General features: G+C 46.1%; 110 protein-coding genes, 1 pseudogene and 1 riboswitch (2 of these 112 only partly in view). Of the genes and pseudogenes, 23 read left to right on the top strand and 88 right to left on the bottom strand.

Going from position 1 to position 115,343, the window contains the following annotated elements; translation table 11 throughout:
- The 13 genes from O3621_RS07685 to O3621_RS07625 all read right to left on the bottom strand — a co-directional run.
- Window positions 1–1,243, bottom strand: the 5' portion of a protein-coding gene (locus O3621_RS07685) for an ethanolamine ammonia-lyase subunit EutB (protein WP_002903902.1). 128 nt of this gene lie to the left of the window's left edge; only the first 1,243 of its 1,371 coding nucleotides appear in the window; the start codon lies at window positions 1,241–1,243; its stop codon lies off the left edge, out of view.
- Window positions 1,244–1,274: 31 nt separating this feature from the next.
- On the bottom strand, window positions 1,275–2,708 hold the full coding sequence (gene eutA, locus O3621_RS07680; protein WP_049544267.1) for an ethanolamine ammonia-lyase reactivating factor EutA: 1,434 nt from the start codon (window positions 2,706–2,708) through the stop codon (window positions 1,275–1,277).
- A 113-nt stretch (window positions 2,709–2,821) separates the two neighbouring features.
- Window positions 2,822–4,258, bottom strand: coding sequence for a sensor histidine kinase (locus tag O3621_RS07675; protein ID WP_371514032.1), 1,437 nt, complete (start codon window positions 4,256–4,258; stop codon window positions 2,822–2,824).
- Window positions 4,258–4,833 carry an ANTAR domain-containing response regulator gene (locus O3621_RS07670; protein WP_002902510.1) on the bottom strand — a complete coding sequence of 192 codons (576 nt, stop codon included), beginning with the start codon at window positions 4,831–4,833 and terminating at the stop codon, window positions 4,258–4,260. The genes O3621_RS07675 and O3621_RS07670 overlap by 1 nt, the downstream gene beginning before the upstream one ends.
- A gap of 24 nt (window positions 4,834–4,857) precedes the next feature.
- Window positions 4,858–5,202 carry a BMC domain-containing protein gene (locus tag O3621_RS07665; RefSeq protein WP_002898216.1) on the bottom strand — a complete coding sequence of 115 codons (345 nt, stop codon included), beginning with the start codon at window positions 5,200–5,202 and terminating at the stop codon, window positions 4,858–4,860.
- A 96-nt stretch (window positions 5,203–5,298) separates the two neighbouring features.
- Window positions 5,299–6,441, bottom strand: coding sequence for a 1-propanol dehydrogenase PduQ (locus O3621_RS07660; protein WP_371514031.1), 1,143 nt, complete (start codon window positions 6,439–6,441; stop codon window positions 5,299–5,301).
- A gap of 310 nt (window positions 6,442–6,751) precedes the next feature.
- Window positions 6,752–6,900: riboswitch (adenosylcobalamin (AdoCbl) riboswitch) on the top strand.
- 260 nt (window positions 6,901–7,160) lie between these two features.
- Window positions 7,161–7,760: a cob(I)yrinic acid a,c-diamide adenosyltransferase gene (locus O3621_RS07655; protein ID WP_002919548.1), complete on the bottom strand. Its 600-nt coding sequence runs from the start codon at window positions 7,758–7,760 to the stop codon at window positions 7,161–7,163.
- Window positions 7,761–7,772: 12 nt separating this feature from the next.
- On the bottom strand, window positions 7,773–8,840 hold the full coding sequence (cobT, locus tag O3621_RS07650) for a nicotinate-nucleotide--dimethylbenzimidazole phosphoribosyltransferase (RefSeq protein ID WP_371514030.1): 1,068 nt from the start codon (window positions 8,838–8,840) through the stop codon (window positions 7,773–7,775).
- Window position 8,841: 1 nt separating this feature from the next.
- A complete protein-coding gene (locus O3621_RS07645; protein ID WP_125331213.1) occupies window positions 8,842–9,708 on the bottom strand; it encodes a kinase in 867 nt (288 codons plus the stop codon).
- A complete protein-coding gene (gene cobD / locus O3621_RS07640) occupies window positions 9,701–10,795 on the bottom strand; it encodes a threonine-phosphate decarboxylase CobD (RefSeq protein ID WP_125331214.1) in 1,095 nt (364 codons plus the stop codon). The genes O3621_RS07645 and cobD overlap by 8 nt, the downstream gene beginning before the upstream one ends.
- A 63-nt stretch (window positions 10,796–10,858) precedes the next feature.
- Window positions 10,859–11,293 (bottom strand): EutP/PduV family microcompartment system protein, encoded by a 435-nt coding sequence (locus tag O3621_RS07635; protein ID WP_125331261.1) that lies wholly within the window; start codon window positions 11,291–11,293, stop codon window positions 10,859–10,861.
- A 39-nt stretch (window positions 11,294–11,332) separates the two neighbouring features.
- Window positions 11,333–12,649, bottom strand: a complete 1,317-nt coding sequence (locus O3621_RS07630; protein ID WP_125331215.1) for a haloacid dehalogenase-like hydrolase — start codon at window positions 12,647–12,649, stop codon at window positions 11,333–11,335.
- A gap of 308 nt (window positions 12,650–12,957) precedes the next feature.
- A complete protein-coding gene (locus O3621_RS07625) occupies window positions 12,958–13,599 on the bottom strand; it encodes a lantibiotic ABC transporter permease (RefSeq protein WP_125331216.1) in 642 nt (213 codons plus the stop codon).
- 186 nt (window positions 13,600–13,785) lie between these two features.
- Here O3621_RS07625 and queG point away from each other — a divergent pair, with 186 nt between their 5' ends.
- Window positions 13,786–14,928: a tRNA epoxyqueuosine(34) reductase QueG gene (queG, locus tag O3621_RS07620; RefSeq protein WP_371514029.1), complete on the top strand. Its 1,143-nt coding sequence runs from the start codon at window positions 13,786–13,788 to the stop codon at window positions 14,926–14,928.
- 32 nt (window positions 14,929–14,960) lie between these two features.
- Here the strand turns inward: queG and O3621_RS07615 are convergent, their stop codons facing one another.
- The 49 genes from O3621_RS07615 to O3621_RS07375 all read right to left on the bottom strand — a co-directional run bounded on the left by O3621_RS07615 (window position 14,961) and on the right by O3621_RS07375 (window position 60,699).
- Window positions 14,961–15,536, bottom strand: a complete 576-nt coding sequence (locus tag O3621_RS07615) for a flavin reductase family protein (RefSeq protein WP_002901082.1) — start codon at window positions 15,534–15,536, stop codon at window positions 14,961–14,963.
- A gap of 51 nt (window positions 15,537–15,587) precedes the next feature.
- The gene (locus O3621_RS07610; RefSeq protein ID WP_371514028.1) at window positions 15,588–16,298 is read right to left on the bottom strand and encodes an ABC transporter ATP-binding protein; all 711 of its coding nucleotides are present in this window, start codon (window positions 16,296–16,298) and stop codon (window positions 15,588–15,590) included.
- On the bottom strand, window positions 16,285–17,076 hold the full coding sequence (locus O3621_RS07605) for an ABC transporter ATP-binding protein (RefSeq protein ID WP_126435869.1): 792 nt from the start codon (window positions 17,074–17,076) through the stop codon (window positions 16,285–16,287). The genes O3621_RS07610 and O3621_RS07605 overlap by 14 nt, the downstream gene beginning before the upstream one ends.
- On the bottom strand, window positions 17,064–17,870 hold the full coding sequence (locus tag O3621_RS07600) for an ABC transporter permease (RefSeq protein ID WP_371514027.1): 807 nt from the start codon (window positions 17,868–17,870) through the stop codon (window positions 17,064–17,066). The genes O3621_RS07605 and O3621_RS07600 overlap by 13 nt, the downstream gene beginning before the upstream one ends.
- Complete coding sequence (locus O3621_RS07595) at window positions 17,863–18,804, bottom strand: ABC transporter permease (protein ID WP_223323143.1); 942 nt, start codon at window positions 18,802–18,804, stop codon at window positions 17,863–17,865. Before O3621_RS07595 ends, O3621_RS07600 begins: the two co-directional genes overlap by 8 nt.
- 90 nt (window positions 18,805–18,894) lie before the next feature.
- Entirely contained in the window at window positions 18,895–20,502 is a 1,608-nt protein-coding gene (gene nikA, locus O3621_RS07590) for a nickel ABC transporter substrate-binding protein (protein ID WP_268699214.1), read from the bottom strand.
- Window positions 20,503–20,596: 94 nt separating this feature from the next.
- Window positions 20,597–21,406, bottom strand: a complete 810-nt coding sequence (locus O3621_RS07585) for an ABC transporter permease (protein WP_371514026.1) — start codon at window positions 21,404–21,406, stop codon at window positions 20,597–20,599.
- Window positions 21,399–22,394 carry an ABC transporter permease gene (locus O3621_RS07580; RefSeq protein ID WP_371514025.1) on the bottom strand — a complete coding sequence of 332 codons (996 nt, stop codon included), beginning with the start codon at window positions 22,392–22,394 and terminating at the stop codon, window positions 21,399–21,401. Before O3621_RS07580 ends, O3621_RS07585 begins: the two co-directional genes overlap by 8 nt.
- Entirely contained in the window at window positions 22,387–23,370 is a 984-nt protein-coding gene (locus tag O3621_RS07575) for a M14 family metallopeptidase (protein WP_371514024.1), read from the bottom strand. Before O3621_RS07575 ends, O3621_RS07580 begins: the two co-directional genes overlap by 8 nt.
- A complete protein-coding gene (locus O3621_RS07570; RefSeq protein WP_223323135.1) occupies window positions 23,360–24,130 on the bottom strand; it encodes an ABC transporter ATP-binding protein in 771 nt (256 codons plus the stop codon). Before O3621_RS07570 ends, O3621_RS07575 begins: the two co-directional genes overlap by 11 nt.
- Entirely contained in the window at window positions 24,127–24,909 is a 783-nt protein-coding gene (locus tag O3621_RS07565; protein WP_371514023.1) for an ATP-binding cassette domain-containing protein, read from the bottom strand. Before O3621_RS07565 ends, O3621_RS07570 begins: the two co-directional genes overlap by 4 nt.
- 3 nt (window positions 24,910–24,912) lie before the next feature.
- Entirely contained in the window at window positions 24,913–26,508 is a 1,596-nt protein-coding gene (locus O3621_RS07560) for an ABC transporter substrate-binding protein (protein WP_314448271.1), read from the bottom strand.
- A gap of 116 nt (window positions 26,509–26,624) precedes the next feature.
- Window positions 26,625–27,728, bottom strand: a complete 1,104-nt coding sequence (locus tag O3621_RS07555; protein WP_314448273.1) for an NADH-dependent flavin oxidoreductase — start codon at window positions 27,726–27,728, stop codon at window positions 26,625–26,627.
- A 54-nt stretch (window positions 27,729–27,782) separates the two neighbouring features.
- Entirely contained in the window at window positions 27,783–28,355 is a 573-nt protein-coding gene (locus tag O3621_RS07550) for a histidine phosphatase family protein (RefSeq protein ID WP_314448275.1), read from the bottom strand.
- Window positions 28,352–29,080 (bottom strand): adenosylcobinamide-GDP ribazoletransferase, encoded by a 729-nt coding sequence (cobS, locus tag O3621_RS07545; protein WP_011836544.1) that lies wholly within the window; start codon window positions 29,078–29,080, stop codon window positions 28,352–28,354. Before cobS ends, O3621_RS07550 begins: the two co-directional genes overlap by 4 nt.
- The gene (gene cobU, locus O3621_RS07540; protein WP_011836543.1) at window positions 29,077–29,661 is read right to left on the bottom strand and encodes a bifunctional adenosylcobinamide kinase/adenosylcobinamide-phosphate guanylyltransferase; all 585 of its coding nucleotides are present in this window, start codon (window positions 29,659–29,661) and stop codon (window positions 29,077–29,079) included. Before cobU ends, cobS begins: the two co-directional genes overlap by 4 nt.
- Window positions 29,654–30,952, bottom strand: a complete 1,299-nt coding sequence (gene hemL, locus O3621_RS07535; RefSeq protein ID WP_371514022.1) for a glutamate-1-semialdehyde 2,1-aminomutase — start codon at window positions 30,950–30,952, stop codon at window positions 29,654–29,656. The genes cobU and hemL overlap by 8 nt, the downstream gene beginning before the upstream one ends.
- 43 nt (window positions 30,953–30,995) lie before the next feature.
- A complete protein-coding gene (gene hemB, locus O3621_RS07530) occupies window positions 30,996–31,967 on the bottom strand; it encodes a porphobilinogen synthase (RefSeq protein ID WP_371514021.1) in 972 nt (323 codons plus the stop codon).
- Complete coding sequence (locus O3621_RS07525; protein ID WP_125433977.1) at window positions 31,954–32,679, bottom strand: uroporphyrinogen-III synthase; 726 nt, start codon at window positions 32,677–32,679, stop codon at window positions 31,954–31,956. The genes hemB and O3621_RS07525 overlap by 14 nt, the downstream gene beginning before the upstream one ends.
- The gene (gene hemC / locus O3621_RS07520) at window positions 32,664–33,584 is read right to left on the bottom strand and encodes a hydroxymethylbilane synthase (protein WP_125433976.1); all 921 of its coding nucleotides are present in this window, start codon (window positions 33,582–33,584) and stop codon (window positions 32,664–32,666) included. Before hemC ends, O3621_RS07525 begins: the two co-directional genes overlap by 16 nt.
- A complete protein-coding gene (hemA, locus tag O3621_RS07515; RefSeq protein ID WP_371514020.1) occupies window positions 33,571–34,824 on the bottom strand; it encodes a glutamyl-tRNA reductase in 1,254 nt (417 codons plus the stop codon). The genes hemC and hemA overlap by 14 nt, the downstream gene beginning before the upstream one ends.
- A 15-nt stretch (window positions 34,825–34,839) precedes the next feature.
- Complete coding sequence (locus tag O3621_RS07510; protein WP_002896443.1) at window positions 34,840–35,271, bottom strand: bifunctional precorrin-2 dehydrogenase/sirohydrochlorin ferrochelatase; 432 nt, start codon at window positions 35,269–35,271, stop codon at window positions 34,840–34,842.
- An 11-nt stretch (window positions 35,272–35,282) separates the two neighbouring features.
- Entirely contained in the window at window positions 35,283–35,858 is a 576-nt protein-coding gene (locus tag O3621_RS07505) for a cob(I)yrinic acid a,c-diamide adenosyltransferase (protein ID WP_002896444.1), read from the bottom strand.
- Window positions 35,855–37,354: a cobyric acid synthase gene (locus tag O3621_RS07500; protein WP_371514019.1), complete on the bottom strand. Its 1,500-nt coding sequence runs from the start codon at window positions 37,352–37,354 to the stop codon at window positions 35,855–35,857. The genes O3621_RS07505 and O3621_RS07500 overlap by 4 nt, the downstream gene beginning before the upstream one ends.
- Window positions 37,339–38,154 (bottom strand): ATP-binding cassette domain-containing protein, encoded by an 816-nt coding sequence (locus O3621_RS07495; protein WP_314448295.1) that lies wholly within the window; start codon window positions 38,152–38,154, stop codon window positions 37,339–37,341. Before O3621_RS07495 ends, O3621_RS07500 begins: the two co-directional genes overlap by 16 nt.
- A gap of 62 nt (window positions 38,155–38,216) precedes the next feature.
- Window positions 38,217–38,891 (bottom strand): CbiQ family ECF transporter T component, encoded by a 675-nt coding sequence (locus O3621_RS07490; protein WP_042762980.1) that lies wholly within the window; start codon window positions 38,889–38,891, stop codon window positions 38,217–38,219.
- Window positions 38,892–39,007: 116 nt separating this feature from the next.
- Window positions 39,008–39,313: an energy-coupling factor ABC transporter substrate-binding protein gene (locus O3621_RS07485; protein ID WP_002929345.1), complete on the bottom strand. Its 306-nt coding sequence runs from the start codon at window positions 39,311–39,313 to the stop codon at window positions 39,008–39,010.
- Window positions 39,310–40,044, bottom strand: a complete 735-nt coding sequence (locus tag O3621_RS07480; protein ID WP_002929343.1) for an energy-coupling factor ABC transporter permease — start codon at window positions 40,042–40,044, stop codon at window positions 39,310–39,312. The genes O3621_RS07485 and O3621_RS07480 overlap by 4 nt, the downstream gene beginning before the upstream one ends.
- Window positions 40,045–40,113: 69 nt before the next feature.
- Window positions 40,114–40,815, bottom strand: coding sequence for a cobalt-factor II C(20)-methyltransferase (locus O3621_RS07475; RefSeq protein ID WP_002929341.1), 702 nt, complete (start codon window positions 40,813–40,815; stop codon window positions 40,114–40,116).
- A 9-nt stretch (window positions 40,816–40,824) separates the two neighbouring features.
- Window positions 40,825–41,592: a sirohydrochlorin cobaltochelatase gene (locus tag O3621_RS07470; RefSeq protein ID WP_371514018.1), complete on the bottom strand. Its 768-nt coding sequence runs from the start codon at window positions 41,590–41,592 to the stop codon at window positions 40,825–40,827.
- A 13-nt stretch (window positions 41,593–41,605) separates the two neighbouring features.
- Window positions 41,606–43,045: a uroporphyrinogen-III C-methyltransferase gene (cobA, locus tag O3621_RS07465; RefSeq protein WP_371514017.1), complete on the bottom strand. Its 1,440-nt coding sequence runs from the start codon at window positions 43,043–43,045 to the stop codon at window positions 41,606–41,608.
- Between the two features lie 18 nt (window positions 43,046–43,063).
- A complete protein-coding gene (gene cobK / locus O3621_RS07460; protein WP_002932231.1) occupies window positions 43,064–43,813 on the bottom strand; it encodes a precorrin-6A reductase in 750 nt (249 codons plus the stop codon).
- A complete protein-coding gene (gene cobJ / locus O3621_RS07455) occupies window positions 43,810–44,535 on the bottom strand; it encodes a precorrin-3B C(17)-methyltransferase (protein ID WP_002896461.1) in 726 nt (241 codons plus the stop codon). The genes cobK and cobJ overlap by 4 nt, the downstream gene beginning before the upstream one ends.
- 77 nt (window positions 44,536–44,612) lie before the next feature.
- Window positions 44,613–45,674, bottom strand: coding sequence for a cobalt-precorrin 5A hydrolase (cbiG, locus tag O3621_RS07450; protein ID WP_371514016.1), 1,062 nt, complete (start codon window positions 45,672–45,674; stop codon window positions 44,613–44,615).
- Window positions 45,664–46,437 carry a cobalt-precorrin-4 methyltransferase gene (locus tag O3621_RS07445; protein ID WP_002919595.1) on the bottom strand — a complete coding sequence of 258 codons (774 nt, stop codon included), beginning with the start codon at window positions 46,435–46,437 and terminating at the stop codon, window positions 45,664–45,666. The genes cbiG and O3621_RS07445 overlap by 11 nt, the downstream gene beginning before the upstream one ends.
- The gene (locus tag O3621_RS07440) at window positions 46,437–47,006 is read right to left on the bottom strand and encodes a decarboxylating cobalt-precorrin-6B (C(15))-methyltransferase (protein WP_371514015.1); all 570 of its coding nucleotides are present in this window, start codon (window positions 47,004–47,006) and stop codon (window positions 46,437–46,439) included. The genes O3621_RS07445 and O3621_RS07440 overlap by 1 nt, the downstream gene beginning before the upstream one ends.
- Window positions 46,978–47,610, bottom strand: coding sequence for a cobalt-precorrin-7 (C(5))-methyltransferase (locus O3621_RS07435; protein ID WP_002929324.1), 633 nt, complete (start codon window positions 47,608–47,610; stop codon window positions 46,978–46,980). The genes O3621_RS07440 and O3621_RS07435 overlap by 29 nt, the downstream gene beginning before the upstream one ends.
- Window positions 47,601–48,728: a cobalt-precorrin-5B (C(1))-methyltransferase CbiD gene (gene cbiD, locus O3621_RS07430; RefSeq protein WP_371514014.1), complete on the bottom strand. Its 1,128-nt coding sequence runs from the start codon at window positions 48,726–48,728 to the stop codon at window positions 47,601–47,603. Before cbiD ends, O3621_RS07435 begins: the two co-directional genes overlap by 10 nt.
- Window positions 48,728–49,432: a cobalt-precorrin-8 methylmutase gene (locus tag O3621_RS07425; protein ID WP_371514013.1), complete on the bottom strand. Its 705-nt coding sequence runs from the start codon at window positions 49,430–49,432 to the stop codon at window positions 48,728–48,730. Before O3621_RS07425 ends, cbiD begins: the two co-directional genes overlap by 1 nt.
- A complete protein-coding gene (locus O3621_RS07420; RefSeq protein WP_002898267.1) occupies window positions 49,433–50,131 on the bottom strand; it encodes a cobalt-precorrin-8 methylmutase in 699 nt (232 codons plus the stop codon). It lies immediately after the preceding gene.
- 9 nt (window positions 50,132–50,140) lie between these two features.
- Window positions 50,141–51,091 (bottom strand): adenosylcobinamide-phosphate synthase CbiB, encoded by a 951-nt coding sequence (gene cbiB, locus O3621_RS07415; protein WP_371514012.1) that lies wholly within the window; start codon window positions 51,089–51,091, stop codon window positions 50,141–50,143.
- Window position 51,092: 1 nt separating this feature from the next.
- Window positions 51,093–52,451 (bottom strand): cobyrinate a,c-diamide synthase, encoded by a 1,359-nt coding sequence (locus O3621_RS07410; protein ID WP_371514011.1) that lies wholly within the window; start codon window positions 52,449–52,451, stop codon window positions 51,093–51,095.
- 292 nt (window positions 52,452–52,743) lie between these two features.
- On the bottom strand, window positions 52,744–54,501 hold the full coding sequence (locus tag O3621_RS07405; protein ID WP_371514010.1) for an ABC transporter ATP-binding protein: 1,758 nt from the start codon (window positions 54,499–54,501) through the stop codon (window positions 52,744–52,746).
- Complete coding sequence (locus O3621_RS07400; protein ID WP_371514009.1) at window positions 54,491–56,257, bottom strand: ABC transporter ATP-binding protein; 1,767 nt, start codon at window positions 56,255–56,257, stop codon at window positions 54,491–54,493. The genes O3621_RS07405 and O3621_RS07400 overlap by 11 nt, the downstream gene beginning before the upstream one ends.
- Entirely contained in the window at window positions 56,250–56,708 is a 459-nt protein-coding gene (locus tag O3621_RS07395; protein ID WP_371514008.1) for a MarR family winged helix-turn-helix transcriptional regulator, read from the bottom strand. The genes O3621_RS07400 and O3621_RS07395 overlap by 8 nt, the downstream gene beginning before the upstream one ends.
- 174 nt (window positions 56,709–56,882) lie before the next feature.
- Window positions 56,883–57,218, bottom strand: coding sequence for a hypothetical protein (locus O3621_RS07390; RefSeq protein WP_002903845.1), 336 nt, complete (start codon window positions 57,216–57,218; stop codon window positions 56,883–56,885).
- 78 nt (window positions 57,219–57,296) lie between these two features.
- Window positions 57,297–57,707, bottom strand: coding sequence for a peptide deformylase (locus tag O3621_RS07385; RefSeq protein ID WP_371514007.1), 411 nt, complete (start codon window positions 57,705–57,707; stop codon window positions 57,297–57,299).
- 46 nt (window positions 57,708–57,753) lie between these two features.
- The gene (gene scrK, locus O3621_RS07380; RefSeq protein WP_371514006.1) at window positions 57,754–58,653 is read right to left on the bottom strand and encodes a fructokinase ScrK; all 900 of its coding nucleotides are present in this window, start codon (window positions 58,651–58,653) and stop codon (window positions 57,754–57,756) included.
- Window positions 58,654–58,812: 159 nt separating this feature from the next.
- Window positions 58,813–60,699, bottom strand: coding sequence for a sucrose-specific PTS transporter subunit IIBC (locus O3621_RS07375; RefSeq protein WP_371514005.1), 1,887 nt, complete (start codon window positions 60,697–60,699; stop codon window positions 58,813–58,815).
- Window positions 60,700–60,895: 196 nt separating this feature from the next.
- Here O3621_RS07375 and O3621_RS07370 point away from each other — a divergent pair, with 196 nt between their 5' ends.
- Both O3621_RS07370 and O3621_RS07365 read left to right on the top strand, forming a co-directional pair.
- Window positions 60,896–62,350: a sucrose-6-phosphate hydrolase gene (locus O3621_RS07370; RefSeq protein ID WP_371514004.1), complete on the top strand. Its 1,455-nt coding sequence runs from the start codon at window positions 60,896–60,898 to the stop codon at window positions 62,348–62,350.
- Window positions 62,331–63,296, top strand: coding sequence for a LacI family DNA-binding transcriptional regulator (locus O3621_RS07365; protein ID WP_371514003.1), 966 nt, complete (start codon window positions 62,331–62,333; stop codon window positions 63,294–63,296). Before O3621_RS07370 ends, O3621_RS07365 begins: the two co-directional genes overlap by 20 nt.
- Window positions 63,297–63,389: 93 nt before the next feature.
- Here the strand turns inward: O3621_RS07365 and O3621_RS07360 are convergent, their stop codons facing one another.
- The 6 genes from O3621_RS07360 to uvrA all read right to left on the bottom strand — a co-directional run bounded on the left by O3621_RS07360 (window position 63,390) and on the right by uvrA (window position 72,812).
- On the bottom strand, window positions 63,390–67,088 hold the full coding sequence (locus tag O3621_RS07360; RefSeq protein ID WP_371514002.1) for a pullulanase: 3,699 nt from the start codon (window positions 67,086–67,088) through the stop codon (window positions 63,390–63,392).
- Between the two features lie 222 nt (window positions 67,089–67,310).
- The gene (gene nusB, locus O3621_RS07355; RefSeq protein WP_371514001.1) at window positions 67,311–67,742 is read right to left on the bottom strand and encodes a transcription antitermination factor NusB; all 432 of its coding nucleotides are present in this window, start codon (window positions 67,740–67,742) and stop codon (window positions 67,311–67,313) included.
- On the bottom strand, window positions 67,735–68,124 hold the full coding sequence (locus tag O3621_RS07350; protein WP_002896484.1) for an Asp23/Gls24 family envelope stress response protein: 390 nt from the start codon (window positions 68,122–68,124) through the stop codon (window positions 67,735–67,737). The genes nusB and O3621_RS07350 overlap by 8 nt, the downstream gene beginning before the upstream one ends.
- A 19-nt stretch (window positions 68,125–68,143) precedes the next feature.
- Window positions 68,144–68,704 carry an elongation factor P gene (efp, locus tag O3621_RS07345; protein ID WP_002896485.1) on the bottom strand — a complete coding sequence of 187 codons (561 nt, stop codon included), beginning with the start codon at window positions 68,702–68,704 and terminating at the stop codon, window positions 68,144–68,146.
- A 61-nt stretch (window positions 68,705–68,765) separates the two neighbouring features.
- The gene (locus O3621_RS07340; protein WP_371514000.1) at window positions 68,766–69,827 is read right to left on the bottom strand and encodes a M24 family metallopeptidase; all 1,062 of its coding nucleotides are present in this window, start codon (window positions 69,825–69,827) and stop codon (window positions 68,766–68,768) included.
- Window positions 69,828–69,980: 153 nt separating this feature from the next.
- Complete coding sequence (gene uvrA, locus O3621_RS07335; RefSeq protein WP_371513999.1) at window positions 69,981–72,812, bottom strand: excinuclease ABC subunit UvrA; 2,832 nt, start codon at window positions 72,810–72,812, stop codon at window positions 69,981–69,983.
- Between the two features lie 129 nt (window positions 72,813–72,941).
- Here uvrA and O3621_RS07330 point away from each other — a divergent pair, with 129 nt between their 5' ends.
- Together O3621_RS07330 and O3621_RS07325 are read left to right on the top strand one after the other, a co-directional pair.
- On the top strand, window positions 72,942–73,886 hold the full coding sequence (locus O3621_RS07330; protein ID WP_032912532.1) for a magnesium transporter CorA family protein: 945 nt from the start codon (window positions 72,942–72,944) through the stop codon (window positions 73,884–73,886).
- A gap of 18 nt (window positions 73,887–73,904) precedes the next feature.
- A complete protein-coding gene (locus O3621_RS07325; protein WP_125331258.1) occupies window positions 73,905–74,576 on the top strand; it encodes a DUF1129 domain-containing protein in 672 nt (223 codons plus the stop codon).
- Between the two features lie 33 nt (window positions 74,577–74,609).
- Here the strand turns inward: O3621_RS07325 and O3621_RS07320 are convergent, their stop codons facing one another.
- From O3621_RS07320 to O3621_RS07295, 6 genes are read right to left on the bottom strand one after another with little or no spacing between them, the layout of a single operon-like run.
- Window positions 74,610–76,226 (bottom strand): ABC transporter ATP-binding protein, encoded by a 1,617-nt coding sequence (locus O3621_RS07320; RefSeq protein ID WP_126435898.1) that lies wholly within the window; start codon window positions 76,224–76,226, stop codon window positions 74,610–74,612.
- Between the two features lie 2 nt (window positions 76,227–76,228).
- Window positions 76,229–76,621 (bottom strand): hypothetical protein, encoded by a 393-nt coding sequence (locus tag O3621_RS07315; protein ID WP_125332809.1) that lies wholly within the window; start codon window positions 76,619–76,621, stop codon window positions 76,229–76,231.
- An 11-nt stretch (window positions 76,622–76,632) separates the two neighbouring features.
- Window positions 76,633–77,253, bottom strand: a complete 621-nt coding sequence (locus O3621_RS07310) for a CPBP family intramembrane glutamic endopeptidase (protein WP_125356086.1) — start codon at window positions 77,251–77,253, stop codon at window positions 76,633–76,635.
- Window positions 77,254–77,257: 4 nt separating this feature from the next.
- Complete coding sequence (locus O3621_RS07305) at window positions 77,258–78,433, bottom strand: ABC transporter permease (protein ID WP_125332047.1); 1,176 nt, start codon at window positions 78,431–78,433, stop codon at window positions 77,258–77,260.
- A gap of 13 nt (window positions 78,434–78,446) precedes the next feature.
- Window positions 78,447–79,115: an ABC transporter ATP-binding protein gene (locus O3621_RS07300; protein WP_125356085.1), complete on the bottom strand. Its 669-nt coding sequence runs from the start codon at window positions 79,113–79,115 to the stop codon at window positions 78,447–78,449.
- Complete coding sequence (locus tag O3621_RS07295; RefSeq protein WP_125332043.1) at window positions 79,112–79,840, bottom strand: hypothetical protein; 729 nt, start codon at window positions 79,838–79,840, stop codon at window positions 79,112–79,114. Before O3621_RS07295 ends, O3621_RS07300 begins: the two co-directional genes overlap by 4 nt.
- A gap of 532 nt (window positions 79,841–80,372) precedes the next feature.
- Here O3621_RS07295 and O3621_RS07290 point away from each other — a divergent pair.
- Window positions 80,373–80,450: pseudogene (locus O3621_RS07290) on the top strand (DUF1129 domain-containing protein); the annotation flags it as partial.
- A 112-nt stretch (window positions 80,451–80,562) separates the two neighbouring features.
- Here O3621_RS07290 and rpsR read toward each other — a convergent pair.
- The 4 genes from rpsR to hutI all read right to left on the bottom strand — a co-directional run bounded on the left by rpsR (window position 80,563) and on the right by hutI (window position 83,079).
- A complete protein-coding gene (gene rpsR, locus O3621_RS07285) occupies window positions 80,563–80,802 on the bottom strand; it encodes a 30S ribosomal protein S18 (RefSeq protein WP_000068664.1) in 240 nt (79 codons plus the stop codon).
- A 36-nt stretch (window positions 80,803–80,838) separates the two neighbouring features.
- Window positions 80,839–81,333, bottom strand: coding sequence for a single-stranded DNA-binding protein (locus tag O3621_RS07280; RefSeq protein WP_002896496.1), 495 nt, complete (start codon window positions 81,331–81,333; stop codon window positions 80,839–80,841).
- Between the two features lie 11 nt (window positions 81,334–81,344).
- Window positions 81,345–81,635: a 30S ribosomal protein S6 gene (rpsF, locus tag O3621_RS07275; protein WP_002896497.1), complete on the bottom strand. Its 291-nt coding sequence runs from the start codon at window positions 81,633–81,635 to the stop codon at window positions 81,345–81,347.
- Between the two features lie 178 nt (window positions 81,636–81,813).
- A complete protein-coding gene (hutI, locus tag O3621_RS07270) occupies window positions 81,814–83,079 on the bottom strand; it encodes an imidazolonepropionase (protein ID WP_125356084.1) in 1,266 nt (421 codons plus the stop codon).
- A gap of 199 nt (window positions 83,080–83,278) precedes the next feature.
- Here hutI and O3621_RS07265 point away from each other — a divergent pair, with 199 nt between their 5' ends.
- The 8 genes from O3621_RS07265 (at window position 83,279) to hutG (ending at window position 93,446) form a co-directional block, all read left to right on the top strand.
- A complete protein-coding gene (locus O3621_RS07265) occupies window positions 83,279–85,306 on the top strand; it encodes a urocanate hydratase (protein ID WP_125332039.1) in 2,028 nt (675 codons plus the stop codon).
- Between the two features lie 122 nt (window positions 85,307–85,428).
- Window positions 85,429–86,328, top strand: coding sequence for a glutamate formimidoyltransferase (gene ftcD, locus O3621_RS07260; protein WP_101771756.1), 900 nt, complete (start codon window positions 85,429–85,431; stop codon window positions 86,326–86,328).
- 14 nt (window positions 86,329–86,342) lie between these two features.
- A complete protein-coding gene (locus O3621_RS07255) occupies window positions 86,343–86,969 on the top strand; it encodes a cyclodeaminase/cyclohydrolase family protein (protein WP_125332037.1) in 627 nt (208 codons plus the stop codon).
- Window positions 86,970–87,035: 66 nt separating this feature from the next.
- Complete coding sequence (locus O3621_RS07250) at window positions 87,036–88,709, top strand: formate--tetrahydrofolate ligase (RefSeq protein WP_032909593.1); 1,674 nt, start codon at window positions 87,036–87,038, stop codon at window positions 88,707–88,709.
- Between the two features lie 12 nt (window positions 88,710–88,721).
- The gene (locus tag O3621_RS07245; protein WP_002901402.1) at window positions 88,722–89,321 is read left to right on the top strand and encodes a HutD family protein; all 600 of its coding nucleotides are present in this window, start codon (window positions 88,722–88,724) and stop codon (window positions 89,319–89,321) included.
- Between the two features lie 75 nt (window positions 89,322–89,396).
- On the top strand, window positions 89,397–90,737 hold the full coding sequence (locus tag O3621_RS07240; RefSeq protein ID WP_125433947.1) for an APC family permease: 1,341 nt from the start codon (window positions 89,397–89,399) through the stop codon (window positions 90,735–90,737).
- A gap of 35 nt (window positions 90,738–90,772) precedes the next feature.
- Window positions 90,773–92,314, top strand: a complete 1,542-nt coding sequence (gene hutH / locus O3621_RS07235; protein ID WP_125332031.1) for a histidine ammonia-lyase — start codon at window positions 90,773–90,775, stop codon at window positions 92,312–92,314.
- A 142-nt stretch (window positions 92,315–92,456) separates the two neighbouring features.
- Window positions 92,457–93,446, top strand: coding sequence for a formimidoylglutamase (gene hutG, locus O3621_RS07230; RefSeq protein ID WP_371513998.1), 990 nt, complete (start codon window positions 92,457–92,459; stop codon window positions 93,444–93,446).
- A 57-nt stretch (window positions 93,447–93,503) separates the two neighbouring features.
- Here hutG and O3621_RS07225 read toward each other — a convergent pair whose 3' ends face one another.
- On the bottom strand, window positions 93,504–96,548 hold the full coding sequence (locus tag O3621_RS07225; protein ID WP_126435901.1) for an AAA family ATPase: 3,045 nt from the start codon (window positions 96,546–96,548) through the stop codon (window positions 93,504–93,506).
- 160 nt (window positions 96,549–96,708) lie between these two features.
- On the opposite strand from O3621_RS07225, the gene O3621_RS07220 reads away from it, so the two are divergent.
- From O3621_RS07220 to O3621_RS07205, 4 genes are all read left to right on the top strand, one after another.
- Window positions 96,709–97,530 (top strand): PrsW family intramembrane metalloprotease, encoded by an 822-nt coding sequence (locus O3621_RS07220; protein WP_125332026.1) that lies wholly within the window; start codon window positions 96,709–96,711, stop codon window positions 97,528–97,530.
- A gap of 312 nt (window positions 97,531–97,842) precedes the next feature.
- Entirely contained in the window at window positions 97,843–98,892 is a 1,050-nt protein-coding gene (locus O3621_RS07215; protein ID WP_371513997.1) for a GtrA family protein, read from the top strand.
- A complete protein-coding gene (locus O3621_RS07210) occupies window positions 98,889–99,800 on the top strand; it encodes a phosphodiester glycosidase family protein (RefSeq protein ID WP_371513996.1) in 912 nt (303 codons plus the stop codon). Before O3621_RS07215 ends, O3621_RS07210 begins: the two co-directional genes overlap by 4 nt.
- Complete coding sequence (locus tag O3621_RS07205) at window positions 99,781–100,254, top strand: hypothetical protein (protein WP_371513995.1); 474 nt, start codon at window positions 99,781–99,783, stop codon at window positions 100,252–100,254. Before O3621_RS07210 ends, O3621_RS07205 begins: the two co-directional genes overlap by 20 nt.
- 92 nt (window positions 100,255–100,346) lie before the next feature.
- Here the strand turns inward: O3621_RS07205 and O3621_RS07200 are convergent, their stop codons facing one another.
- The 9 genes from O3621_RS07200 to O3621_RS07160 form a co-directional block, all read right to left on the bottom strand.
- On the bottom strand, window positions 100,347–100,949 hold the full coding sequence (locus O3621_RS07200; protein ID WP_371513994.1) for a histidine phosphatase family protein: 603 nt from the start codon (window positions 100,947–100,949) through the stop codon (window positions 100,347–100,349).
- Window positions 100,950–101,546 (bottom strand): histidine phosphatase family protein, encoded by a 597-nt coding sequence (locus O3621_RS07195; protein ID WP_125332017.1) that lies wholly within the window; start codon window positions 101,544–101,546, stop codon window positions 100,950–100,952. It lies immediately after the preceding gene.
- Window positions 101,547–101,557: 11 nt separating this feature from the next.
- On the bottom strand, window positions 101,558–102,421 hold the full coding sequence (locus O3621_RS07190; RefSeq protein WP_371513993.1) for an HAD family hydrolase: 864 nt from the start codon (window positions 102,419–102,421) through the stop codon (window positions 101,558–101,560).
- 241 nt (window positions 102,422–102,662) lie between these two features.
- Window positions 102,663–104,900 carry an alpha-galactosidase gene (locus tag O3621_RS07185; protein ID WP_371513992.1) on the bottom strand — a complete coding sequence of 746 codons (2,238 nt, stop codon included), beginning with the start codon at window positions 104,898–104,900 and terminating at the stop codon, window positions 102,663–102,665.
- A gap of 108 nt (window positions 104,901–105,008) precedes the next feature.
- Window positions 105,009–105,953, bottom strand: coding sequence for an AraC family transcriptional regulator (locus tag O3621_RS07180; protein WP_314449782.1), 945 nt, complete (start codon window positions 105,951–105,953; stop codon window positions 105,009–105,011).
- Window position 105,954: 1 nt separating this feature from the next.
- Window positions 105,955–106,833 carry a methylenetetrahydrofolate reductase [NAD(P)H] gene (gene metF, locus O3621_RS07175; protein ID WP_314449781.1) on the bottom strand — a complete coding sequence of 293 codons (879 nt, stop codon included), beginning with the start codon at window positions 106,831–106,833 and terminating at the stop codon, window positions 105,955–105,957.
- Between the two features lie 137 nt (window positions 106,834–106,970).
- Window positions 106,971–109,223 (bottom strand): 5-methyltetrahydropteroyltriglutamate--homocysteine S-methyltransferase, encoded by a 2,253-nt coding sequence (gene metE, locus O3621_RS07170; protein ID WP_371513991.1) that lies wholly within the window; start codon window positions 109,221–109,223, stop codon window positions 106,971–106,973.
- A gap of 228 nt (window positions 109,224–109,451) precedes the next feature.
- A complete protein-coding gene (locus O3621_RS07165) occupies window positions 109,452–110,546 on the bottom strand; it encodes an AI-2E family transporter (RefSeq protein WP_314449758.1) in 1,095 nt (364 codons plus the stop codon).
- A 77-nt stretch (window positions 110,547–110,623) separates the two neighbouring features.
- Window positions 110,624–110,995 carry a hypothetical protein gene (locus O3621_RS07160; RefSeq protein ID WP_009659755.1) on the bottom strand — a complete coding sequence of 124 codons (372 nt, stop codon included), beginning with the start codon at window positions 110,993–110,995 and terminating at the stop codon, window positions 110,624–110,626.
- A gap of 132 nt (window positions 110,996–111,127) precedes the next feature.
- Between O3621_RS07160 and pabB the strand changes: the two genes are divergently transcribed.
- The 5 genes from pabB to O3621_RS07135 all read left to right on the top strand — a co-directional run.
- Complete coding sequence (gene pabB, locus O3621_RS07155; protein WP_371513990.1) at window positions 111,128–112,858, top strand: aminodeoxychorismate synthase component I; 1,731 nt, start codon at window positions 111,128–111,130, stop codon at window positions 112,856–112,858.
- 1 nt (window position 112,859) lies between these two features.
- Complete coding sequence (locus O3621_RS07150; RefSeq protein WP_314449756.1) at window positions 112,860–113,474, top strand: alpha/beta hydrolase; 615 nt, start codon at window positions 112,860–112,862, stop codon at window positions 113,472–113,474.
- A 132-nt stretch (window positions 113,475–113,606) separates the two neighbouring features.
- On the top strand, window positions 113,607–114,515 hold the full coding sequence (locus O3621_RS07145; RefSeq protein WP_314449755.1) for an ATP-binding cassette domain-containing protein: 909 nt from the start codon (window positions 113,607–113,609) through the stop codon (window positions 114,513–114,515).
- 16 nt (window positions 114,516–114,531) lie between these two features.
- Window positions 114,532–115,290, top strand: a complete 759-nt coding sequence (locus tag O3621_RS07140) for an ABC transporter permease (RefSeq protein ID WP_314449754.1) — start codon at window positions 114,532–114,534, stop codon at window positions 115,288–115,290.
- Window positions 115,291–115,327: 37 nt separating this feature from the next.
- On the top strand, window positions 115,328–115,343 hold the 5' end (the start) of the coding sequence (locus O3621_RS07135; protein WP_314449753.1) for an ABC transporter permease. It continues 677 nt past the right edge of the window; 16 of the gene's 693 nt are visible here — the first part of the coding sequence; its start codon is at window positions 115,328–115,330; the stop codon falls past the right edge of the window.

Raw genomic sequence — 115,343 nt, 5'->3', positions numbered from 1 at the left:
TGGTTGCTGTTTCATGGTAACCAGTTGTTTGATAGTTAAGCATGATATCGTCACCATGAGGAATCGCCATGATGTAGTTAACATTAGCTGCTCCGAGAAGAACCAAGAGATTTTCAGCGTCGTTTTGGTCAGCTTTCATGTGGTTAGTGTAACAGATATCACAACCCATTGAGATACCAGTCAGTTTGCCCATGAAGTGGTCTTCCAAACCAGCGCGGATAACCTGCTTAGAATCGTAAAGATACTCAGGTCCGATGAATCCAACAACGGTATTTACCAAGAATGGATCGAAGCGTTTAGCAAAACCATAACAACGCGCTTCCATAGTCACTTGGTCTGCTCCATGGTGAGCATCAGATGAAAGTTCAGAACCTTGACCTGTTTCAAAGTACATGACATTCGGTCCAGCAGCTGTTCCCACTTTCAGAGCTGTATCCCAAGCTTCCTGAATGATTTTAGCATCAAAACCAAAGGCTTCATTTCCTTTTTCAGATCCAGCGATAGATTGGAAGACCAAACCTGTCGGAGCACCTTGATTCATGGCTTCAATCTGAGTAGTAACGTGAGCTAGCACACAGTGCTGAGTTGGAATCTTGTACTCTTCGATGAAGTCGTTAAACTTATGCAAGACCCGTTTGGTACTTTCTACTGAGTCATCCACTGGGTTCAACCCCAAGAGAGCATCCCCACATCCATAAGCAAAACCTTCCATAGTAGAAGCCATGATACCGTCTGGATCATCTGTGGTATGGTTTGGTTGAAGACGAGAAGAGAAGGTTCCCGGCATACCAATCGTTGTATTGGCATGTTTGGTAATGACAATCTTATTGGCAGCTACAATCAAGTCCAAGTTGGTCATCAACTTAGCAACCGCTGCTACCATTTCAGAAGTCAACCCACGAGACAGCCACTGAATGTCCACGTTCTTAGTCTTGTTATCCAAGATCCATTCACGCAGTTCTTCTACTGTCCAGTTCTTAATCTTTTCGTAAGTACGAAGATTGACATCGTCGATGATAATCCGTGTTACCTCATCTTCTTCATAAGGCACTACCGGATTATTGAACAAATCAGACAGTTTTAGCTGAGCTAGTACAACCTTAGCAGCGACACGCTCTTCAGCAGATTCTGCTGCTACTCCGGCTAGTTGATCTCCGGATTTGTACTCATTGGCTTTGGCCAGCACTTCTTTTACGGATTTAAATTCGTAAAGCCGACCAAACAATTTTGTTTTCAAAATCATGGATTACTTCCTCCTTTGTGTTAATAAAAGTTTAATTAAACACCAATGTTTTCACGACAATCGGTAAGACCGAGCCTTCAATGACTGGATTACCAATATCGATATAGTCGCCATTTTGAACATCCACTGAGTCAATGCAGACAAATGGATAATCCTTAGGCAACTGAGCAAAGAGACATTGACCTAGAACCTTGGCCATATCTTCTCTGACAACCACTAGCAACGGAATTTTCTTTTCAATGCTTTCGCTCATTCCCTTGACAATAGCCTCTGCGTATTCCAAAACCCGGGCGAAGCTTGGGCTTTTTTCTCCATTGATTGCCAAAGCCACCTGCTGGACTTCATTTTCCAGTGTGAACCAGGCCACCTTGTCCTTGATAATCTGCTGCAGCCCCTCCTTGTCCTCATGCTCATCAGAAGCGGCCAGTTTGAGAACTGGAATGTTCTTAATAGGGAGGATATCAGAGATGTAGGTAATGGTACTGCCGCTGACATCGGTCGTATGGCTGCCCGCTCCAACAACGGTTGCCCGGATGGTCTCAGCTGACTGGATGACTTTCTTTTGATCAAAAATCTTGGATTTGCTCAGTGCCCTGCCAAGCAGTATACCGATATCCCCATAGCGGAAATCATCCGCCGAGGTCGTTTCCAAGTATATTCCATCAGCCACACCACCAGAGAAAGATACGCAGTGGAGATCATAGTTCAACTTGAGACCGTGGTTGGTCTGTAGGAGCTCATAGTAAGGACTGTGATTGTCAATTCCTACAGACTGTTCTAATACGGAGACCATTTCTTGAATCAGTCGATCCAAATCAGCCCGATGGACTGTTTCACCAACTGCCAGCTGAAGCCCCTGCTCTGCAATGATAGTCTGCAGTTTTGGAGCAATATAGCTAATCCGCTGGGTCTGCGGATCCATCTTTATCAGCCGACCTCCGATATCAAAACACCCTGTATCAATCACATCTCCTTCTCGGAAGACCGCCAGATTGGAAGTCCCCCCACCAATATCAATATTGACGACTGATGTATGATGCTCTTGAGAATACTGATGGCTGCAGGCCCCTTTACCAGCGATGATACTCTCAAGGTCTGGCCCAGCCGTCGCAACGACAAAGTCCCCAGCGTAGCCACTCAGTGCTTGAAGCACCTGACTGGCATTTTCCTTGCGAGCTGTCTCACCAGTAATGATGACTGCTCCCATCTGAATATCTTTTTTCTGAATGCCTGCTTTCGCATACTCATTCAGAACAAAGTTTTTGATCTTATCTACCTCGATCAAAAGTTGATCCGAAATTGGTGTGAAGATAATTTCACTTTTATAAAGAACTTTTTTATCTGTAATATAGACACGAGGAATAGTAAACACAGAAGCAATATTCTCGATGGTAAGCTCTGACAAGATCAGCTGTGTAGTGGCTGTCCCGATATCGAGCCCCACACTCAAAATTTTATCTGACATACTAAAAACCTCCAAAAAAAGACGCTCAAAGCAATGCAAACAAACAGAGTTCATTTACATTCTTCAAGCGTCATTGCTTTTTTCGACTGACATCATTGTTAGCCTGGTAGTATTTATTTTTTAAAACGAATGGTCGTTGCCGTTCCCTCATGGTCTGAGTGGATAGACAAGGTTCCAAACAATTTTCCTTGGACAAAGCGCTCCACCAAGAGTAGACCCAGATGATTCTCAAAGGAATGCTCTTTATTGTAACCGCTACCATTATCCAGTACTTTTAAAGTTATTATATCATTTTTAAGTCCAACCTGCAAACGGATTTGCGGTTTTTCTGGATTTTTTTTGTCCTTAAAAGCATGTTCATAGCTGTTCTGTAGTAATTCATTGACGATTAGCGCTAGTGAAGTGGCCCGGCTGCTATCGAGGCTGAGTTCCGGTTCCAGGCTGTAGGTCAGGGTTATTTCCCTATGCCCGAAAAAACAACGCTGAACATTTTCGATAACTTTTTTCAGCAGATGCTCAATCTGAATGCTGTCATCCTGCTGAGAAGACAGGAGCTCGTGGGTCGCTGCTATAGAGAGCACACGATTCATACTGTCATTAAGAGCTTTTTTGGTATCTGCTCCTGGACTTTGCTGAGCCTGTAGTCGCAGCAAGGAAACAACGGTTTGCAAGTGATTCTTTACCCGATGGTTCATTTCACGAATGGTAGTTGTATGGGTTAAGAGCTGCGCTTCCTTTTCCTTGATGTCTGTAATATCCTTACAGATCATGACCACATTTTCACTCTCAGCCAGCAAATAGCGTTTGACCAAAAAGCAATAAGTGCCATAATGTACCTCAACTTGGTGAGGTTTTTCTTGAGGGGCTTGCGGTCCCAGTTGCTGGATTTCTTCAAAAGTCAGACTGTCTAAGACTAAATTGCTGTAGTGCATTCCCTCAATCGAGTCCATATAGCCCAGCTTATGACGATAAGAGTCGGCAGCTGCTTGATTGAAATACTTGAGATAACCCTGCTGGTCAAAGACCAGACAAGCTTCGTCAATATGATCAAATAAAACAAACTGCTCTTGAGCTGAAATCTCAGGAGTGCTCCGTAACTCAAAACCGTCGTTCTCTTTATCTAAAGAAAAGTGGTCCGGTAAAGTCTGAGGAGCATTTCTTTCGATAATCAGCGTTCCAATGACGCGCTCTTCTCTCAAAATCGGAAAGACCGTCTGATGGATGGCTAAGCCCTCCTGCGATCTGGCCGAAAGCCCAATCGAAGGAGCGCCCGTCTCCAGGGTCCGGATAACACCTGGCTCATTTTCCAGGTAAGCCATAGCACCTACGACCGAGTTTTCGTACAAGCTGAGCTTGCTTTCCGGTTTTTTGTGAAAGATAACAATGGCATGTTCCGAAAAGATATTCTTTACGTCAATGAAGACATCTTCATTGGCATAAGCTGAGTTTTTCAATAATTCGTCAGCCTGTTGGACAAGATGCTCGATATCAGCCTCATCCAAATTTGTCTGTTCCTGACAAAGCTGCTTTATCTTATCTTTATACATCATTACACATCATCTTGGAGCACCAGCAATTTAGCAATCTCAATCATTGGCACTCTCTTTTGCATACTAATTGTCCGAATGCGTTTGAAAGCTTCAGGCTCTGACAAATGATCACGAGCCATCAGCAAGCCTTTGGCCTTTTCAATCACAATCCGATCGTCTATCTTTTTCGACAGCTTGACCATTTCATTGGACATCTGCTGAAGCTGGCGGCCCTTCTCAATGCAGACCTCTACCATTGGAATCAAGGACTTGGCATCCAAAGGTTTAACCAAGTAAGCACTAATCCCATTGGTTTTAGCTTTTTGAACATAGTGTTCATCACTGTAGGCTGACAGTAGAATCACACTGTAGGCTAAAGCGTCTTCGAGTATCTTCTTACCCGCTGTCAGGCCATCCAGAAGCGGAAGCTTGATGTCCATCATGACCAAGTCACAACGATATTTCTGACACAAATCAATAGCCTCAAAGCCATCGGATGCCTCAGCCACCACTTCATAATCAGCTGCTTCTAATATATTTCGGATATCTAATCTTACAATTGGATCATCATCAACAATTAGTATTCTGCCCTTCATACTTCCCCTCGACAGTTTGATTTTTTATGTCCGCGTTACGACAGTGCTGGAGAAGCCCAAAATCTCTTCCAGACCTTGTAAAACGGCAATGAGAGCTGCCTCAACAGAAGAAACGTCACCTGTCATCACGACAGAGCCGCTGAAACGATCCACAAAACCAACTTGAACATCCGCAGCCTTGGTCGCAATATCAACCGCAATGATAGCCGCTTCACTCGGAGTGATCGTCAAGATTCCAATCGCATCCTTGATTTCTGCCTGCAATCCCAATTTTTCAAAAATGACTTCATCAGGATTTGCGATAAGGTGCGCCAGGGTCACTTGTTTCCCAGGAACGTATTCCTGTATCATTCTTTGTTTTTCTTCCAATTTAGTAAACCTTCTTCATGATTTTAAACGTTCAGAAGTGTACTGCATGCTCTTAATTATTATACAATAATTTTGGCATAACAGCAATTCAGAGGATTAAAACGCTTTCTCTAATACTTTAAGCAGTTCTTCTGCCGTAGGGACGCGAGGGTTAGTCGGAGTACAGCCATCATGTAGAGCAGCTTCTGAAATTTCTACCTTGTACTGAGCAAAAGCATCTGCTTTCACACCATATTCTCTTAGAGAAGTTGGCATCTCTAGTTTTCTTTGCAATTTCTTGATGGCTTCAACCAGCTGTCTTACTCCTGACACAGGGCTTGAAGCACTATATCCCAGTAGTTTGGCAATATCCTGATAGCGGCTCGCTACAGTCTTGTCTGTCGCCTGCCGGTTCCGATTGTTGAATTCGATACCAGCATTATACTGAATGACATGGGGCATTAAAATACTATTTAAACGACCATGAGGTACATGGAACTTAGCTCCTGCCGCATGTGCCAGACTGTGATTGATCCCCAAGGAAGCTGTGTTAAAGGCCATACCTGCCAGAGTGGATGCTGCATGCATCTTTTCACGCGCTTCTACATCCTGACCATTTTTGTAGGCTTTAGGTAGGTATTCAAAGACTAGCTTGATTGCCTTTTCAGCCAAGGCATCAGAGAAGTCCGTAGCCTTGGTCGATACATAAGCTTCAATGGCATGGGTCAGTACATCCATTCCAGTGTCAGCCGTTATGTTACCAGGAAGTGACAGAACCAAATCCGCATCTAAGATAGCTACATCCGGAAGGATTTCTTTGGTCACTAAAGGATATTTGGTACCTCTCTCTGCATCCGTGATGACAGAAAAGGACGTTACTTCAGATCCAGTTCCGCTTGTCGTCGGAATGGCAATTAGAATAGCCTCTGAGAAGGCACCTTGCTTCTTGGCAAAATAATACATAGCCTTGGAAGCATCAATAGCAGAGCCGCCACCAATGGAAAGCACAATGCTGATTGGTCTGTCTCCTGCACTCTTGATACCAGCTACAACCGTTTCGATTGGCGGATCAGGCACAATATCTGTGAAAACAACAATGTCATTGCTGTCATCAAAGTTGGCTAAAATAGCATCCAGCGTGCCAGATGTCTTCAAAAAAGGATCGGCAACGACTAAAATATGCTCGTTTTTATAATGGCTTAATTGCTGCAGAGCGCCCTTGCCCACATGCAATTCAGTCTTATAGGAAATCTTATACATCTTTTCTCCTTTCTGTTGTATCTGTTTTTAAACAAAAAGAAACTATATGAAAATAAGACTGCTCCCCTACACATGTCACAGCATTTTCATATAGCTTCATTGCTTATTTATCTTCAGTACCCCTTTGTACTATATTGAATTATAACACAAAAGCGCTTTCATGGCAATAAAAAAGTCATTAATATAAGAAGTTTTTAGTGCCGCATCCCCTTACAAAGCCAAGCTTATTTGAAGAATTAAATTTTTATTAAAATTTAGTTCATTTTCCTTGTAATTCCCTGTGAAAGGTGTTACAATCTAGTTACTAGGAAATTGATTTTAGTACTTTTAAGGATATGGAAGTCTGGTGCAAATCCAGCGCGGTCCCGCCACTGTGATAAGCTTTTCAGCTTTAAGTCAGGTCTTTATTCTTAAATTTTAGTAGATTTCATGCCTCGATGTAAGGTAGTGATGTCAGTTTGGAACAAACATTTTAGCTTAGTTTCCATTATTGACTCTACGTTTAAGTACGTTAATTTTCTAAAGATGAGGTTTCACTTGTCTTTCTGCAAAGGAGCAGAGTCAATAATTGGAAAGCTAGTGCTAATCAACGAAGCTTAGCATAAAGATACAATGATGTATAGGCGGCTTTCTTTTTTTAGAAAATCAAAATAAGTTCTGTCCTTCCAAGACTTGGTAAAGTCAATTTGGAAAGACAGAACTTTTTCTGTTTCTTTTTGTCACTGGCGTTTGCTTGCCCAACGCTCAACATCTGCCTTGGTGATATTGTGGAAGACCTTAGCACCTCTTTCATAGGCGATGTCTTCTTGATTTTTAGTAAAGTTGATTACTCGAGCCAAGGCAAAGAAGTAATCTGATAGACGGTTGACAAAAATCAGGACATTATTGTTAATTTCTGTAGTCCACATAGCCCCTACGATATGACGCTCTGCCCGTCTTGCAATGGTCCGAGCCACATGAATCATGGAAGCAATCTCGTCACCGCCCGGCAGGATAAACCTTTCCAAAGCTGGTGGAATTTCTGCGTAGGTATCAATCCTCTCCTCAATCCAGTCAATCAGCTGCTGATCGACCTTATAAGGGTAAACTCCCTTAGGAGTAGAGAGGTCTGAACCACAGTCAAAGAGATAATGCTGCAGCTGGAGTAGCTCATCTCTCAGCTTATCATCCTTGTTCAGCTTGGTAATAGTATAACCAATCCAAGAGTTCAGCTCATCAATAGTTCCGTAAGCATTAACCCGTTCTGCATCCTTGGCGACACTTTGACCGCCAACTAGCTTGGTCAAGCCCTTGTCACCTGTTTTTGTATAGAGTTGCATATTTTTCCTCCTTTAAGTCACATTTTTGCGAATATCAACATAATCTTCTTCTTTCAAGCTGCCTTCTGCAAAGGTTGGCATGTGCTCCATGGTGTAAACAGCATTTTCCAGCAGAAAGAAAGCCAAAGGACAGCCCGAGCCTTCACCTAGCCGCATATCCAGCAAAAGCATAGGCTCCAGTCCTAGAAAGTCACTGACCAGTCTGTAAGCAGGCTCCGTCGAAGCATGGGAAGCAAAGGTATAGTCCAAGACATGAGGAGTCAGCTGATGGGCAATCAGAAGCCCCGTCAGAGAGATAAGGCCATCCACTACACATGGCAGCTGATAGCGGGCACAGGCAAGATGAGTGCCTGCCATAGCCAGCATATCCAGCCCACCAAGCTTAGCGGTCAGATCCAGAATATCTCCATAAGGAGCGTGGCAATCCAAACACTGCTGGATAACAGCCGTTTTATGAGCCTTCATATCCTGAGTCAGACCAGCTCCATAGCCTGTGACGTCTTCTGCTTTAAGACCGAGAACTGCAGCAATAACAGCAGCTGAGGTGGTGGTGTTGCCAATCCCCATTTCTCCTGTTCCAAAGAGACGATAGCCGTCTTTAATCAAGGCCTCTGTCTTCTTGTAGCCGACTAGAATTGCCGCTATGGCCTTCTCGCGAGTCATGGCTGGATCCACAAGCATATTACGCGTCCCATGACAGACCTTGTCCTTATTTTCCTCAAAGATATCCTTCTTGCAGCCAATATCTACCAGACAGATGTCTGAACCTGCATGTTTGGAAATAGCACACAAGCCTGATTTCCCTGCTAGAATATTGCGAGCAACAGTATAAGTAGTTTCTTGAGGGTTGGCAGAAACGCCTTCAGCCACAATGCCATTATCTGCCACATAGACGAGAACAATCTTCTTATCCAAATCAATGGGACCAGAAAACATGGCATACAAGCGAGCATAGATGGTCTCAAGCTTTCCCAAGGAGCCCGGCGGCTTTCCTAGCTGATCACAATAGCACTGGCCTTCTTGAAGCTTGTCTTTATCTATCGGAAGAATCTGCTCAATAATTTTTTCTAAGTCTTTCAAACTAGTCTATCTCCTCCCTGACCGGCTGCACCCCTTCAAAAATAATCCTGCTCAAAGTCCGAGTCTGATAATAAGCCCCACTGGCTGAGCGAGCTAGTTCAGCCTCTAGCTTAGGCAAGACTTCTAGCTGTTCCCTGCTCAGCAACAAACCAACCAATGTACCACTATGTGCAACATTGAGGCCTAAACACTGGTGTTCTTTTACCAAATTCAGTAATTCTTTCAGATAGGGCTTGGGTAGCCGTTGGTTGTTCAACAAAGCACTATAGCTCGCTAAATGGCCAATTTGTTCCAAGCTTTTCTCCTGACAAGCCTCCTGAAAGAGAGGAAGCAAGTCTTGAGATTCCGCAGCCGGATAGCTAGGACTGTCCTTCATCCGAACCAAGTCAAGAGTTGTCACCATCTCCACAGGCTCCAAGATATAAACATAGAGCTCCGGTCGCCAGTCTGTCTGCCAGACAACTTGACCAGTCAGGGGATTAATGACCGTCCAGTCCGCAAAAGCCACCGAGTCAGTAGGCTCAATCTTGGCACAGAGACGCGTCAAATCTGCCGCCTTTAGAGGCTGCTTTTGTCCCAGAGCAGCTGCCTGCAGGCAGCTAATCATATCAGCTGTGCTGCTAGAATAACCCTTGCTGATAGGCAGGTCTGACTCCTGAACAAAAGAGAAATCATTGGACTCAGGCAGGAGCTCCAGAGCTCGCCTTACCTTTTCACCTTGGGCTTGCCTTGCGAGAGACGAAGCCCCGTCCAATCTCACTCGACTGCGCTTCTCAATCCCATAGGAGAGCAGGACCTCCTGCTCTCCTACTAAACCTTGAAATAATTCACCGCAGGAACCTGGACAGGACACGATTACCTTAGTCATAAGGAGCCTCTTTCGCCAAGACCTCTGTCAGACAAGCCAAAAGCTGTTCATTCTCCTGATGGCTGCGGATGGCTATGCGGTAATGCCGGTCTGTCAGATCATGATAATTTTGACAGGAACGGATAAAAATCTTTCTCTGCCGAAGCTCCTGACGCAAGTCCTGCCGACCTAGATACTCAAAGAAGATATAGTTGACACTAGGCTTGACCGGTCGAATCTGTGAAAATTCAGTCAGCCCTTGAAAAAGGAAATCTCTTTCTAGTCGAAGCCACTGCTTGGTAGCTTCCTGATAGGCCTGATCTTCCAAAAGGACAGGCAGGGCGCGATCAGCCATAGCATTGACCGACCAAGGAGCTCGGCTCCTCTCTATCTCATCAAAGCAAGTCGGATGACAGCTAAGAGCATAGCCCAATCTCAGACCAGGAATAGCATAAAACTTGGTCAGAGACCGCACCACTACTGCATTTGGATAGGTGGCCAGACGTGAGACGAAGCTATAGTCCTCCTCATCGTCCAGAAAGTCCATAAAAGCCTCATCCAGTATCAAAAAGATTTGCCGCTCCTGCAGGTCCTCAGCTAGCTTTTCTAACTCAGTACGCCGAATCAAGCTACCCGTCGGATTATTAGGATTGCAGATGAGTACAGCGTCTCCTGCAGTCAGTGAATCCAAGGCCGGCATCATGTCAGCTAGATTCCACTCATAGGATGGGGAAGGGAGGCTAAAGCGCTCCACCTTGGCCTGCACTTGCGAAAAGGCTTTTTCATATTCCATGAAAGTAGGGCTCAGAGTCAGGACTGTTTTTGGACGCAGGAAGCGGGCCAGCTCATAAAAGACTTCTACTGCACCATTTGCCAGCAGGACATTGTCCTTTTCTAGGCCATGATGATGTGCCAAAAGCTCTCTGGAGTGGCTGTAGCTGATGTCTGGATAATGAACCAGCCAATCAATGGACTCGGTCAGACAAGCCCTCAGCTTTTGAGAAATCCCCAAAGGATTGATATTGGCACTGAAATCCAGACAGTCTTCTAGAGAAAAACCAAATTCCTCAGCCAAAGCTGCCGCATTTCCCCCGTGCTCTACTTTCATAAATAGACATTCCTTCCTCGTTTCCTTGTTAGAATCTAGTATACCATATTCGCCTTCTCGTCCCTATTCTGCCTCCAAATAGGCCTGGAGACGGTCGATTCCTTCGTTTTCCGTCGCTGATATTTCAAAAATTTCCTTGGCTCCAGCCGCTTTCAGCTGCCGCCGTGCTTTTTCAATCTGTTCTTCCTTATCAGCCATATCGATCTTGGTGACAATGCCAATCACTTCTTGATTGAAAAGGGAGGAAAAGCCCTGAGGAAAGGTCTGCATCTGATTGGAAGCTGCTACCAGGAGACCAATCACATCGGCATCTGCACCCGTCACGTTCAAGGCATTATAATACCTACGATGCTGGAGAAATTCTCCAGGAGTATCAATGATGGTATCATGAAACTCAACCGCCTGAGTCTTATAGTAGGTCAGCTCCAAACCCTTTAGTCGCTGAGTCAGAGTGGTCTTACCCACTCCGACCGGACCGACAAACATGATTTTTTTCATATCTTGCATCCATTCCTCTCTATGACAGGGGACTGCCCGCTATTTACTGAGCTGGGCTTCCTTACTATCTAGTTTGATAGTTTCCCTGCCGTTGAGCAGTACACCTTTATTTTCATCGCGGCCTTGCAGATAGTAAAGGGCATCTTCTTGGCCATAAGTTTCAATTGCCTTGGTTTGCAAAAGACCGATTCCCTTGCTAGGATCTCTCAGAAGATTGAAGATGATACCCATTTGCAGTTTAGGGAAGTCCTTGAGCATAGCATAGTCGCCATTACTATCGCCGGCAATCAGGATTGGTTCTTGATTGTCATGATTGACAGCAATCAGCTTCTTGATGGTTTCTGTCTTGCCCTCACCTTGAGTCTGAGCATAGTTGGTATCGTATTCCGGCTGAATCACACCCTTATCATCCTTTTTCAGGCGCATAGCAGTGACATTTTCTTTAGGAATATTGTAGCCATACTTAGAATTGCTAGCATAAGGGATAATCACATCAATATAAGACGCTGAACAGATATAGACATCAATGCCGTTAGCCATCAGAGTCTTGTAGAGATTTTGCATTTCCTTGACTGAGCGAACACCCCGCTTGAAGGTTACACTGATTTGGCCTGATTCACCTTTCAAGCCTTCAGGACTTTCCCAGGTTTCAGAAGTCAGCTTGTCTTGAAGAGCCTGGTCAATAGACTTTTCAGATAGGGCTTGAACTTCTTCAGAAGTCATACCTGAATAGAGGTAGGTCACCCATGGATAGCTGATGTCTGAGCTGAAGGTGTCACCAATCGCTTCGTAAAGATAGCGGAGTTTAGCAGCAAAGTCTTGGTATTCATCAGTCTTTTTGACTTCTTCCAGAGACTTGTCCCCTTTCATTCCCTTATAGCTATTGTAAATAGCTGTGTAGTCAGAAAGCAAGTCAGCCGCAATCTTGTCAATATTCACTGGCTCACCATCTTTGTTATGGTAATCCTCAACAAAATCGTCGCTCGGTATATTGGTCCGCACTGCTTGGTCAAATTCTTCTGGCGTCATCTTAAAGGCCAGATTTTCAATCTGATAGGTAAAGGTTGCTTCGCCGATGTCATTAATGACTGTCGTATTGTCCCAGTCAAAGACGGCATAAGGTTTTTTATTTTTATCGTAGGTAGAGCTGGTGTTCCCATTCTCCTTGATAAGCTTAGTCAGACGAGCGTAAAGCTTGTCTTCCCAGACGCCCTTATCCAAAGTCTTAGCCTTGTCCTTATCTGTTGTCTCCGTCTTAGCCGAGGATGACTCAGTCGTCGTCTTATTATTCCCCGCTTGACAGGCTCCCAGAAGCAAAGCCAAACCACAAAGCAGCACAATTCCTTTTGTCCGCATAGAAACAATCCTCCATAAAAAAATAATAGTGCGCAAAAAAATGGCAGAGAAAAAACCCTTTGATTCTGAAACACTCGCTTCATTGCGATCAAATCAGGCTTCCTTGCCATTTTCTATACTGTTATTATATTATAAACTATCTGATTGACTTTGTCAATGAAGCGCTTTCAGATTTGTGAAAAAATAAAGGCAGAGAAAATTATTTCTCTACCTTACTGATTAAAATGCATTTACTCTAATCTTCTCAATCAACGTGTTAGAGGAAACCAAACGTATTCAAGACTAGACAGACCAATCCCCCTTCAATTCTACCATTTTTCAGGCACTTGATTTCTCCAGCCTGTGAAAACTTGTGCATAGCCCAGTAGATACAAGGGCGTCAATGCGATGCTCAAGCCTACCAAGGCAATAATCATATAGAGTCCTGACAGCATAAACAGGCGAGTGATGACTGCTACTCCTGCTGACAGGCAGCACAGGACGATAGCATGAATCTGCAAAATGTTGATCTTTTGTTTCTGTTCAAAATATCTCAATTTTGAGACGATTACCATCTGATAGAGCAAATTGATCAGCTGATAAGACAAGCTAAGTATGATAAAAATCATAAAAAATGCTAAGTAGTTCTCACCAAAAAAGATGGAGCCCCAAAAAAGCAATTCAAAATGAAGAAATAGGTAAGAGCTGGTCGGAATGATCTGTAGCACTTTGGTATCAAAAAACTTTTGGAATAACAAGAAGGCTAGCAACAAGATAGCGATATGCCCAATCGTAAACTGCATGACCATCATGCTCCGATCATGGATCTCACCACGCAAGAAAATCGAAACGATAAATACCAGTGAGATAAAAAATAACTCAATCAAACCGGCTTTATAAAAATCCAAATTTCTGATTGGACTATCATCCGTAATAAGGACATTCAAAAACTCATAATATCTCTTTTTCATATTATAACTCCCATTTATTAAAAAAATTCCCTAAACTTTGCGGAACTTTCTATAAAAAATTCCACATTTCATTATATCATATAGGCTATAGGATTAGGAAGTCTTATAAAATATTGGTATATCTTTAGAGGGGAGGCCTTTCTCAATCATTCGCCAAGTTGGCATTTTTCCGTTATAATAGTAAGGATGAACATCAAAGAAGAAATTATTAACTTAGCAAAAGAAATTGGGATTTCTAAGATTGGCTTTACGACAGCGGATGATTTTGACTATCTGGAGAAGTCGCTACGCTTGGCTGTAGAAGAGGGACGAAATTCAGGATTTGAGCATAAGAACATCGAGGAGCGAATCAAGCCCAAGCTGAGTCTGGCTTCGGCCAAGACCATTATCTCTATCGCAGTCGCCTACCCCCACAAGCTCAAGCAGCAACCTCAGAAAACGACCTACAAGCGGGGGAAATTCACCCCCAACAGCTGGGGACTGGACTACCACTATGTCCTGCAGGACAAGCTGGATCGGCTTGCCAAGGGAATCGAAGAGCTGACCGCTGACTTTGAATACAAGGGCATGGTGGACACGGGTGCCTTGGTCGATACTGCTGTAGCTCAAAGAGCAGGAATCGGCTTTATCGGCAAGAACGGCTTGGTCATCTCCAAGGAATTTGGCTCCTATATGTTTTTAGGAGAGCTGATCACCAATCTGGACATCGAGCCTGATCAGCCTGTCGACTATGGCTGCGGAGACTGCAACCGCTGTGTGACAGCCTGCCCTACTTCCTGCCTGATTGGCGATGGCAGCATGAATGCCAAGCGCTGTCTATCCTTTCAGACTCAGGACAAGGGCGTCATGGATTTGGAATTTCGCAAGAAGATTAAGACTGTCATCTATGGCTGCGATATCTGCCAAATCTGCTGTCCTTACAATAAAGGCTTGGACAATCCGCTCGCAACAGAGATTGACCCTGAGCTCTCTCATCCCGAGCTCCTACCTTTCTTGGAGCTTTCCAACGGTCAGTTTAAGGAGAAATTCGGTCATGTGGCCGGCAGCTGGCGGGGGAAAAACATCCTTCAACGCAATGCCATTATCGCTCTGGCAAATGCCAACGATCGCTCTGCCATTCCCAAACTGCTGGAAATTATCGACAAGGGGCAAAATCCGATTCATGTCACTACGGCTATCTGGGCTCTGAGTCAGCTGGTGCGTGAGGTCCATCCAGAAATGATAGAACTGGTCATGAACGTCAAAAATCCGACCCCTCAAATCCAAGAAGAGCAAGGCCGTTTCCTAGAGAAATTTGGCCTAAAAGAAAAACTTATGATAGAAAACTAAACCGCCGAGATTCTTCAATCTCAGCGGTTTCTTTATTTTTCTTCTTGTTTGCGGATTTCTTTGATAATGGAGCCCATCTTGACTGACTCGTCGCTGAAATAGCGGTAAAGGCGTCCATCGCCATCTCCCATGTAGCTGATAGGAGAAAAGCGGTCACTGCGGAAAGCGTCATTCTCATCAATCAAATCCTCATCCACCACGCGCCGAGTGACACGGGCGATGACATTGGTCAATGCACCGCATTCGACCATATCCAGCACCTGACACTCAATGGATACAGGGCATTGGTCTACCAGCGGAGCATCCACCGTCTCGCCAATTGTGTAGCTAAGACCGGTCAGGGCAAACTTGTCCTTGCGGCTGTTGAAACCAGCAATTTCAGACTCTTTAGTCAAATCCTTCTCAGGGACATTGACTGTGAATTGCTGGTGCTTGGTAATCTCTGTAATGGCATTCCCCTTGGTACGCATGGCAATAACCATCATACTTCCCAAGGAATAAACCGAGCTTGAAGTCGAAATATTATAGCCGTGCACATCGTCCTTATAGCCTAAAAAGAAGACTGGAAAGCCGAAGTAAAGTTTTCTCGTTTCAAAAGTACGTTTCATATATGTTCCTTTATTTTTAATTCTAAAATAGATTAGCTGGCTGGGGCATGATCAACTGAAATGTCCCTTATCCCCTATCAATTTTTTTGTCACAGGGTGATGAGCCTGGATAGGAAGCTCAAAGTCCTTTATCTCGTCAACGATTTCCCCGTCTGCCATGACCAAAATCCGATGGCAGAGAGCGTAGCTCAGCTTGAAGTCATGCGAGATGAAAAGATAGGTCAGCTGGTATTTCTCCCACAAATCATATAGGAGGCGTAACAACCTTCCCTGAACAATGGGATCCAGGCCGCTCAGAGCCTCATCAAAGATAAGAATATCTGGCTTTAAGAGCAGGCCACGGGCGATGCAAATCCGTTGAAGCTGGCCACCGCTGAGCTGGCGCGCCGGCTGACTCAGAAAGCTTTTGTCTAGACCGACGTCTTCTAAAATAGCTTCTATCTCTTCCCTTGCGACATCTTTTGGCAGCGCTTCTGTCAAGACCTGCTCGACTGTAAAGTTCGGATTGACTGAGTGAAGCGAGTCCTGAAAAACCAGCAGAATTCTCACGCCAGACTTTTTGACTGAGTAGGGCTGGCCATCCAGCAGGATCTCACCCTGGCTAGGTTTTTCTAGGCCAATCAGTAATTTAGCTAGCGTGCTCTTGCCACTGCCGCTCTCGCCCATCAGGCCGATAATTTCACCCTTCTGAACTGTAAAATCACAGTCTTTGACAACCATTTTCCCATTGAATTTTTTAAAAACATGTCTACATTCCAGCATCTTGTCTCACCAACCGTTCGTATGGATTTCCTAAGATAAGGTCTTGACTATAGGTCTGCGAAGGACTCTCAAGGAGCTTGGCCACTGGCCCTTCCTCCATGATAGCGCCCTGATACATGACAAGCATCTTGCCTCCTAGCTCTCGCGCCAAATGATAATCATGGGTCACTGTGATGAGGGTCTTTCCCTTAGCCAGCTGCTCCTTTAAGATGAGGATAATCTGCTCGCGATTGTGGATATCCAGCGCCGAAGTAGGCTCATCCAAAATGATGGTCTCCGGCTCTAGGCAGAGCAAGATAGCCAACATGACCCGCTGCAGCATACCGCCACTGAGCTCAAAAGGATATTTCTTCAACAGTTCTTCCGGCTCTCCCAGTCGCACCTCTTTCATGGAAGCTATTGCCTTATCTATACAGGCCTCTTTTGAAATCTTGCTATGACTGCGCAGGGTTTCCCAAAAATGGCTTTGAATGGTCTGAAAGGGATTGAACATAGCCATCGGATTTTGAGTCATATAGGCTACTTTACTGCCTCGCAGCTTCTGCCAAGCTTTGAGAGAATTTCGCTCCAAAGCCATGGAACCATAGTGGACTTCTCCTTGCATACTCAAGGATGGAGGCAGCTGACCAATCAATATCTTGGTTAAGAGAGTTTTACCAGAACCACTCTCCCCGATAATGAGCAGCGACTGCCCTGCCTCCACTTCAAAGCTGATGTCCTGCAGAATGGTCTTTTGCTCAATCTGGGCTGTCAGTTTCTTTACTGCTATTTTTTCCATATCTGTTTCCAGCCTTTCTCTTCAAAGCATTCGGCAAAAAGATTAAAGGCAACCACCGTCAGAAAGATAGCCAGGCCGGGCGCCAGCATCATCCAAGTTGCCGTTTGAAAATGGCTTCTAGCGTCATGCAGCATCATGCCCCACTCGGTAATGTTGGGTTGTACACCGATTCCCAAGAAGGAAAAACCAGAAATCATGAGAATGATATTCCCAATATTCATCAGCACAATAATCAAAATAGGCTTGTAGATGAAGGGCAGGATATGGGTTTTGAGGATATGGAACTGGGAGAGTCCCATGGTCTGGGCAGAAATGACATAGGCTTCCTCCTTGGCACTCTTGACCAGATTGGCCGTCACCCGAGCGTAGTAAACCCACTCTATGATGACAATGGCTAAAATCATATTGGTCATTCCCTGCCCTAGTATCCCAACGGTAGCTAGCGAGAGCAGGAAGCTTGGAAATGCAGAAATAACATTTGCAAACCATAAGAAAGTCGCTTCAGCCTTTCCCTGGTACCATCCAATCAGCAAGCCGACTGTGACACCGATGACCACTTCCAGCAGGCTAATAGTCAAGGATAAAAAGAGAGAATAACGAGCCCCGTGCAGCAGACGAGACAAGACATCTCTGCCCAGCTGATCGGTTCCCAGCAGATGAACAGCGTCAGGTGCCATTAGTTTCTTTGAAATCTCCACATGCTGGGGGTCGAAACTCGATAGATAGGGAGCAAAGAGAGCGCAGATGAAGAGGGACAGCAAAATGACACTTGAAAAAATAAATCGTTTAGACATTGCTCCTCCTTTTTCTGACTCTAGGGTCTATCCAGAGCGGCAGCTGCTGGGTTAGAATGTTATTTCCCAAGAATAATAGGCCAAATAAAAGCATACAGCACTGGATAATGGGCAGGTCCACAGACTGCAGCGCATCTACAAAGAGGGAGCCGACACCATTCCATGAGAAGACTTCTTCGACAATCAAGGATCCTGTCAAGAGATAGACCAAGGTCAGGCTCAGGCCTGTCGCAATGGCTGGCAGGGAATTTCTCAAGAGATGATTCTTGACCAGGAAGAACTTGCTGACTCCGCGCAGGAGGGCATTTTCGACATGGACACTGTTCATCTGCTCCAGTACAGCCTTGCGGATCAAAGCGGTATATTGGCCAATCAATGACATACTAAGGGTCAGACTAGGAAGAATCAAGCTGCTAAGGTCCTGCTTGCCCGAAACTGGCAGCCATCTAAGCTGAACAGCAAAAATCACAATCAGCATGTAGCCTAACCAAAAGCTGGGCATGGAAACGCTGGAAAAGGATAGAAAGCGAGTGACCTTATCAAAGAGAGAATCCTTGTAGACCGCACTAAAAATCCCCAAAGGAATGGACGTAAGCAAAATGAGAGCAAAGGATGTCAAACCCAGAGAAAGGGTCGACTGGAAACGCTCCAGCACCAAGGGCAGGACAGGAACCTTTAATAGATAAGATGTTCCAAAATCCCCACGAAGAGCCTTAGTCAGCCAACCTAGATACTGCTGGGGCCAAGGTTGATTGAGGCCCAGATAATCTCTGGCCTTTTCCAAGGATTGAGGAGTCACTTGAATCTTAGATACCCTTAAATAGTTTTCTGCTTGATCAGCTGAGGATAGCTTGGCCAAGAGAAAGGTCAATACTGATATCATTAACAGGGCGACCAAGAAAGAAACTATTTTTTTAAATAAATCTTTTTTCATAGTCCTTAAAAGAAAAGGGGCGGCTGATAAGCTTTTCGCTTAGCAGCACTACTCCCTTTATATTAAAATTTGCAGTTATGAAGCCAGCTTTTATTTTTTCTCAATATAGCGCAGTGGGAAAGCATTTTCTTCTGGAGCAAAGCGCATGCCATCGAGTTCTCCCTTGCGGTAGACGGAAACAACGGACTGGTAAGTGATTGGAATATAGATAGCTTCATCGTGGAGCATGGTGAGGACTTTCTTATAACCTTCATCGACTTTTGCCTCGTCTGGTTCGACCAGAGTTGCCTTGATAATTTTATCAATTTCTGACTTAGATGGCAGAGCTTCTAGGGAAACATTTTCTGGGTGGCCATGGTCAGCTGGTGAAGTCAGGGCAGTCATCCAAGCATGCGGATCCCAAGGTGCTCCCCAAGAGAAGGTCAGCATCAAATCAAAGTCGCCAGTCTTAATATTTTCCCAGTAGTCATCTTCTTCCATCGCTTTGAGCTGAACATCAATTCCGATTTTCTTCCATTCGCCTTGGAAGTATTCAACCAAGTCCTTGTCTGTCGCCTTAGAAGAGATATAAGGAACATTTAGGCTTAATTTCTTGCCATCTTTTTCACGGATACCGTCAGAGCCTTTCTTCCAGCCTGCTTGATCCAGCATCTTTTCAGCCAGCTTGATGTCGTAGTCATAGGGAGTCAGATTGGCGTCAGAGTGCGGAGTAGACTTAGAGAAGATGGTATCAGCTGGTGTTTCTGTTCCGCGGAAAATGTCTTTCGCAATAGACTTCTTATCAACCGCATGGTTCATAGCCTGACGGACAGTCTTGTCTTTGAAGATTTCTTGCTTGGCATTCAAGAGCATGAGGCGGCTGGACATTGGCTGAGATACGTCTGTCGTATACTTGTCATCCTTGGCATACTTGGCAAAGTTATCCAGACCGATAACACCATTTCCATAGATTAAGTCAACATTGCCAGACTCAAACTCAAGAGCACGGGTTTGTGGGTCTGGAATAATCTTGACTGTTACTTCTTTCAGTTTAGGCTTTTCACCCCAGTAATTTTCGTTACGGGTAAAGGTGATGTACTCGTTTTGCTTCTTGTCTTTGACAACCCATTGACCGGTTCCGATTGGCTTTTTGAGGTTGTCCTTGGTCGTGTCGTCTCCGTCAGGGAAGGCAGCATCAGCTATGAAGCGGATTGGACGAATCATTGATAAATCATAGAGGGTCGCACTATAGGCTTGTTTTAGCTTAATCTCAAAGGTATGCTCATCTACAACTCGATAGCTTTCCAGCTGGTTGGTGAAGTCAAACCAAGTATGGTTTTTCTTATTTTCTTCTGAAAAGACGGTATCGAAATTCCGTTTGACATTTTCTGCATTAAAGTCAGAGTCGTCTGAGAACTTTGCCTTTCTCAGCTTGAAGGTATAGGTTTTACCATCTTCGCTGATATCCCAGCTTTCAGCCAGGGCTGGCTCTATTTTCCCATTGTCACCGTAGCGGACTAGGCCTTCATAGACCATATCCTGAATGACAAATTGGTCTGGATTGTAGCGGTGAGGATTGACATCCCCAAAGTCTTCGCCCCAAACCATAGTGAGTTTGTCTTTCTCATTGACCTGTTGAGAAGAGTTTGAGTTTTGCTGGCAGGCTGCCAAGAATAAAGGCAGCAAGAGGACAACTAATAAAAATAATTTTTTTCTCATTTTTATTGAATCACTTTCTTGTATTCATATTTTTTATGATTGCAGTCCCAAGAGATAGGGGCTATAATTTTTTTAGCTGTTGATTTTTTGATGTTCAACTCATGCGGTTGTACTTGCTGTTCAGAGCGTCTCCGAACTTGGTAAAGAGGAGAATCGTCAGAATCAGCAAGATACAAGGGAAGACCACAATCCAAGGGGCTTCCTGAATGTAAATCCGTCCGTCATTGATCATGGCTCCCCACTCAGGCGATGGTGCCTGAGCTCCCAGACCGACAAAGCTAAGACCAGCAATTTCCATGATAATGGTGCTGATGTCAAAGCTCATAGTCGTCAGAATCTGAGGAAAAAGGCTGGGGAAATAATAGTTTTTCAGGCTTGTCCAAAAACTATTGCCATACATTTTAGAGGACTGGATATAGGGTTCATTTTTCAGCTGCAGGGTCATAGAGCGCATCAGGTAGGCATACTTAGTCCAGGCCGTCAGGCAGATAGCGATGAGGGTTTGCTGGAGACCGATGCCCAAGATACTGACGATGGCAATGACCAAAATGATAGAGGGGAAAGACTGAAAAGCCGTAATAACCAGCAAGATGAGCTGGTCGAATTTCCCGCCGATAAAAGCGCTAGTCACCCCGATAAAGGAGCCCACCGCCGCAATCAGCATCAGAATCATCAGGGCTGGCAGGACTGTTTCCGCACCTCCGCTCACAGCACGTGCAAAGACAGACCGGCCTAGAGCGTCCGTTCCGAACCACTCACTGCTGCTCGGCCCTTGCAGGGCTTGGCCCAGATTGACCTTGGTCAAACTGTCACCCAAGAGATGAGGGGCCAAGGAGGATAGGATCAGAGCCAGGACGATGAGACCGCCCAAGACCAGGAGTTTTCGATTGATTTTCTTATCCATACGAGCCCTCCTTGCTTGTTTTTAGTCTCTTCATGCGCGGCAGCAGTTTGGGATTTTCCTGAGCCAGTAGGACGCGAGGATTGAGCCAAACCATGAGCAGCTGAAAGACTAGATTTACAGTCAAGACTCCCGCTGTGATAAAGAGGACCGCCCCCTGAACAAGGGGATAATCCCGCTTGGCGACGACTCCTATCAGCATCTTACCGATGCCCGGCCAGGAAAAGAGGTGCTCGATAATAGCCACCCCTCCTAGGAGCGAGCCCAGAGAAAGGCTGACCAAGGTGAGAAGAAAGGGCAGAACATTGTAAATCACATCATGCAGCAGGATATGTCCCTCTCGAATCCCCCGACCTCGCGCACCTTCGACTTCTGGTGAATGCAGTATTTCTATCAAAGCGGTCCGCAGCTGCGGGATATAGCGAGTAGACATGATCATGGCCAGTGTCATGACTGGCAGGACTAGGCCCAGCTCATTGGCCGTTGCCTGAATGGGAAGCCAGTGAAGCTGAACGGAAAAGATCAGAATCAGGATAATTCCCATAACAAAGCTAGGAATGGCATTCAGGAAGGCCAGACCTGCCATCAGGAAGCGGTCGATAGGCTTTCCAGCATGGTAGGATGTGTAGAGAGCTGTCGGCAGGGAAATCCCCAGAGTCGCTAACAGGGTATAAAAAGCTAGGTAGACTGAGTTGGGGAAATAGAAAACCAGCTGCTCCCAAACCGAAGCTCCGGAATTATAGGTCACACCAAAGTCGCCATGGACAATCCTGCCCAGCCAGGCCAGATATTGCTCCATAAAGCTGCCATTCAGTCCCATCTCTTCCCGCTTGATTTCCAGCAGTTCCTTGGTAAAAGGAATGCCCTGAGCATTGAGGATACTCTCAGCCGGATCTCCCGGTGCTAGATAAACCAGCAAAAAGGAGATAAAGCTGACGCAGAGCAGGATGAGGACAAATTGCAGAATAGTTTTGATAATAAATTTAATCATGCGCCTCCCTTTCAGATGTCTGGTAGCTTTCAGGCTTCTTGCTGGCAACGGCCAGCAGCACTTCGCCTTGGTGGACGACCAAGGTCGCTTTCTGATAGAGGACCAGACCGTCTTCCTTAGCAGTCACCTTTTCTAAAATATTGCCATAAATATCACAGATTTCGCCGATGACCTGACCAGCCTGTACTGTTTGATTAGGCCGAACAAAGCACATCCAGCAGCCCGATCTCTGACTGGTCAGATAGTAGCTGTCGTCAAAAATCAGTGGCGCCTGCTTATAATAGGGCATGCTCCCTTCAAAAAGATAGCTGGCAACTTGCTTGACCGACTCCTTCATGGCCAGAACATCCTCTGGCAGACAGGTGCCGTTTTCTCCCTGCTCCAGCAGGATACTGGGCAAACCATAGTCCACCGAGGCAGCGTGATAAAGATTGCCGCAGTCCTGAGATTGATAGATTATCGGTGTCCCAGAAGCCTGCAGCATCTGATAGGACTTTTCGACCACCTCTGGATTCGCCTGCAGAGAGTAGTAACCATGCGGTGTCAGCAGTTCTTCTCGATTACCGCTATGCAGGTCAATCAAGAAATCACTGACGCTAAAGACCTGGCTCTCAATCACAGACCGAATATGATAGCTGAGGCTGGAAACTGGCTCTTGATTCTGAAAAATCCTGTTCAGATTGAGGCCGTCTTCAGGTACAAGCGTCGTCTCCCGAGCCCAGAAGCCGCTGACATTGACTGCATGCAGGAGGAGGACAGAGCCCTGAAAGTTAAAGTCCCATTCATGCGCCAAGTCCATCAGCGCCTTGACTCCGACATACTCACAGCCATGCACTGCCGCACTGATGGTCAGCAAGGGCTGGGTGGCTTGTCCTTTGAGTAAGGTGTACTGGATAGCCAGCTCATCTGTGATGGGCAGACAGCCCTGATAGCTGCTGCATGGCGCCATAGAGTCTAGTTGTTGCTTAATCCTCATCTTTATCCTCCCTGTACTGACTGAGTAGGAGCTTGGTATAGTCACTCTTGGGAGCAGAGACGACCTCTCGCATGCTGCCCTTCTCCTGCACGATTCCGTCCTTGAGGACGACCAAATCTTCCGCAAAATTGCTGACCAGTGCGATGTCATGAGAGATGAAGAGAAAGGAGGTCTGCGAACGCTTCTTGATATCTGCCAGTAGCTTCATGACTTCATACTGAACAGTCACATCCAGGGCACTGGTGATTTCATCGCAGATGAGCACATCAGGATTAATCAGCAGGGCACGGGCAATAGCTGCCCGCTGACATTCTCCTCCACTCAGCTGGTGTGGCAGCCTCTGAGCAAGCTCAGGTGTCAGACCAACCGATCTCAGCAAGTCACAGATGGCCTGCTTTCTATCTGACTGCTGCTGATAGAGAGAGAAGTTTCGACAGACCTCTTCTAGGCTCTGCTGAATGCTGCGCTTGGGATGAAAAGTCGACTGGGGCTGCTGGGCGATGTACTGGACCCGACCATAGTAGTCCCTATCCTTGTAGGCAGAGACTGGCTGGCCCAGTAGGGTTAGCTCCCCTTGGTCCGGCTTTAAAAAGCGGCAGATGAGTTTGGCAATGGTACTCTTACCAGAGCCTGATTCACCGACCAGACCCAAAGCCTGTCCCTTTTCCAAGCTAATGTCAATATCAAATACACCGATTCTCCGCTCGCCTATCTGACTGTACTCGTAGGTCAGTTGGCGACCAACCAATACTTGATTCATAGCAGCCCCCCTTCTCTAAATGCTGCTAGCTTAGGCACGGCCTTCAGCAATTTCTGGGTGTAGGCCTGCTCAGGATGGCGAAGAACTTGATGGGCTGGACCACTTTCGACAATCTGCCCTTCTTTCATGACGACTACTTTTTGCGCTAGATGCTCAGCCACACTGATATCATGTGTAACAAAGAGAATGGCCATGTTTTCCTCTTGATGAAGCTGGCTCAAGAGATTAAGCAGCTTCATTTTCGACAGGACATCCAGAGCGCTAGTCGGCTCATCAGCCAGCAATAGTTTGGGCCTGCTGGCTAGAGCTAGCGCTACACCGACCAGCTGCATCATACCGCCACTGAGCTCGAAAGGATACTTATTGACGACTTTTTCAGGCAGCAGCCCCACCATCTCTAGGCATTCTTCCAAGGGACGGAGATTTGCTGCTTTCTGGCCCTGATTTTTCACCAAGTCCTGATAATGCTTTTTGATCTTACGGCGGTTATTGAAGCTGAGACTGGCATGCTGACTAATCCAGGCCACTTCTCGGCCTACAAAAGGCAGATAAATGCGGTGGCCCTGGGGCTGAATTTCCTGCCCCTCAAAGGTAATACTGCCCTCTGTTACTATCAGCCCCCTAAGAGGGAGACCCAGCAGCATCTTGAGCAGGGTGGACTTGCCACTGCCACTCTCGCCCACAATCGAAAGGGACTCCCCCTCAGCAAGAGAGAGGGAGACCCGATCGAGAATGACTTTATCTGCTGACTGCACCAGAAGATCTTTTATATCCAGCATGTTTTATTCCTTTGATAATTTGTTGCTGACGTGATAGTAGTCTGTTGGATGGGATTCCAAACCAGAGACGGACTTGTCCATTACCAGAGCGACCTTGAAGAAGCCGATAATAGTAAAGCCGTAGTCTTTGTCCATGATTTCTTGAATTTCCTTGCTGAGCTGATTGCGCTTCGCTGGATCTGTTTCAGTCGCCAGCTCTTCGATTTTCTTATCCGCTTCTGGGTTGCTGTAGTGACCAATATTAGCTGCACCGTTTGTCTTGACAGCGCTATTGAAGAAGGCATACGGATCACCAATCGGAGCTGCTACCACCGCATAAGGTGTGAAGGCATAGTCCTTTTCACTGGCAACGGCACTGACTTCAACTTTCTTAATGGTCGCTTCGATTCCGACTTCCTTGAGCTGCTGCTGGGTTGCTTCTACAGCCAGCGGCATTTCAGGAAGACGAGTAAAGGACAGCAGCTCAATGCTGACTTTTTGACCGTCTTTTTCACGGTAGCCATCGCCGTCAGTATCCTTGTAGCCAGCTTCATCCAAGAGTTTCTTAGCCTTGTCTACGTTAAATTCATGGACGCTCTTTTGCAAGGCAAAGGCAAAGCTAGTAGGGAAAGGTCCAACAGCTGGTACAGCTGAGCCTTTAAAGAGGGATTCTGAGTAGGTCTTCTTGTCTACCAAGGTATCTAAAGCCTGACGGAACTTGTCATCTGCTACGTAAGGATTTTCAAAGTTATAGTAGTAAGCTAGGTAGCGGGAACCTTCTACTTCAGAAATTTTGTAGTTCTTATCGGAAGCATAGGTACTTAGATTTGCATAAGGCAGACCATAGACAGCGTCGACTTCTTTAGACTTGAGGGCTGCAGAAATAGCTGTCGGATCAGAGAAGTATTTAATCTTCAGATTAGCAACTTTTGGCTTACCATCCCAGTAGTCGTCATAAGCCTTGAGCTCTGCTCCGCTCTCAGGAGTGTACTTGGTCACCATGTAAGGTCCCGTTCCGACAGGAGCCTTGTCAGATGCACTCTTGCCAGTCGTATCGACAATGGCGGAGTATGGCTCTGCCAAGAGATTCGCCATGATCGGTTGCACAGCCTTTGTCTTGATGGTCACGGTTTGACCCTCCGCAGAGATACTGTCAATGCCCATATCTGATGCTGCCCGTTCGCTTGTCTTAATCAAGCGTTCCAGAGAGGCTTTGACCTTTTCACCGGTCATTTTTTCACCATTTTGGAAAGTCACCTTATCCTTGAGGGTAATTTTCCACTCTAGGTCTGAGACTGCTTCGATTTTCTCAGCCAGCCAAGGTTTTACCTCAAGTTTGTCGTCCATCTTAAAGAGGGTTTCTCCCACTCCGTAACGGACCGTGAACCAGCCATTGTATTCCGCTGCTGGATCCACATTTGCTGGAAACTGGGTATAGCCGATGGTTACAGTCTTGCTGCCACTATCGCCAGTAGGCTCACTGGTTTTGCTAGGGTTTACACAGGAGGCTAGGGCTAGGCCTGCCAAGGCTAAAACCATAATTTTTTTAAAATGTTTCATAAAATATTCAAATTCCTTTTCTATTTTGTAAACTAATTTAAGACGGTCTGTCCTAGTCAAATCTAAATACGCTTCGCTCTCTGTCTAAGGTGGTTCAGTGTCCTGCAGATGAGAGAGCAAACGAGTGAAAAACAAGTGATTGCTCATTCTCTTTCCTCCTTGGAGATTTGTTTGTCTTAATCTTTTCCTTCCAGATAACTTCGGGCATCTTCGACAAAGGCAGTTGGCAGAGCCAAATCAGCCTGCATCTCATCCCGATAAGCTCGGATGACTTCTGACTCCCGGCCAGAGACAACTTTTTCTGTCCAGTCTGGGTCTAGGAGCAGGGCCTTGCCGAGGGCAAAGAGCGGAATCCCCGCATCCAATACTCGCTGGGCATCCTGCCTAGTCTCTATCTGACCGACACCAATCAGGGGCACTCTATCATTAATTTTTCTGATAATTTTCTGAATCACTGGCTCCGAGTCCTGAGAATCTCTGATAGACGAGCGCCAGACATCAGAGGTCGAAATATGCAGATAGTCTACTTGATGATAGATGAGCTGCTCCAGCAACTGCAGGGTATCATAAAGCTGGATACCTGGCTCTTCAATCTCTTCCGGAGAAAAGCGGTAGCCAATCAGGAAGGGGCGGTCAGCCTCTTCTTTGACTAGTTGCTTGGCTCTTTTCAGCAAGGTCTTTGGAAAGCGCAAGCGATTGTTAAGACTGCCGCCCCACTTGTCCTGACGGACATTTGAATGAGGAGAGACAAACTGCTGGATCAGATAGGTATTGGCGCCATGAAGCTCGACGCCATCAAAGCCAGCCTGAATGGCCCGTCTGATAGCTGACAGAAAGTCCTCTATCACCTGCTCTACTTCAGAATTCTTGAGCGCCCTCGGATCTGCCAGATAATCGCGCGGAGCCTTAACAGCACTGGGTGCTACTGGCTGACCGTCAATCAAATCAGGCAGAACCATACGACCACCATGATAAAGTTGGACAATAGCCAGAGCCCCTTGGTCCTTGATGGCCTTGGCCAGACGGCTAAGCCCCTCAATTTTATCGTCCTCGGCGCCGCTGAAGCTCTCCGCAAAGGACTTGCCCAGAGGATGGACATAGGTACTGCCAGTAATGACCATGCCAACCGACCTAGACCGGCGGGCAAAAAAATCAATATCTGCCTGAGATACATAGCCACCCGGCTCACTAGCGCAGATGGTCATAGGAGCCAAGACAACGCGATTGCGCATGGTCTGACCATTTTTAAAAGTGAATTCATCCTGAATCTGTGTATTCATCTGGTCACCTCTTCCCCAAGATAAATCATGTTGTTTGTTTTAAATAATAAGCCCTTAGAGTAAGGTCGCCTGCCAAGTCTGGTCCCGCTCTTCCAAGAGCAGCACTCGTCCTTGGGGGACATCAATGTTCCAAAAAACAGCCTCTCCATCAACCAAATGCTGGTAAATCAAGCGAAGGACTCCCAAATGAGCCACTAGAGCCATTGACTCATCAGCACTATCTAGCAGGCAGTCTGTTGCTGTCCAGACTCTGGCCTGAAAGTCTGAGAAAACTTCTGCCTCAGGAGGCGTGACCTCAAAGGGGGCTTCCAGCCAAGCTTGCCAGACTTCTGGAAAGGCTGCCTGAATCTCATCAGCTGTCAAGCCCTCCCATTGTCCAAAGCCCCGCTCGTCAAAGTCGCCTATGGACTGAATTTGCCTGTCTGGATAAGCTAGCTGGGCTGTTTCCTGCGTCCGTTTGAGACAACTGGTGTAAATCACATCGACTGGGTACTCCTGCATCAAAAGTTGTAGCTGCTTGGCATCTTTTTGGCCTTGCTCGTTGATAGAGACATCATGGCTGCCGTAGAAACAGCGCCTGCGGTTGTAGTCTGTCTGACCATGCCGCATCAGATACCATTTTTTCATCCTAGTACCACCAATCCTAAGAGATAGAGAAGCTGGGCAATTTCGACATAGGCCCCTATCGTATCGCCTGTGTGACCGTCAATTTTATTATAAACGAACCAGCGATAGCCGATTGCTCCCAGAAATACCAAGCCGTAAGCCAGAAGGCCTCTCCAACTGAAAACTAGCAGAGACAGGAGCAAGGGGAGAAGCTGGGCAAGCAGGATATGACTGGTCTTGCTGCCACTGAAGAAATTCCCCGAGCCGCCGCCTTCTCTGGCATAGGTCATCCGGTAAAGCTGTAGACTCAGACCTGCCTTGCCAATCATGGTCAGACTAGCCACGATAAACCAGCGAGGCTCTGGCAGATAAGGGTAGAGAACCAGCATCAGAGCATAGTAGAGAATGAGCGCCAGAACGCCATTGCTGCCAATCCGACTGTCCTTCATAATCTCTAGCATCCGCTCCTTCTTCCGCGAGGAGAAGAGACCGTCTGCCGTATCCGCTAAAGCGTCTAAGTGAAAACCACCTGTCAGCAGAACATCGAAAGCAAGGGTCAGAACCCAAGCGACCATCCCTGGCAGGACTAGGCTCGTCAGGAAATAAAATCCACCTGAAATCAAACCCAGCAAGAGGCCAAAGAGGGTCAGAAAAGGAAGTCCCCGTCGCAAATAGGAAATATCCACTGCCTTTGGAATCACAATCCGGCTAAAAAATTGGGTATAGATAATCAATGCCTTTATCATTTCAACTGCTGAGCAAGGCCGCAGATGACTAGATAAGCCTCGCTCGCCTCCTTTGCAATCAGTTGGTTAATCTTGCCCTGCACATCACGGAAAAAGCGTCCTAGTCTGGTCTCTGGGACAATACCCAGTCCAACTTCGTCCGTTACAATCCAGCACTCAGCATCAGTCTGATGGATTGCAGATAGGAGCTCTTGCCATTCTTCTTCCAAGAGCTGCAGCAGGAAAGACTGCTCCTGCCGACTGAGAAAGTGTTCCTCGGTCAGCTCCAGCTTGTCTGGAAAATGCTGGGCAATTAAATCAAAGAGGCGATTGCTGGTCAGAAGGGTGGCACAATCCAGCAGGTAAACTGGATGCGACTGTTCTCGCAGCCAGTCCGCCAGCCCTGCATACTGTTCCTGAGTTGTCCAGGAAGCCGGCCGGCGTTCTTGGTGCAGCCGAATCCGCTCCTGCCATTCTGGATCTTCTCCTCGGGGCAGGCCGGTCGCAATATAGCAAACTCGCTCTCGGTCAGCCAACTGCTCCTCCGCAAATGCCGACTTGCCACTTCTGGCACCGCCTGTCACTAACACAATCTTAGCCATTTGCTTCTTCTTTCATTGCTTGAAATGCCTGCTCGAAGGCTGCCAAGGTCTGGTCTAGATCCACTCTAGTATGGGCACTGGACATAAAGTTGGTTTCATACTGAGATGGCGCCAGATAGATGCCTTGTTCCAGCAAGAGACCGTGCAGTCTTGCAAACTGAGCATGGTCAGCCGCCTTAGAATCCTCAAAATTGCGGACCGGCTTCTGGCTGAAGAAGAAGCCAAACATGGTTCCCTTGGACACGACTTGCAGATTAATGCTGTACTTATCGGCTAGACTTCGTAAGCCATCACAGAGGTAGTTCGTTTTCTCTTCAATCTCAGCAAAGAGCTCAGGAGTCAGCTGTTTCAAGGTTTTGTAACCGGCCGTCATTGCGACTGGATTACCCGACAAAGTGCCGGCCTGATAGATGCTGCCCAGAGGCGCTACCTGATCCATATAGACGGCCTTGCCGCCAAAGGCTGCGACTGGGAAGCCGCCACCGATAACCTTGCCCAAGCAGACAAGGTCTGGCTCTGTCTGATAGAGGCCGACGGCCCCCTGATAATGAGCTCGGAAACCACTCATGACCTCGTCCACGATGAAGAGAGAGGCGTATTCCTGAGTGAGGGAGCGAATAGTACTGATAAAGTCCGCATCCGCAGGAATCAAGCCCATATTGCCAGCAACGGCTTCTAAAATGACACAGGCAATGTCGTCTCCGTGCTTTTCAAAGCAAGCCTTCAGAGCATCTGTGTCATTGTAAGGTAAAGCCAGAGTTTCCCCAGCTACCTGAGCAATGACTCCGGCAGAATCAGCAATCCCAAAGCTGGCCAAGCCTGAACCAGCCTGAACCAAAAAGGAATCGCTGTGGCCGTGATAGCAGCCGATAAATTTGACAATTTTAGAACGCTTGGTCACCCCACGCGCTACCCGAATGGCGCTCATGGTCGCTTCCGTTCCCGAATTGACCATCCTCATTCTTTCCATGAAAGGCAGGCGCTCCTGCACCAGCTGGCCGAGGGCAATCTCTCTGGGACTAGGAGCACCAAAGCTGGTCCCCTCCCAAATAGCTTCCTCAACTGCTGGCAACACATCCTTAGGAGCATGCCCCAAAATCATAGGCCCCCAAGACAGGACGTAGTCAATATAGCGGTTGCCATCGACATCATGCAGATAGGCTCCGCTGGCTTTTTCGATAAAAAGCGGATGGCCTCCAACGGCCTTAAAAGCCCGGACAGGACTGTTGACCCCGCCTGGAAAGAGCTTTTGAGCCTCTGTGAAATATTGGTTGGAATGTTCTCTCTTCAAGTTGGTCCTCCTTATCTAGAAAACTGCTGATTTTCCGCAGTCTCTATCCTTCTCTCAGATAGCCGGCCGCATCCTTGGCAAAATAGGTGATAATCAAGTCTGCACCAGCCCGCTTCATACTGGTCAAAGTTTCCATGACAATGGCTTTTTCATTGATCCAGCCCTGCTGGGCTGCTGCCTTGACCATAGCGTATTCTCCACTGACATTATAGGTCACCAGAGGCAGTTTAGTCTCCTGTCGTAGCTCTCTGAGGATATCCAGAAAGGCCAGAGCCGGCTTAACCATGAGAAAGTCTGCTCCTTGCTCCTCATCGCTCTTGGCTTCTCTCAAAGCCTCCAAGCGATTGGCCGGATCCATCTGATAGGTCTTGCGGTCGCCAAAGGCCGGAGCACTCTCACCTGCATCTCGGAAAGGTCCATAAAAGCTAGAGGCAAACTTAATGGCATAGGACATTATTGGAATGTCTTCAAACCCCGCCGCATCAAGCCCCTGACGGATAGCCGCCACAAAACCGTCCATGGCATTGGAAGGAGCAATGACATCTGCTCCAGCCCTGGCTTGGCTGACAGCAACTTCTGTCAGTCTAGTCAGAGACAGATCATTGTCCACTTCCTCCCCTCGTAAAATGCCGCAATGCCCGTGACTGGTAAACTCACAGAGACAGGTGTCTGCAATGACGACCGTCTCAGGGAAATGCTTCTTGATCAGACGGATAGCTTCTTGGACAATGCCATTTTCAGCTGAAGCTTGGCTGCCTGTTTCGTCCTTTTCTGACGGAATGCCAAAGACGATAAAAGCCCGAATGCCCAAGTCCACACATTCCTGCACTTCTGGCAGCAAATCCTCGAGGGAGAACTGATAAACTCCCGGCATGGAAGCTACCTCTTGCTTTTCAGTCAACCCTTCCTTGACAAACAAGGGCTGGATAAAGTCATCCACAGACAGCTTAGTTTCTCTGACCAGCTGCCGCAGACCGCTGCTTCTTCTCAGCCTGCGATGTCTATAAAATTCCATGCTTCTTCTCTTCTTTCTTGATTATTTCCTTGACCATTTCCTCAACAGAAGGACTCTGAGGCTGGTAGTCTACCCCATAGCCGGACTCCTTGACTGCCTGAGCCGTTGTCTGGCCAATCACTGCAATCTGATGACTGGATGCTAGATGGGGCTTAATAGCACAAAAACTCTGCCAAGCCGATGGACTGGCAAAGGTCCAAATCACATCCTCTTGGGACAGATAGGTCTCGAGCTGGTCCTGACCAGCAGGGTTTGAGGTCGTTTCGTACATAGGCCAAGCCCAGACATCATGACCTGCTTCTTTTAATTTCTCAGCAAGACTGGGATTGGAAAGGCTGCTCTGAGGCAGCAAAATCTTCTGCGTCGGCAGAGCCAAATCCAGCCACTCCTGAATAAAATCAATACCATAGTGGCTGCTGGCCTGAAAAACACAGGCTCGGCCTAGCTTGTCCAGCGCCTGACTGGTCTGCGGCCCAATGGTCGCAATCTGGCAGTCCTCTTTCAGATAGGGACTGAAAGCCTCTACTGCGACAGCACTGGTAAAAAAGACCCAGTCAGCTTCTGGCAGAACTGCTTGGACAGCTTCTGGCAAAGGCAAAGACTGACAGCGAATGAGAGGAACATGATGCGTCTCAAATCCAGCCTGTCTGATCTTTTCTAGCCAGGCAGAGTCCGGCGCCTGTTCTCTGGTAAAGATTATTTTTTTAACCATGGCATTCCTACTGCTCCCTTATCGGCTAATTGGCGCACAGCCTGCTCTGCCAATTCCTGACCATCCTGCCCCTGAAGGCTGACAAAGACGCATTGGCCGTCCTCCTTGGCCAGCATGGCCTCTAGCTGATAGGCCTGACCTTTTTTCTGGGCAAAAGCAGCGATAGGGAAGGTACAGTCTGCATTCATCTGAGCCAAAACTGCCCTCTCAACTGCTACTTCAGCAGCTGTCTTATCATCCTGAACAGCCGCTAACAGTTGCCGCAGTTCCTCATCCTCTTCCCGGCATTCCACCGCCAAAGCGCCCTGAGAAATAGCTGGCAGACAAAGACTGGTCTCTAAAGGCTGAATGTGAAGACGGCTTTGGTCCAGCCAGCCCAAACGTTTAAGACCGGCCATAGCCAAGACAATCACATCGTATTCGCCTTCTTCCAGCTTCTTGATACGGGTATCAATGTTGCCCCGAAGTGGCTTAAAAGTCAAATCCGGTCTCTGAGCCTGCAGCTGAACCTGTCGACGAATGCTGCTGGTTCCTATAAGAGCGCCCTCAGGCAGGTCAGCCAGCGTCTGGCCAGCTTGACGGAAAATCAAGCAATCCCGGACATCTTCTCGCTGGCTAATCGCACCGAGCGCACAGCCCTCAGCTAGCTTAGCCGGCATGTCCTTGAGACTGTGGACCGCCATATCAATCTCACCAGCCAAGAGAGCCCGCTCGATTTCCTTGACAAAGACTCCCTTGCCGCCAATTTCCTGGAGGCTGACATGGGTCAAACGATCTCCCTTTGTAGTATAGGGAACAAGGACAAAGTCCCGCTCTGGATGGAGCGCCTTGAGCTGGTCCACTAACTGTTGGGTCTGGGTCATGGCCAGCTTACTCTTGCGGGTTCCTACCTTAATGACCTTCATCTTTTCCCCTTTCTCTGTGCAAGCCAAATATCTTGGCAATCAAGGCAATGTCATAGTCTGAATGCTCACCGACTGACAGCTCTTTGAGCTGCAAGATTGGCTCCTTCAAGACTTGGTTGATAATACTCTTCATGTGCTTGGAAATCTGCTTCTGCTCCCGCTCTGTCAAATCTGGAATCTTACGATTAAGACTTTCCATGGCCGAAGCTTGAGCTTCCAAAGCCTTATCCCTGATTTCCTGAATCAGAGGAATAATGCCCAACTGCTGACGCCAATCAGCAAACTTGACCAGCTCCTCATCAATCTCCAAAGCAATCCGACCGGCAATCTCCTGCCGTTCCGCTTTGTATTGCTCCAGTTGATTGGTCAGATTTTCGATATTATAGAGCTTCAGAGATGAGCTCGGATGGCAGGAACGCGGCAGACAGAGGTCAAACACGACCGCATCCACCTTAAGCATAGAGGGAAAGATAATGTATTCTTCCGTTTTAACTGCCGAAAAGACCACATCCGCATCCGCCAGTACTGCTTCCAATTCATCCCAGCCATGGGCAGATACCCTGTCCTCTGTCAGAAAAGGCTGGGCCTTGCTGACCGTCCGATTGAGCAGCATGACTGATTCGAATGGCCGCTGTAGAGCATACTTAGTCACCAGCTGACCAATCTCTCCCAAACCGATAAGGGCTACCTTTTTAGTGCTGTAATCCAGCCCCAGCCGGTCCAATTCTTGGATGGCCGTCAGACCGATGGAAATAGGCCGGTCATTGATCCGATAAGAATCATGCATGCGCTTAGCAAAGGTCAGCGCCTGCTTGAAAGCCTGATTGAGGACAATTCCAGTCGTACCAGCATCTTGCGCTGTCAAGAAAGCCTGCTTGAGCTGGCCCAAGACCTGACTTTCACCGACAATCTTGGATTCCAGGCCGATGGAGACCCGCAGCAGATGCCGCAAGGCCTCATCCCCCTCACGAAAGACTAAATACTCTTCCAGCTCCTTGACAGGAATCTGAAACCAGTCCGCCAAAAAATGCTTGGAATAGTAGCGGCCAGTATGCAGCTGGTCCACCACCAGATAGAGCTCGGTCCGATTGCAGGTGGACAGGATGATATTTTCCAAGATACTTTTTTCTCTTTTCAGGAGCTTCAGAGCTTTAAGCCCCTCCTGATCTGAAAAATGTGCTTTTTCCAAAATTGTCAGCGGTGTTTCCTGATGGGTCAAACCCACATATAATAGGTGCATGTTTCTTTCCTTCTTTTAAAGTTGGTCTAAAATTGCTTCTATCTTCTTGCGAATCTCCTTGGAACGGCTGGGCGAGAGGCCATTGGTCGAGATCATGACAGATACGTCCTTTTTTCTCGCAATGGCTACATTGTAGAAGTCGGAAAAGGTCTTGTCGCCCGTATTGTTTACCAGCTGACTGGGTGCCGCATCCTCCATAATCTGACGGTTGACTTCCGCCTGATCTGTACAGGCAAAGACTAGCTTTGCGCCTTCCAAATCGCCTGTCTGGTAGGGTCTAGCTAGCCATTGGATCTCCGCCTGTGGAATGTCAGCATGCAGAGTCGGACTGACCACTGTCACAGCAGCCTGCTCAGCCAGCAGGGTCTTAATCTTCCGCGCTGCGACCTTGCCGCCTCCCACTACCACGACTTTCTTCTCTCTGATATTAATCATGACTGGATACATGCTAGCTTCTCCTATTTCTTTTCCCGAAAGATTTTCGCGCTGCGTTTGTAGATTGTATCTGGCTCCTCTAGACGGTCATTGACCAATCGAGCCAGTACAAAAAAGTAATCCGACAGACGGTTGATATAGATCAAGCCGATCTCATTGACCGCTTCATCTGCCTCTATAACAGCTACCATACGCCGCTCCAGACGTCTGGTCATGGTGCGGGCCACATGCAGGAGACTGGCAATCCGATGGCCGCCCGGAATGATAAAGCGGTCGATTTTCGGAGGGATATGCATATACTCATCCATCCGCTCCTCCAGCCAGCTGACATTGGCTGGTTCTTGCTTGTAGGGGCGTAACTCCCGCGGCGTAGCCAAGTCGCTGCCGCAGTCAAATAGATGCTGCTGGATTTCCTCGCATTCCAGACGTAGGTCATCCAAGATAGGATAGTCGCGCATCTCAGATACGACATAGCCTAGATGAGAGCATAGCTCATCCATCGTTCCATAAGCTTCGACCCGAATATGGGTCTTGGATACTCGATCCCCACCGTAGAGCCGAGTAAACCCTTTGTCTCCGTATTTCGTATAAATTCTCATTTTTCTTCTCTGTTGATGATTTGATAAATCTGCTCCATGTCCAAAGACTGGCGTAGGACGTCTGCCAACTTATCATACTCTCTGTCTTTAAAGTCTTTGATACTGACAAGCTGGTCCTCTAGCGGCTCTAAGCCCTTAGCCAGACGAAGTTCATTCAGATACTGACGAGTCCATTCTAGATTGTCAAAGACCCCATGAAGGTAAGTTCCTTGCACCTGCCCGCCATAAGCCACAGCTCCATCTGGACGCTCGGTTGCCTCACCATTTTGCTCCTTGATGATGGAAAATGGCTCCAGACGATCCGCCAGCTGGGTTTCCCCCATGTGAATCTCGTAGCCCTCTAGTTCTTGTCCCTCATGCAGGGCTCTGACCTGAGTCGTCCGCTTGACCGGCTGAAGCACCGTCTCTGTCTCTAAAATTCCCAGACCGTTAATCTCTTCTAAGTCAGACTCTAGGTGCAGAGGGTCACTAATCTTCTGCCCCAGCAGTTGATAGCCGCCACAGATACCAAAGATTCGCACGCCCTGCTCCAGACACTCGAGAATCTCAGCTTCAAGACCAGACTCTCTCAGATAGTTCATGTCTTCGATGGTGTTTTTACTGCCCGGCAGGATCAAGAGATCCGGCCGACCGATCGCATCCCCAGGCTGGACATAGCGGACAGAAACATCTGGCTGGATTTCTAAACTGTGAAAATCCGTAAAGTTGGACAGGCGCTTGAGGCTGACAACTGCGATATCCAGACTCTTTCTGCTATCAAAGCGCCGGCTTTTCTGTACCAATGCCACACTGTCTTCGCTGTCAATATCCAGCTGGGCATAAGGTACGACTCCGATAACCGGCACCTGAGTCAGCTCTTCAATCATATCAATGCCAGACTGTAGCAAGGCCACATCGCCACGGAATTTATTGATAATAACCCCCTTGATCCGCTTGCGATCCTCAGGTGGCATGAGCTCAATCGTTCCGTAGATAGAGGCGAAGACGCCTCCCTTATCAATATCCGCCACTAAAATAACTGGCGCATCAACTAGCTTGGCCATGCCCATATTGACAATGTCTCGGTCATTGAGATTGATTTCAGCTGGACTGCCTGCTCCCTCAATAATGATAATATCATTCTCAGCGCCCAGCTCCTCATAGACCTCCTTAATCTTAGGCAGGAGCTGCTGCTTGTATTCATGGTATTCGACAGCATCCATATCCCGCAGTACCCGACCTAAAAAGACGACCTGGGACTTGCGGTCAGAGGTCGGTTTGAGCAGGACTGGATTCATGCGGACATCCGGCTCTTTGCCAGCTGCCTCAGCCTGAACGACCTGAGCCCGGCCCATTTCATCTCCTTTTTTGGTGATAAAGGAATTAAGTGCCATATTCTGCGACTTAAAAGGCACCACTTCTAGGCCATCCTGCTTGAAAATCCGGCAGAGCCCTGCCGCAATAATGCTCTTCCCAGCATCTGAGGCAGTTCCCTGTACCATCAATGATTTGACCATTTTACATTTCCTCCTAGCTGCTCAAAGAAAGCAGCTTCATTTTCTGCCAGTGGCGTCTGGATAGTCTGATGAAGCTTGACAATCCAAGGCACAGCCAAGCCTGCCTCTACTAGCAGATTTCCCTGCTGGAAGAAATCAAACTTGCTGCCCTCCGCAATCAAATGCCCCTTCTGCAGCAGGTAGGCATAGTCACAGCAGTCATACATCAGATCCATGTCATGGCTGGATACGATGATGTTGGTCCCAGCCTGGACCAGCTTTTTCATGGTCGCTGCCATCTGGTCCCGCCCTTTGGGATCCAATCCTGCCGTAGGCTCATCAAGCAGCAGATACTTGGGCTGCAGGGCCAGCATGCCAGCAATAGCCACCCGCTTTTTCTGGCCATAGCTCAGATACTGCAGCGGTCTGTCCTGCAGATGAGAAATGTCCATCATCTCTAAAGCCGTCGCTACTCTGCTGGTTATCTCGTCTTCTTCATAGCCTAAGTTTTCCAAGGCCATGCCAATATCGTCCTTCACAATGGTATAAAAGAGCTGCTGCTCTGGATTCTGAAAGACCATATTGACATGCTGCCGATACTGGAACAAAGCCTTCTTAGAGTCGCCCACAGGCTGACCATCATATAAAATGCTGCCCTTCTGCGGTTGGAGCAGTCGGGTGATGATTTTCATGATGGTAGACTTACCTGAGCCGTTAACTCCCAGAATGCCGGTAATCCGACCTTCTTCGAAGTCCATAGAAATATCGTGCAGCGTTGGATTTTCGTCATACGAAAAAGAAATATTCTTTACTTGTAACATCTAAGTTTCCTATCTACTTTCCATTATAGTATAAAAGCAGTCTTATTGTAAATGCGCTTTTATTATTCACTGTGCTCTGCATCAAATCTTAGCGTTAGCACCTCATTTAAATGCTGATTATCATCCAGCAATTTAACAAAAAGAGTATTGGCTAATCTGCCCCAGGCTTGGTGTTGCTTCCTTTTATTGTAAAAGGAGAATTTCAAGTCCAAGGTATCCCGAATGGTCACAAACTCATAGAAGACCAGGAAAATGAAGCGATACATGAGGACAATCAAGTCTAGCAGTACCCGTGGAACATGCATAGCTTTAAAAAGCCGCAGCATCTGAGCAAAAGGCACCGTCAGGACAAAGAAATAAGTCGAAACCAAGGATGAATAGATGCGCAAGAGGATAAAAATGGTCTGCTGGACAGAGGATTGGCTGATGCCCAGGTAGCCCTGACCTAAAGGCAAGGCCAGCAAGAGTTGCTCCTGACTATTCTGATAGGTCAAGACAAAGGTCAAGAGACTAATCAGGATAAAGATACTGGCATGCAGATACCACTTCAGATAGCGCAGCCACGGAAGCCGAGCCACATAACAAGTCAGAGGCGCCACCAAGACGATAAGTCCTAGCTGCAGACTCCTGACACCAGAAAAGCTGACAGCTAACAAGAGCACATAGATGACAAATTTATAAGCAACCGGTAGATTTTTCAGCCGATTTTGATAGGCGTATTTATCAATCGCAAACAAGTGGAGGTCTCCTTTCTAGCTTTGTTTTTACCATGCCCCCAGTACAGAGCAGCTCCGGTCCCAAACAAGCAGAATCGCTATCAAGAACCAGAGCTCGCTCTTACTGTTGAATACTTTTATTTATGTTCAGAGTTTTCCTTTTGTTGGCCCTGTTTTTTTCCTTTGTGGTAGCCAATGACATAGAAGATGATACCCGCTCCGATACTGCCTTGCAGGGTGAAGAGCAGACTTTCTACTTCTGGACCAGCTGGCTCAAAAATCGGTGAAAACCAAGGCTCGTAGTCCTTTTGGATAGAGCTGATGGCCTGCTCAGCAGCGTCATCTGTTCCGCTATATTCAACACCCTTAGGGGCAAAGACAAAGGCAGTAAGAGTGATGGCTACTGCAGCCAAGATCAAGATGAGATTCTTATATTTTTTCATTTGAACAGACCTGCTCTTTCTTTGATATTTTCTGAGATCAAGTTATAGAGGACAACTGTCAGCAATCCTTCTACGATAGCAATCGGGATTTGAGTGGTCAAGAAGACACCCATGAACTTCAACGCAGAACCAACAAAACCGCTGTTAGCATCTGGGAAGACCAAACCGAGCTGGATAGAAGTTGTCGCATAGGTCGCCAAGTCAGCAATCACAGCACAGATAAAGATAGAAACCGGTGTAGACAGCTTAAGCGATTTAGCAAACTTGTAAACGAAATAACCAACGAATGGACCAACCACGGCCATTGAGAAGGCATTGGCACCCAGAGTTGTCAAGCCACCATGAGCCAAAAGAAGAGCTTGGAAGAGCAAGCAGATGGTTCCCAAAACGCTGATAACGGATGGACCAAACATAGCAGTTCCCAGACCAACCCCTGTCGGATGAGAGCTAGATCCTGTCACAGATGGAATCTTCAAAGAAGACAGGATAAAGATAAAGGCACCGGACAAGGCCAGCATGGTCTTGGAATTTGGATCCTCTGCAACGATTTTCTTGATGCGCATCAAGCCGACCACAAAGAAAGGCAGGAATACGGCGAACCAGAAGATACACCAAAAGAGTGGAAGATAGCCTTCCATGATATGCATAGCTGACACAGACTGGGTACTCAGTACCGCCAAAATAGCCAGCAAGGCCACAAAAGTTACTTTTTTATTTTTCAATAGTTTCATGTTTTTTTCCTTTACTAAGAACCTAAGCTCAAAAGGATAAATGTTTATCCACGAACATGGGCTCTGATATTAAAAAATCTTCTTTTTCACGAGGAGGGTAGTAAAATAAGGCAGCTTGGTTTCTGGTGTGATTCCTTCGAGTCCCAGCAGAGTCTGCTGTTTATCCGTCGAAGAATTGCTGACCATAAAAGTCTGCTGCAAGAGACCGAGCTTTTCGAGCAGGGGCAGGACGGTATCCAGATGATTGGCCACCTTCATCAGCACAATCGAGTCATGCAGCTCAAGCGCCGCCTCAATCTTCTCAGCAGAAGCCGTAGCCGGCATGACCGCCAGAGACTCCTCATCCATAGTCAGGGGCTGACCTAGCTCAGAAGCCATGCTGCAGAAAGAGGTTATACCAGGGATGGTCTGACAGTCGATTTCCTTTTCCAGCAGGGCCAGCAGATAGCTGTAAGTGCTGTAGACCATGGGGTCACCCAGTGTGATAAAGCCGACATTCTTGCCAGACTTGACATCTTCTGCGATTTCAGCCGAGATGGCCTGCCACTGGACTTCTTTGGTCGAATTGGAACGAACCATAGGGAAATGCCGCTGCTTAATTTCCAGATGCTCTTTCAGGTAGGGTTCTGCAATACCTAATGCAAAGCTCTTGCTCCCCTTCTTAGCCTCTGGTGTATAGAGAATATCTAAGTCTTCCAAAAGCCGACTGGCCTTGATAGTCACTAGCTCGCTATCACCCGGTCCCACACCAATTCCGTAAAATTTTGCCATTCCTTCCTCCTATTCGATGATTTCTTCTAAATGCTGGATGTAGAGCTGCTGAACCTCAGGGTATTCGCCCAGACCAACCAGATGGGCCTTAACCTCATATCCCTGCTCCTTGAAGAAGTGATACCAAGAACCTTCCTCATCTGAGCTCATATCATTGGTCGCATGGTCACCCGCTACCAGCATGAAAGGTGCCAGATGCACTTCTCGGACGCCCTCTTTCTTCAGTTCCTGCTCAATCAGCTCAACTGGAGGATAGCTCTCTACACAACCGACATAGACTGAGCTTCCCTTCAGCATATGATCCAAGGCTGCATAAGCTGTAAAAGCATAATGCTGGCTGCCGTGGCCCATCAAAACTGTTGCTGCATCTTGCCCCTCATGGCCATACCGTTCCAGCAGAATATCCTTGACAGCCTCATAGTCTTCCTGGCTGTTGAGCAGAGGCTTGGCAACGACCAGCTTTTTAAAAGCTGATTCAAACTCTTTGACTTGGGTGAGAATCTTCTCATACTCGCTGCCCAAAATGACATGGAGAGGCTGGATATAGACCTCTTCAGTACCCGCTTCCAGGAGCTGCTCCAAAACCTCTTTGACCGTAGGAATATCTAGCCCTTCCTGCTTCTTAATCCGCCGTCTAACGACATTTGAGGTAAAAGCTCGGTGGACCGGATAGGCTGGAAAATGTTCCTGAATAGCTTGCTCACAAGCCTCGATTGTTTTTCGTCTGGTCTCGGGATAGGTCGTTCCGAAACTGACTACTACTATAGCTTTACTCATGACCTGTATCCTTTCAGAGAATTTCCCGACATTTGTCAATGATGGAAGCGATAGTCGCTTCATCTGTCTCAACAATCTTGCTAAAGCCTGCTTCCTCTAAAACAGACCGCGTGCTGGCACCCATGACAACGATAGGGACATTTTTCCAGTCAAATCCAGCTTCCTGACTGGCTGCGACAAAGTTCATGGCCGCAGCAGAGTTCGGAAGACAAACAACTTCAATCTCTGACCAATTGTCACTGCTAATCTGACTGTCAAAGGCCAGCCTGTGACTAGCAATAATCGGCAGCGAATAGAGTTCTGCCAGACTGGCTTTCTTATGCTCAGCAGTCAGAATATACCAGTTGCTGCCTTCTTTTTCCAGAGCAGCCGCGAAATCCACATCCGACTGCTGAGGCGTCATCCGATCCAGCACAATGCCGCTCGCTTCAATAGACTTAGCCGTATGATGGCCGATAGCTGCAAAGCGGATGTGCGGCAAACTGCGCAAGTCTTTGCCTGCCTTGCGGAGGGATTTCAAGAAGAGCGGCCAGCTCTGCATGTCTGCAAAGAGGAGACCGTCTACTTGCTCCAAGTCCGGCAGCTGCAATTCTAACTCTTCAACCAAATCTCGAGATGGGAAAGTAGTCAGCGCAGCCCCAGCATCCTTGAGCAAGCGAGGAAGTCTGCCAGTCTCTGACTGCTGGATGAGGATTTTACGGCCGAAAAGCGGCAGATTCTCATGGAAATTCAGCTGCTGTCTATAGGCCACGACATCACCTACCACGATGACACTGGGTGCCTTAAAGTCTTCAGCTTCTGCTAGTTCTACTATGTTGCCCAAGGTTCCGTCCACCGAGCGCTGCTGAGGATGGGTTCCCCATTCAACGATGGCGGCTGGCTTGTCCTTTCCATAGCCTCTAGCCGTCAGCTCTTGGACGATGGAAGGCAGATTTTTCATACCCATAAGAAAGACCAAGGTTCCTTTGAGCTCAGAAATGGCTTCCCAGTTGAGCATCTCTGTCTCATCCTTGAGATGGGCTGTAAAGACATGAAAGCTAGTCGCTACATCCCGATAAGTCATAGGAATCCCAGCATAGGTCAGACCAGCCACAGCAGAAGTGATGCCTGGCACCACTTCAAAGTCCACACCAGCTTCCACTAGCTTAACTCCTTCTTCTCCGCCTCGGCCAAAGATATAGGGATCACCGCTCTTGAGGCGGACTACCCGCTTACCCTGACGGGCTTTTTCGATGAGAATCTTTTCAATCTCTTCCTGTCGGATACAGGGCTGGCCTGGCTTTTTACCCACATCTATCTTTTCGCAGTCAGACTTTAGATGCTGAAAGAGCTCTTGATTGACCAAGCGGTCAAAGACCAAGACATCTGCTTCTTGAAGCCGTCTCTTGCCTTTGAGGGTCAACAACTCCGCATCGCCTGGACCTGCTCCCAGTAATGTTACTAAACCGGACATTTTTTCTCCTTTTATTAGCTATTTTGTCAGATAGGCCTCTAACTCTTCTAAGTTAGAAACCATCTGCGGATAGGCCACAATTGGCCGAGAGATGATAATGCAGTCCATCCCCAGCTCTTGACAGCCATCAATCTTTTCACGAATACCACCGACGGTCCCGCTCTCCTTGGAAACAAAGACATCTGCTCCGGAACGCAGTAAGAGCTCTTTATTGCACTCTTTGGAAAATGGAGCTTTGATCGCATCAATCTGATCCGCTACCAGTCCCAGCTGCTCACAAGCCAGAAGCACTTCCGAAGTCGGCAGAACGCGAACGACAATCCGCTGCTCTGGTAGGCCCTTGACAAAGAGCGGCAGGGTCTTGCTGCCTGTTCCCAGATAGACTGTCTTGTAGCCGCGCTTGGCAATCTCTTCAATCGCTTCTTGGGTCGAATGCACCACGATGGCTCCGCTCAAATCCAAGGTCGCCTGACGCTCAAAGCGCAGGTAAGATACACCGGCCATCTCTGCCGCCCGAATGGCTTCCTTGGAAACGATATCCGCAAAAGGATGGGTTGCATCAATGATTTCATCCACATCATTTTCTTTGATAAAGGCAACCATGTCCTCAGCTGTCAGCCGGCCCTGAATGACTGGCTGGCCGTATTTGGAAGCCAAGTGCCGGCCGTAGTCTGTGACAACAGAGCTGGTCACATCAATTTTCAAGCGGTCAAGCACTTCTAAAATAGCGGTGCTGTCAGATGTCCCTCCCAGCAGTAATTTCATCATAAAGTATATCCTCGAGGTGTGATCATGCGTCCGTTTTTAACATAAGTTTCTTTGTTACCAACGATAACGATTGTCGTCATATCTACCAAAGTCTCATCCAAGTCTTTGATAGTCGTCAAGATGATTTCCTCATCCTTACGGCCAATGTCCTTACCGATACCGACAATCGTATCCTCTGACTTGTACTCAGACATAATCGAAAGTGCTTTTGTCAGATGGTCTGGACGTCCCTTACTCCGAGGGTTGTAGAGGCAGACTACAAAGTCACCTTGAGCTGCGGCATGCAGACGCTTCTCAATCATTTCCCAAGGCGTCATCAAGTCACTTAGACTGATATGACAGAAGTCGTTCATGAGGGGAGCACCCATAACTGCAGCAGCACCCAGACTAGCGGTGATACCTGGAACCACCTTAACTTCTACATCACTGGCATCTCCCAGCAATTCTAAAATCAAGCCAGCCATTCCATAAACTCCGGCATCTCCACTAGAAACAACTCCGACATTTTTGCCAGTCTCTCTAGCCAAATCAATAGCCTTTTGACAACGGTCGATTTCCTGGCGCATTCCATTCGCTACGAGCTCCTTGTCCTTGACCAAATCAAGAATCAACCGCATATAAGTCGAGTAGCCGACGATAATTTCACAATCGGCTATAGCAGCCAATGCTTCTTGTGACATCAATTCTTCTTTACCTGGGCCTAATCCGATAACGTATAACATATATTTTTTCTCCTTTATGGGTATGATAAAATTATATAATGGCAGTTGGTTCATAAAACCGTCTGCTCTTTTTTGATTTACTTTTTGGTTATTGCTTTTGCAAGCGCATAGGTACAGCCATTCTTGGCAAAGCGCTCTGTCAGGACTTGACCCTGACTGGCCAGATCTGCGCTGGCCAAGGCGACACTGCCGACTCCGACTGTCTTTTTGACAAATTCTGACTGAGGATAGCGGTCTGCTACGACAGACAGCTCCTCCTTGCTAAAGGTCTCAAAGGGACAGCCCAATTCCTCAGCCAAGGCCAGAATGGCTGCTTCATCCTTCTTGACATCAATGCTGGCAATTTTGGAAATCTCACTGGCAGAAATCCCCTGCTGCTGACAGAATTCCTCAAAGCCTTCTCGGAAGACAGCAGGAGCCACATCTTTCCTAGCACCAACTCCTAAGATATAAGGTTGAGGATAGATGAGAGCCAGGTTTTCTCTTTGAATATCCTTTTTTTCAGCAGTCAGGAGAATCAGCGGTTCCGTTCCTTTGAGAACAGCCGCAAGTTCTTCCTCATCCACCAGAGTCAGACCGCGAAGGTCAGTGACCCAGTCCTTTTCCTGATAGAAATAGACTGTTCGACCGCTGCCTAGATAGCTGTTGAAAGGTTTGATGAACTCTCTCAATTCCGACCGCCAGCCATTGACTGATTGGGCCAAATTGTCCAAGGCTGTTACATTCTGCACATCTGTCGCTGTCGTGATAACAGGATTTGAACCGAGCAATTCTGCGATGTCTAGCGTCACTTGATTGGCTCCGCCTAGATGTCCGCTCAACAGGCTGATGACATTCGTCGCTTTCTCATCCATGACCACCACTGCTGGGTCGCTCGCCTTGTCTTTCAAGACTGGTGCAATAGCTCGCACAACCGCCCCGATAGCCATGATACAAATGAGAACATCCACTTCCTGAAAGAGCTGACCAAGCGCCTCAATCACTCGTCCTTCAATGGCAATGACCCTGTCATCTGCCAATCGAGGCGTCGTATAGATAGGGATTTCCTTGCCTAGCTTTTCTCGCAGAGTCAGAGCCAAGTCCTTGCCGACCGCTGTCACTGTTGCGATTGCGTAGCGAGGTTGAGAATTACTTGGCATGGCTGCTCTTCCCCCGTCTAAACTCATGCTGGAAATCCGCATGATAGAGCTTGGAATAGTAGAATTCCTGACCTAAAAAGTCACCGACCAAAATCAAAGCTGTCTTTCTAATCTTAGCTTCCTTGACCTTCTCAGCAATATTTGTCAAATCGCCAAAGACCTTCTTTTCATCAGGCCAAGTAGCCTTGTAAATGACAGCCACAGGTGTTTCTGGAGGATAGCCACCCTCAATCAGCTCGCTGACGACCTTTTCGATGCCTTGAACGGACAGGAAGATAGCCATAGATGTCCGGTGCTGAGCATAGCTTTTCAGGGATTCCCGATCTGGCACAGGCGTCCGGCCAGCCATCCGAGTGATGATGAGGCTTTGAGAAACCTCTGGTACAGTATACTCTGCCCCAATACTGGAAGCAGCTCCCAGAAAAGAGCTGACGCCCGGCGTACAGTCAAACTCTATACCCCGCTTCTTCATCTCTTCGATCTGCTCTCGAATGGAGCCATAAATGGAGAAATCTCCCGTCTGCAGGCGAACTACATCTTTACCAGCCTTGACTCCAGCCTCCATGACATCGATGATTTCCATCAAGTGCATGCTAGCGCTGTCGTGAATCTCAGCTCCTTCTTTACAGTAGTTCAGCAGGTCTGGATTGACCAAGGAGCCCGCATAAATGACCACATCAGCCTCAGACAGCTGCTTGTAACCTTTGAGCGTAATCAGCTCCACATCACCTGGGCCAGCTCCAACAAAATGTACTTTGGACATCAATTAGCCTCTCTTTCTTTTTTCTTACAGGAAACGATAATGGTCGGATTCTGAGGCTTAAAGTAGTGCCCCTTGCCTATACCTGTCCAGCGGCTAGCCTGAACCGAGACAATCTCTAGATCCTCCCAATCCATCTGCTCCGCTATTAGAGCTGCTTCCAGAGCATTCTCCAGTAGGATAAAGTTCAAGACCAGCCGACCGCCCGGCTCCATGAGTTGGGCACACCAGTCGAAAATCTCCTGCATATTGCCCCCGGTTCCTCCAACAAAAATGGCATCAAAGCTGCCTTCCAACTCAATCGGAGCCAGTCCTTGATGGAGACGGACATTGTGGCAGCCAAAGTGCTGGATATTCTCCTGAGTCAAGGCCACCGCGTCTTCATTTCGCTCCACTGCCACCACTTCCAGTTCTGGATAGGTTCGGGCTGCCTGAATCGTAACACTGCCAGTTCCAGAGCCGACATCCAGCATGCGCTTGGCTCGATGCAGCTCCAACTTATCCAAACTGATGGCTCTGACTTCTTCCTTAGTCATAGGGACTTTAGCCCTGATAAATTCCGAATCCCTCATCTAACACCACCACCACATTCATTTCATATTCTCTATCTTCTACCTCACTCGCAGGCAGAATGGTAATACGCTCATCTTCATAACTCAGCTGCTCGCCGATGACCAGTACCTTATCTAAGCCTCTTTTAACAGCCTCTTGAGCAATCTCGTAGGGGCCAACTTTCTGATCTGTCACCATAAAGACTTTTGACAGACTCATAATCAAGTCAAAGTTAGGTGCCTTAGCATGACTGCTCGTCAGATAAGCGTCGTTCATAGGCAGGGCAATTCTGCTGGCCAGATACTGCATGGCGCTGATACCCGGTGAGATGACCACGCGCCCCTTGAACTTCTCTGACAGCCATTTGCCCAAGCCGTAAATCAGCGGGTCGCCTGAGGCCAGATATAGAATTTCTTCATCCTCACCAAAGCTTTCCAGCAATTCTGCCAGCGCGGCTAATTTTTTAGGCGGGACCAGGCCCTTATCCTTATAAGCTGGCGGTAAAATTTCCAGATGGCGTTCACTTCCCAAAATGCGGTCAGCCTTTTCAAAATAGGCTTCCTGTCCCAGAAGACCATAGCTCGGATCTCCCGGACCAATTCCGATAACATAAATCATGTCCATTCCTCCTTTATCTGCTCTAAAGGCTGGGTTGATGCCAAATAGCCTTCCTCAGTCCCAAAGACAACCACTTCAATACTGACTTCTGGCTTACGATAGCGGAGCAGGCGCTCACTTCTAGCCTTGATCTTATCTGCCAAGACCTGATAGACCCCCTCGTAAGAAAATTCTTTAATGGCTGTCCCAGCTGCCTCGGTCGTCAAGCACTTATCAACCTTTTCCAGCAGCTCCATGGGCGCCCCCATCAGGGCTAGATTAGCCACCAGCGTTTCCATACGGGCATCCGAGTCCTTGCTGTGGGTAGAGAAAATTCCAGCCGCCACTTTGACAAACTTGCCCATGTGACCGATCATCAAAACCTTGGTAAATCCGATTCGCTGCACTTCTTTGAGGACATGGCCGACAAAGTTACTCATATTGACGATGCGCCCAGCTGGAATCCCCACAGTATTAGTAGCAAAATCTTCACCGTAATTCCCTGGCACCAAGACGACTGAGCGATGTCCTTGATTATAGAGCATGGTTAACTCGATCGTGATGGACGCCTTCCAGCTATCCTCGGACATAGGATTGACAATCCCTGTCGTTCCCAAGATTGAAATGCCGCCGACAATGCCTAATCTGGAATTGTAGGTCAGCTTGGCCGTTTCTTCGCCGCCAGGAACGGAAATGATAACCCGTGCTCCACAGTTGGGACCGATAATCTCACGGACATGCTGCTCAATCATCCGTCTAGGAGTCGGATTGATGGCTGCCATGCCGACATCACAGGCCAGCCCCTTCTCGGTCACGCGCCCGACGCCCTGACCTCCGTCAATCTCGATTTCCTTCTGATCTGGCAGAAGGGTCACGGTCGAATAAATCAAGAGACCGTGTGTCGCATCCGCATCATCACCGCCATCTTTTTCAATGGCCGCTGTCGCTTCTTCTGTTCCAAAGGAAGGATTGTGAACATCCATGGTCACTTCCACACCTGAAGCCGTATGAACAGTAACCTTTTCTTCTCTTTCCTGATTTAAAATCATGCTCAAGGCTGCAACAGTCGCTGCCGTCGCACAAGTACCAGTTGTAAAACCTTTTCTTAATTTCTTTCCATTGACATAAGCGTATTCATCCATCATTAGCCCTCTCCTTTCTCCGGAGCCTGCTTTTTATCTGAAACACTGTAACGCTCATAGTCTGTAGTGTCAAGCTTGAGCTGGTAGAGGATGGCATTGATGACCGCTGCTGCAATGGTACTGCCGCCTTTTTGGCCCAGTGCCGCAATAGAAGGCACAGAACTTTCATGCAGTTTGAGCTTGGATTCTGCCGCCCCGACAAAGCCAACTGGAACTCCGACAACTGCATCCGGCTGCAAGCTCCCCTCTTCGACCATATCTAAAACCTTAAAGATGGACGTTGGAGCATTCCCAAAGACAAATAGCTTTGGACCGTCCACTTTAGCTGCATATTCTACAGCAGCCATGGAGCGAGTAATTCCTTTTTCCTTAGCTTCCTGAAAGACTGCTGGCTCATTGACCAGACAACGGTAGGAAACACCTAGGTCATCCAGCAATTTCTTATTAAAACCTCCCAAGACCATGGTTGTATCTGTAAAAATGGTGCCATTGTTTCGGAGGACGTAGAGAATTTTCTCAATAACCTGATTGGAAAATTTGATATTGTAGAGGTAGTCAAAGTCTGCACTGGTAAAGACAACCCGCTTGAGCACTGCTTCCTCGAAAGGATCCGAAAAATGAATATCTGGATGCTCTTGGTCAATAATTTCTTGAATCTTGCTGAAACTAGCTTCTTCAATCTTGTGTGCTGCTTTTAGATAGGACATCTAGTTCTTTCCTCCTTCTTTACTGGATGGTGTAGAGTAGCGGACATAGTCATCCGTCACCACTTCTCTCAGCTGGTAGATAATGGCATTGATAATGGCTACTACAATCGTGCTGCCACCTTTTCTGCCGAGATTGACAAGGGCCGGAAGACCTGACTGAAGCAGTTCCTCTTTGGATTCTTCGACATTGATAAAGCCGACTGGAACCCCAATCACTGCATCCGCTTCTACCAATCCCTGATCTGCCAGCTCAATCAGATAAGACAAGGCAGTAGGAGCACCACCGAAGGCAAACACTTTAGGCCCTTCAATCTTGGCTGCTATCTCAACAGCCGCCATAGCTCTGGTAATCTGCTTTTCCTTGGCCAGCGCAACCACTTCTTCATCGCTGATCAAACAGCGGTAGCTCACACCCAGCTGGTCAAGCACGCGCTTGTTAATCCCATTGAGAGAGATATTAGAGTCCAGCAGAATGGTCCCCTTAGCTCTGATTACCTCTTCTATTTTTTTTAGGACATCATGCTCAAATCGCATAGTATAGAGATAATCGAAATCTCCCGTCGTATGGATAGCCCTCTTAATAATGGATTCTTCCATTTCCGAATGGAAGACGTAATCGGGATCTTTTTCAGTAATCATAGACTGAATAATTTGAAAACTCTTTTCCTCGATAGAGGAAGGATTTTGGATATATGTCATAGTATACTCCTAGAAATATGCTTGCTTTACTAAATAAAAAAGAGTGAACAAGATTAAACCTGTCATGGTGCTTGTATAAAGCAGAGAGATAGCCGTCTGAATATCATCCGCCGCAACCGGTCTGGAAGCCTCTCCAATGATCGGCTTCTCAATCAGCTCTCCGTGATAGACATGCGGTCCGCCCAGCTGAATGCCCAGAGCTCCAGCTACAACTGCCTCCGAAAAAGCACTGTTGGGACTGGCATGCTGGTAGCGATCCCGCCAGCCAATTCGCAACGCCCCCTTGAAATCTAGCAGTAAAATCTGACTGCTGAGAATCAAGAAAAGCCAAGTCAAACGCGCAGGAATCAGATTGGCCAGATCATCCATCTTGGCAGATATGAGACCGATTTTGCGGTATTTCTCCGTCTTATAGCCCACCATAGAGTCCAAGGTGTTGATGGCCTTATAGGTCATGGCTAAGATGGGGCCGCCTAGAAAGAGGCAGAGCAGAGGACCGATAACCCCGTCACTGGTATTTTCAGCCACCGTCTCAATCGTCGCCTTACTGATTTCCTCTGGTGTCAGCTGGGACGTTTCACGGCCGACAATCATGCCAACTTGCTTTCTAGCTTCTTCCAAAGTGCCAAACTTGAGCCTATGGTAAACCTTTTGGGCCTCAAAAGCTAGACTCTTAGTCGCCAGACTGGCATAGGCCAGATAGATCCAGACGATCCAATAGAGGACGGGATGGACCAGACCAGCCAGCCAGAGTAGCCCGTAGCTAACTCCCAGCGCCAGTCCAACTGTTGTCAGCCAGAGGAAAAAGCCAAATAGATAGGGCGAAAATTGCCTTTTCTCCTGCAAGCGCATGCATAGATAAATATAGGAACCTATCCACTTGACTGGATGAGGCCAGCTATAGGGGTCGCCAATCAGCCAGTCCAGCAAGACGGCCAAAAAAATTGCAATGAGTGTCATATCAGTTCGCCTCTTTGATATAGTTCAGCCAGTTGGCTAGCAGCTGCTCGTCCTGATAAAAATGAACATGCAGGTAGCTGGCAAAGGTCCGGCCCTTTTGATAACCGCCTGTCCAGGCAGCTACGACCTGACCGTCTCTGACCTTCTCTAGCTTGAGGACCGTATCTTCCTCCGTCTCAAAGACCGAATGATGAAACTCGTGTCCTCTGACCGACGTACCTTTAGGACCAAAAAGACTGTCTATCTGCGTTTCTGCTTGGCAGTAGCCAAAGCTTTTCAGTCCGGGAGTCATCAGGCTCTTGCCCTTGAAAATGCCAACCATTTCATAGACCTGACCCTCTACTTCCATCAACTCTCCCAGATACATGAGACCGCCGCATTCTGCGTAGATTGGCCGGCCCTGCTCGTGAGCTTTCTTAACCGAAGTTCGGAAATCAGTATTTGCCATCAGCTCCTGAGCGTAGACTTCTGGAAAACCGCCGCCAAAATAATAAGCATCTGCAGCTGGGAGTGCCTTATCTTTCAGAGGGCTGAAAGGCACCAGCTGGACATTGAGCTCTCTTAAAAAGTCTAGATTATCTTCGTAGTAAAAGTGGAAAGCATCATCCAAGGCATAAGCCACAGTCAAGGACTGGTCATTGCGAATATGAAAAGGATTAGTCATCTGCTTATCGGGCAGTTCTGCCTTTTCCAGCAGTCTGTCTAGATTTATATGCTTGGCTGCTGCCGCTCCCAAGTCCTCAAATCGACGGTCTAAATCATCCATTTCTACGTCTGGGATTAGACCCAGATGGCGCGATGGCAGTTCTGCTGTCGCATTCTTAGGCAGATAACCCAGCACTTCGACATCCGTGTAACGCTCAATGGCGCCCTTGATAAGTTCAAAGTGAGTCTGTGAAGCCACCCGATTGATAATGACCCCAGCAATATCCAAATCGGGATCAAAAGTCGCAAAACCATGGACCATAGCAGCCGCTGAGGTGGATGTCGCTTTCCCATCGATAATCAAGACAACCGGAATGCCCAGCTTCTTAGCAACAGAAGCAGAAGACGCACAGTCCTTGTCTGTTCCCAGACCATCAAAGAGCCCCATGACTCCTTCGACCACTGCCACATCAGCATCTCCATGCCATTTATAGTAGGACCAAGCCAGACTCTGATCGTCCGGTATCATAAAGCTGTCCACATTCCGTGAAGGCCGCTTGGTAATCCGACTATGATAAGCTGTATCAATATAATCAGGTCCTATCTTATAAGGCTGGACCTGATAACCTCTGTCTGCCAGAGCTTTCAAAATCCCTAGGGTAACTGTAGTCTTTCCAACACCGCTGGAAACACCAGCCAGCATAAATTGCTTCATCGCTTTACTCCAGATTCACTGATAAAAAAAGCACTACAAAAAAGAAGTTTCATTTTTTGTAGCACCGTTGCTCACTTATATGTAGTTCAAACACTCCGTTGTGTTCGTTTTCAGTTCTTATATTAAATTTATTTTAATATAAATGACAAAAGCTGTCAAGTTTTTCCTAGAGCATCTGCGGAGAAAGTCAGTGTTTTAGAGCGTTTTCGCTGAAAACTGAGCAATTTTTACAATTCTGTTAAATTTAAAAAAACATCAGGAAAAGGAACATTCCTGATGTTTTATTTGAGTATTAACTTGCATCTTCCTCTACAAATTGACTATTATAGAGGTCCGCATAGAAGCCATTCTGATCCATGAGTTCATCATGGTTGCCCTGCTCGATGATATTTCCATCGCGCATGACCAAGATAAGATCCGCATTACGGATAGTAGACAGGCGGTGGGCAATGACAAAGGAAGTCCGGCCCTCCATGAGTTTGTCCATAGCCTTTTGAATCAGCTCCTCCGTCCGCGTATCGACTGACGAAGTTGCCTCATCCAAGATCAAGAGCGGCGCATCTTTCAACAGAGCACGAGCGATGGTCAACAGCTGCTTCTGACCAACCGATAAGTTGACCGTGTCATCCAGCACTGTATCATAGCCCTGCGGCAGAGTCATGATAAAGTGATGAACACCGACCGCCTTCGCTGCAGCAACAACTGCTTCATCCGTGACATGCTCCTGATTATAAATCAAGTTTTCTCGAATCGTCCCCTCAAAGAGCCAGGTATCCTGCAAGACCATTGAAAAGGCATCGTGAACCTCGGAGCGTTTCATATCCTTAATATCTATACCGTCAATGCTGATACGCCCTTTGTCAATTTCATAGAACTTCATGAGCAGATTAACAATGGTCGTCTTACCAGCACCCGTTGGGCCAACAATGGCAATCTTCTGTCCGGCTTTGGCCTGGGCTGAGAAATCATGAATAATCGTCAGGTCTGGCTTGTAACCGAAGAAGACATCTTCAAAGGCAACATCTCCCTTGACAGCAGCAAGCTGCCGCTCTTTATACTGGTCGTCTTCCATCTCAGGCTCAGCCAGAAATTCAAGGACACGAACCAGTGCTGCACCAGCCTGCTGCAAGACAGTGATACCTTGAGCAATCTGTGACAATGGCTGAGAGAAGGTCCGCACATAAACCATAAAGGCGACAATAATTCCGATGCTAATAGAGCCATTAATTGCCAGAGCAGCACCGACCAAAATAACCAGCACATAGGCAAAATTCCCCGTAAAGAACATGAGCGGCATCATCATGCCAGAGATAAATTGAGACTTCCAAATACTGTTATAGAGATTGTGATTGAGAACTGCAAAGCGCTCCTTAGACTGCTCAATAGCATTATAGCTGGTAACGACATTATGACCGGAGTACATTTCCTCTACATAACCGTTGACAGCCGCCAGATCGTTTTGCTGGGCGGTGAAATAGCCCTGAGACTTGCCCATGATGAGACCGACAAAGACAAAGCCTAATACAGTAGCCAAGATGGTTACCAAGGCCAAGATCCAGTTCATGAAGAACATGGTCAAGACCACAGCCACCAAGAGCAAGCTGGCAGAGATAACATTCCCCAGACTCTGGTTGAGGGATTGGCCGACCGTATCTACGTCATTGGTCACGCGCGACAGAGTATCCCCCTGAGAATGACCGTCAAAATAGCCCAACGGCAGCTTGTTTATCTTCTCTGCAATGGCCGTCCGCAGCCGCTTGGAGAAATACTGGATAACCGTACTGATGATAAAGGACTGACCATAGTTGAGCAGGGCTCCGATTGCATAGAGCACGGTCAGCAGAAGGGCAATCTGAGACACAGCTTTCAAATCAATGCTGGTAGCCAGACCATCAGAGATGAGGTTGGTAATTTCTTTTAATTTATTTGGCCCATAGACCGTAATAATGTTTGACAAGACAGCTCCCACAAATGCCAAAGCAAGAGGAAGCTGGAAGCCTTTGAGATAAGGCCTTATCTGGCTAAATAATGAAGGCTTCTTATTTTCCATTTTCTAATTCCTCCTTGGATAGTTGTGAGTAAGCAATTTCTTGATAGACTTCGTTGCTGGCCAAAAGTTCTCGGTGAGTACCTTGACCGACTACCTTACCAGCATCCAAGACCAAGATTTGATCCGCATCCATGATGGTAGAGATCCGCTGTGCTACGATCAGCTTGGTCATATCCTGCGTCCGCTCAGCCAGTTCCTTACGCAAAATGCGGTCTGTCTTATAGTCTAGGGCTGAGAAGGAATCGTCAAAGATGAGGATTTCTGGCTTACGAGCCAAGGCTCTGGCAATGGCCAAACGCTGACGCTGACCACCAGAGAAGTTGGTCCCGCTTTGAGCCACTTCTGACTCGAGCCCTTTTTCCTTCTCTTGGACAAAGGGCTTAGCCTGCGCTAGATCAAGAGCATCCCACATTTTCTGCTCATCCAGTGGGCTTTCTTTGCTTTGACCGAAGTCCAGATTACTCTCAATATCGCCAGAGAAAAGCACAGCCTTTTGCGGGATGTAGCCGACCTTATTATGCAGGTCTTCCAGCTGGTAATCCTGAACATTGACACCATCTACCAGAATCTCTCCTTCAGTCACATCATAGAAACGAGGAATGAGATTGACCAGCGTGGATTTCCCTGAACCGGTTGAACCGATAAAGGCTACGGTATCACCAGCCTGCGCTGTAAAGCTAACATGCTCAATGACTGCTTCTGAATTCTTGGAATAGCGGAAGGACACATCGCGAAAGACCACCTCTCCCTTGCTATCCGCTGCTGCCTTTGGATGTTCGGGACTGGTGATAGAAGAATGCAGGTCCAGTACTTCATTAATCCGGCCAGCCGATACAATGGTCCGAGGCAGGACGATGAAGAGGGCACCCATGAGCAAGAACCCAATCACAATCTGCATAGCATAGGACATAAAGACGACCATATCACTGAAGAGCGGGAGACGCTCCTGCAGTCCAGCCTCCTGGATCAAATAAGCACCAATCCAGTAAATCGCCAGTGTCAAGCCGCTGGAAATCCCCATCATAACTGGATTCATCATGGCCATCAGACGACCGATGAAAAGATTGAGTCGGGTTACTTCATCATTGGCCGCCGCAAACTTCTCATCCTGATAATCCTCAGCATTGTAAGCCCGGACCACGCGAATCCCAGTCAGACTCTCTCTAGTGACACTGTTTAGCTTATCGACCAAGCGTTGCGCAACTGACTGTTTGGGAAAGGCCAATGTCACCAAAACTACTGTCAGCAGGATATTGACTATAACAGCAATAAGAACTGCTATCAGCCAGTTCTCGGACTTGCCAATAATCTTGGTCATGGCCCAAATCGCCATAATCGGTCCCCTTGTCACCACCTGAAGCCCCATGGTAATTAAGGTCTGTACCTGGGTAATATCATTTGTCGTCCGAGTCAGCAGACTAGGGATTGAAAATTTCTTAATCTCCGTCTGCGAATAGTCTAGCACACGGTTGAAAATATCGCTCCGCAAGCTCTGGGTAAAGCTGGCTGCTATACGAGCGGCAAAAAAGCCAACCACAATAGCTGACAGCAAGCTAGCAAAAGACAGGCCGATCATTTTCAGACCTGGCTCCCACAAATCTGCCAAACCAGTCCCTGGTGTTTGCAGCAACTCTGTAATCGTCGAAATATAGGTTGGAACTTCTAATTCCAGATATACCGTTAGGAAGGTGAAGAGCACACTGAGAACAATCATGCTCACTTCCCTTACCGTCAGCCGTTTAAATAACTTAAACATCTTTTCCTCCATTTTCTAAACTTTCGATATTCTGATAAAACTTGGTCATGACTTGTGAAAAAATCAGCAGTTCTTGCTCAGAAACACCATTCAAAATAGCACGGTCCATTTCATCAAAAAAGTTACGGATTTTCTTCATTCTTTCCTGCGACTGCGGAGTGAGACGGATATATTTAGCCCGCTTGTCTGTCTTGCCCATTTCCAGCTTGATAAAGCCATTCTTCTCCATCCTTTTCATTAAGTTAGAGGCCACCGATTTGGAAATATCCAACTCCTGCTCAATATCCTTGATAAGGGTATCCTTCCCCTCTTCCATACGACAGGCGACAATATGCAAGACCTGCCCCTGAGGCCCAGCCATGGACTCAATCCCTTGCTCCTTGGCAAGCTTTTCCGCTATGAGATGAATCTTTCGTCCAAAACGCTTCAATTCCAGTAAAGGCTTATCCATACCTGTATCCTTTGTAAAAATAGTTTTCGTGAGAACTATTTTAACACAAGAAAAAAGAAAGTCAAGAAAAAAGTTTCCATGAGAACTATTTTTTCAACAAGAAAAAAAGCGAAGAAAATTTCTTCACCCTTCCTTTCAAACTGACAAACAGCCTAAAAATTGATTGGTCCCGCATTAAAATTTTGAAGAAGAAGCGAGGAATAGAGCCCCTCCAATGATAAGGAGAATGCCTGCAATCCAGCCTATAAATGGAATGGGCGCGATGTTGCTGCTTCCGACGATAAGGAGGACGCCCGCTGCGACACTGAAACGCATTTGACCTTTGTAATAAGCCAAGGAAGTAATTCCCAAGCCCAGAGCTGCCAATTTAATCACCGCTCCCAGTAAATTCAGGCCAGAATCACCTAGTAGGGCTGAAAAAGGAACAAAAAAGATATTCGAGAGCAGCAAAATAGTCCCTCCAATCAAACCAACCAGACCGCTTATCAGTGCTAAAGTTTTTGTTTTCATTTACATCTTGCCTCCTTCAATATTATTCTGCTAATTATCTCTAATTTTAGACATTTTTTGCAATTTTGTCAAATTTTTCTAAATGATAACCCCTTCCAAATGATCCAATTCATGCTGGCAGATTTGGGCAGGCAGGCCTTTCAAGGTCATGGTCTGCTGCTGCCAATGTTTATCCAGATAATCGACTGTGATTTCCTGATAACGTTGAGTGGGACGGCTTCCAACCAAGGACAGGCAGCCCTCTTCTGTCTGATAAGGCTCAGATTTAGAGCGCAACACCGGATTAAACATGACTACCGGCACCAAGCCATATAGAAAGATAATGACCCGCTTACGGACGCCAATCATATTGGCTGCGAGCCCTATACAGTTTTCTCGATTGGCCTGCAGAGTATCCTGCAAATCTTGAGCCAGATAAAGGTCTTCTCTACTAGCTTGCTCTGATGCCTGCTGCAGGAAGAAAATATCTTTGACAATTGCTTTTTCCATTGTTTTTCCTCATAGAGAAGGGCCTGATAAATCAGACCCTATAAGTTTATTTTGTGTGGCGCTCACTAACTTCTTTAGCCAGTACAAAGTTGCCCAGTGTTGCGGAGCCATTTCCAGCCACAGCCGGTGTCACGATATAGTCACGGACATCAGGAACTGGCAAATAACCATTCAGAAGAACTGTGAATTTCTCACGAACCCGATCCAGCATGTGCTGCTGAGCCATAACACCGCCACCAAAGACGATGACATCTGGACGGAAAGTCACTGTCGCCTGAATAGCCGCCTGAGCGATATAGTAAGCTTGAATATCCCAGACGGAACTATTGAGTTTAATGTTTTCCCCACGAACTCCGGTCCGTGCCTCTAAGCTTGGCCCAGCAGCCAATCCTTCCAAACAGCCATTGTGGAAAGGACAAACGCCATTGAACTCTTTTTCCACATCCATAGGGTGCTTAGCTACATAATAATGTCCCATCTCTGGGTGGCCTGTCCCCCCTACAAATTCGCCTCGCTGGATAGCGCCAGCACCGATTCCTGTCCCAATCGTATAATAGACCAGATTTTCAATACGGCCACCAGCATTGTTGCGGGCTACTACTTCACCATAAGCTGAACTATTGACATCCGTCGTGAAGTAAATGGGCACATTGAGAGCCCGACGCAGAGCGCCAACAATATCCACATTAGCCCAGTGCGGCTTAGGTGTAGTCGTGATAAAGCCGTAAGTCTTTGAGTTAGGGTCAATATCGATCGGTCCGAAAGAACCAACAGCCAGACCAGCTAGATTGTCAAAACGAGAAAAGAACTCAATCGTCTTGTCTAGCGTTTCAATAGGCGTGGTCGTTGGAAACTGTGTCTTTTCAACAACTTCAAACCGTTCATCGCCTACAGCACAGACAAACTTAGTGCCGCCCGCTTCCAAACTTCCATACAATTTTGTCATTATAAATCCTCTTTTAACATTTGATTTTTACTCTATTCATTATAGCATATCTCTTGCAGACTTCTTGCCAAAAACAGTCTTTTTAAAGCTTTTTCAACAAGACTGTACTTATGACATAAAAAACGAACAAAAGCTGATTTGTTCGTTTTCTAAATTCCATTAGGCTTTCACTTCAATAACTGCGTCACCTTTAGCAAGTGCTCCTTCTGCTACTGGAGTCACAGAAGCGTAATCAGCTGTGTTGGTAACGATGACCATAGTCGTATCATCCAGACCAGCGGCTGCAATTTTCTCAGCTTCAAATGTTCCCAGAACATCACCAGCTTTGACCTTGTCGCCTTGAGCAACCTTTTGGTCAAAACCTTCGCCATTCATAGACACTGTATCAATTCCGACGTGAATCAGAATTTCAGCACCATTAGCTGTCTTCAAACCATAGGCATGGCCTGTCGCAAAAGCGATCGTAACTTCTGCATCAGCCGGAGCATAAACTACACCTTCGCTAGGTTTGATAGCAATTCCTCGTCCCATCGCTCCGCTAGAGAAAACAGGATCATCAACATCACTCAAAGCTACTGCCTGACCAACAATTGGAGAAATAATTGTTTCGTCTTGGAGGGAAGCTGGCACATTACCAGTTGTTTCTTCTTCGACCAGTTTTTCAGTTACAGCTGCTTCAGTTACAGTTTCTTCATCTTCAAAACCAAACATATAAGTCAATGCAAAACCAAGCGCAAATGATACAGCTACCATAAGGAGATATTGTAAGAGTTGTCCATTACCGATGTAAAGCATTGTACCAGGGATGATAGTGATACCATTACCAGTACCGGCAAGTCCAAGGAGAGATGCCAAACCACCACCAATTGCACCAGCAATCAATGAAAGGAAGAATGGTTTGCGGTAACGTAAGTTAACCCCGAAGATAGCTGGCTCTGTAATACCAAGGAAGGCAGAAAGAGCAGCTGGGAAAGCAAGAGTTTTTAGTTTAGGATTTTTAGTTTTCACACCAACAGCAACGGTTGCAGCACCTTGAGCTGTCATAGCTGCAGTGATGATAGCATTGAATGGGTTAACGTGGTCCGCAGCAAGCAATTGTACTTCAAGCAAGTTGAAGATATGGTGAACACCTGACACGACGATCAATTGGTGAACTCCACCAATCACCAAACCACCTAAACCAAACGGTAAAGCAAGGATTGCTTTTGTTCCAAACAAAATGTAGTTTTCAACAACGTGGAATACTGGTCCGATGACGAAAAGTCCAAGGATAGACATTACCAAAAGTGTAACGAACGGTGTCACCAAGAGATCCAAGACATCTGGCACAACCTTGCGGAGAGCTTTTTCAAACTTAGCTCCAACAACCCCGATAATGAAGGCTGGAAGAACAGAACCTTGCAAACCAACAACCGGGATGAAGCCAAAGAATTTCATAGCAGTCACTTCGCCGCCTGATGCTACTGCCCAAGCATTTGGAAGCGAGCCAGACACCAGCATCATACCAAGGACGATACCAACAGCTGGATTTCCACCAAATACGCGGAAGGTTGACCAAACAACCAAGCCTGGCAAGATGATGAAGGCTGTATCCGTAAGGATTTCTGTATAGGTCTTCACATCATCTGGAAGCGTCATTCCAAGAGCGTTCAAGAGTCCACGCACACCCATGAAGAGACCTGTCGCTACGATAACTGGGATGATTGGCACAAATACATCACCAAATGTACGGATGGCGCGTTGGAACCAATTCCCTTGCTTAGCAGCTTCTGCTTTCATGTCATCTTTTGATGAAGTTGGCAATCCTAAGGCTACAACTTCGTCATAGATTTTATTAACCGTACCGGTACCAAAGATAATCTGGTACTGGCCTGAGTTAAAGAAGGCACCTTGAACTTTTTCCAGATTTTCGACAGTATTTTTGTCGATTTTACCCTCATCTTTAACCATCACGCGCAAGCGAGTCGCACAGTGAGCCACACTGTTGACATTCTCACGTCCGCCAAGAGCTTCGATGACTTTTTTTGCAATGTCAGTATTATTCATTTGCAAAAATCTCCTTATAAATATTTTTAACTTTTTGAAAGCGATTTTATCATCTTTACGAATATTATTTTACCATGATTCAAAAATATGTCAAGCGTTTTGCAGAAAAAATATTTTTTCACTGTTAAATGTTGATTTTTCATCGGAAAACGTTTACTATAGTAATAAGAAATAATATGATTCGGAGGACAAAAGATTGGCTTGGACGACTGAAAAACGCTACAAACGCTATGAAGACTGGACTCAGGAAGAACTACAGCATATCAAAGAAAACATCGCTAAATCTCCTTGGCGGGCTAACTACCATGTGGAGCCTCAGACTGGTCTGCTCAATGACCCCAATGGCTTTTCTTATTTCGACGGCAAGTGGGTGGTTTTCTACCAAAACTTTCCTTTCGGAGCAGCTCACGGCCTCAAGTGCTGGGTCCAGATGGAAAGCGATGACCTAGTCCACTTCAAGGAAACTGGCCTTCGGGTGTTGCCAGATACTGCTCTGGACAGCCACGGTGCCTACTCTGGCTCTGCCATGCAGTTTGACGACAAGCTCTTTCTCTTCTACACTGGCAATGTTCGTGATGAGAACTGGGTGCGTCATCCTTATCAAATCGGTGCCTTGTTAGATAAATCAGGTAAGCTGGAAAAAATTGACAAGGTCTTGATTGAACAACCTGCTGAAGCGACTGACCACTTCCGCGATCCCCAGATTTTCAACTACAAAGGACAATTCTATGCTATCGTCGGAGGACAAAATCTAAACAAACAAGGCTATGTCAAGCTGTACAAGGCTGTTGATAACGACTATACCAACTGGGAAGTCGTCGGCAATTTGGACTTCACCAATGACAAGACATCCTATATGATGGAGTGTCCTAATCTAGTCTTTATCAACGACCAGCCAATCCTGCTCTATTGCCCTCAAGGTTTGTCCAAGGACGTGCTGGATTATGGCAACATTTATCCAAACATGTATAAAATAGGTCAATCGTTTGACACAAACAAAGCTGCTATGATTAATCCTAGCCCTATCCAAAATTTGGACTACGGCTTCGACTGCTACGCGACCCAAGCTTTTAACGCGCCTGACGGCCGTGCACTCGCTGTCAGCTGGCTAGGTTTGCCTGATGTGGAATACCCATCTGACCGCTTCGACCATCAAGGGGCCTTCTCTCTCATCAAGGAATTAACCCTGAAAGACGGCAAGCTCTATCAATACCCCGTGCCTGCTATCAAGAATTTGCGAGCAGAGGAACAACCTTTCGCTGCTTTGGTAGAAAGCAAGAATAGCTACGAACTAGAGTTGAATCTCGCTGCAGACACTGAACACGAAATCGTCCTCTTTGCGGACAAGGATGGCAAGGGGTTACGCATCAACTTCGACCTCAAGGCAGGTCAAGTGACCGTTGACCGCAGTCAGGCTGGTGAGCCATTTGCTCTGGACTTTGGAACCAGCCGAAGCTGTAATATTGACAAAGAAGCCACAAGTGCTACTATCTTCATCGATAAATCGATTTTTGAAATTTTCATCAATAAAGGAGAGAAAGTATTTTCCGGCCGTGTCTTCCCAAGAGAAGACCAGACAGGTATTGCTATTACCAAGGGCAATCCAACCGGTACTTACTATGAATTAGATTATGGTCGCAAAGCTAACTGATGTAGCAAAACTGGCAGGAGTCAGCCCCACAACTGTTTCCCGCGTCATCAACAGAAAAGGCTACTTATCTGACAAAACGATTTCCAAGGTCGAGGCAGCCATGCGAGAGTTGGCTTACAAGCCTAACAATCTGGCGCGTAGCCTCCAAGGTAAATCAGCCAAGCTAATTGGACTCATTTTCCCTAATATCAGCAATGTCTTTTATGCAGAATTGATTGGTAAGCTGGAGCATGAACTCTTTAAACAAGGCTATAAAACCATCATCTGCAATAGTGAGCATGACTCTGATAAGGAGCGTGAATACCTTGAGATGCTGGAAGCCAATCAGGTGGACGGCATCATTTCTGGCAGCCACAATCTAGGCATTGAGGACTACAATCGCGTGACTGCTCCAATCATTGCCTTTGACCGCAATCTTTCTCCGGATATCCCTGTCGTCTCCTCAGACAACTATGGTGGCGGAGTGCTGGCGGCTCAGACCTTGGTCAAGGCTGGGGCACAAAACATCATCATGATAACCGGCAATGACAATTCCAACTCGCCAACCGGCCTGCGCCACGCTGGCTTCGCTTCCGTCCTGCCGGACGCACCGATTATCAATGTTTCCAGTGATTTTTCACCCGTCCGCAAGGAAATGGAAATCAAGCACATTTTGACTCATGAGAAGCCAGATGCTATCTTTACTTCAGACGATCTGACAGCCATTTTAATTATGAAGGTGGCACAGGAGCTGAACATCCAGATTCCTGAAGATTTGAAAATCATTGGCTATGACGGCACCTACTTTGTAGAGAACTACTACCCGCAGCTGGCAACGATCAAGCAACCGCTGAAAGACATCGCCCGTCTCTCTGTAGACCTACTCCTCAAAAAGATAGCCGGCCAAGAAGTTCAAACAACTGGCTATTTTCTGCCAGTCAGTCTCTTGCCTGGTAAGAGTGTTTGAAACTTATATAAAAAAGGAAAGACGACTCCATTGTGGAAGTCGTCTTTATTTAGCAATAGTCTAAAAATTTCTCACATGGCATTCATCAAATTATTACTCTTTCTTTCTAAAGGTTAACAGACCGGCCAAGAAAGCAAGGAAGCCACCTAAAAGTGCCAGTAGGGAAGCGCTTGTTCCTGTTTTTGGCAAGGTTTTTTCTGTTTTGTTATTCGCTTCTTTTACTGCTGAATCCTGAGATTTTTGCGCATCCAAGGATAAAGCTTGAGGCTGAACGCTGACCACAGAAGGAGCAGACTGCTGCTCTTCTTGAGCTGTTGGAGCTTGGGATTTTTCTTCCTGAGCTGGGGTCACTTTTCGAAGTCGCAAAATAGTCGCGGTCAGCGGAGCTAGGGCTAAACCATTGCTGTTTCTGGTGACACCTTCCGGGTCAGAAATGGCCGTCACTCCTGCCGTATTGCCATCTGCTACAACCTCTGCACCTGCTAGATGCTTGTAGGCTTCACCAAAGTTGAATTGTCGTTCCTTGGTGTCTGCATTGACAAAGACTGCATAAATATCGCCATTTGACGCAACCACTTGGTAACCGAGAACAAGGTCTTCTTTCTCAACACCATCTTTGCCAGGCTGGGTGATGAGGCTTACATTTTGCTCCACTTCATCTTTGGAGCTGCGGGTAAAGGCATCTGTTGATTTCCGCAAGGCAATCAAGCCTTTCATATAGGCACGACTCTTGGCATTTTCAGGGAACTTCTCTGAATCAGTCGCCTTAGTCCAGTCAAAGTGGTTGACCGCGTCGCTCGAATCATAAGAATCATGAATGAAGTACGGATAGTCAAACGGCGTGCCGTCTTCATTAGTCAACAAATGCGCTTTGTTTGGAACCTTGTCTTCTGAGACAGGATATTTATAGGCAGGATCACGGAATTGCTTGGTCCGGCCGTATTCTTGACCAGAGTGGATAAATGGTGTCCCTTGCGAAGTCAGAATCATCAGATTTCCCAGACGCAGGCGGCGATGAATCTCTTGATAGTTGGCAACCACTGCCGGATCTTTCTTGATTGACTGGGCAATGATGTCAAAGAGCGTCAGATTATCATGGGCTGCGATATATTGGATCACATCCCCTGGGCTATCCGCCTCAAAATTGGTTGGCTGCGCCTTGATGTTTTTGAAGACATTTTCCACACTGCGTTTGCCACCGGTGATAAAGGCTGGTGTTCCCTCATTTGGATAACCTGATTTCAAGGTATTGCGAATATCATCTGAGAAGACCGCTACCGTGTCTGTTGACTTCATCCAAGACTGGTCAGCCGGCTGGACAGCTTTATTTTCATCACCTGCATAAGTCTTCCAGCCCTCACCCAGCATAATGAGATTTGGGTTGAGCTTCTTGGCTTCTTCAAAGGCTTTTTGGATGGACTCAGCATCGTGGTCTCCCATCATATCAAAGCGGAAGCCATCTACCTTGTACTGCTCTGTCAGGTACTTGATCGAATCCACCAAGACCCGTCTGCTCATATAGTGAGTAGTACCCAAGCGACCGCCGCCAAAGCTGGATCTCGGTGTACCATCCGCATCCATAAAGTGGTAGTAATTGGGCTCCAAATCTTCAAAGATAGAGGTCTTAGCCGTATGATTATAGACCACATCCAGGATAACGCCCATACCCCGCTTATGAATTTCGTTGACAAGATTTTTGAATTCCTCAATGCGCTTGGCTGGATCTGTTGGCGCGCTGGAGTACATACCTGTCAGCGAGAAGTAGTTTTGCGGGTCATAGCCCCAGTTATAGTTGCTGTTGCTGGAAGCGTACTTGTCCATACGCTCAGCATTTTTCAGCTCATTTACAAAGTAATAACTTAGAACTGGCAAGAGCTGAACGTGGGTCACTCCCAAGTCTTTCAAATAATCTAATTTCTCAATGAAAGCTGAGAAAGTTCCAAATTGAGATTTCAAATCCTTTGAGATAACTGGATCTGAAGTAAAATCACGAACGTGTGCCTCATAAATCAAAGCATCTTCCCGCTTCTTAAAGTTCGGTATAGTAGCATAGGTCAGGTCTTTCGGTCCATATTCACTTGGATCTACAAAGGCTGCCTTGGCAATCTTGTAGGCATCCCCCTTGTCCGCATCTTCACTGTTCCAAGCAGCTAAAGACTTGGCATAGGGATCCAGCACAAGAACCTTTTTGCCACCGCGAGTAATCTCATAATGATAGAAATACCCTCGATAGTCTGAAATACCTAGGCCGCTCTCAGGTGTCAAGCTGCTGGTCCATGTGCCAGACTCCCCTTTCTGCATAGCCAGGCGACCAACAACCTTATTCTGATTTTCTTTGTCATAGACTACCAAATCAACTTGGTCCGCACTCGGTGACCAGAAGGTTACATCTACTTGTTTGCCCGCTTGAGAAACACGCGCTCCCAACTCACCATCATACTTGTAAATACTATCTTTTAGCTGCCAGCTCATGCTAGTTTTAAATTGGTCATTGCCATATTTGATAAGGTAAGGTGACTGGGCTTGGTTAAAATCACCGATGAATTTGGCACTTTTGGTCTTAGGATCCAGAACCACATCTTTAACAGCAACTTCATGGCCATCTTTGTCTGTAATCTTTAAGTTCTTTAAAATGTCCTCTTTTTTAGCACTCTCTAAGGTAGAAAAGCTGGCTTCAATCTCGGTCAATCCTACATGCTGGGCACCCGTCATACGAATATCATTGACAAAGTAAGGGTTGGTATAAACTGTCGGATCCGCATCACGCAAGAAAATCTGGCTGTTTTTCTCCAAATTAGCGAAATTATAATCCTGATTTTGAATCTTCACATCATCTCCTGATTTACTTTCGTCTAGAAGCAAAAAGCCAATCATCTTAGCAGCATCTTTCAAGGGAACATCTACATAGCGACCGTATTTCCCAGTATTTTCAAAATCCACTCCATCAGGCCAATTCTTGCTTGGATTTTGGACATCTCCCCAGAGCCAGAGTGACTTCTTATCATACTGGCCATCTGTACGATAGTAGTTGATCCGGACCATCCCTTTTTTCAAAGGCTCATAAGTATGAGGTTGATAGTCCGTATCAAACCAAACCTCATTCATTTGCGGGCTGAGCAGTTCAACTGTCTTATCACCTGTAATATTTTGCCCAGCTGTATTATTGATTAAAAGGCTAATCTTGCTTCGTTTTTCGGCCATCTTGACATCAAGATAATAGCCGTAGTCATCTTCTTTAGCAGTCGCAAAACTAGTCGCTCCAGTCGGCCAACCACCCTTTTGGCTAGAAGGCGTCTCTACATCATCCCAAGTCCACAGGCCCAAGCTGTCTAGATTTTGTGAAGGCAAGGTTTTGAAATGAAAGCGAATATTGCCTTCTTCGATAGTGTCTTTCGCCGAAGCCTGCGGCTGACTAACTGGTTCTTGCTTGTCTTTTTCACTTGGATTTGCTGCTTCTTGATCAGCTGCTTCTGAACCCGCACTAGCTGGAGCTTGATCTGCTAGCACACCAGTTGGAGCCGCCTGCTCTGAAGCCCCCACTCCTGAACTATCTGCCTCTCCAGTTTTTTCTTCATTTGCTGAATTAGGTTGGGCTGCTGCATTTGCATCAGAGACTGCTTCTGTTGCTGGGCTGGCCGATATGCTCGCTTCATCCGCTTGGACTAATTGGGCATTTCCCAGTAGAAAACCTGAGGCAATAACAACAGAGGCTACTCCTACTTTTAAGCGACGGATGCCAAAATAATGACGCTTTTCGCCCATCCGAGACTGTAGGTGATAGTTATTTTTCATAAACAGAAAACTCCTTTTTTTTCTTATAGAGAACATCTATGCAAACGTTTTCTGTATTTATTATACCGATTCTTTTTCAAGTTGTAAAGGCTTTCAAGAAGAGTTTTTCTCACTCAGATACTTCATGCTCTCTGGGCGGATTTTGATGATTCGATAAACTATTTGCGATTCAAACGACAATTGACAAGCAAAAAAGCCAAGACACTTGTCTCGACCTTTATTTTATTCAACGATAAATTGACTCAAAATCCCATTGATGAACTTACTGGACTTTTCGTCAGAGAATTGCTTGGAAAGCTCGATGGCTTCGTTGACTGCTACCAACTGTGGGGTATCAAACTCTGTAATCTCAAAGATACCCAGACGCAGGATATTTTTCTCTACCAACGTCAGACGATCTACTGTCCAGCCCTTTTTGAGGTGCTGGGCAATTTTCTTGTCCAAGTCGTCCTTGGACTGGACCACACCAGATACCAGATTGAGCAAGAAGGCTGGAATATCAGCTTCCTCTGCTTTGTCAGTCTCTTCGTCCTTATCATAAGAATAGGCAAAGCGACAAGCTTCTACAAGATCCCCTTCATACTCTAGGCTCATCAGGGCCTGAAAAGCCCGCTGGCGCAGATCTCTTCTGGATTCCAACAGTATATCAGTCATTGAGGAAGTCCTCGTCAAATAGATCTTTCAAGTCTGGTTTCGGTGCTTTTTCTGGAACAATGCCTGCCACATGGATATTGACAGCAGACAGCTCTACCTCAGCCATGTCAAAAACAGCACTTTTTACAGCCTTCTGAATCGCTACTGCAACAGTCGGAACGCTGACACCGTATTCCAAATACAGGTAGATGTCTACAGTCACATCACCTGTCTCATCTGTATGGAGCGATACTCCACGACCAAGTGAGCGCATAGAAAGGCTGTCTGACATACTCTTATTTGCGAAGGAATAAACGCCTTCTACCTTTGCCGTTGCAATGGCAATGATTTTTTCCAAAACACGTGGCGCAATGACGATTTCACCTAATTGTTCAGCTGCCATAGTTATTACCTCTTCTATATTATGCGCGAGAAACGTAAGTTCCTTCTGCTGTGTTGATGATTAATTTTTGTCCAACTTCGATGAAGTCTGGTACGTTGACAACAAGACCTGTCTCAAGTGTTGCTGGCTTACCAGATCCGGTAACAGTAGCTCCCTTGATAGATGGCTGAGTATCTGTAACGACCAATTCAACTGTTGTTGGTACTGTCACACCAATCACTTCTGTTCCGTAAAACTGGATTTTCACATCAGAGTTTTCAAGGATGAATTTCAATTCTTCTTCTACGTTGACTACTGGAATTTCATATTGATCATAAGTCTCAGTATTCATGAAATAAGCAGTGTCATCCATCTGGTACAAGTATTGAGCTGGAACAGTTTCAATAATGGCTTGTTCAAATTTTTCTTCTGGGCGGTAGCTGGTATCAAATGTAGAACCAGTACGAACATCACGCAATTTCATACGCATAATCGTATTTCCCTTACCTGGCTTGTGGTGGCTCGCTTCCAAAACGCGGATGAGTTTTCCATCAGCTGTTTCGAAGGTCATCCCAGCTTTCAGCTTACTTGCTTCAATCATTCTATATTACCTCTTTTTAAAATTATATTTCTACTTATTCTATCATAAAGCCTGATAATTCTCAAATAACAATCAACTCTTTCGGTGCAAGAGTTAGGACTTCGCAGCCTGTTTCTGTGATGAGGAGATCGTCTTCGATGCGGACACCGTATTTACCGTCCAGATAAATACCTGGCTCATCGGTCAGGACCATGCCGGCCTCAATCGGCTCTTCTGACTTGCCGAAGTAAGGAATCTCATGGATGTCCAGGCCGATACCGTGACCAATCCCATGGCTAAAGTAAGGACCGTAGCCAGCATCGTTAATAATCTGGCGCGGAATCCGGTCAAAATCAATCCGGCTAAGCCCAGCCTTGGCTGCTTCTATCAGGGCTTGATTGCTGCGCAGAACAATATCATAAATCTCCCGCTCCTCGTCCGTCACCTGTCCCACATGAACAGTCCGCGTCATATCACTGACATAGTGATTGTAGTAGCAGCCAAAGTCCATGGTCAGGGTTTCCCCTTTTTGAATGACCTTGTCACTAGCCACACCATGCGGCATAGCAGAGCGGTAACCCGAAGCGATGATGAAGTCAAAAGAGGCACCTGAAGCACCTAGCTGGCGCATACGGGCATCTAAAAAGTTCATAACAGCCAGCTCTGTCGTCTCACCAGGCTTGATAAAATCCAGCACATCTAGGAAGGCTTGATCCGAAATCTGACAGGCCTTGCGAATGGTCTCGATTTCTTGCTCATCTTTAATCATGCGCAGATTTTCAATAAAGGCTGTCATGGGAACCAACTGGTAGGCCGAGAAGACACTTTCCAGCATCTTGAAGGAAGCATAGGAAATTTCATCGTCAAAACCGATTTTTTGCAGCTTATCGCCCGCAATAATCTTGACAATCTCCCCAATCGCGTCGCGCGTTTCGACAATATCAAAACCTTGGACAACTCCCTTGGCAATCAGCGTATAGCGTGCATCCGTCAGAAAAATCCGACGATTCTTGCTGATGAAAACCGTCGCTTCTGTCCCGCTGAAACCAGTCAGATAGTAAATATTTTTCAGATTGGTTACTAAAACAGCATCGCAGTCTGTCTGAGCCAATGCTGCTTCAAACTTTTCAACTCTTGATAACATGAGCCACCTCCATGAAATAACTAAGCTTATTATATCAAAAAACAAGTCAAATAGGACATTTTTTTGACAAACCTTATCTAGGGCTTAGAATCCGACGAGCATTCTCTGACACAAAAAATCCCTGTTTTTAATATCAAACAGGGATTTGATGAATTATTTTACGTGCAGCTTGCCTTTCAAATATTGACCGGTATAGCTGGCTGGATTAGCTGCGACTTCTTCCGGTGTCCCCGTCGCAATAATCGTACCGCCACCGACACCGCCTTCCGGTCCCAAATCAATGATATGGTCAGCTGTCTTGATGACATCCAGATTGTGCTCGATAACGAGGACTGTATTGCCATCGTCCACAAAGCGAGATAGCACTTGAAGGAGCTTGGCGATGTCTTCAGAATGCAGACCCGTGGTCGGCTCATCCAAGATATAGAAGGACTTACCAGTAGAGCGCTTGTGAAGCTCGCTGGCCAGCTTCATCCGCTGGGCTTCACCACCTGACAAAGTGGTGGCTGGCTGCCCCAGAGTCACATAGCCCAGCCCTACGTCCTTGATAGTCTGGAGTTTGCGGGCAATCTTGGGAATATGCTGGAAGAATTCTACCGCATCATTGACCGTCATGTCCAGAACCTGAGCGATATTCTTCTCCTTGTAATGAACCTCTAAAGTCTCGCTATTATAGCGAGTCCCGTGGCAGACCTCGCAGGCCACATAGACGTCAGGTAGGAAGTGCATTTCAATCTTGATAATTCCATCACCCGAGCAGGCCTCACAGCGACCGCCCTTGACATTAAAGCTGAAACGGCCCTTCTTGTAGCCGCGAATCTTGGCTTCATTGGTCTTGGCAAACAGATCGCGAATATCGTCAAAGACTCCAGTATAGGTAGCCGGATTAGAGCGCGGTGTTCGGCCAATCGGACTTTGGTCAATATCAATCAGTCGATCCACATGCTCAATGCCGCTGATTTTCTTGAACTTACCTGGCTTGGCAGAGTTGCGGTTGAGTTTCTGGGCAATGGCCTTTTTGAGAATAGAGTTGACCAGCGTTGACTTACCGGATCCAGAAACTCCTGTCACAGCGATGAATTTGCCCAAGGGGAATCTGGCCGTGATATTCTGCAGATTATTTTCCTGAGCCCCTGTCACTTCAATAAAGCGGCCATTGCCTACACGGCGTTCCAATGGTACTGGAATCTCGCGCTTACCTGACAGGTATTGGCCAGTGATGGATTTTTTGCTCTTAGCCACTTGCGCAGGAGTGCCTGCTGCAACGATTTCACCGCCGAAAACACCAGCTCCTGGTCCCACATCAATCAGCCAGTCAGCCTCCCGCATGGTGTCCTCATCGTGCTCAACCACGATAAGGGTATTTCCCAGGTCGCGCATCTTCTTGAGGCTGGCAATCAGGCGGTCATTATCACGCTGGTGCAAGCCAATAGAGGGCTCGTCCAGGATATAGAGAACGCCACTTAGATTGGAACCAATCTGAGTCGCCAAGCGAATCCGCTGACTCTCACCTCCCGATAAAGTCCCAGCCGAGCGAGACAAAGTCAGGTAATTAAGGCCAACGTTATTAAGGAAGGTCAGTCTATCATGAATTTCTTTAAGAATAGGCTGCGCAATCGTAGCTTCATTGTCAGTCAAGCTAAGCTTATCCAACTGAAGCAAATGATCAGCAATCGACAAATCTGAAATCTCACCGATATGCAAGCCAGCTTCGCCGCCAACCTTGACAGACAAGGCCTGAGGGCTGAGTCGATAACCGTGACAAGCCGCACAAGTCAGCTCATTCATATAAGCCCGCATCTGCGTCCGAGTAAAATCACTATTGGTTTCATGGTAGCGGCGGTTGATATTGGTGACAACCCCCTCAAAAGGAATGTCAATATCGCGCACACCGCCAAATTCATTTTCATAATGAAAATGGAACTCTCGTCCATCTGAGCCAAAGAAAATCAGCTGCTTTTCTTCCTCCGTCAGCTCCTCAAATGGCTTGTCCATATCAATGCCAAAGGCAATCATCGCCTGCTCCAGCATCTGTGGATAGTAGTTGGAGGAGATGGGATTCCAAGGCGCTAGCGCTCCTTCGCGCAAGGTCTTGCCAGCTTCTGGCACAACCACATCTAGATCCACCTCCAGCTTAACCCCCAGACCATCACAGTCCGGACAGGAGCCAAAAGGCTCATTGAAAGAGAAGAGACGTGGCTCTAGCTCTGGCACTGTAAAGCCACAAACAGGGCAGGCATAGTGTTCAGAAAAAAGCAGCTCTTGACCGTCCATGGTATCAATCACCACATAGCCCTCAGCAATCCGCAGAGCAGCTTCGACTGAGTCAAAGAGGCGGCTGCGCACCCCTTCTTTGATAACAATTCTGTCTACCACAACCTCAATATCATGCTGCTTGCTCTTAGAAAGCTCTGGCACTTCCGTCACATCGTAAATATCGCCATCCACCCGCACACGGACATAACCGTCCTTCTGAATCTTATCAAAAACGGTCTTATGCTGACCCTTTTTCTTGCGGATGACCGGCGCTAATATCTGCAGCCGCTGACGCTCTGGCAATTCCAAGACCTTGTCAACAATCTGCTCGACAGACGAAGCCTTAATAGCTCCATGACCGTTGATACAGTATGGCGTTCCAACACGAGCATAGAGCAGGCGCAGGTAGTCATTGATTTCAGTGGCAGTTCCTACTGTTGAGCGCGGATTTTTACTAGTCGTCTTCTGGTCGATGGAAATAGCCGGGCTGAGACCATCAATCGAGTCCACATCCGGCTTTTCCATATTGCCCAAAAACTGCCGAGCATAGGCCGACAGACTCTCCACATAGCGGCGCTGCCCCTCAGCATATAGGGTATCAAAAGCCAGACTGGACTTGCCCGAACCGGACAGCCCCGTCACCACGACTAGCTTGTCCCGCGGAATTTCTACATCAATATTTTTTAAATTATGAGCTCGCGCTCCGTGAATCACAATTTTATCTTGCATTTTGACCTCGTTTCACTTATAAACCTTCTCCATTATAACAAATTTTTCTGCAAACTTTTGCCCCAAAAACCCGAATTTGTAGTATAATAGTACGGTATGCAAAAAAACACTCTGGAAAGGAAAATGATTATGAAGCAAGTCTTTTTATCAACTACGACAGAATTCAAAGAGATTGATTCGCTCGAATCAGGCACCTGGATCAATCTTGTCAACCCTTCCCAGAGTGAATCAATCGAAATCGCCAACGCCTTTGGTATTGACATCGCAGACCTGCGAGCACCGCTAGATGCAGAAGAAATGTCCCGACTTACGATCGAGGATGAGTATACACTGATCATCGTTGACGTGCCCATCACTGAGGAGCGGAATAACCAGACTTACTATGTCACGATCCCCCTTGGTATTATCATCACGGAAGAGGCTATTATCACCACTTGTTTGGAAAAATTACCTCTGCTGGACATCTTCATTCACAGGCGCCTGCGCAACTTCTATACTTTTATGAAGTCACGTTTCATCTTTCAGATTCTCTACCACAATGCCGAGCTGTATCTGACAGCCCTGCGCTCCATTGACCGCAAGAGTGAGCAGATTGAAAGTCAACTGCACAAGTCCACGCGAAATGAAGAACTGATTGAGCTTATGGAGTTGGAAAAGACCATCGTCTATTTCAAGGCCTCTCTCAAAACAAATGAGCGCGTGATTAAGAAGCTGACCAGCTCCACCAGCAATATCAAGAAATACCTAGAAGACGAGGACTTGCTGGAAGATACCTTGATTGAGACCCAACAGGCCATTGAGATGGCTGATATCTACGGCAACATCCTCCACAGTATGACAGAGACCTTTGCCTCTATCATTTCTAATAACCAGAACAATATCATGAAAGCCTTGGCTCTGGTGACCATCGTCATGTCTATCCCAACCATGATTTTCTCGGCCTATGGGATGAACTTCAAAAATAACGAACTGCCTCTCAACGGTGAACCACATGCCTTCTGGATTATCATGTTCATCGCCTTTGCCATGAGTGCTTCGGTCATGGCCTATCTCATGCACAAAAAACTATTTTAACCTTTAGAAAGAAGACCTATGTCACAAGTATCCCTCGACAAACTCAGCAAAAAAAACAAAGAATTTATCCATATCGCGACTAACCAGCTCTTACAAGACGGCAAATCCGATCAGGAAATCCAGACCATATTAGAAGGCATTCTGCCGGAAATCCTGGAAAACCAAACCAAGGGTATCACAGCCCGCGGCCTCTACGGAGCCCCAACTACTTGGGCAGCTTCTCTGACTGCAAAAGAGCGCTATGATGCCGAACATCCAAAAGAAAATGACGATCCTAAATGGATGATGCTGGACTCCGTCCTCTTTATCTTTGGTTTCTTTACCCTCCTGACCTCAATCGTCAATCTAGCTTCCTCTCAACCGTCTGTCTATGGGCTGACGACTCTCGTACTCGGAAGCATCGTCGGTGGCCTTTCTTTCTATGCCCTCTACCACTTTATCTACCGTTTCTACGGACCAGACAAAGACCGCAGCCAGCGCCCTAAGCTGCTCAAATCCATCCTGACCATGGCAGCGGCTATTCTCCTCTGGAGCATGTCCATCGTCCTGACTAGTCTCCTGCCTGAGTTCCTAAACCCCCGCCTGTCCAATATCGTAGTTGCTATTGTCGGCGCTATCGCCCTAGCCCTGCGCTTCTATCTCAAAAAACGCTTCAACATCAAGAGCGCGACTATGGGGCCAGGCAGATAAACGATAAAAAGAGGTTCGTTTGAGCCTCTTTTATTATGATATTTTGAACTTTTCCAAATCTATAATTTGATCGGCGCATTCAATAACTTGTTTTCGGTGAGATATCTGGATAATCAATGCTTGTGATTTTCTCTTATTTAAAAGATCCAATACTCTCCTCTCGTTAAATTGATCCAAAGACGATGTTGCTTCATCAAGAATAAGTATTTTCCTGTCTTCCAAAAGAGCTCTTGCAAGAGCCAAACGTTGCAATTGACCGCCAGAAAGTCTATTCTTATCTATGATTATCTCATTTAATTGATTACCACAATCTAACTCTTGCCACAAGCCTACATCATTCAGCACACTCCTGATTTTCTCATCCGAATATTCTTTCCCCATTTTTAAATTACTTATCAAACTATAACCATCAATGAAAAAAGTCTCCTGACTAACGTAACTTACTGAATTGTACCATTCTGCTATAGCAATATCTTTTAAATCAATATCTCCTATAAAAATCTTCCCGCTATTTATATCATAAACTTTCAACAATTGCTTGATAAAACTTGTCTTACCAACTCCACTAGGCCCTATAATTACTGCAATTTCCCCCAATTTTATATCCAGATTAATATGCTCTAGTAATCTAAAATCATCTATCTCTAAAGAGACATCCTCATATCTAATATTTTCTAAAGAAAATTCTCTAGCACTCACACTAAAATCCTGAGAATTTTCCGAGAAATTTTTCATAAGCTCAATTATATTAGTTAAAGCTCCTTTTTCTGCAGCAAAATTTCCAAGAGAGGTTGAAATAGCTAAAGTCGTTGGAACCAATTGATATAAATACATCATGAAAGAAATAAAAGTACCGACTGACAGAAGTCCTATTTTAATTTCGTAAAAACCTAAACTGAAGACCAAGACTATCAATGATAATAACAAACAATTGATTAAAGGCGCTAAAATAACACGATATTTTACCCCTTTTAAAGCATAATCATATAAGCGTTTATTTTCTAATTTTACATAACTAACGAAGGTACTCGTTGAATCACTAATTTTTATACTCAACAAAAAATTTAGAAGCTGAGACAATCTGTTATTTAGTATTGCAAGTTGATTCCGGAAACTATCAGCTAAGATTGCAAGTTTTTTGCCTATAAATTTAATAATAATTATTATACATATTGCAAAAACAATAACCAGTGATGTCAACTTCCAATCCATCACAAACAGCATGACAACTGCTCCTATCCACGATACAACATTTACAACGAAGCTTGGTAAAGTTGAAGAAATTACCTCTCCCAATATTTCAGTATCATTCACAACATGATTCACTGTTTCGTTAGTATTATAATCTTGAGCAACTCTTATTCTTAGATGTTCAATTCCATCAATTAACTTGGTTCTCAATTCGTAGACAGACTTTTCTCCCACTATCTCAATAATAGCATTACCAATTGTACCTAATAGTACATTCAGCGAGAATAAAAGAACTAAAATAGATACTTTTGAGTATTGAAATTGGCCTTTTACAAATTCATTAAAAAGTTCTCTTACAATTAGAGGAATCAGAATATTTACAGCAACTGAAAGCAGAAGTATAAATATTCCAATTCCTAAAAAATTACGATGAACGATATATCTATATAGAGACTTCATTATTATTCTTTTGACTCTTTTCTAGCATGTTTAACTATGATAAACACCAGCGAAGTAAGAATTATCTGAGTAATCAATGTTGATACTATACTTCCTACACTGGGAGAAAATGCGATGCCTGACTGATCGGTTTTTAGTATCTCTTGCCAAGGAAATAGCAAGCTATAGGGCAAAACTATCAAAGTAGCAATTATGGCTGAGGCTAAAATATTAAACACTGAAAATTTATTACTAATAGACTGGATGAAACGTCCCCCAACAAGCGCTAAAACGACCAAAGGTAACATTGTAGTTAGAACAACTAAAATACCTGCGCTTAGAGATAACCTAAAAACATAAGTAACTATCATTTCTAAAGTTAGGGCAGTTAAAATAAAATAATCAAATTTTTTCATTGTTTCTCTCCTTATTTAGATAAAGCAAACATAACTGTATCATAAACAAAATGCACAACAATACAGGAACTATATAAATGTGTATACCGATGTATCAAAGACAAGCCGATTCCTAATGGAAGCCTAATGAAAAGATTGCTAAAAAAATCAAAAGACTGATGACCTAAAAAAGCAAATAAACAAGCTTGAATAATAATGACCCAAACAAAATCAAATTCTTTTTTCAAATGAAACTCTACCAACCCTCTGAATAATAACTCTTCCGCAATAGAAGTTATTAAAAAAATTGATAAAAGCGTATACAATTGCTCCCTAGGATATTTATCAATGACATGTATAAGAACTATAAATGATACAAAGAAAGTGAAAAATATTAACAAAGCGTTCAATGGGCTCTTTTGCTTAAATTTGGAGGATCTTAAAAAATTTTCCCTATAAATACAATAATATAGGTAAAATACTATTAGAAATGCCAAAAGCAAACAGACTCTCGTAGACAAAAACAACATATCCACTGAAAGTTTATTACTGGCTATTATCAGGATAAGCAAGCTTCCAAACATTGACAACAGTAAGACTAGAACGACAAGACCCGCCGCTACTAAAACGTTTTCTAGTTTTCTTTTTGCCATCTTTTTACCTCAATAAATTCAGGACATTCTTTCTTGAAGCTGATACCGCTGGAAAATAGGTAAAAATAAAACAAATCACCGAAGGAACCAAGACAGCTGTGAGGATATTATCCCTTGTTACGATTAAACGAACCCCCATAGAATTTCCCAAAAGCTGACTAATGACAAGTACAAAAACCACTGAGATAAATGAGGAAATAAAAGCCAAAAATAATCCTTCAACGATAAATTGGTTGCGAATACTGGATTTTTTTGCCCCAAATGCTCTCCTGAGACCAATTTCACTCTTTCTTCCTGCGACAGATGAATAGGTTGCACTCATGACTCCAAAGCCTGCAACAATTAGAGAAATCCCAGCAACTCCGGCAATCAAATTAGTCGCTAGAGAGGTTGTTCGATTGATTTGACCTACCACTTGATGAAGATCTTCAATCTCATAGACACCCTTCTTTTTTGAGGAACCATAGCGTTCTAAATACTTGAGGACTTGCTTTTCAGCCTTGCTTTTACTTCCTCTATATTTGATTTTTGCTTGGTTAAAATGATTTCTGTAGCTAGTATTCCTAAGAAACATTTTCTCCGTCACTAATAAATCCGGTGTCTCCTCACTTCCCTGATAGACAGCACTTATCTTGTAGTAATCCCCACCTATTGAAACGAGTTCTCCCTCACTACTAGTTGTAGGAAACAGTTTTTTCGAAGCCGTGTCCTTAATAGCAATTTCATTTCCGTTTGATTGCTGAATCTCGCTTAGGGCTTTCCCACTAATAACTTTAATATCATTATTCTTCTCATTATATTTTGATGAGAGTTGATCATAATTCACAACGCTTCCATCCATACTCCTATCTCCAAGGAGGTGAACAGAAACTGTGTTGAGCTGAGGATTAATTGAGAGTTCTACATTTTGAATATTAGCAAATCCCATCAATCTCTGTCTATCATTCTCAGTAAATCCAGCCCCATCCTTATAATTTGTACAATTAATAGTAAAGGTCTTCCGTCCTCCAGTGACCGAATTTAACTGTTGAACAATCGACTGGCCTACTCCATTTCCTAGGCTAAGCACAAGCAAGAGACTCACAACTCCTATAACCAAGGATCCTATCGTCAGTAACGACTGCCTTTTATTAGCACTCAAGGATTTAAACAGACTCTTTAAAAGAAAGGTAAGTCTCATCTCTTTTCTCCCTTCAGTCTTCTGTCAATACTCCGTCAACAATGTGCAGAGTCCTGTCCGCTGTAGATGCAGCTTCCAAGGAGTGGGTAACCATAATAACTGTTTTACCAGTCTGATTAATCTTTTTCAAAATGCTGAGAATCTTCTGCGACATCTTTGAATCTAAGGCACCCGTCGGTTCATCAGCAATAATTATTTCTGGATTATTAACCAAAGCCCTAGCAATAGCTATCCGTTGTTGCTGACCTCCGGATAGATTAGTCGGGTATTCATTTATTTTTTCTTCCAACTCTACCATAGCCAGCAAGTCTCTAATATGCCGATCAGACATATCCCCAAAAGGACTATAGATAAGCGGTAACTGGATATTTTCCTTTACAGTATATTTTGATAAAAGTTTAAAATTTTGGAAAATAAAGCCGATACTTCTATTACGAATTTTTGAAATCTTTTCATCTGAAAATTTACTGACTAATTTATCATTAAAATAATACTTTCCAGAATACTCAGAATCCAACATTCCAATAATATTGATTAAAGTTGATTTCCCAGAACCAGATGGCCCCACTATAGAAACAAACTCCCCGGCCTCTATTTTCAAAGAGATATTATTTAAAATCCGTTGTTTAGCATCTCCATTTTTATAAAAAATATCCTTATTAATGAGCTCTAAATGAATCATGATTTATGTTCCTTTAAAAGTGTTCCAACAGGGACCTCGCTAAGCGGTGCATAATAGACACCACCTCTTTGAACCAAGCTTGGCTTAAACTTTTCCCATGCTTTTGCATCTGGTTTTTTCATATAGAGAAAGCCTGAGGATATGTACTTTTCGGGGATAACAACTTCTTTATACTTAACATATATATTAAAATGCTGCCCTATATGAAGACCATTACTCTGAATTTCAAATCCGTATCTGGAGACATCTTCCCCTCCTTCACGAGGTAAAAGTCCAACCCAACTTATATGACTTTGAAAAGCCTGACTACCATCTAAACTCTTCACAGTCACTTCCATATCCTGATTAATCAAGCCATTATCTAGTTCTGAAAAAGAAGACAAAATGTATTGTTCATCGCTGATAATGGCAAATTTTTTATTTTCATCAACAGTAAATGTACCATCAATAGGAGCCACATAGCCCGTATTATAAATCTGCTGCCATTTTGTAACGTGCTGGCCATTAACAACAAGCAGGCGACTCATTTCTGCATCCTCAAGCTCCTGAACTTTTCTGGCCTTTACCACTCCATCTAAAATCAAATCCTCTTGTGCTTCTACCTTAAAATAACGCGGTTTATTTTCTTGAACATTTGATTGTTGGTTATTATAGTTATTTACAAAGACTAACAGGCCAGAAAATAAAAGAACCAAAATAATAGAAAGTAATATTTTGATTTTCATTAGAAATACCTCCATCATTATTAAAGTTGATTATAAGCCTCGTCAGTTTTTAAAAGTAAGAAAAATTTTACAAACTATAGCAGGAAGGACTTCATCTCATATTAAAATATTATTATATTAAAATATCAAATAGTTTTACGTAGTTCTTTAATATACTGTTTAAAAGAAATAGTTGCAAAACCAACAGAAATTGTAACTGTTGCCAAAAGTTTTTCCAAGTCGAAGCGGAACATAATTTCACCTTCTTTATTAAATATTTGAATTTAAATTTTTTGAAACAAGATAAATGAAAGCCCTTCCCACTAATAACCTCATTGTAATCCTATATTAAAATAATGTCAACTATTTATGTGCAATTATTTACATATTTTAATTTAGCTATTTTAATTATTTTTAAATATTTTAATTAACCCGCGTAATTTAATTAAATAACATTTTATCTTTTTTCATAGAATTTTGGACTCCTATATCATTTTCCCTAGCGCTATTAACTCGTAAAGGGCTCTAAACTAGCTTCAACATTCCCTATCTCATCAATCTAGCCCTGCGCTTCTATCTCAAAAAACGCTTCAATATCAAGAGCGCAACTATGGGGCCGACGAGATATTAACCAGCAAATCAAATAAATAATAAAAAGACAGCTTAATTTTGGCTGTCTTTTCATTGTGTTCTCTTCACTCCTCTAGCATCTAAAAAATCCCTGCCAAAGGCAGGGAATCTAATTAGTCTTCATTTACGAAAGGCATCAAAGCCATTACGCGAGCGCGTTTGATAGCTGTTGTTACTTTACGTTGGTTTTTAGCTGAAGTTCCTGTTACGCGACGAGGAAGGATTTTCCCACGTTCTGAAACGAAACGGCTAAGAAGCTCAGTATCTTTGTAATCAACATATTCAATTTTGTTCGCTGCGATGTAATCAACTTTTTTACGGCGTTTGAATCCGCCACGACGTTGTTGAGCCATGTGTTTTCTCCTTTATATTATAGTTAGATTCAATCCTTAGAAAGGTAGATCGTCGTCTGAGATATCCATCGGGTTAGAATTGCCAAATGGGCTCTCATCACGAGAAAAGTTCGGTACTTGGTTAGACGAGTCTGCACTGCCATAACTTGGAGCAGAGCTGCCGCCGAAGCTGTTCCCACCGTATCCGCCAGATGACTGACCTTCACGGTTAGAGCGGCTTTCCAGGAGTTGGAAATTGTCCGCAACAACTTCTGTGACATAGACACGCTGGCCTTGCTGATTCTCGTAGTTACGCGTTTGAATACGGCCTGTAATTCCGATCAGGGCTCCTTTTTTAGCCCAGTTTGCAAGATTTTCTGCCTGCTGGCGCCAGATGACAACATTGATAAAATCTGCTTCTCGCTCGCCACTTTGATTTTTAAAGTTGCGATTGACAGCTAGAGTAAATGTTGCGACCGCTTGGTTCTGCGGAGTATAGCGAAGCTCGGCATCACGGGTCATGCGACCCACCAGTACAACGTTATTAATCATAGTCTACCTTCTTAAGCGTCAAGTTTGACGATCATGTGACGAAGAATGTCAGCGTTGATTTTTGAAAGACGGTCAAACTCTTTAAGAGCTGCATCGTCGTTTGCTTCAACGTTAACGATGTGGTAAAGTCCTTCACGGAAATCTTGGATTTCGTATGCAAGACGACGTTTTTCCCAGTCTTTTGATTCAACAACAGTTGCACCATTGTCAGTCAAGATAGAGTCAAAGCGTGCTACCAAAGCGTTTTTAGCTTCTTCTTCAATGTTTGGACGAATAATATAAAGAATTTCGTATTTAGCCATTGATTTTTCCTCCTTTTGGTCTAATGACCCCGAGACTTTGCAAGGGGTAAGTGAGGTTTGCTCACAAATAATTATTATAGCAGACTTCCAGCAGAATGGCAAGGGAAAGTTTTGATATAAAGAAAACTCTCTCTGTCACCAGAGAGAGTCCGAAAAATACGATTCGTTTTTAGAGAGTCTAGACAATTCTTCCTTGATCTACGACCAGTTTTCCAGCCTTGTAAACCTGATGGGTCAGGTTGGTCGCAAAGAAATAAAGTGGATAGTCGATATTCTTAGCGTCTAGGATGGTAATGTCAGCCTGCTTGCCAGTGTCAAAGCTGCCAATCTTATCTTGGCGGTTAACTGAGTAGGCCGCATTGATGGTCACCGCGTTAAGGACTTCGATCGGTGTCAGACGCATCATAAAGCAGCCCAGCTGCATAACGAACTGCAGGTTAGCAGTTGGACAGGAGCCTGGATTGCTGTCGGTAGTCAGAGTGATAGCCATACCAGCTTCCAGCATCTTGCGGGCTGGTGCATAGGTATCTTCCATCAGACTGAAGGTAGTTGCTGGTAGGAGATTCCCGATAACCTTGGCTTGTGCCATCTTGCGAATGCCCTCATCAGTTGCTACCATCAAGTGCTCTGCACTAGTTGCTCCCAGTTCAGCTGCTACATCTACTCCACCGATAGACTCGATTTCATCAGCATGGATGCGGAGCTTGAAGCCCATTTCCTTAGCCTTAGAAAGCAAGTAGCGTGACTCGTCAGCTGTAAAGACGCCTTTTTCACAGAAAATATCACAGAACTCAGCTAGATTTTCTGCCTTTACCCGAGGTAGCATTTCCTCGACGATGAGCTCCAGATATTCCTGAGAGCGTCCCTTGTATTCTGGTGGAACGGCGTGGGCAGCCATAAAGGTCGAAACCAAATCAATATCGTGGTCACGGTCTAAAGCCCCAACGACATCCAGCTGGCGCTTCTCTGTTTCCCAGTCCAAACCATAGCCACTCTTGGCCTCAACAGTCGTCACCCCATGTAGCAGCATATAGTCCAGCAGTCTCTTAGACTTATCATAGAGAGTATCAAAAGAAGCTTCTCGCGTCGCCCGGACCGTACTGAGAATACCGCCGCCTTGGGCAAGAATTTCCAGATAAGGGACCCCGGCTAATTTCTTAGCAAATTCATGCTCCCGGCTGCCGCCGTAGACCAAGTGAGTGTGACAGTCGATCAAGCCAGGTGTGGCAATCTTGCCTTCATAAGACTGAATCTTAGTATCTGGTCCAATCAGACTGGCATCCGGCTCTCCGCTGCCAACTGCTAGGATTTTGCCGTCTTTGACTGCAATGTAGCCGTCCTCCAAGACCTGAGCTTCCTTCATCTCCTCGCCAAAAAGGGGATGGCCGAGGTCCTTGGGACAGAAGACTTGATTAAAGTGAGTTAATAGTAAATCAGCAGTCATGCTTGTTCCTCCATTTCATTTTCCGACATATTTGCTTTTCATCATAATACACTATCGTCAAATTATAGTCAAAAGCTTGTAAAAGATAGGAGCTCCGCTTTTTTTACTGTTTTTGTCATTTTCTTGACTCTTTATGGACGGAAGTCTTATAGAATGTAGGAGAAAGATATTTTACACTTGACTAAAAGGAGGATTTTTCATGTCATACTTTAGCGAAAATGAAATTGCAGCAGCAATGACCGTCAAATTAGACGATGTACTGCCTGAAAAAACAGTTTTCCAAGAAGGCATCCGTCGCGCACCTGATCGGGGCTTCCGTTTGACTCAAGCTCAAACCGAAATTGCTCTTAAAAATGCCCTTCGCTATATTCCAAAGAGATTCCATGAGGAAGTGATTCCAGAATTTCTGGAAGAACTGAAAACTCGCGGACGGATTTATGGCTACCGCTGGCGTCCAAAAGAACGCATCTACGGCAAACCAATTGATGAGTATAAAGGGAACTGTACTGCAGCCAAAGCTATGCAGGTCATGATTGACAACAACCTGAGCTTTGAAATCGCCCTTTATCCTTATGAATTGGTTACTTATGGGGAAACTGGATCTGTCTGCGCTAACTGGATGCAGTACAACCTCATCATGAAATACTTGGAAATCATGACCGACCATCAAACCTTGGTCGTGGAATCTGGCCACCCACTCGGACTCTTCAAATCTAAACCAGAAGCACCTCGTGTTATCATCACCAACGGCCTCTTGGTCGGTGAGTACGACAACATGAAGGACTGGGAAATTGCAGAAGAAATGGGCGTGACCAACTATGGTCAAATGACAGCCGGCGGCTGGATGTACATCGGCCCTCAAGGTATCGTCCATGGTACTTTCAACACCCTCCTCAATGCTGGACGCTTGAAACTGGGTGTAGCTGATGATGGCGACCTGACAAGCAAACTCTTCATCTCTTCTGGTCTGGGCGGCATGAGTGGAGCTCAAGGGAAAGCAGCCGAAATTGCTAAAGCTGTAGCAATCGTGGCAGAAGTAGACTATTCTCGGATTGAAACTCGTCACTCCCAAGGATGGATTAGCCAGTTAGCCGAAAGTCCAAAAGAAGCAATCGACTTAGCTCAGAAAGCTCTGGAAGCTGGCGAATCAACTTCCATTGCCTATCATGGTAACATCGTAGACCTCTTAGAATATGTCAACGAGAACAATATCCATGTAGATTTGCTGTCTGACCAAACTTCTTGCCACAATGTCTATGACGGCGGCTACTGTCCAGCTGGTATCAGCTTTGAAGAGCGGACTCGCCTCCTAGCTGAAGACAAGGAAACCTTTGCTAAGTTGGTTGACGAAACCTTGGAACGTCATTTCAAGGCAATCAAGACCTTGACTAACAATGGCACTTACTTCTTTGACTACGGAAATGCCTTTATGAAGGCAGTCTATGACTCTGGCATCAAGGAAATTTCTAAGAACGGCTTTGACGACAAAGACGGCTTCATCTGGCCATCTTATGTAGAAGATATCATGGGGCCTATGCTCTTTGACTATGGTTATGGTCCTTTCCGTTGGGTATGTCTGAGCGGTAAGCACGAAGACCTAGTCGCTACTGACCACGCAGCTATGGAAGTCATCGACCCTAACCGCCGCTATCAAGACCGCGACAACTACAACTGGATCCGCGATGCAGAAAAGAACCAGTTGGTTGTTGGAACTCAGGCTCGCATTCTCTACCAAGACTGTATGGGCCGTGTCAATATCGCCCTCAAGTTCAATGAATTAGTACGCGAAGGCAAGATTGGTCCTGTCATGATTGGCCGTGACCACCACGACGTATCTGGTACGGACTCTCCATTCCGTGAAACTTCTAATATCAAGGACGGTTCTAATGTTACTTGCGACATGGCGGTTCAATGTTACGCTGGTAATGCAGCTCGCGGTATGAGTCTGGTAGCTCTCCACAACGGTGGCGGAACTGGTATCGGTAAGTCTATCAACGGTGGCTTTGGCTTGGTACTGGACGGCAGCGAACGCATCGATGAAATCATCAAATCTGCTATCGCTTGGGATACAATCGGCGGAGTGGCACGTCGTAACTGGGCTCGCAATGAGCATGCTATTGAGACAGCTATCGAATACAACCGTCTCCATGAAGGAACAGACCACATTACGATTCCATTCCTGACTGACGAAGATTTAGTCAAAGAATCTGTTAAGAAATTGTTCTAATAGGAAAAACTTGTCCCCCAACTTCCAACCTGAGCTGGGTATGTGCCTAGCTCAGGAGGAGGTTCTGCTTTATTAAGTTCATATTATAAATTAAAATAATTGATATCACGAGGTAATATCTTATGGCAAAAATTGTTGAATGTATTCCTAACTTTTCTGAAGGCCGCAACCAAGCGGTCATCGACGGTCTAGTGGAAACAGCTAAGAGCGTGCCAGGCGTAACACTTCTGGACCACTCTTCTGATGCCAGCCACAACCGCAGCGTCTTTACCTTGGTCGGCGATGATCAAAATATTCAGGAAGTTGCCTTTCGTTTGGTTAAATACGCTTCTGAAAATATTGACTTGACCAAGCACCAGGGTGAACACCCTCGTATGGGCGCAACTGATGTCCTGCCTTTTGTACCGATCAAAGACATCACAAGTGAGGAATGCGTAGAAATTGCGAAGACTGTATCTGAGCGGATCAACCGTGAGCTCGGTATCCCTATCTTCCTCTATGAAGATGCAGCGACTCGTCCTGAGCGTAAGAACTTGGCTAAGGTTCGTAAGGGACAGTTTGAAGGCATGCCTGAAAAACTCTTGGAAGCTGACTGGGCACCTGACTACGGTGAAAGAAAGATTCACCCAACTGCTGGTGTCACTGCTGTCGGAGCTAGAATGCCACTCATTGCCTACAACATCAACTTGGATACAGACAATCTGGAAATTGCCAACAATATTGCCAAAATCATCCGTGGTTCAAGCGGTGGCTACAAGTACTGTAAAGCTATCGGCGTTATGCTGGAAGACCGCAACATTGCTCAGGTTTCCATCAACATGGTCAATCTGGAAAAATTCCCACTCTATCGTGTCTTTGAAACTGTTCGCTTTGAAGCCAAGCGCTATGGAGTTGGAATCCTAGGCTCAGAAGTCATCGGTTTGGCTCCAGCCAAGGCTTTGATTGATGCAGCTGAATACTATCTGCAAATCGAAGACTTTGACTACGGCAAGCAAGTTCTGGAAAACCATTTGCTGGGCTAGGAGGACAGAAACCTATGAAATTAGTAGATTTAAGTTTGACAGAATTCGCCCAAGTCCTAGGCTCAGATGCTCCTGCACCAGGAGGCGGCTCTGCCGCTGCTCTTTCCGCAGCGAACGGTATTTCCCTGACTAAGATGGTTTGTGAATTAACCCTTGGCAAGAAAAAATACGCAGAATTTGAAGCAGAAATTGCTCAAGTGCATGCAGAAAGTGCTCGACTGCAAGAAAGCCTGCTCACAGCTATTGACAAGGACACTGAAGCCTTCAATCTAGTCTCTGCTGTCTTTGATATGCCTAAGGAAACAGAGGAAGACAAGGCTGCCCGTCGTGAAGCGATGCAGAAAGCTCTCAAGGAAGCGACCAAGTCACCTTATGGTATGATGGAAGATATCTTTGCTGCCCTGCAAACAACTCAAAAAGCTGTTGGCAAGTCCAATACCAATGCTGCCAGCGACCTGGGAGTCGCAGCTCTCAACCTTAAGGCGGGTCTGCAAGGAGCTTGGCTCAATGTCCTCATCAACCTGTCAGGTGTCAAGGATGAAGCATTCGTCGCAGACTACCGCAGCAAGGGTGAAGAGCTCCTACAAAAAGGCTGCGCTCTAGCCGATGAAATTTATCAAGAAATTTTGAAAGTTGTCTAATAGATAAACGGAAGAGAAGTCTGCTCTTTCCCATGAATGGACTTCCTTTTCTCAAGAGGTAACAATATGGTTTTATCAGATATTGAAATTGCGAATTCGGTTCAAATGAAGCCCATCAAAGAGGTGGCAGAAAAGCTAGGAATTGCTGAAGATGCCTTGTCTCTTTATGGAAATTACAAGGCAAAAATCAGCGCCGGCCAACTAGAAGCACTAAAAGACAAGCCAGACGGCAAACTGATTCTCGTGACAGCTATTTCTCCGACACCAGCAGGAGAAGGTAAGACCACGACTTCTGTCGGATTGGTCGATGCTCTGGCTGCTATCGGTAAAAAAGCCGTTATCGCTCTGCGGGAGCCTTCACTCGGACCTGTCTTTGGTATCAAGGGCGGAGCTGCTGGCGGTGGTCACGCCCAGGTGGTGCCGATGGAGGACATCAACCTCCACTTCACTGGTGACTTTCATGCCATCGGTGTTGCCAACAACCTACTGGCGGCCCTCATTGACAACCACATCCACCACGGCAATGCCTTAGGCATTGACTCTCGTCGCATCACTTGGAAGCGGGCAGTGGATATGAATGACCGGCAACTACGCCACATCGTGGATGGCTTACAAGGCAAGGTCAACGGTGTTCCACGTGAAGATGGTTTTGACATCACAGTTGCTTCTGAGGTTATGGCTATTCTCTGTCTGTCAGAAAATATTACCGACCTCAAGAACCGTTTGGAAAAAATCATCATTGGCTACAGCTTTGAAGGTAAGCCAATAACTGCTAAGGATCTGAAAGCTGGTGGCGCTATGGCTGCTGTGCTCAAAGACGCTATCCATCCAAACTTGGTTCAAACTCTGGAACACACACCAGCCTTGATTCACGGTGGACCTTTTGCCAACATTGCCCATGGCTGTAATAGTGTCCTAGCTACCAAGCTGGCTCTCAAATATGCCGACTATGCAGTCACGGAAGCTGGTTTCGGTGCTGACCTCGGTGCTGAAAAATTCATCGACATCAAGTGTCGTACATCTGGCCTTCGTCCAGCCGCTGTAGTTCTGGTTGCTACCATCCGCGCTCTCAAGATGCACGGTGGTGTTGCTAAGAGTGATTTGGCTGAAGAAAATGTCCAAGCCGTTGTAGATGGGCTGCCAAACTTGGAAAAACATCTGGAAAACATTCAAGATGTTTATGGCCTGCCAGCAGTCGTTGCCATCAATAAATTCCCACTGGATACCGAAGCAGAGTTGCAAACAGTTTATGACGCCTGCCAAAAACGCGGCGTTGACGTCGTGATTTCTGATGTCTGGGCAAATGGCGGAGTTGGTGGTAAAGAGTTGGCTGAAAAAGTCGTTGAACTGGCCGAAGGAGACAATCACTTCCAATTTGTATATAATGAAGAGGACTCCATCGAGACTAAGCTGAACAAAATTGTTACTAAGGTCTATGGAGGCAAGGGCGTTCGCCTGACTCCTGCTGCTAAACGCGAGCTCAAACAACTGGAAGAGCTGGGCTTCTCCAACTATCCTATCTGTATGGCTAAGACTCAATACTCCTTCTCAGACGATGCTAAGAAACTGGGCGCACCTAAAGACTTTGTCGTGACTATCAGCCAGCTCAAAGTTTCTGCTGGTGCAGGCTTTATCGTTGCTCTGACTGGTGCAATCATGACCATGCCAGGACTGCCTAAAGTGCCGGCTAGCGAAAAGATTGATGTTGACAAAGACGGCAATATCAGCGGTTTGTTCTAATAAATACCAAAAATGACAAATGTAACCCTTTTAAGAGTAAATGATTTTCAAGTTTCCGATTGGTCGGGGGGAAAGACAAAACAGCTTTATCTTTCCCCGCCAACTGGCCACTATGGCAAGCGGGACTTTGACTATCGGCTATCGACAGCGACTGTGGAGTTGGCTGAAAGTCAGTTTTCTGACCTCAGCGGCTTTCACCGCATTCTCATGAGCCTGGACCACACACTTCATCTCCACAATGCCAGCCGGCAGGAGGAAACGGTTCTAGCTCCCTTTACTCCCTATGTCTTTGAAGGGAGTGATTCTATCACAAGTCGTGGGACTTGTACCGACTTTAACTTAATCTACAGCGACCATTATCAGGGACAGATGATTGCCATCTCGAATGGGCAAGAGCTTAGCCAAGATGACGAAATTCAATTTATCTATGCCTTAGAGGATCTGACGGTGACGGTAACAACCCTGCCAGTGCTTAACCTAGAGGCAGAGCAGCTTCTGATAGTGGAAAAAGAGACTCAGGAAACTGAGCTGCATATAATGTTTTCGAGTAACCAGCCAAAGGGAACGCCCCTTGCTATATGGGCTGGTTTGACCCACATCCCTACTAAGTAAAGATACCATGATGCCTTGTCACCATTCTATCTTTACTTGGAAAGGATCCCATATCTCTAAAGGAGAAACATTATTATGGATGCAACTAAACTCACTGCACAAGAACAAGAACAGGAAAAAGCGAAATTCAGCTTTTCCGGTGCAACCCTCTACGGTATCAATGCCGTTATCGGATCAGGGATTTTCCTCCTACCGCAAAAGATTTATAAAGGACTTGGTCCTGCCTCTCTAGCTGTCATGCTTGGAACTGCCCTTCTCGTTATTCTCCTAGCCGTCTGCTTGGCAGAAACTGCTGGTTATTTTAATAAAAATGGCGGAGCTTTCCAATATTCCAAAGCGGCCTTTGGAGACTTCATTGGATTTAACGTTGGTTTCCTAGGCTGGGTCGTAACTGGTATTGCCTGGTCAGCTATGGCTGCTGGTTTTGCCCGACTCTTTGTCATTACCTTCCCAGCTTTCACTCCTTACGAGCGTTTGCTTAGTATCGCTTTGATTATCTTGCTCAGCTTAATGAACATTGCTGGTTTGAAGACCTCAAAAATTTTCACACTCACTGCAACTGTAGCTAAGTTAATCCCAATCATTGCCTTTGCAGCATGTGCTATCTTCTTTATCAAAGGCGGAGTAGATAAAGGAAATTTCACTCCTTTCCTACAGCTTGAACCTGGAACCAATGTCATGACTGCCATTGCCAACACAGCTGTCTATATCTTCTACGGCTTCATTGGATTTGAAACTATGTCTATCGTTGCCGGTGAAATGCGCAACCCAGAAAAGAATGTGCCTCGGGCTATCTTGGGCTCTATCAGTATTGTATCTGTTCTATATATGTTGATTATCGCTGGAACCATCGCTATGCTGGGTAGCCGTATCTTGCAAACAGATGCTTCTGTACAAGATGCTTTTGTCGAAATGATCGGCCCTGCAGGCGCTTGGATTGTTTCTATCGGTGCCCTCATCTCTATCGCAGGTCTTAATATCGGGGAATCCATCATGGTACCGCGTTTTGGAGCAGCTATCGCAGAAGAAGGCTTGCTGCCTAAGAAAATTGCAGAAACCAATGCTAAAAACGCTCCTGTAGTTGCTATCTTAATCTCTGGAGCATTCTCAATCGCTCTGCTCTTCTCTGGAAAATTTGAAGAATTGGCTACCCTCAGCGTGGTCTTCCGTTTCTTCCAATACATCCCAACTGCCTTGGCGGTCTTGAAACTCAGAAAAATGTATCCAGAAAAGAAGGTTGTCTTCCGCGTACCATTCGGCCCTGTCATCCCTATCCTAGCTGTTGTTGTCAGCCTGGTTATGATTGTAGCTGATAATCCGATGAACGTCGTTTATGGTGTCATTGGAGCCGCTGTTGCCAGCTTAGTATACTTCTTTATGCACGGCCGAAAAAAGGTTCCTACTAACCCTGACTAACTCTAAGCATTATATCCCATCATGGAGGATTTTACATGTCAAAATTGATTCACTTAGACGGAAACAGTCTAACACTTGAAGATGTTATCGCAGTGGCTCGTCATGGAGCCACCTGCGAAATTGTCCAAGAAGCAAAGAAAGCTGTAGAAGCTTCCCGCAAAATCGTAGATGATATCGTCCGCGAAAAACGGGTAGTCTACGGTGTTACAACTGGATTTGGCTCTCTCTGCAATGTCAGCATCTCACCAGAAGATACGACCCAGCTGCAAGAAAACCTAATCCGTACGCACTCCTCAGGCTATGGCGATCCCCTGCCAGAAGATGCAGTCCGTGCTATCATGTTAATTCGGATTAATTCCTTGGTCAAGGGCTATTCTGGTATTCGTTTGTCCACTGTCGAAAAGCTCTTGGAATTGCTCAATAAAGGCGTTGTGCCTTATATTCCAGAAAAAGGCTCTCTGGGAGCTTCTGGTGACTTGGCACCGCTAGCTCACATGGTTCTGCCTATGCTAGGACTGGGCCGCGCTTACTATCAAGGTGAATTGCTCTCTGGACAAGAAGCTTTGGACAAGGCCGGTATCGAGAAAATTGCTCTAGCAGCTAAGGAAGGGTTGGCGCTGATTAACGGTACGACTGTCCTGACAGGTATCGGAGCCTTGGCTACCTACGATGCCATCCAGCTGCTTAAACTGTCAGATGTCGCTGGCGCTCTTTCCATGGAAGTCCATAATGGTATTACCAGTCCATTTGAAGAAGACTTACACACCATTCGACCTCAGAGCGGTCAGCTAGCTACAGCCCGCAATATCCGCAACCTTCTGGAAGGCAGTGGCAACACAACCGTAGCCACTCAACAACGGGTCCAAGACCCTTACACCCTGCGTTGTATTCCTCAGATTCATGGTGCCAGCAAGGACTCTATCGCTTATGTCAAGACTAAGGTTGAGATTGAAATCAACTCTGTTACAGACAACCCTATCATTACTAAGGAAGGCCATGTTATCTCAGGCGGTAACTTCCACGGTGAACCAATGGCTCAGCCATTCGACTTCCTAGGCATCGCTATTTCTGAAATCGGTAATGTATCCGAGCGTCGCGTGGAACGTCTGGTCAACAGCCAACTGAGCAAGCTCCCATCCTTCTTGGTCAAACACCCAGGACTCAACTCTGGCTTTATGATTACCCAGTATGCTTGTGCTTCGCTTGCTTCTGAGAACAAGGTCTTGTCTCATCCAGCCAGCGTAGACTCTATCCCATCTTGTGAAAACCAAGAAGACTTTGTCAGCATGGGAACTACTTCAGCACGCAAGGCAGCTGAAATTCTTAAGAATTCTCGCCGCATCGTAGCAACAGAAATCATGGCCGCCTGCCAAGCTCTGGATCTAAAACCAGAAAACCATGAACTGGGCAAGGGAACTAAACCGGCCTACGACCTCTTCCGTCAGCATGTCCGCTTTATCGAGTTTGATAAGGACATCGAAATCTATGAAGAGCTCAACAAGGCTTCTGAGCTGATTGAAAACGAAGAATTCCTAGCAGCAGTTGAAAAGGCTGTAGACTTGAGCATTCAGTTCTAAAGCTGGTGGCTCTGTAAAAAAGCTAACATAAGAAGCCCGCTCTCATTCAGCTGGGCTTCTTTTCCCGCCAAAAGTCATTGACAGGCTTAGCGGAAACTCTTATAATAAAGTCGCAAGTATCGTTATGGAAAAGGACAAAATCATGTTAGAAGATTACTATCAGCTAGATAACAGCTACTATCATAAGAGACTGGATGATGATTTATATGCTGCCAAATGGGGGATGGTTATTGAGTTTTTGGACTTAAATGACCCTAACTTAAAACCCTTTGACGGCGTTAACTTTGCCTTGATTGGCTTCAAGAGTGACAAAGGAGTTTATATCAACCACGGCCGAGTGGGGGCTGTCGAAGGGCCACAAGCTATCCGAACCCAGCTGGCCAAGCTTCCTTGGCATCTGGGCAGAAACGTCCGCGTCTTTGATGTTGGCGATATTGACGGGCCTAACCGCTCTCTGGAGCAGCTGCAGCAAAGCTTGGCTCGAGCAGTCAAACGCCTGCGAGAGCTCAATCTCCGGCCTATTGTCCTAGGGGGCGGCCACGAAACAGCCTACGGCCACTATCTGGGACTTAAGTCGTCACTAGCTCCTGACCAAGACTTGGCCGTTGTCAATATGGATGCCCATTTTGATTTGCGTCCCTATGACCAGACTGGTCCCAACTCCGGTACCGGCTTTCGCCAGATGTTCGATGACACTCTGGCTCAGAAGCAGGCCTTTAACTACCTTATCCTAGGGATTCAGGAGCACAATAACAATCTCTTTCTCTTTGACTTTGTGGCAAAATCCAAGGCTATCCAGTTTCTGACTGGAATGGATATGTACCAAATGGGTTACAAGGAAGTCTGCAAGGCGGTCGATGCCTTTTTGGCCGACAAGGAGCAGGTCTATTTAACCATTGACATTGACTGCTTTGCAGCTGGCGCCGCTCCTGGTGTTAGTGCCATTCAGTCTCTCGGTGTGGATCCCAATCTAGCTGTTCTGGTCTTCCAGCACATCGCCGCCTCAGGCAAACTGATAGGCTTTGATATCGTCGAAGTCTCTCCGCCTCACGATATAGACAACCATACGGCTAATCTGGCTGCCAGCTTTGTCTTTTACCTGACCCAAGTCTGGGCACAGGCACATGATTGATAGATTTTTGGCTATTTTAAATATTAAAAAGAGGATGAAGATAGCTTTCATCCTCTCTTATTTTTTGTTCAAGCCCTGACGCAAGTTTTCCAATTCCTTTAGCTGGTGCCGGTCTCGGTAGGGATTGAGCTGGCTTTTGGCTGTTTCATAGTAGGTCTCAAAGTCCTGATCTAGCAAGTCTTCAAAGTCTGCTTCCTGCAAGCTGCCAGTCAGCAGGCGATACTTAACCACAGCCATCAGATAGTAGATCAGCCCCTTGTCCCGCGGATTGCCATAGCGACTAATGAGGCTATCCTTTTTCCTCAGAAGATCAAGCACAGGCAGATAATCTCTCTTCTCACAGCCAATCAAGGCCAAATACACTTCCAACTGGGTCTCTTTCCAAGGGAAGCTGAGAGATTTCAAAGCTGTTTTAGCTTTGAGGAAAATTCGCTCCGCCTGCTCATAATCTTTCAGCTGATAATAGGTCATACCCAAGCCGATGTAGAAAGCAAAAATCGAAGGCTCTGCTGTTTTATTTTCCGTCAGCTTAATGGCCTCCTTCTGATGGGTCAGCGCAGTCGTGAAATTTCCGCGAATCTGCTCAATCTCTGCCAGATAGTCTAGAGCCGCCGCAATCTGAATCGAGTACTTGGAACGCAGCGAAGCCGTCAAGCTGAAACAATCAATAGACTGGTAGAGATGGTGAAGCGACTGCTCCTCATCCCCAATCATGAGATGATAGAGCCCCTTGAGCCGGAGATTGATAGCAATGGCCTCGTGATTGTTGGCCTGAACCGAAGCATCCAGAGCCAGCTCCGTATAGTAACGCATCTCCGGGATATTCTCCGTCTGGATGCAGTAGTAAATCATCTGCCGATAGCCTTCTAGGAGAAAATCCATCTGCTGCAGCTCCTTGGCCGAAATAATCACCTGCTGGATATTGTCCATCCCCTGCTGGTAATTCCCCGTCCGAATGGCATAGCGTCCTTCTAGATAGAGAAAGCGGAGAACCAATAGCTGAAAATCCTTGTGATTCTGATGTTTTCTCTCTAAGCCCTCTATCTCCCGACGTATACGGTCAAACTGGTCTAAAACTGCGGACTGATTGATATCATCCGTCTTTTCGATAAAACCAAACTCCCGTGAATAAATTGGAAAGAGCTCGTGATGAAACTGCAGCGTAGCCTCAAGATAATGCAGCTCGTACTCCAGAGACTTAATCGGCTGCTTGGACATCTTGTAGTGATAGGCGATTTCATTGAGCAGCTGAGCATGATAGAGAGAGTCTCCCAGCTGGTCTTCCATGCCTTGGGCAATCTGGTGATGCAGCATTCGCTTCTTGGCAAGTGACAAGCGCTCATAGGCGTAGATTCTCAAAAGCTCCTGACTGAACCGCACTACCAATTCCTCGCCCTGCTCCTCTTCCATCAAGAGCTGCTTCTGTCCAAACTCCTCAGTGATTTCGACCACTTCTTCCATCGGCAGACCTAATAACCTAGCTAAGAGCGAAACCGACGCAGGAGCCCTAAAACAAGCCAGATAGTCCACCAACTCCTCTTCTTGACTGCTCAGGTAATCCAGCTTCAGAGACAGCTTGGCCTTGATGGACGGAGTCAGCGGATGAAACTTCTCCCCTCGCAGGAGCTGCTCAGCATATTCCGACAGGAAGAAAGGGATGCCTTGACTGACCCGATAAATATCCTCAAGGCCTTCTTCAGATATGGCTATCTGACCTGTCTGGGCTTGCAAGTAAGCTGCACTATCCTTAAAATTCAGCGGCTGCAGCTCAATAAAGCCCAGCTTATTGCGTATCAGCAGGTGATTGAAAAAATGTTCCAAATAAGAAGGGGTGCTCAGATGCTTGGTCAGCACAAAGGCCACAGGATAGCCGGTCAAATGATTCATAACCTGCTCTAGGACAGCAACACTGGCCTTATCCATCCAGTGACAGTCCTCAATCAAGATTATCAAAGCTTTTTTCTTAGAAATCTTCTGCAGAATATCCACCACAAACTGAGCCAGCTTGTCCGCATCCAACTGAAGACTAGAAGCGCCGCCTGTCAAAATGGGAAAATAACTCTCCAAAATGACCTGCCACTGGCTGATAGAGAGAATCTGGTGCTGAATAACCAAGTCGCCCAGACCGTCCAGCAAGCCACGCCAAGGCTGGAGCTCTGCCTTCATCTCTTCCTTGAAGCACTCAGCCATGACAATCTGGAAATACTTGGTCTGGTTGGCCAGTACTTGACGAGTCACTGTCCGCTTTCCAATACCAGTACCACCGACTAGAACCAGAGCACGCGCCTCCTGAGTCTCTATCACTTTAGAGAAATAAGATTCCAAGCGCTTGATTTCATCGACCCGCCCGAAAAAGTGGTCCGTATTGCGCAGAAACTGCTTGGTCTTGCGCTCGCTACGGTCCTTGGCAAGCACCTCATGATATAGTTGCTGGATAGGTTCCGTAGGGCTAATACCCAGTTCCTTATCCAAAATATTGACCAATTTGTAGTAAGTCTCTATCACTTTGCCAGGCCGATCATTATCCTGATAGAGCTTCATGAGCAGATGGTAGTTTTTCTCATCAAACTCATCAATGCTGATCAAGCGGCGCAAATTCCGCTCAGCCCCTTCCAAATCTAGCCGGTCTTTTTCTGTTTCCAGCTGTTGGTAGCAGGCTTGGATATAAAGTTGCTCATATCGGGTCCGCATCTTAGACACCCAATAATCAAAGGCCTCGCTGTCCTTGAGATAGAAGCCCTGCAGAAAATCACCCTGATAGAGAGACAGATGCTCTGCAGGATGGTTCGTAAAAAGTTCTACATCACTTTCAATCGCACACTCGGTATTAAGCGACAGCACAGTCCGGTTAGGAGCGACAATCCACTCCCCTCCTAGTAGCTTGTTAGCTTGATAAATGGTATTGCGCAGATTCTTTTTGGCAGTCTGATTATCCTTGTTTTCCCAGAGGATTCCTGCAATCTCCTCCCGATTGACTGCACCATTGATGTGGAGATAGTAAAGCAGAGCATTGATTTTGGCAAAAGGAAAAAAGACTTCCTCCTGATTGAGAAAGACACTCGGACTTCCCAGCAATTTCAACCTCAACAGATCTTTCGTCATGCAAACGCCTCCAAGAAACCTTATAGAACTAATATAAACAAAAAGAGACAGTTTGGCAAGTAAAGTATTATACCAGCCCTTAATTTCCAGTTTTTAAATTGGTTTTATTTAGGATTTTTTTGTTATACTAGGATGAAAATAAAATTTTAGAAAGTTACTTATGAAGAAAAATATTGTTCTTTTCATTTTTCTCCTTCTGAGCGCGATTGGCTTAGAATACGAGACACAAGCCTATACTACTGGCAGTATGTCAGGTACTTCCTATGGGATTGTCGGACTGTCAGCCCTCTTGGCTCTGCTCTATATCGTCCCTGCCCTGCTTTTGATTCGTCAACTGGGAAAAAAATGGCAGACGCCTGCACTTAGCCTTGGGGTAGCTCTGCTAGGTGGCCTTTTCATTTCTGGCTGGACCTCTGGCTTGGCTAATACCTATATCCACGAGTGGGTCAGCACCAGCTTCCCAAATACTCTGCTCAGTGACCTAGAAAATGCTATCGCAGCTCCGCTGGTTGAAGAACCCCTCAAGCTGTTGGCAGTTGCCTTTGCTGTCTATCTAGTGCCCGTCAAAAAGCTCAAATCCTTTTTGCTGCTGGGCATTACGGCTGGCATGGGCTTTCAGATTAGCGAAGATTTCTCTTATATCCTCTCTGACCTGCCCGAAGGCTTCTCCTTCACCATCTCTGGGATTCTAGGACGTATCACTGGCGGCATTGCCTCTCACTGGCTCTACACCGCCCTAACCACTCTCGGTCTGGCTCTCATGCTACGCTATGCCAAAACTCAGAAAAATTATTTCCGAGTGGGGCTCTTCTACTTCCTAGCAGCCTTCGTTCTCCACTTCTTCTGGAATTCACCGCTGACTGCTATCGAAACGGACATCCCAATCATCGTACCTGCCATGACTGCTCTGGCTGTCTTTATCTTTTACCAAGCCTACCGAACAGCCCATAAAATCGACCAAGAAGAATTGGAAGTAGAATAATTTCAAAAAACGACCGTTATGGCCGTTTTTTTGTTGCAGGAAAATATTTTCCCAATATTTATATTTGAATCATAGTAATAGATTGCCAACATTTGAATTTTCTAGTTTTTATAAGTATATACATAAATCACCTTTCATACTCTATAATTCATCCCACAACTTCACCTCAACCCCTTTTCCCATCGCATTTCTACCACATTCTACCCCTGCTCTTTCCTTAAAGAAATGTTAACATTTTCTTAAAACTAACTTATATTAGGAATTTTTAAGCCGCAGTCTGTATACTTTCTACAAATCATCTAAGAAAGAGGTATGGATATGGATTATCTAGTGATTCCGGCCTATGAGCCTGATTATAATCTTATTAAGCTTATAAAAAAAATTCACCATAAAAGTGATTTTCATATCATTGTTATCGATGACGGCAGCTCTTCCAAATGCCAGATAGTCTTTGAGCAGGCAGAGCAGTATGCGACCGTGCTCCGTCATCAGGTCAATCAAGGAAAGGGGCAAGCGCTGAAGACTGCTTTTACCTTTATCCAAGCACTGAAGATCTATGGAACGGTGGTAACAGCAGATGCGGATGGCCAGCACAAGGTCTGGGATATTTTCCGCGTAGCGAGCAAAGCTTCTGAAAATCCCAATCAGTTGATTCTCGGAGCACGCGCCTTTACTGGCAAGGTGCCCCTGCGCAGCCGCTTCGGCAATAGTCTGACTCGAGCTCTCTTCAAAGCCCAGACTGGGGTGGATGTCTCTGATACCCAGACAGGCTTACGAGCCTTTACGACCAACATGATTCCCTTTATGTTAAAGGTAGAGGGCCAGCGCTATGAGTATGAAATGAACATGCTCTTAGAAGCCAGCAAGGAATATCCCATTTTGGAAGTGCCCATTGAGACGGTCTATATCAATGACAATCAAGGCTCCCACTTTCGGCCAATTCAGGATGGGCTCATGATTTATAAAAATATTTTTAAATTTGCCCTGACTTCTCTCAGCAGTTTCGTCGTGGACTACATCGTCTATGCAATGGCTCTCTTGTTTTTAACTGCTGTGCCGACCAGCCTGAGAATTCTTTTAGCTAACGGGATTGCCCGCGTGACCAGCTCAATCTTTAATTACTCGACCAATAAAAGGCTGGTCTTTAAGAACGATGACAGTATACTCAAGACAGGAACTGGCTATTTCAGCCTAGCTGTAGTGCTCTTTATCCTAGACACACTGCTGATTCGCCTCTTCTACGCTGTCTTTGGTCTCAATCTTCTGATTGTCAAAATTATCGTCGGAATTTTACTCTTCACCGTCTCCTGGATGGTCCAAAAGAGATTTATTTTTAAGGAAAGGACACACACCGCATCATGAAATTTTTAAAGAAACGCTATGCCTACGCCTCCATTTTCGGTCTGCTTCTGACAGCTTCCTTCAGCTACTCCATGCTGAAAACCTTTGTCATCGCAGAGACCATTTCCACGGTTTCAAGCACAAGTTCGTCGTACAACGCCGAGGCTGCCAGCAAGGCTGTGGAAACAGCGACTGTGACGGATACCAGCTATTCAGACGACAACATCTCGGTCACACTGACTGAAAAGACCGTCAGCAACACCCAAGTCTACATCGCTGATGTGACTGTCAGCTCATCAGAATACCTGAAAACAGCCTTTGCCCAAAACACTTACGGAAACAATGTCACTGCCAAGACCTCGGAAACGGCCGCCAACAACAATGCCATCCTAGCGATTAACGGCGACTACTATGGAGCCAATACGACTGGCTATGTCATCCGCAATGGCGTCGTCTACCGCGATACCGTCCGAGAAGACTCCAGCAATGGGGATTTAGCTATTTACAAAGACGGCTCCTTCAAAATTATCTATGAAGACCAAGTCTCTGCTGATCAACTAGTCAAAGACGGTGTGGTCAATCTCTTGGCCTTCGGCCCATCGCTTGTAGAAAATGGCGAGATTGTCGTTGATACCAACTCCGAAGTCGGCCAGTCCATGTCTTCCAATCCACGGACAGCTATCGGTATCATTGACGAAAACCACTACATCATCATCGTTTCAGACGGACGCACCTCAGAAAGCGAGGGGCTTTCCCTCTACCAAATGGCAGAAATCATGAAATCTTACGGTGTCAAGACCGCTTATAACCTTGATGGCGGCGGATCCTCTACACTTTACTTTACCGGTCAGGTCATTAACAAACCTACAACCAACGGAAACACTATCTCAGAAAGGTCGGTGAGTGATATTGTCTACATCGGTTACTAATCCCAGCAAAAAACGTTTTAGAAAAACAGCCCTTATCTACGCACTATTAACTATTTTCTTCTTTGCTTTCAGCAGAATCTATGAATCCTTCAGCTTCGGCGAAACATCTAGCCACATGCACTACCTCTTTGTCATTCCTCTGGTGGGTGGCATCCTCCTCCTGCTCTTCATGAAGATTATTCCTAACCTCTCTCGGCTCAGCCTCAACCTCTGGAACTCAGCTGTCGCCACCATGACAGCCGGCATGCTCTTGCGTGGCATCGTCAATTTATCCGGACGATCCACAACACTGGATATGCCCTACTGGTACGTAGGAGTAGCCTTTGTAGCCCTGGCACTACTCTCCATGGTCTTTACTCGAAGTGAGTGGAAGGCGGAAGAGCAAGCTCAACCAATACCCAGCAAAAAAGAAGACGCAAAACTAAGTCGTCGTGAAACCTACAGTCAAGTATAAACCAAAAAACCTCAGAAAATCTGAGGTTTTTAATGTAGGGATCATTCTTCTGATCATTTATCTCTATGAACAGTTAGGTAAATTTGCATTTTTCATTCACACTCATACATATCACCCGTCAGCGGGTCAATGACTTCTGCTAGCTTAAAATATCCCTGCTCATAATGGTAATGACAGATAGCGCAGTTGCCAAAGCGCACCTTGGGGTCGAGGTCTTGAGCCGCAATCTTGAGATAGAAGGCCCACATGGCACCGCCGTGGCTGACGGCCAAGACTGGCTCTGCATCCGCCTGCTCCATGACCTCAGTCAGAGTGACTAGCACGCGCTCACCGACTTGGTCCACACCTTCTCCGCCATAGGGGACGAAGAGGTCTTCAAAAGAGGTAGCTCCTGGCCGAAATTTCGGTTGCAGGCGTTCGGGCTGAGCTTCAAAAAGACCAAAGCTCCATTCTTTAATGCCCTTAAGGCGAGTATAGTCGGTCCGGCCAGAGACAAGTTCCAGCGTATCAGAAGCCCGCTCCTGAGTAGAAGAGTAGAGACGTCCAAAACGAATGCCCCGCTCTTTCAAATAAGCTCCTGCCTGCCGGGCCTGTTCCTGCCCCAGTTCAGTCAAAGGAGAGTCGCAAGCTCCCTGCACCAAGCCTTCTTGATTGAAAAAAGTCTGACCGTGCCGCATCAAGTATAAATCTTTCATTTATTTTTCCTTCCAGTTGCTAAAATCGTGACCAATCACTTTTTCTAGGTAAAATTGGTCATGTTCAAAAGTAAACTTCAAAATACCGCAATTGGTCATGTGACCTAGACTTTCCAGACGCCAGTTTTTCTGCCAAGCTCTGGCAAAATTGGCCATAGCTGCGCCATGAGAGACCATGAGCACGGACTGGCCATCTGTCTCTTGCATGAGCTTGAGAACGGTCGCAGCCATGCGCTCCCTGACCTGATCTTGTGATTCACCGCCATAGGTCACAAAGAAATCTCCATAGGGCAGGGGCGGATTAAGATCCTCGCTTTCCCCTTCAAAAGTGCCAAAGTTCCACTCCTTGAGTCCCTTGACACGCTTATAGGGAATCTTACCGTCCGTTACCAATTCCAAGGTATCACAGGCCCGCTCTTGAGTAGAGCTATAAGCATCATCAAAAGTAATTCCGGCATCCTTAAAATATTGCCCTGCCACCTTGGCTTGATAGATGCCAAAATCAGTAAGAGGAGCATCACACCAACCCTGCACCTTATGGCGTAGGTTGAAAAGCGTCTGGCCATGCCGCATCAGATAAAGAGATTTTGCAATCATTCATATCTCCTTTAGATGAGTTCTAACTTTTCAAAGGCCTTGTAGAGACCGTCTTGGCTGACCGAGTCTGTCACCAGATCGGCCATAGCCTTGATTTCCGCTCCGCCATTTCCCATAGCGACCCCGACCTGACAATAGTCCAGCATAGGAATATCAACCTTGGCATCACCGAAAGCCAGAGTATCCGCCTTGTCAGCGTGAAGATTCTTCAGGAGAACCTCAATGGCATGTGCCTTGGTGATGTCTTTAACACCTAGGTCACCAAAGAGATCATGCTCACCTTTGCCACCCCAAGTTCCTGCCTTGAGCTCAGGAAAAGCTGCCTCAGAGTCCAGATGGTCTTGGTAGCTCCTGAGAATAAAGCTGACTTTGTTCAGGTCGTCCCGATAGAGCTCCCCGCCATAAACCAGGCCGTGAAGAGCTTCTTCTGCCTCCATATTTACTACTTTTCCTGGATTAACACCTTTTCCAAGGACGTAGGTCCGAAGCACTGGTCGCGCTGCTTCGCGGAAGCCTTTGCTTGCAAATAGACCGTTATTACTCTCTAGGTAAAACTCTAGCCCCCGCTCTTGAAGCCAGTCGACTAGCCTTTTAGCGACATCTCGCGGAATCAGTTGGTGCAGAATAACCTCCCCCTCATGCTCCACATAAGAACCGTTGCCACCAATCATCCCATCAAAGCCAATATCCCAAATTTCCGGCGGCATCTCAGCCTTGCTGCGACCTGTGCAGACATAAACCAAATGTCCCTTTTCCCGTGCCTTGCGAATGGCGACAACAGCAGACTCCGGTATATGATTATCATAGTCGATGATGGTCCCGTCCACATCCAGAAAGATGATTTTTCTTGTCATAAAGCCCTCTCCTCCTTGCATTTACCGATTACTTTATTCTAATAATCCAATCTGGCAAATGCTTTCTTCATTTTTTACAAATTCTCTCATTCTGACCCAGCTCTATTTTATAAAGGCTCCATCCTATTATATATCTTTTCGAAAGCCTTTTCCTATAGAATTATCAGAGATATTGGTACTATCCTTTCTTTATTTAGAGAAAAAACAAGAAGGACAGCTTTTAATCAGCTTGTTCCTTCTGCTTTTTTATTTCCCAGCTTATCTACTCATCCCCTGCTTCAAACAGCCAAAGTTTGGAATCAAAGTCATAGCTCGGCTTTTGCCCAGAATCCTCTAAAAGCTGACCGCTGGAAGCGTCCGTGGTAACCAGCCCAACTCGCATAAGCTCAGCCCCCGTATAGGCACGCCCCTCTAGCCGATAGACCTTATCCACAGCCAGTCCTTTCAGTTGCAAGCGCTGATGAGAACGATTGACTTGATTGAGGACCTTGAAAGTGCCTAAAAGTGCCGTGTTCTGATCCTGACTGACAACCATCCAAGCTGTCTGCCCATCTCCCTTAAAGGGCGACTGCAGTCGATAAAAAGTTCCATTATGAATTAGCTCTCGATGGCGCTTGTAAAAAGCTATCTGTTCCCTGACTTCAGCCAATTCTTCTGGACTTAGCTGATTAAGATCCAGCTCATAGCCAAAGGAACCGAAAAAGGCGACATTGCCCCGCGTCTTCAACGGAGTCAGACGATTGGTCTGATGATTGGGCACGATGGAGACATGGGCTCCCATGGACGAAAGAGGGTAGAGAAGACTGGTTCCATACTGGATTTTCAAGCGCTCAATCGCATCCGAATCATCACTGGTCCAAGCTTGAGGAGCATAGTAGAGCATACCTGGATCAAATCGGCCTCCACCTGAAGAGCAGGACTCAAATAACAAGCTTGGATACCGACTGATTAAACGCTCATACAAGTCATAAACACCCAAGACATAGCGGTGAAAAATCTCTCCTTGCTGATCAGCTGGCCAGGCAGCTGAGAAGACATCCGTCAGAGGGCGATTCATATCCCATTTGATATAATCCAGCTGCGCTTCCTCGATAATCGCTGACAGACGCTCAAAAATCTCATCCACTACTTCCGGCCGAGAATAGTCCAAAACAAACTGGTTCCGACCATGGTGGGGCTGTCTATCTGGCACTGCCAGCAGCCAGTCAGGATGAGTTCGGTAGAGTTGGCTGTCCTTATTGACCATTTCCGGCTCAAACCAAAGACCAAACTTCATGCCCAAACCGTGAATTCGCTCTGCTAGCGATCCCAGCCCCTGCGGCAGCCTGTCTGGATTGACAAACCAATCACCCAGCCCAGCACGATCATTAGTCCGCTGGCCAAACCAGCCATCATCTAACACAAAGAGCTCTACCCCTACTTCCTGAGCCTTTTCAGCAAGCTCCAGCAGCTGATCCTCACTAAAGTCAAAATAGGTAGCTTCCCAATTATTGATGAGAACAGGACGCACTCGCTCGCGCCAGTAGCCCCTAGCTAGACGTCGACGAAATAGCTGATGAAAGACTTGACTCATGCCATTGAGGCCCCCCTCAGAGTAAACCAACAGAGCTTCTGGACTGGTAAAGGACTGGCCCGCAGCCAGCTTCCACTCAAAATCGAAAGGATTAATTCCTAGCTGCAACCGGGTCACATCATAGGTATCCACCTCAGCCTGAATGAGAAAATTGCCCGAGTACACCAAGGCCGCTCCTAGCACTGGACCTGATAACTCAGTCGTTTCCGGTCGCTTAAGAGCCACAAAAGGATTGTGGTGGGGACTGGAAATGCCGCGGGTTGACTCAATAGACTGAATCCCCTGCTGAAGCGGACGCGCCTTGATATGGCGTTCCCGGGCCCATGCTCCTGATAGCTGCAGCCAGTCATAGTCAGCATCTGGCAGATCCAGCGACAGACTAGCTAGGGATTCCAAATAGCAAGTTTCCCTGCCTTGATTAATCACTTTGCTGGAGCGAGCGATAACCGGCCAATCAGCAAAAATCGTATAAAACAGCTGAACTTCTACTTCTGTCAAGGCATCTCGCAGGGTCAAGATAAGCGTCTTAGCCTCCGTTTGAGCCTCTATATAAGTAGCGGGCAGCCCCTCTAAAGCTGGCTTACCATCTACCATCTGATGACTGACATAGACAAAATCAGTAATACGCGAGCCATTTTCCTGCCGCAGACAGATAGCGGGATGGCGAAAATCTGTCGTGCCGTATTCTGGAAATTCCTGCCGCACATGCTCCAAAGAATAGCGTAAATCCCCTTCTTTCCGATAGGTCGTCATGGGCCGATGCTGCAGCTCCACCAGATAAGAATAATCCCGCTCTGGTACCGCCGCTCCGTAGTAAAGTTGCAAGAGTTTACCATCCTCCGCAACCCGAAAGATATAAGAAACATCACCATTAGTCAGATGAAATTGTCTGCACTCTTCCTTAAACAAAATACTCGCCTTATTCATGGTCTTCTCCTTTCACAGTTTGCAATCAAACTTCCACTTTCATTATAAAAAAGGCCACCCCTTTTGGTAAGCCTTTCTTTCTAGTATTATTTATCCAAATGTGACTTTTTACAGCTCCTGTCCCAGATGAGAGCTAGCCTTGCGAAAATTCAAGGGCGACTGGCCACGTGCCTTCTTGAAGGCTTTTGAAAAGCTCTGGGTTCCGGCAAAGCCTGTCTTATTGGCAATCTCTTCCACCGAAAGCTGGCTGCTCGTCAGCAAATCAGCTGCCATATTGAGCCGCAAATCATTGCTGTACTCCTTGATCCCCTTGCCTACTTCATCCTTGAAAAGACGAGATAGGTAGGAAGGGTGCAGAGCCAATTTCTGCGCCAGCTCCTGTACAGATAAACTTTCTGGCAGATGACTGCTCAGCAGTTCCAAGACCTGCTGGACATAAGGATTGACCCGACGACTTTCCGTGATTAAAGATGTCTGCTTAAGACGTTGGGACAAGAGCTCTAAGAAGCGATAAACTTGCCTTTGCAGAGCTAGTTCAGCTGTTATTCCGCTGCCCTCATAGGCCAGACTTTCAAAGACCAAGGCCTTAAATTCCTGCACAGAAGTCAGCTCAAAAGACCATTGGCCTGACTGTAGTCCCAGAACCTGGAGATAAGGAGGCAAGAGGCACCCACCCAGTCCCATCCAGACATAAGACCATGGCTCTTCTCCATCAGCCTGATAAAATACCGACTGACCCGGTGGCACCACAAAGCCCTGCCCTTCCAGCAAATCATAGCGTTGATTGCCAACGGAGTAAGTCCCCCGCCCCTCCAGTACGATATGAATGACATAAACATCCCGAACAGCCGGGCCAAAGCTATGATGGGCTTCCGTTTTTGAATAACCACAGAAAGCAAAAAAACAATCTTCTTGGCCAAACTGCATAGACTTAACCAAGGTCAGCGAATGCTCCATCAGCTCCTCCTTAAATTTAGACAAAACTTTTATCCATATTATAAAACAAAAACCACTAAACAGCAACTGAATCTGATTAGTGGTTTCTTCATTCATCTTAAAAAGATTGGACAGATGGATTATGATTGAAGAGAGCATGGGTAGCCTTATAGATATGGTAGGCCGTTGCAGCGTTATTCATAGTATAAAGGTGTATGCCCGCCACATCCTGAGTCACCAAGTCAACAATTTGGTCCACAGCATAAGCCAGACCAGCTGCTCTCAGAGACTCTGGGTCATGTTCGTACTTATCCAGAATAGCCCGGAATTTTCTTGGCAGCTTGATATTCTCACAGGTCTTGAGCAGGCGCAGAGCCTGATTGCGATTGAGAATCGGCATAATCCCAGCATGGATGGGCACTTCAATACCGGCTAAAATACACTTGTCCTGAAAATCATAGAAGCGCTCATTGTCAAAGAAAAGCTGGGTCACCAAACTAGAACAGCCAGCATCCACCTTTTTCTTGAGATTTTGAATATCCGAAATTTGATTTGGAGAATCCGGATGGCCCTCTGGATAGCAGGCTCCGACGATGTTAAAGTGCGGCGCTTCTGTCTTGATGTATTCGATCAAGTCAGTCGCATAGGTAAAATCATCCTTAGGCGCCACATCTGGAAAAATATCTCCTCGCAAAGCTAAAATCTGATGGACACCAACCCGATCTAAAGACTGTAAGATATTAGACACCATGTCCTTGGTCAGATAGACCGCAGGTAAGTGAGCAATCGTCGGAATCTGGAGATCATTGGCGATGAACTCGGTCAAACGAACCGTCGTCTCCTCAATGTCAAACTTATTATTGCTGGCTGTCACACTGATAAAGTGAGGAGCCAGATCTTGCATCTCTCTCAACGCCTGAAAAATCTTATCATTGCCTACTGCCGGATTGGGAGGAAATACTTCAAATGAGAGACTGGGTGTGTGACGACGAACCATATAACAAAAAGTTCCTTTCAATGATGGTAGCGATAGCCGAGGACAATCCTACAAAAACAGCTCCTGCAGGATTGTCAGCTCCGCTTCAATTTTGGTATGTTCCTCCATCAAGATCAACTTTTGAGGTTCGAGGAGGATTATTTCAAATGTTGTCTAGCCGATTTGGCTGCTTCTACTAAGCGCACCAAGCTAGCTTTAGTTTCTGGGATACCACGTGTTTTCAAACCACAGTCAGGGTTGATCCAGACCTTGCTGCTTGGCACCTTAGCCAAGATGGCTTCAATCGTATGGTCGATTTCCCCTTCATTTGGCACGCGCGGTGAGTGGATATCGTAAACTCCAGGACCTACTTCTGTCTGGAAGTTCTTAGCCTTGAGCTCGTCCAGGATTTCCAAGTTAGAGCGGCTAGCTTCAAAGGAAATCACGTCCGCATCCATGTTGTCGATCGCAGGGATGATATCTGTAAATTCTGAGTAACACATGTGAGTGTGAATTTGTGTGTCTGGCGCTACTGTAGAGTGTACCAAGCGGAAGGCTGGAATTGCCCAGTCAAGGTAGTCTTCGTACCAGTCGCTGCGACGGAGTGGTAATTTCTCACGAAGAGCAGCCTCGTCGATTTGGATAATCTTCACGCCTGCAGCTTCAAGGTCAAGCACTTCATCCTTGATTGCCAAGGCGATTTGAAGGGTTGAATCCTTGATCGAGATGTCTTCACGTGGGAAAGACCAGTTGAGGATGGTTACAGGTCCAGTCAACATACCCTTAACAGGTCTGTCTGTACGGCTTTGTGCGTAGCTAGACCATTTAACAGTGATTGGGTTGAGACGAGTCACATCACCCCAGATGATTGGTGGTTTCACCCCACGCATACCGTATGATTGTACCCAACCATTCTTAGAGAAGAGGTAACCTGACAGGTTTTGACCGAAGTACTCAACCATGTCATTACGCTCGAACTCACCGTGCACCAGCACGTCAAAGCCGACTTCTTCTTGCCACTTGATCCATTCATCAATCTGCTCAGCCAAGAACTTGTCATAGTCTTCTGCTGACAGCTCACCCTTGCGGAAGGCCAAACGTTTGGCACGGACTTCCTTGGTTTGAGGGAAGGAACCAATTGTCGTAGTTGGCAATGGTGGCAGATTGAGCGCCTTGTGCTGAATTTCCTCACGCTCTGCAAAGACCGGCAGGCGAGTGTAGTCTGCATCTGTCAAGCCAGCGATCCGAGCAGCCAGCTCTGCATTTTGTCCAACACGCTCTGCTGCAAAGAGAGCTTTGTTAGCAGCAAGTGCTTCTGCACCACCGCCATTACGGATAGCATCCAAGTCACGGATTTCATCCAATTTTTCCACCGCAAAGGCAAAGTGGTTCAAGATTGCTGGTTCAAATTCTTCGTTAGCAGTCGTAAATGGCACATGGAGCAGCGAACATGAGCTTGTCAAAACAAGATTTTCAGCTGGGATTTGCTCAAGAACAGCCAAGCTCTTTTCATAGTTGTTGCGCCAGATGTTTTTACCGTTGACGATACCCGCATAGAGTGTCTTATCAGCTGGGAAACCACCTTTAACAAGGTCAAAAGTTTTCTTGCCTTCGACAAAGTCCAGACCAATCGCATCTACTGGCAGCTCTACAAGGTCTGCATAGATGTCACGAACGTCACCAAAGTAGGTTTGAACCAAGACTTCCAAGCCTTTCTTGTCTGCCAAAAGTTTCTTATAAAGGTCCAAGAAGAGAGCTTTTTCTTCTGCTGACAGATCCTTGACCAGACTTGGCTCATCCAGCTGGATACGCTCTGCGCCAAGCTCTGCTAATTTGGCAAAAACTTCTTGATAGGCTGCAGCCAGGGCATCTACAAAGTCAGCCGGCGCTACACTGTCTTCAAAGTCAGATACTTGCAGGAGGGTGAATGGGCCAACCACAACTGGACGGGTTACCAAGCCCAACTCTTTCGCTTCTGCAAATTCATCAAAAATCTTATGCCCAGCCAATTTGACTTGGGTTTCTTTTTCAAATTTAGGAACGATATAGTGGTAGTTAGTGTTGAACCATTTCTTCATCGGAAGGGCGCGGACATCCCCTTTTTCGCCCTGATAACCACGAGCCAAGGCAAAATAACGCTCCAAGTCAGTCAACTCCAACCCTTGCACAGATGACGGCACCACGTTAAAGAGAAAAGCCGCATCCAGTACATTGTCGTAGTGAGAAAAGTCATTTGACGGAATCTCTGAAATTCCTTTTTCCTTAACAATATTCCAGTGCTTAGCGCGCAGCTCCTTAGCTGCAGCCAGAAGCTCTTCTGCTGAGATTTCATGTCTAAAGTATTTTTCAGTTGTAAATTTCAATTCGCGGAATTCGCCCAAACGTGGGAAACCAATAATAGTCGTTGACATAAATGTCCTCCAAAATTTTTCTTGATTTTATCTTATCAGAAAATCCCCCCTCTGTATAATTGGAATTTCCCAGAGTTTGATATAGCCTAAAACTATAACCACCCTCATCAACCAATCCAAAAGCCCTATTTTAACAACACTATTAACTGAAATTATTGTTTGCTATAGGTAGAAATTATGGCCTTGGAAAAAGAAAAACCAGCGATTTTTATTCTCGCTGGTTTCTTTTCATTCTTTTACTAGTGCTTTTTTCTCCTCCTTCTCCACAACAAACTCTCTAACCAAGCGGTAGATAACTGCAAAGATAGGGGTGAAGAAAATCATGCCGACCAAACCAAAGAGATTACCTCCAATCAGGGCGGCAGCTAGGGTAAAGAGCGTTGGGAGACCGACGGACTGGCCTACCACGCGCGGATAGATGACATTGCCCTCAATCAGCTGCACTCCCTGAAAGACTGCGATTGAAAGAAGAGCTTTCCAAGGGCTGTCGGTGAAGATAAAGATAGCACCTAGAGCACAAGCTGAGAAAGGCCCGATGTAGGGAATGAAAGAGAGCACTCCGGCCAAAACTCCTGTCAAGGCCGCATAAGGCAGGCCTGTCAGAGAGTAGGCGATAAAGACTAAAATCCCAACAATGACGGCCTCTATCATCTGCCCCATCAGAAACTTATCATAGGTCTCAACAATGACAGAACCGACATAGGATAGGCGTTTGACAGCCTTCTCAGGAAGCAGGACCTGCAGGAGACGGCTAGTGATTGTCTGTAAATGCTCCTTGCTGCTCAAGAAGGCAAACATGAGAAAAATAGACATGATGACAGAGAAGAAATTGCCAAAGATGGCAGAGATATTGCCCGTCAGACTGCCCAGAAGAGAGATGGCTCGGTTGACAATGTCGCTATTTTGCAGTTGCTTGGTCAAATCTTTCAGCTGGCTAGAGGAAAGCAAGCCAGACTGCTGCAGCCACTTGGCTACCTGAGGTGCTACCTTGCCGATTGTTTCACTCAGCTGATTGACCGCTGTGGTCAGAGTCGGCACGACGATGGAGACAATCCCCGTCATAATGAGAGCTAAAATCAGCACCTCTAAAACTAAGGCCAAACCGCGCTGCAACTTCTGAGGGACTCGGCATTTGCCCAAGAAGTCTTCCAGCTTTTTCATCGGAACATTAAAGATAAAGGCTAGGACTCCACCCAGTATAATAGGCGAAAAAACCGAAGTCAGACTCTGCAGGCCAGACCAGATGTTCCCGATATAGAGAACCAGAGCTAAAGCAAGCGCCGCAAAGACAATTAGTTTATAAGAATCATTTATTTTTTTCATAAGGTTTCCTTTTGAGGTTTTTCGTTTTCTTATTTTATCATAATTTTCGAGGGCTTTCGAGCAGGAGGAAGCATGGGTTAGTCCGCTTTGTCATCGCTCTTGAATTTGGGTACATCTTGAAGATAAAAAATCCCCGATATGATAGCTAGAACGCCGGCCAAGTTCCCCAAAAATGGAATGATTCCTGCAAGAAAGGCGAAAAAGAGAAGCTTATGGCTCATCTTATTGACTCTTGGCTCTTCACTATAATGAGCCATTCCAGCTAGGGAAAGACAAAGAAACAGCAAGCTGATCAGTATGATCAGGACGCCCCAGTCAGACTTTTCGACCATCTTGGGAACTAAAGCAACTATTTCCCAGTGCCATCTCTGAGAAGAAGCGTAAAGGATGATGAGGCCTCCTAAAATTCCAGTAATTCCATTTACTAATAACAATTTATTTGATTTCATAGCAATCTCATTCTTTCTTTTTTAAACATAGTATACCTAGCTACTTTCTAATCTGTCAACCATTATAAAAGAATGACTGTTTCATCCGATAAATCCGTTTTCATTCAAATTATCTTATGATAAAATAACTTTATGCACAAGAAAACGATTATTGATTTTAAGCAGTTGGGCCAACGCCTGATTTTTACGAATCCCATCAAGGAGCTAAAGACTCGCCGTCTTGACCACGTGGAAGAACTTTTGACAGAGATTGAGGGCTGGCAGGAGAAAGGATACTATGCTGTCGGCTATGTCAGCTATGAAGCAGCTCCAGCCTTTGAGGAAAAGTTTCAGGTTCACTCAGCTCCGCTCCAGAAGGAATACCTCCTCTACTTTACTATCCACGATAAGGCCGAGCAGGCTGCCATTCCCTTGACCTATGAGGAAGTGGAAATGCCAGCGGCTTGGCAGGGGCTGACTTCTGAGCAAGAGTACCAGAAGGCTATTGAGACCATTCATCATCATATCCGCCAGGGTGATACTTATCAGGTCAACTACACGGTACAGCTGTGCGCGGAGCTCAATCCTGAGGATAGCTTGGCTATTTACAATAGGCTGGTCGTTGAGCAAAATGCGGCCTACAATGCCTATGTAGAGCATGATGAGACCGCCATCTTGTCCATCAGCCCCGAGCTCTTTTTCGAGGAGCACCGAGGTCAACTGACCACTCGTCCTATGAAAGGAACTACCAATCGGGGACTGAACTTAGAGCAGGATAGGGAGCAGGCTGCATGGCTGGCCCAGGATGCCAAAAACCGAGCAGAAAATATGATGATTGTCGATCTGCTACGCAATGATATGAACCGCATTTCTCAGACGGGCAGCGAGCGGGTTGAGCGTCTCTGCAACGTCGAGCAATACTCTACAGTCTGGCAGATGACCTCTACCATTAAAACCCTACTGCATGAGGGAATCGGACTGGCAGAGCTTTTCAAGGCGCTCTTTCCTTGCGGATCCATCACAGGTGCTCCTAAGATTTCGACCATGGCTATCATCAAGGCGACAGAAAAAGCTGCTCGCGGGGTCTACTGCGGTACAGTAGGTATCTGCCTGCCAGACCAGAGACGGATTTTCAATGTCGCCATCCGCACCATTCAGTTGGATGGAAGGAAAGCCATCTATGGCGTTGGCGGCGGAATCACTTGGGACAGCACGTGGAAATCCGAATACATCGAAACCCAGCAAAAATCTGCCGTCCTCTATCGGAAAAATCCGCGATTCGACCTGATTTCTACAGCAAAAGTGACAGATGGAAAGCTGACCTTGCAAGACCAACACCTGCAAAGACTGACAGAAGCATCTGGCTACTTTGCCTATCCTTTTGACCAAGACAAACTGAACCAAGAGTTAGAAGAAACCTGCGCTCAGCTAGATAAAGGGCAGGATTACAGGCTACGTATTTCTCTAAAAAAAGACGGTAGTATTAGCCTAGAAACAGCTCCTCTGCTGCCATTACCAGAAACTTTTAAAAAGGCAAAATTAGTTCAGCAAACAGCCAACTTGGCCCAGCCTTTTACCTATTTCAAGACCAGCTATCGGCCCCATCTGACTTTGGAACAGCAAGAGCAGATTTATTACAATGCCCAAGGCCAGCTGCTGGAAACCTCTATCGGAAATCTGATGCTGGAGCTTGACGGCAAGCTCTACACGCCTCCAGCTGAACTGGGCCTGCTCAAGGGCATCTACCGCCAGCAGCTACTGGATAAAGGACAAGCTACTGAGAAAGTTTTAACGCTGGCTGACCTAGCTCAGGCGGAGAAAATCTACGCCTGCAACGCAGTCAGGGGATTGTACGAGCTGGAGGTTGATAAAGGAGAGCTCTGATATGAAAGTTATTTTTCTGCACGGACTAGGGCAAGATGAGCATTCTTGGAAGAAAGTTCAAGAAGCCCTAACCGATGTCCCAACGGAGGCGCTGGCTCTTTTTCCAAGGGGAAATGAAAGCTACCAAGAAATTCGACAAGCAACCCTCCATCACCTTCAGACCCAAAATCAGCCTTTCATCTTAGTCGGTTTGTCACTCGGTGGCCTGCTGGCACTGGACCTAGCTGACCAAGATCTTCCTCATATGAAGGGCTTGATTTTATCCGGGACTCAATATAATTTAGCAGATAATTTTCTCTACAGACTGCAGATTCTTGTATTTAAACTAATTCCCAAAAGCGTCTTCTCCAAGCAAGGAGCCGATAAGAAACATATGCTGCAGATTTTGACCGAGCTGCGTAAGGTAAATCTTACTGATAAGGTAAAGAAAATCATGCTCCCCAGCCTGCTTGTTTGCGGCAGCAAAGACAAGCCCAATCTAAAAGCTGCCTACAAACTTAACAAGCTGCTTAAAAATTCTCAGCTTTGCATTATAGAAAAGGGCGGCCATACTCTGAATAGCCAAGCGCCAGAAACATTTGCTCAAATAATTGAGAAATTCCTACATGAGTTCTGACCCTTTTATAAAACCAATCAAAAACTTTAGAAATATTTGAGAAATTCTTTAGAAATATTTGAAAGTTTGGCGCTATACTAGTTAATAAGAAGGGGAGTTTTCTCTCCTAACATCATGAAAAGGAGACTTGACATGGAAAATGTTTTGGTTTTACAGCAAGTCAGCAAGAAATTCGGCCGGCAGTACGCTCTGACCAATGTGAGTCTGACGATAAAAAAAGGAGATATTTACGGTTTGATTGGCAAGAACGGGGCCGGAAAGACCACTCTGATCAAGGTCATCACCCAGCTTTTGGAAGCAAGCAGTGGCAATATCTCCCTCTTTGGCTCTCAGAACTATCAAGAATGGACGCAGAGCCTCAAACGGGTCGGATCAGTTATCGAAACTCCGGTTGCTCACAACCACCTGACAGCCTACGAAAATCTCAGCTACTACTGCAAGCTCCGCCATATTCCCCATGCGGATAAGGTCATCCGTGAAACCTTGGAATACGTGGACTTGACGGATACCGGCAAGAAGAAATTTCGCGACTTCTCACTCGGGATGAAACAACGGCTGGGTCTAGCTATCGCGCTTCTTACCAGACCTGACCTGATGATACTGGACGAACCTATCAATGGCCTGGATCCAGTCGGCATCAAGGAATTCCGCCAGCTGGTGCAGCGGCTAAACGAAGAATTTGGCATGACCTTTATCATCTCCAGCCATATCCTGTCTGAACTCTACTTGGTGGGTACTCGGTTCGGCATTATCGAGGAGGGACGGCTGATTCGCGAGATTTCCAAGGCGGAGTTTGAAGAACAGAGCGAAGACTATATCGTGCTTAAAACGTCGCAGTTAGAAGAAGCCAGCCGGCTGATTCACGACCAGCTCATGCATCGTATCAAGGTGGTCAATGCTTCTGACGAGATTCATATCTTTACCCATTCACATGAGATTAGCAAGATTGTCAAGGAACTTGCGGTCGCAGATATACCGGTGCAGGAGATTTACTATGCACGACAAAACCTAGAAAACTTCTTTACAGACTTGGTCAAATGACAAAGGGAGGCTTATCATGATGGATTTCATTAGAGCCGATTTATACCGGCTCATGCGCTCAAAGGGCTTTTGGATTACTGAGTTTTTATTATTCTGTGTGATTTTCTCAGCAACCTTCTTCCAAGCAAATATTCATTTTGGAGCAAATATCTCAAGTAATGCGTCTGCTAGTCAATCTCTAGGAAAACTAACCGGCCTTCAAGCTCTGGACTATTTTGCAGGCAATACAGACAGTCTGCTCTTTTTCACCATCATTGGTATCAGTATGGTCCTTGGAGTGGACCTGTCTCGGAAACTTTATAAAAACTGTCTGAGCTACGGCATCTCTAAGCTCAGCTATTATTTTTCTAAGTTCTTTGTCTGCGTTAGCATCGCAGCCTTTCACTTCCTGATGATTTTATCTATCTCCTTTGTGACCGCTAGTCTGTCCAACGGAATTGGAAGTGCCCCCAGCTCTTTTTTGCCTCAGCTGGGAGCTGCTCTCTTCGTCCAATTTCTCGGCACGATTGCATGGATTGCCATCATTTCTTTTGTACTCTATGCCAGCCACTCCATCGTATCTATCTTTCTGACCTATTTCCTTGGTGGTACCTTACTGACTATTCCCCTCATCTTTTACCCTGATAATGAATGGTTGCTCTATCTGACTCTGCGTTTTAACACAAATATGGCAGCAGATGGCGGGGCTGTTATCAAGGCTATCCTGACAGTGGTAACGGTCACCCTAGTCTTTCTGATTAGCGGACTGATGGTTTTCAAAAAGAAAAATTTATAAAAAGCAGGAACAATCTTAATCATTCAGAGGAGATTTCATGTTACATACTATTC

The sequence above is a fragment of the Streptococcus sp. 20925_1_22 genome (assembly GCF_041431685.1).
Lineage (GTDB): Bacteria > Bacillota > Bacilli > Lactobacillales > Streptococcaceae > Streptococcus.
Note: the sequence above shows the minus strand (reverse complement) of the source record. Positions and strands in the feature narration are given on the sequence as shown.

Bases quoted from the DNA above. Each gene is read 5' to 3' on its own strand.
- eutA (WP_049544267.1), bottom strand. From the start codon at position 2,708: ATGTCAGATAAAATTTTGAGTGTGGGGCTCGATATCGGGACAGCCACT.
- O3621_RS07675 (WP_371514032.1), bottom strand. From the start codon at position 4,258: ATGATGTATAAAGATAAGATAAAGCAGCTTTGTCAGGAACAGACAAAT.
- O3621_RS07670 (WP_002902510.1), bottom strand. From the start codon at position 4,833: ATGAAGGGCAGAATACTAATTGTTGATGATGATCCAATTGTAAGATTA.
- O3621_RS07660 (WP_371514031.1), bottom strand. From the start codon at position 6,441: ATGTATAAGATTTCCTATAAGACTGAATTGCATGTGGGCAAGGGCGCT.
- O3621_RS07655 (WP_002919548.1), bottom strand. From the start codon at position 7,760: ATGCAACTCTATACAAAAACAGGTGACAAGGGCTTGACCAAGCTAGTT.
- O3621_RS07645 (WP_125331213.1), bottom strand. From the start codon at position 9,708: ATGACTAAGGTAATCGTGTCCTGTCCAGGTTCCTGCGGTGAATTATTT.
- cobD (WP_125331214.1), bottom strand. From the start codon at position 10,795: ATGAAAGTAGAGCACGGGGGAAATGCGGCAGCTTTGGCTGAGGAATTT.
- O3621_RS07635 (WP_125331261.1), bottom strand. From the start codon at position 11,293: ATGAAAAAAATCATGTTTGTCGGTCCGGTCGGAGTGGGTAAGACCACT.
- O3621_RS07630 (WP_125331215.1), bottom strand. From the start codon at position 12,649: ATGCGGACAAAAGGAATTGTGCTGCTTTGTGGTTTGGCTTTGCTTCTG.
- O3621_RS07625 (WP_125331216.1), bottom strand. From the start codon at position 13,599: ATGAAAAAGAGATATTATGAGTTTTTGAATGTCCTTATTACGGATGAT.
- queG (WP_371514029.1), top strand. From the start codon at position 13,786: ATGAACATCAAAGAAGAAATTATTAACTTAGCAAAAGAAATTGGGATT.
- O3621_RS07615 (WP_002901082.1), bottom strand. From the start codon at position 15,536: ATGAAACGTACTTTTGAAACGAGAAAACTTTACTTCGGCTTTCCAGTC.
- O3621_RS07610 (WP_371514028.1), bottom strand. From the start codon at position 16,298: ATGCTGGAATGTAGACATGTTTTTAAAAAATTCAATGGGAAAATGGTT.
- O3621_RS07605 (WP_126435869.1), bottom strand. From the start codon at position 17,076: ATGGAAAAAATAGCAGTAAAGAAACTGACAGCCCAGATTGAGCAAAAG.
- O3621_RS07600 (WP_371514027.1), bottom strand. From the start codon at position 17,870: ATGTCTAAACGATTTATTTTTTCAAGTGTCATTTTGCTGTCCCTCTTC.
- O3621_RS07595 (WP_223323143.1), bottom strand. From the start codon at position 18,804: ATGAAAAAAGATTTATTTAAAAAAATAGTTTCTTTCTTGGTCGCCCTG.
- nikA (WP_268699214.1), bottom strand. From the start codon at position 20,502: ATGAGAAAAAAATTATTTTTATTAGTTGTCCTCTTGCTGCCTTTATTC.
- O3621_RS07585 (WP_371514026.1), bottom strand. From the start codon at position 21,406: ATGGATAAGAAAATCAATCGAAAACTCCTGGTCTTGGGCGGTCTCATC.
- O3621_RS07580 (WP_371514025.1), bottom strand. From the start codon at position 22,394: ATGATTAAATTTATTATCAAAACTATTCTGCAATTTGTCCTCATCCTG.
- O3621_RS07575 (WP_371514024.1), bottom strand. From the start codon at position 23,370: ATGAGGATTAAGCAACAACTAGACTCTATGGCGCCATGCAGCAGCTAT.
- O3621_RS07570 (WP_223323135.1), bottom strand. From the start codon at position 24,130: ATGAATCAAGTATTGGTTGGTCGCCAACTGACCTACGAGTACAGTCAG.
- O3621_RS07565 (WP_371514023.1), bottom strand. From the start codon at position 24,909: ATGCTGGATATAAAAGATCTTCTGGTGCAGTCAGCAGATAAAGTCATT.
- O3621_RS07555 (WP_314448273.1), bottom strand. From the start codon at position 27,728: ATGAATACACAGATTCAGGATGAATTCACTTTTAAAAATGGTCAGACC.
- O3621_RS07550 (WP_314448275.1), bottom strand. From the start codon at position 28,355: ATGAAAAAATGGTATCTGATGCGGCATGGTCAGACAGACTACAACCGC.
- cobS (WP_011836544.1), bottom strand. From the start codon at position 29,080: ATGATAAAGGCATTGATTATCTATACCCAATTTTTTAGCCGGATTGTG.
- cobU (WP_011836543.1), bottom strand. From the start codon at position 29,661: ATGGCTAAGATTGTGTTAGTGACAGGCGGTGCCAGAAGTGGCAAGTCG.
- hemB (WP_371514021.1), bottom strand. From the start codon at position 31,967: ATGGAATTTTATAGACATCGCAGGCTGAGAAGAAGCAGCGGTCTGCGG.
- O3621_RS07525 (WP_125433977.1), bottom strand. From the start codon at position 32,679: ATGGTTAAAAAAATAATCTTTACCAGAGAACAGGCGCCGGACTCTGCC.
- hemC (WP_125433976.1), bottom strand. From the start codon at position 33,584: ATGAAGGTCATTAAGGTAGGAACCCGCAAGAGTAAGCTGGCCATGACC.
- hemA (WP_371514020.1), bottom strand. From the start codon at position 34,824: ATGCACCTATTATATGTGGGTTTGACCCATCAGGAAACACCGCTGACA.
- O3621_RS07510 (WP_002896443.1), bottom strand. From the start codon at position 35,271: ATGTATCCAGTCATGATTAATATCAGAGAGAAGAAAGTCGTGGTAGTG.
- O3621_RS07505 (WP_002896444.1), bottom strand. From the start codon at position 35,858: ATGAGAATTTATACGAAATACGGAGACAAAGGGTTTACTCGGCTCTAC.
- O3621_RS07500 (WP_371514019.1), bottom strand. From the start codon at position 37,354: ATGGTCAAATCATTGATGGTACAGGGAACTGCCTCAGATGCTGGGAAG.
- O3621_RS07495 (WP_314448295.1), bottom strand. From the start codon at position 38,154: ATGTTACAAGTAAAGAATATTTCTTTTTCGTATGACGAAAATCCAACG.
- O3621_RS07485 (WP_002929345.1), bottom strand. From the start codon at position 39,313: ATGAAAAAATATAAGAATCTCATCTTGATCTTGGCTGCAGTAGCCATC.
- O3621_RS07480 (WP_002929343.1), bottom strand. From the start codon at position 40,044: ATGAAACTATTGAAAAATAAAAAAGTAACTTTTGTGGCCTTGCTGGCT.
- O3621_RS07475 (WP_002929341.1), bottom strand. From the start codon at position 40,815: ATGGCAAAATTTTACGGAATTGGTGTGGGACCGGGTGATAGCGAGCTA.
- O3621_RS07470 (WP_371514018.1), bottom strand. From the start codon at position 41,592: ATGAGTAAAGCTATAGTAGTAGTCAGTTTCGGAACGACCTATCCCGAG.
- cobA (WP_371514017.1), bottom strand. From the start codon at position 43,045: ATGTCCGGTTTAGTAACATTACTGGGAGCAGGTCCAGGCGATGCGGAG.
- cobK (WP_002932231.1), bottom strand. From the start codon at position 43,813: ATGATGAAATTACTGCTGGGAGGGACATCTGACAGCACCGCTATTTTA.
- cobJ (WP_002896461.1), bottom strand. From the start codon at position 44,535: ATGTTATACGTTATCGGATTAGGCCCAGGTAAAGAAGAATTGATGTCA.
- cbiG (WP_371514016.1), bottom strand. From the start codon at position 45,674: ATGCCAAGTAATTCTCAACCTCGCTACGCAATCGCAACAGTGACAGCG.
- O3621_RS07445 (WP_002919595.1), bottom strand. From the start codon at position 46,437: ATGTCCAAAGTACATTTTGTTGGAGCTGGCCCAGGTGATGTGGAGCTG.
- O3621_RS07440 (WP_371514015.1), bottom strand. From the start codon at position 47,006: ATGAGGGATTCGGAATTTATCAGGGCTAAAGTCCCTATGACTAAGGAA.
- O3621_RS07435 (WP_002929324.1), bottom strand. From the start codon at position 47,610: ATGGACATGATTTATGTTATCGGAATTGGTCCGGGAGATCCGAGCTAT.
- cbiD (WP_371514014.1), bottom strand. From the start codon at position 48,728: ATGATGGATGAATACGCTTATGTCAATGGAAAGAAATTAAGAAAAGGT.
- O3621_RS07425 (WP_371514013.1), bottom strand. From the start codon at position 49,432: ATGTCCTATCTAAAAGCAGCACACAAGATTGAAGAAGCTAGTTTCAGC.
- O3621_RS07420 (WP_002898267.1), bottom strand. From the start codon at position 50,131: ATGACATATATCCAAAATCCTTCCTCTATCGAGGAAAAGAGTTTTCAA.
- cbiB (WP_371514012.1), bottom strand. From the start codon at position 51,091: ATGACACTCATTGCAATTTTTTTGGCCGTCTTGCTGGACTGGCTGATT.
- O3621_RS07410 (WP_371514011.1), bottom strand. From the start codon at position 52,451: ATGAAGCAATTTATGCTGGCTGGTGTTTCCAGCGGTGTTGGAAAGACT.
- O3621_RS07405 (WP_371514010.1), bottom strand. From the start codon at position 54,501: ATGGAAAATAAGAAGCCTTCATTATTTAGCCAGATAAGGCCTTATCTC.
- O3621_RS07400 (WP_371514009.1), bottom strand. From the start codon at position 56,257: ATGTTTAAGTTATTTAAACGGCTGACGGTAAGGGAAGTGAGCATGATT.
- O3621_RS07395 (WP_371514008.1), bottom strand. From the start codon at position 56,708: ATGGATAAGCCTTTACTGGAATTGAAGCGTTTTGGACGAAAGATTCAT.
- O3621_RS07390 (WP_002903845.1), bottom strand. From the start codon at position 57,218: ATGAAAACAAAAACTTTAGCACTGATAAGCGGTCTGGTTGGTTTGATT.
- O3621_RS07385 (WP_371514007.1), bottom strand. From the start codon at position 57,707: ATGGAAAAAGCAATTGTCAAAGATATTTTCTTCCTGCAGCAGGCATCA.
- scrK (WP_371514006.1), bottom strand. From the start codon at position 58,653: ATGACAAAATTGTATGGAAGTTTGGAAGCGGGCGGCACTAAGTTTGTC.
- O3621_RS07375 (WP_371514005.1), bottom strand. From the start codon at position 60,699: ATGAATAATACTGACATTGCAAAAAAAGTCATCGAAGCTCTTGGCGGA.
- O3621_RS07365 (WP_371514003.1), top strand. From the start codon at position 62,331: ATGGTCGCAAAGCTAACTGATGTAGCAAAACTGGCAGGAGTCAGCCCC.
- O3621_RS07360 (WP_371514002.1), bottom strand. From the start codon at position 67,088: ATGAAAAATAACTATCACCTACAGTCTCGGATGGGCGAAAAGCGTCAT.
- nusB (WP_371514001.1), bottom strand. From the start codon at position 67,742: ATGACTGATATACTGTTGGAATCCAGAAGAGATCTGCGCCAGCGGGCT.
- O3621_RS07350 (WP_002896484.1), bottom strand. From the start codon at position 68,124: ATGGCAGCTGAACAATTAGGTGAAATCGTCATTGCGCCACGTGTTTTG.
- efp (WP_002896485.1), bottom strand. From the start codon at position 68,704: ATGATTGAAGCAAGTAAGCTGAAAGCTGGGATGACCTTCGAAACAGCT.
- O3621_RS07340 (WP_371514000.1), bottom strand. From the start codon at position 69,827: ATGTTATCAAGAGTTGAAAAGTTTGAAGCAGCATTGGCTCAGACAGAC.
- uvrA (WP_371513999.1), bottom strand. From the start codon at position 72,812: ATGCAAGATAAAATTGTGATTCACGGAGCGCGAGCTCATAATTTAAAA.
- O3621_RS07330 (WP_032912532.1), top strand. From the start codon at position 72,942: ATGAAGCAAGTCTTTTTATCAACTACGACAGAATTCAAAGAGATTGAT.
- O3621_RS07325 (WP_125331258.1), top strand. From the start codon at position 73,905: ATGTCACAAGTATCCCTCGACAAACTCAGCAAAAAAAACAAAGAATTT.
- O3621_RS07320 (WP_126435898.1), bottom strand. From the start codon at position 76,226: ATGAAGTCTCTATATAGATATATCGTTCATCGTAATTTTTTAGGAATT.
- O3621_RS07315 (WP_125332809.1), bottom strand. From the start codon at position 76,621: ATGAAAAAATTTGATTATTTTATTTTAACTGCCCTAACTTTAGAAATG.
- O3621_RS07310 (WP_125356086.1), bottom strand. From the start codon at position 77,253: ATGGCAAAAAGAAAACTAGAAAACGTTTTAGTAGCGGCGGGTCTTGTC.
- O3621_RS07305 (WP_125332047.1), bottom strand. From the start codon at position 78,433: ATGAGACTTACCTTTCTTTTAAAGAGTCTGTTTAAATCCTTGAGTGCT.
- O3621_RS07300 (WP_125356085.1), bottom strand. From the start codon at position 79,115: ATGATTCATTTAGAGCTCATTAATAAGGATATTTTTTATAAAAATGGA.
- O3621_RS07295 (WP_125332043.1), bottom strand. From the start codon at position 79,840: ATGAAAATCAAAATATTACTTTCTATTATTTTGGTTCTTTTATTTTCT.
- rpsR (WP_000068664.1), bottom strand. From the start codon at position 80,802: ATGGCTCAACAACGTCGTGGCGGATTCAAACGCCGTAAAAAAGTTGAT.
- O3621_RS07280 (WP_002896496.1), bottom strand. From the start codon at position 81,333: ATGATTAATAACGTTGTACTGGTGGGTCGCATGACCCGTGATGCCGAG.
- rpsF (WP_002896497.1), bottom strand. From the start codon at position 81,635: ATGGCTAAATACGAAATTCTTTATATTATTCGTCCAAACATTGAAGAA.
- hutI (WP_125356084.1), bottom strand. From the start codon at position 83,079: ATGACTGCTGATTTACTATTAACTCACTTTAATCAAGTCTTCTGTCCC.
- O3621_RS07265 (WP_125332039.1), top strand. From the start codon at position 83,279: ATGTCATACTTTAGCGAAAATGAAATTGCAGCAGCAATGACCGTCAAA.
- ftcD (WP_101771756.1), top strand. From the start codon at position 85,429: ATGGCAAAAATTGTTGAATGTATTCCTAACTTTTCTGAAGGCCGCAAC.
- O3621_RS07255 (WP_125332037.1), top strand. From the start codon at position 86,343: ATGAAATTAGTAGATTTAAGTTTGACAGAATTCGCCCAAGTCCTAGGC.
- O3621_RS07250 (WP_032909593.1), top strand. From the start codon at position 87,036: ATGGTTTTATCAGATATTGAAATTGCGAATTCGGTTCAAATGAAGCCC.
- O3621_RS07245 (WP_002901402.1), top strand. From the start codon at position 88,722: ATGACAAATGTAACCCTTTTAAGAGTAAATGATTTTCAAGTTTCCGAT.
- O3621_RS07240 (WP_125433947.1), top strand. From the start codon at position 89,397: ATGGATGCAACTAAACTCACTGCACAAGAACAAGAACAGGAAAAAGCG.
- hutH (WP_125332031.1), top strand. From the start codon at position 90,773: ATGTCAAAATTGATTCACTTAGACGGAAACAGTCTAACACTTGAAGAT.
- hutG (WP_371513998.1), top strand. From the start codon at position 92,457: ATGTTAGAAGATTACTATCAGCTAGATAACAGCTACTATCATAAGAGA.
- O3621_RS07225 (WP_126435901.1), bottom strand. From the start codon at position 96,548: ATGACGAAAGATCTGTTGAGGTTGAAATTGCTGGGAAGTCCGAGTGTC.
- O3621_RS07220 (WP_125332026.1), top strand. From the start codon at position 96,709: ATGAAGAAAAATATTGTTCTTTTCATTTTTCTCCTTCTGAGCGCGATT.
- O3621_RS07215 (WP_371513997.1), top strand. From the start codon at position 97,843: ATGGATATGGATTATCTAGTGATTCCGGCCTATGAGCCTGATTATAAT.
- O3621_RS07210 (WP_371513996.1), top strand. From the start codon at position 98,889: ATGAAATTTTTAAAGAAACGCTATGCCTACGCCTCCATTTTCGGTCTG.
- O3621_RS07200 (WP_371513994.1), bottom strand. From the start codon at position 100,949: ATGAAAGATTTATACTTGATGCGGCACGGTCAGACTTTTTTCAATCAA.
- O3621_RS07195 (WP_125332017.1), bottom strand. From the start codon at position 101,546: ATGATTGCAAAATCTCTTTATCTGATGCGGCATGGCCAGACGCTTTTC.
- O3621_RS07190 (WP_371513993.1), bottom strand. From the start codon at position 102,421: ATGCAAGGAGGAGAGGGCTTTATGACAAGAAAAATCATCTTTCTGGAT.
- O3621_RS07185 (WP_371513992.1), bottom strand. From the start codon at position 104,900: ATGAATAAGGCGAGTATTTTGTTTAAGGAAGAGTGCAGACAATTTCAT.
- O3621_RS07180 (WP_314449782.1), bottom strand. From the start codon at position 105,953: ATGAATGAAGAAACCACTAATCAGATTCAGTTGCTGTTTAGTGGTTTT.
- metF (WP_314449781.1), bottom strand. From the start codon at position 106,833: ATGGTTCGTCGTCACACACCCAGTCTCTCATTTGAAGTATTTCCTCCC.
- metE (WP_371513991.1), bottom strand. From the start codon at position 109,223: ATGTCAACGACTATTATTGGTTTCCCACGTTTGGGCGAATTCCGCGAA.
- O3621_RS07165 (WP_314449758.1), bottom strand. From the start codon at position 110,546: ATGAAAAAAATAAATGATTCTTATAAACTAATTGTCTTTGCGGCGCTT.
- O3621_RS07160 (WP_009659755.1), bottom strand. From the start codon at position 110,995: ATGAAATCAAATAAATTGTTATTAGTAAATGGAATTACTGGAATTTTA.
- pabB (WP_371513990.1), top strand. From the start codon at position 111,128: ATGCACAAGAAAACGATTATTGATTTTAAGCAGTTGGGCCAACGCCTG.
- O3621_RS07150 (WP_314449756.1), top strand. From the start codon at position 112,860: ATGAAAGTTATTTTTCTGCACGGACTAGGGCAAGATGAGCATTCTTGG.
- O3621_RS07145 (WP_314449755.1), top strand. From the start codon at position 113,607: ATGGAAAATGTTTTGGTTTTACAGCAAGTCAGCAAGAAATTCGGCCGG.
- O3621_RS07140 (WP_314449754.1), top strand. From the start codon at position 114,532: ATGATGGATTTCATTAGAGCCGATTTATACCGGCTCATGCGCTCAAAG.